Origin of the sequence: Nocardia amamiensis NBRC 102102, assembly GCF_001612745.1 — a bacterium.
Taxonomy (GTDB): domain Bacteria; phylum Actinomycetota; class Actinomycetes; order Mycobacteriales; family Mycobacteriaceae; genus Nocardia; species Nocardia amamiensis.
Genome location: NZ_BDBA01000019.1, coordinates 1 through 104,282, shown reverse-complemented (window position 1 = coordinate 104,282; position 104,282 = coordinate 1). Strand labels below are relative to the sequence as shown.

The following is a 104,282-nucleotide window of genomic DNA, read 5'->3' as shown; positions in this document are numbered from 1 at the left end:
TAACCCGCGAGTGGAGGTACATCATGTCCGTCGTCACCACGCCGGAAGTCGAGGAAATCCTTGCGGACCTGCGGGAATACCTCGGCGACGCGCCACCGGCGCTGAGTTTGCCGCCGAGCGCCTACACCTCGCCCGAGCTGTGGGATATGGAGCGGGCGCGCATCTTCGCGCGCTCCTGGATGCTCGTCGCGCATGCCGATCAGCTGGCCGAGACCGGCGACTACGTGGCGCTGTCCATTGCGGGCGAGTCCATCGTGGTCAGCCGGGCGGCCGACGGTGAGTTGCACGCGCTCTCGCCGATTTGCCGGCACCGGCTGATGCCGCTGGTGGAACCCGGCGCGGGCCGCGCCGACTCGTTCACCTGCCGGTACCACCTGTGGAAGTACGGCTTGGACGGCAGGCTGCGTGGCGCGCCCTATATGGCGGGCAACCCCGACTTCCAGGCCAAGCAGTGCCGGCTGCCGCGATTCGCGGTGGAGCAGTGGAACGGCTTTGTCTGGGTCAACCTCGACGCGAACGCCGAATCCATTGGCGCACACCTGGATCTGGCCGCGCCCGAATTCGAAGGGTATCGGCTGGGCGACATGGTCCAGGTCGATTCGTGGTCGCTGGAGTGGAAGGCCAACTGGAAGCTGGCGATGGAGAACGGTCACGAGAACTACCACGTGATCGGCCTGCACCGGCAGACGCTGGAGCCGTTCATGCCGGGCGGCGGCGACCTGTACGTCGAGCCGTACTCGCCGTGGGTGCTGCACGCGCGGATTCCGTTCGTCGCACCGGTACCAACGGAAGTGGTGCAGCTCAACGAGATTCAACGCAGCCACGGGATGGCGCTGTTGGAATTCCCGTGCGGCACGTTCATGGCGCTGGGCGACCAGGTGGTGTGGCTGAGTTTCATCCCGGTGAGCGCGGACAAAATGCATGTGGTGGGCGGGGTGCTGGTGCCGCCGGAGCTCTCCAAGACCTCCGAGGCGACCGAGCGCACCCAGCAGGCGGTCACCGCGATGATCAATGACGAGGATCGCGGCGGGCTGGAGGCGGTGCAGCGCGGGGTGCGCTCGCAGTTCGCCGAGCGTGGGCATCTGAGCCCGAAGGAGGCGCCGGGCATCCTGGCCTTCTATCGGAATCTGGCGCATGCGCTGCTGGATGACGGGCCGTGGCCGGGCACCCTGTGAGGCGCCCTGGATACGCTCGATAGCCTGAACCGCATGTCGGCCGAAATCTCGCGGTGGAGCCCGGCGGCCGAACGCATCCTGCGCACGGCCGCCGAGCTCATTGCCGAACGCGGCTACTCGGCCACCTCGACAAGGGATATCGCCGCAGTGGTCGGGGTGCAGCAGCCCGCGATCTACAAGCACTTTTCGGCCAAGGACGACATCCTCGCCGCGCTGGTGCGCCTGGGTCTGGAACGTCCGCTGGCGCTAGCCGAGGAGCTCACCGCGATCGAGGCACCCGCGGTGGCCAAGCTGCACCGCTGGCTGCGCGAATCGCTCGAGCACCTACGCGCTTCGCCCTACGTGCTGGTCTCCATCCTCACCACACCCGAATTGCAGCGCGAGCAGTTCGCCGCCGAGCAGGAACTGATCAACCGCGTCGACCGGGTGGTCATCGACCTGGTCACCGCCGGCCAACTCGAAGGCGACATCCGCGCGATGAACCCGGTCTCCGGCGCCCGCCTGGTCCAGGCCCTGTTCGACGCCCTCGCGTTGCCCTCGATCGCGGTAAGCCCCGGCGAGATAGTCGAATTCGCCCTGCTCGGCCTGCTCTCGGATCCCGGCACGCTCGAGTCGGTACAACGCAACGCCGACGCCCTGGTCCTCATACCCGTCCCAGGCCGCTGACCCGACCACTCGGCCGAAACCACACCGTCGATCGCGTAACCCCCGGCGCCCTGCTCGACTCCGCGATCACACGTTTCATGGATGCCGGTCAGTCACCTGCCGCCTGAGGGCAAGATCATCTACTCAGCCGCCGGGAGACCTGGGAACTCCCGTCGACTACGCCTGGGAGTTTGCGAAAGCCTGCTGCTCAGCCGTCTTCCGTCCGCCGCCGATAGCCGGGGGTCACCGTGGCTGGGCGGGCGTTGCTCGAATGCCCTTGGCAAGATGGGATGGTTCAGCGATCCACAACGGAGAGGGTACGGATGACCATCCTCGTAACCGGTGCCACCGCAAACATCGGCCGCAAGGTAGTCGAGCACCTGCTCGCCTTGGGCGCCACCGATATCCGCGCGCTCACCAGCAACCCGCGCAAGGCCGCGCTACCCGCCACGGTGCAGGTGGCCGAGGGCAACCTGCGGCGACCGGAAACACTGCCCGCGGCGTTCGCGGGAGTGGAGCGAATGTACCTCGCGCCCACACCGGACAGTGTCACCGAGGTGCTCGCACTGGCCCGCGCGGCCGGTGTGCGGCATGTCGTCGACCTGTCCGGTGAACCGGAGACCTGGTGGGGCAGCGTCTGCACCGCTGTCGAGGAAAGCGGTTTGGCGTGGACCCACCTGTGGCCCGGTGATTTCATGGAGAACACCCTGATCTGGTCGCACCAGATACGCGAGACCGGTGCTGTCCGGGAACCGCGGCCGGATGCCACGAGCGCGCCCATCGCCATGGACGACATCGCCGCCGTTGCCGCTACCCTGCTGACCGACATCCATCCCGGCCGAGCCTTCCCGCTGGCGGGGCCGGAGATCCTCACCCGCACCGACCTCGTCCGGCACCTCGCCGACGCACTCGGCCGCGACATCGCCTTCCACCGCTCCTCGCGCGAGGACACCATCACCGCCCTGACCCCGACCATGGGTGACAACGCGACTTGGTACGTCGACAACGCTCTCACCAGTTTCGACGTGCCGCCCGCGGCTCTGCCCATCACCAGTGTCCAGGACATCACCGGCCGGCCCGCGACGACCTTCGCCCGGTGGGCCGCCGACAATGCTCCGCGCTTCGCCGCTGGCTGACTGCCCACCGGCGGGGCATTCGCCAACCGCCCAGCGATGGTGCCGTCCGGGATTCACTTCGCTTGCCGGTCAGTTCACCCGATGGGCAGGGCAGCCAGCACCACATGGTGCGGATGTCGACACGCACGGCCGATCCCGGCTTTCCGATCGCTCAGGACAGCTCCCGAATGGCCGAGTCGAGCGATGCGCCGACGTCCGTATCGTCGGCGGACAGCGGACGTAGAACTCCGCGAGCTGTCCCCGTCGGTGTCACCGCCGTACGGTAGCGTGCCGAATCAAACGCTGCTTTGTCTGTGCGGTTAGTTCTCCCGATGACGCCGTTCACCGGGGATGCATGAAGGAGACCGCCGAATGAACACGGCCAGATTCCGGTCACATATCGCGAAACAGCGAGAGCCCCCATGCCGAGTTTCGTTCCTTCGGTTCCTCCTGGCTCAAGCCGAGCAACATGCCGAGCCCCTGGAAGGCACGCTCGCCGACCACCCGGCGGAGCGCTTCTGGATCGCCGGTGAAGCTTCCCGTGCGGAAGTTCGAGAACGTGCCGCCGACTTCATACTCCTCGTTTCGGCACTCCCAGCAGTGATTCCCGATCAGGCCGACCTTGGCTTTCGTCGTCCCGTACACCCCGGAGATCCCCGCTTCGTAGAAGCCGTAGACGACGCCCCGGATCGTGGCGTTCCCCTGAATCTCGAGATTGCCCTCGAGGTACAGGTGCCTGCACTCGACCGAGCCGGTCACGATGAGGCTGCCGGTCTCGTCGGTGGCGACCGAGCCTGTCGCCGACAGGTTCCCGATGACGATGAGCGCGCCGTCGTAGACGCCGAGGTCACCGTCGATCGTCAAGTCGCCGCGGTGCACCTTGGTGTCGTCATCGAGGCAAGAACGAATGTCCTCGTCGAGGATCTTCTCTAGATCCGCTTCGGTCGCCTGCTCCGCACGCCCTGTCTCGCTCAACGATTCGATCGACTCGTCCGCCACTGCCACTCCTCACACGCTGATGCGTTGAAGACGATATCGCCTTGCACGACCTTCCCGATTCTTCGGCACCCGAGCGCTGCACGCGCGCCGCGTTCGGCGGATGTTCGGTTTCCGAGTCCCTTGCTGTGTGCCAGCGGCAATCCATCCTCGGTCGGCCTCGCCGTCACCGAACCGCTGATCCACGTTCGCTCCCTCAGAACGGCCAACGCCGTCGCGGATCGTTGCTGCGCGCGGCGAGGGTGGCGCGCGAGATGCGGAGTAAGCGCCGCCGTGAACTTCGAACCCCGCAGCGCGTTCGCGTCGATCTCGGGCAACGGCCTGCTTCGAGCGGTACGAAGCTGCGCCGAGCCCGGAACGAATGTCGGCAACGCGCAGATCGGTGTGCAGGCGTAGCGCTTCCGCGCCACTGGTTTCTCGAATTCTCCTACCGGGTACGAGCGATCGGCTCAGTGCCGGTCGAACTCCCCGTCCCGCGTACCCGACACAAACGCGTCCCACTCCGAGGGCGTGAACACCAGCACCCCATCGGCGGGGTTCTTCGAATCACGAACGCCCACATGCCCGCTGTCCAGATGCGCGATTTCGACGCAGTCGCTACCGGCGGAACTACGAGTGCTCTTGAACCAGCGCGCTCCGGATAGATCAACGGACACAGTCGAACTCCTTCGCTGCCTGCCGCAGCAGGCGTTTGCTATTCGGCACGTCCAACGCTACCCGCTGCATGACCTCGATCGCAGCTCGATAGCGGCGAACAGTGCCCGGTCGCTCCAGATAGATATCACCGGTATAGCTCTGGACGTAGACCACTGGCGGCTCCAGCGCCCGCCCGTCATTGTCTGCCGCAAAGTCCAGAATCGTGAACGGTCCGGTGGAGGTCCCCAGTGGGTAGCCCGCCCCGAATGGAACCACCTGCACGCGAACGTTCGGCGGCAGGTCCGCCAGGTGCCGCAGCTGCGCTGACATGACGCGAGGGCCGCCGACCACTCGCCTGGTCACCGCTTCGTCCAGCAGCAGCACCGCATTCAGCGGCGCGATATCACGGGTGATCAGCCCCTGCCGGTTTCGTCGAACCCTGACCCTCCGCTCGATCTCCTCGGCGGTGTCCATCGGGAAATACGCCCGGTCGAGCGCACGTGCGTACTCAGGGATTTGGAATATTCCAGGCAGCAGATCGGGACGGTAGCTCGTGAGATGGGAGGCCGCCGCCTCCATTTGAATGTACGCGTTGAACGTCGGATTCACCTGATCGGGAAACTCGTCCAACCATGACGGCGTCCTCCCCTGCGCCGCGAGCGATTCCAACACCGGCAACATCTCCGCCCGCTGATACAGCCTGCACAGCCGCCGCAAGTCTTCGGCGCGCACGATCACGTTCGGCGCACCGGTTTCCAAACGGTGCAGCGTCCCCGCCCCGCGCCCGATCGCCCGCGCCGCGACTTCGATGGACAGTCCCGCCTCCTGCCTCATCCCGCGCAGGCAGCGGCCGAGGCTGCGGTGTGGAACGCCCCCGGTCTCGCGAATACCGGCTTCGAGCTGCCGATCCGCGGCGCCCGCATCGCTCTCCCCCATGCTGTTTGCTCCCTTCTGTGGAATATCCACACCCACTGACTGGAATGTTCCGAAAGTTATTGTGGAAGGCCATATTTCGCCCTTCTGGAGGACATTGTGCAGGGTCGCTGGAAGGTGTCCAGGGCTTTTGCCACTTTCCATCGCGAATTTCCGCGGGAGCGTCGACGCGGCCCGTGTCCGGTGCTCCACTGACCGCGTGATCGGCGCGGCGAGACTCCCCGTTCGCCGCCATTCGACCCGCGGAGGACACATGACCAACGCACTACCGCAACGCGTTCCGTTTCCCCGGTCGCGCGCCCCTTACAAGGGCGTGCCGCTACCCGTGCTCGAGCGCTACGCGGCCGCGCTGCGGCAGTGGGCCGCCGCACCCGAACGTCCCGGAGGCGGGGTGCCTGCCCCTCCACCGCCTCCGGTGACCCTCACCGAAGCCCTGTCATGGGCCGAGTGACCCGGCCTCGGCCCGTCCTCGTGCGGAGGCCGTGACCGTGCGCCGGTACTACGTCGAGGTGCACTGCTGCGGTCCGCGCTGGCTCATCCACGTGCCCGCCGTGGGCCGCTGGACGGTGACCGGCGACAAGTCGGCGATCCGGTCCACCGCCCGCCGGATGATCGCGGCGACGACCGGCCACAGCGACCACTCGTTCGAACTGGACCTCGCCGCGGGCCGGGCACTGCGCGACGCCGAAGAGTTCGCCGTGGGCTGCCGGGCGCTGACTCGGTGGCACGCGCCCGACGAACCGGCGGATCGCGCACCTCCGGAGTGATGCTGTTCCGAGGACCCGGGTCGCCGAGATCCGGGAGGAACGCGGGGACCTCCACCGCGCAGACGCCGACGCCGCGTTACCGCATGTATCCGGAGCAGACGATCCCGGTGTCGGAGGCTGATCAAGGACGTGGTGCGCCCGGTTCCATAGGCTCACCGGCCAGTCTGTATGCGGCTGGTCGGCGGCAGCTCGACATACCGCGCCATCCGGACGACCTCGTGGAGGAAGGTGTCACGGTCGGCACACGACGTCGCGAGCGGTCGACAGCGCATCGGAGCGGGCGCAGACGTCTACCGGGGCCCAGAACGCCTCCTGCGGCCTCGGGCCAATACGCGTACGCTTATGTTTCTACACCGATCAGTAAGGTGCGCCACCGGTTAGCCGGGAGGTGGAAATGCTTAGCACCACCGAGCAGTTCAGCACCGAACGCGCCCCATGCGGGAAACTGAGGGGCGGCGCTCGCCACCGCGAAGACGACGAAGCGGGCCTGGTTATCGACGATCTGCGTTACGACTGTGGCTGCCGCCGGATCCGGCACGAATTCCACGACGGCAGCGTTCGGATCAGAATCGTCCGCCATGACGGCAAGGTCATGATGGACGAGCACAGCGCCGACTTCGAGGCTTGACGGGCGACGCCGGGGTGGTGCCACCATGACCGCTTCTCACGATGTCGTAATCGTCGGCGGGGGCGGCGCGGGCCTGCGAGCGGCCATCGCCATCGCAGAACACCACCCCCGGTTGAGTATCGCCATCGTTTCCAAGGTCTATCCGATGCGCAGCCACACCGTATCTGCCGAGGGTGGCGCCGCCGGTGTCGCCGGTCCCGGCGACAGCTTCGACGAGCACGCATACGACACGGTCTCCGGCAGCGATTGGCTCTGTGACCAAGACGCTGTCGAGGCCTTCGTCGCGGAAGCACCGCGGGAGCTGCTCCAACTGGAGCATTGGGGCTGCCCATGGAGCCGCCGGCCGGACGGGCACATCGCGGTACGGGCCTTCGGTGGCATGACGAACAACCGCACCTGGTTCGCAGCCGACAAGACCGGTTTTCACATGCTGCACACCCTGTTCCAGACCGCACTGTCGTATCAAGACATCATCAGGTACGACGAATGGTTCGCCACGACATTGCTCGTCGATGACGGCAAGGTGTGCGGCATCGTAGCCATCGAACTGGCTACCGGACGCGTCGAAACCATTTTCGCCAGCGCTGTCATCGTGTGCACTGGTGGCTGCGGCCGGGTGTATCCGTTCACCACCAACGCCAACATCAACACCGGCGACGGTATGGCGTTGGCCTACCGGGCAGGCGCGCCGCTTAAGGACATGGAGTTCGTTCAGTATCACCCGACCGGCCTTCCGTTCACGGGCATCTTGATCACCGAGGCAGCGCGCGCGGAGGGCGGCTGGCTGCTCAACAAGGACGGTTATCGCTACTTGCAGGATTACGACCTCGGGACACCATCACCGGTACCGGTGATGCGAAGCATGGAACTCGGGCCACGCGACCGGCTGTCGCAGGCCTTCGTGCACGAACTCGACAAGGGCCGGACCATCGGCACACCGTACGGACACGTCGTCCACCTCGACATACGCCACCTCGGTGCGGATCTCATCGACACAAAACTGCCGTTCGTACGCGAGCTGTGCTCGAAGTACCAGAACATCGACCCGGTCCGGGAGCTGATCCCGGTGCGACCCGTCGTCCACTACATGATGGGGGGCATCCATACCGACATCCACGGCGCGACACCCGTGGAGGGCCTGTACGCCGTCGGAGAGGTCGCCTGCGTCAGTATCAACGGAGCCAATCGGCTCGGGTCGAATTCCCTTCCGGAGTTGCTGGTCTTCGGTGCGCGCGCCGGTCGTGCCGCCGCCGAGTATGCGAGCTCGGCCACGGCCCGCCAGACACCGGCGGTCCTGGCCCGCGGCCGCGCCGAACAGGACCGGCTGGAACGGAACCTCACGCGACATGCCGAGGGATCCGAACGCATCGCCCACATCCGCACCGAGATGCAGGAGACGCTGGAGGCCGGTGCCGGGATCTACCGGGACGGCGACTCCCTCGCCGAGGCCGCCGACAAGGTGCGCGAGCTTCGCGATCGGTTCGGCAGCGCGTGCCTCGATGACCACAGCCGGGCATTCAACACCGAACTGGTGGCGATGCTGGAACTGTCGTGCATGCTCGATGTGGCGGAATGCATCGTCGCCTGCGCGCTGGCACGGGAGGAATCCCGGGGTGCGCACCAACGGACCGATTTCCCCGCCAGGAACGACCAGCGGTTCCTGGCCCATTCGATGATCCATCGGCAGCCGGACGGTTCGGGCCGCATCTCGTATCTACCGGTCACGATTACACGCTGGCCTCCGGGCGAACGCGTATATGGGAGGTGATGGCGATGGTGGCCCGGATAACCCTGCAAGTCGCGCGCTACCGACCGGATCGAGATGACGAACCGGTACTGCAGTTGTACGAGGTTCCGCTGCGCAAAGAATGGACGGTGCTCGACGGCCTCAACTACATCAAGGACTACCTCGACGGGACGGTGTCGTACCGGTGGTCGTGCCGGATGGGCATCTGCGGGAGCTGCGGCATGACCGTCAATGGCGAGCCACAACTGAGCTGCGCTACTTTCCTGACCGACTACGCGCCGGGGCCGGTGCGGGTCGAGCCACTGCGCAACTTTCCGGTGATCCGGGATCTCGTCATAGAGATCAGCGACTTCATGCACAAACTGGCCTCGGTCGAGCCATGGCTGATCAGGGAGGAACACCGGCCACTCGAGGACGGCGAGTACCTGCAAACACCGTCCGAAATGGACGATTACCAGAAGTACAGCATGTGTATCAACTGCATGCTCTGCTACTCGGCCTGTCCCGTCTTCGCGCTCGAGCCCGAGTTCCTAGGTCCGGCGGCGATCGCGCTGGCCCAACGCTACAACCTCGACTCGCGCGATGAGGGAGCCGCAGATCGGCGGGATGTACTCGCCTCCGCCGAGGGCGTATGGTCCTGCACCCTCGTCGGCGAGTGCACCACCGCCTGCCCGAAAGGGGTCGACCCGGCTGGCGCGATCCAACGCTACAAGCTGACCGCGGCCACCCAATCGCTGCGAGATTTCCTCATGCCTTGGCGGGCACGATGACCACGACGCCCCGGTTGTACCGAAAGCCGATCTCCACCTTTTGGTGGCTGCGACGCCGCTCATATCTGCTCTTCGTCCTGCGCGAACTCAGCAGCGTGTTCGTCGCCTGGTTCGTGGTGTATCTCCTGGTCCTGGTCAGTGCGGTCAGTTCAGGAAGCGAGGACTACCAGCGGTTTCTGAGCTGGAGCGCTGGCGGGTGGGTTGTTGCACTGAACGCCATCGCCCTGCTGTTCGTGCTTCTGCATACGGTCACCTGGTTCAACCTCGCGCCCAAGGCGATGGTGGTGCGTATACGGAACCGGCGCGTTGAACCGGTCGTGATCATTGGAGTGCACTACCTGCTGTGGGGTCTGCTGACGGCGATCGTGCTGTTGGTGGTGCTGCGATGACCAACAAGAGGTCCCTGGAACCGTTGGTGTGGCTACTGTTCGGCATCGGCGGGATGGCCGCTGCGCTGCTCATACCGGTGCTGCTCTTTCTGTTCGGCCTCGCCTTCCCGTTGGACTGGCTTCCCGCGCCCGACCACGCATACCTGCTCTCGGTGTTGCGTCATCCTGTCACCCGGCTGGTCCTTTTCGGACTGTGTGTGCTGGCTCTATTCCACTGGGCACACCGCTTCCGGTACACGCTGGAGCACGGCTTGCGGCTCGAGCAGTTCCGTGGGTCGATCATCCTGGTCTGCTACGGCGGCGCCGTCATCGGCTCGGGAACCGCTGCTTACATCCTGCTGCGCGTCTGACACGCGGGATATTCCGCTGTGCGCTGTCACGTCTACGGCCGAAGCCAGGTCTTCGAGCTCGAGCCTCGGGCAAACCGACCTGCGAGCGGTTTCCGTCGGCCGATGGCCCGCGGCGGCTGCTCATACCCGGCGCGGTGGCCGACCGGCGTCGAGTGCTGATCGGGCCCCGCGCCATTCGCTAACCGGTCGGTCATGATCCGGCGTGCGGGAGAGGCGGCCGAATCGGACGCCTATCAGTTCGCGGTCAGTGCGGCGATGTCTTCGATCCGCACGATCCGACCGCTCGCTCCCCAGTTGCCCTCCGGAATCTCATTGATGTGCACCCACGCGGTCGCGGGATGGGTGAACCGCGTGGGATCGTCATCGGCGTCCGCGAGGACCCGGGTGACTCGCTCCACGATGTCCTTGCGCTTGTCGTCGTTCATCGAGCCGGCCGGAACTCCGACTCGCACCACGTACTTCGGCTTCTCTCCGGCAGGCAATTGCCGACCGCCCACGAACCACGCGTCGATCTCGTTGACCACCAGCCAGGAGATGGATCTGGCCGTGTCGGTGTCCGGGGCGCCCTCGGCCACCATCACCTCGGATACCAGTCGTCCGCCGATCTTCGCGCGGCGTGCTTCATCGAGCGACCCCTTGGGAACAAATAGCTCCACGAACGGCATCGGTTAGTCCTTTCATTGAACTCTGTCGATGGACCGAAGCTACCCTTGTTAGTTCAATGAATCAACCCACTAGACTGGGGTCATGCACCGAACCAGCTTCGCCGAGATGCACTGCTCCATTGGGCAGTCCCTGGAACTTGTCGGAGAGTGGTGGACGCCGCTGATCGTGCGAGACCTCTTCCTCGGTCTGCATCGGTTCGACGACATCGCGGAGAACCTCGGCATTTCCCGCAACCTGCTCACCCGGCGGCTCGACGCACTGGTCGGAAATGGCATCGTGGAGCGCCGGGCGTATCAGGAACGGCCGCCGCGGCACGAGTACCACCTCACCGAGCCCGGCCGCGAACTCATGCCCGTACTGATGGCGCTGATGGCGTGGGGCGACAAGTGGGCCACGCCTCCGGGTGGACCGCCGGTGCGTCTGTCGCACGACAACTGCGGCGAGACGTTCACCCCACAGATCTGTTGTTCGGCATGCGGTACGCCGGTGACTGCGTCGACAGTGACGGCACGGCCTGGTCCCGGTGCCGCCTCGGGACCTGGTACAAGGGTCCTTGCCCGCCGCCATTCCGACCGGGACGGCGCCTTGGCCGAGAGGAGAGCCGGAGACGAGGCCGCCGAACCGGAGTGAACCCGGCAGTCCGCCCTACCGATGGGACGGGATCGCGCGGCCGTAAGCCGACCGCGGCAACGATTCGACCCAGAGGCAACGGAGCGGTTCGATGTCGCACGGTTGGTTATTGTTGCGCGGTGAGGGAACGGGCGAGTCGTGCCGCCTCGTGCGCGAGACCTGTGGGGTCGGTCGCAATGAATGTCGAGGTGCTCGCGATATTGCCCTGTGCGTACCAGGTGCGGTCGGGCCGGCCCGAGAGGAGAAGTCTGCCGGTGCCGGGTTGGGTGGTCAGGCCCCCGAACGGATGCCGTTCGGCGGATGCGGAGGTCAAGAGCGAACGCACCAACCGTCCGGCGGCCTGTGGCACGGTGTAGGCCGGTGGGTTGACGGCATTGATCACCACGTCGGCGGTCCATTCGGTGTCGTCGGTCACCGTGAATCCGGCGTGGGAGTGGGGCCGGATCTTCTGCAACCCCGGCCGCAGCCGTACCTGGCCGGAATCGAACAGGCGCAGCAGGATATTCGCATTGTGCGGCACCATGGGTGAACTCAGGCAGTTGATGGTGCGGAAGTGTGCGCTGCGCAGCATCGTCTTGTCTTGATCGCTGAGTAGCGGCCACACCGCCGGCACGACGGTTCGGATGGCCCGGCCGAGCAGTCGCCGGCCCTGATGCGGGTCCGCCACCAAGGACAGCTGGCGTCGTAGCCGTTGCACAGGAGCTTCGGTGTCGTTGCTGATGACCTCATCGATCAGCGTCCGGAAATCCTGCCCCAGTTCGGAGAGTTCCTCCTTCATCAGTTCGATCAGCATGGAGAGTGTCACCTGGCCCTGGTTTCCGCGAACCCGTTGCAACGCGTATTCGGGTGTCAGATACTGCGGCTCGTATCGAACGGGACGTTGCTGTACGGCGGGTAGTACGCCGCTTCGGGACATCAGGGTGATCGGACCGGTATGTCCGGTGGAGACCAGCCCGGTGGCGATATCGACGGCGGTCAATCCGCTGCCGATGACGGCGACGTGCCGGTCCGCTGGGACCTCGGCCAACCTGCGGTACAGGGGGTATGGCTCATGGACGTACCCCGGCGTGTCGGCCAGCCCATAGCTGTCGTGTGGCTGTCCGCCGCCGATGGACAGCACCGCGCGGTCCACTCGGAATGTGCCGTCGGCGGCGGTGTGCAAGGCGGCGTCGATGTCTCGAGAGAACCCGGTGACGCCGGAATTGACGACGCTCACCCGCCATCCGTCCTGGCGCAGGTTGGCGATGGCGATATGCGCGGTGTGTTCCAGATATTGTCCGTATACCGCGCGCGGAACCACCGGTAGGCCAAGTCCTTCGTCGAGGTAGCGGGCGAGTTCGGGGCGTTCCTGCAGCCAACGCAGGTAATGGTCCAGGTCTCCCCCGCGTGCGGTCATGGCCATCGGTGGCGCATTGACTCGTACGGAGTCCTGGTCGTATTGGTATGCGCGGCCGCGCCAGACGGTGGATGAGCTCTCGAACACGGTGATCTCGCCCGGCTTCGCGTCCGAGTCGGCGAGCGCGTCGAGCAGGGCCACCGTAGCCATTCCCGCGCCGACGATTCCGATATGCATGGTTGATTCCCTCTTCTGAGTCTGACGGACGTGCGTCGACCAGCCTGCTAGGCCGCCGGGCGAGATCCCATCCCTCGATCAGGGGGTCCGACATGCCGTACAACCCCCTCACATGAGGGGTTGTACGACTCCTCGTGCGCGGGAATCATGGCGGGCATGAGCAGGTCGGCCAGTGCGCCGTCGGACGGTCTCCTGGCGGGAATCGCCACAGCGCCCGACGCGGCGAGCCTGTTCGCCGTGACGTCGGACCGCCTGCGCCGCGTCGCACCCTTCGACGCGGCCGTCTGGGTTGCCACTGATCCGATCAACGGGTTGACCGCGGCGCCGGTGCGGATCGAAAACCTCCAGCAGGGTGGGTGCGGCATCTACTGGGAATCGGAATTCCTCGCCGATGCCGTCAATCCTTTTCGGCATTTGACGAAGTCTCCGGTGCCGGTTGCCGGGTTGCGGGAGACCACCGGTGATCGTCTGCTGTCGAGCCCGCTGTACCGAGACTTCATGCGGCCACGAGGCTTCGACGACGAACTACGTGCCGTGTTCCGGGTCGATGGCAGGCCTTGGGGACAACTGAGTCTGTTCCGCGAGCGCGGTCGAGCGCCGTTCCGGGCCGAGGAGATGGCAGTGGTCGGCTCGTTGTCGAGTCCGATGGCGCAGCGGCTGCGCTCGTACGCCCAGTCCACGGAGCCGCCGCGACGGCCCTCCGATACGCCGGGAATGCTGCTTTTCGACCGTGTGGGAAATCTGACGTCGATCAATGACGAGGCCCGCCGCTTCCTCGCCGATATGCCGCCGGGCCCTCGCGCGGCGACGCCGTCCGGTATCGATTTGCCCCTGCCAGTGTGGATTCGTAGCACCGTCGGTCGTGCGCGCGAGACGGGTGGGAACGCCCGAATTCGACTGCGCGCGCTCACCGGCGGGTGGCTGGTATGTCATGCCTCGTGCCTGCGCGGTGCCGATGACACCGAGGAGATGACCGCGATGACGATCGGACCCGCACCGGTGTCGGAGATCGCCACGCTGGTTGTCGCCGCCTATGAGCTGACACCCCGGGAGCGCGAAGTGACCGAACTGATCGCGCGTGGGCTGTCCACCGCCGAGATCGCGAGCCGATTGTTCCTGTCGCCGCACACGATCCGAGACCATGTGAAGGCGATTTTCGAGAAGGTTGCCGTAGCGAGTCGGGGCGAGCTGGTCGCAAAGCTCTACACCGAGCACTACGAGCCGTTCGTGGCGCCCGAAAGCGCCCGCGTCCGCTATCCGTAGCAAACAGCGGGGTCAAAACGCCCCGGAAGTAGCGGGTGATCAAGCCACATCGCCACGGCCGCAGCACAACAGATGTATGGCGTTGCAAGACAGTGATTCATCGCCGACTGTGGGATGGCGGAGCGTACGCCTGCGGCTGACTCAGCGGGCAGTCGCCAACCATGCGCGGGGTGAGCAACCCACTCTTTGCGTGAACGCCCGCGAGAACGCTGGAGGGGTGGCGTACCCGAGTTCTGCGGCCGTGCGAGCAACTGAGGCGCCGGCGCGAAGCCGGTCCTGGGCGACCGTGATCCTCCACCCGGTCAGGTACTCGGCGGGGGGATGCCCCACCATCTCTTTGAACCGGGCGGCGAAGGAACTGCGGGACATCCGAGCTTCGCGCGCCATCGTGGCGAGCGTCCAGGGCCGCCCAGGCGACTCGTGGATGGCGACGAGTGCACGGGCGAGGCTTTCATCGCAGAGCCCGGTCAGCAGCCCGGTGGGCAGCGCAAGCTCGTCGGCGTGGTCGAGAATCCAGCGGAAAAGCTGGATGAGGACGACTTCGAAGAGCCGATCGGCCAGCACTTTTCGGCCACACCGCACATTGTCGATCTCGGCGAACAGCAGATCGAGCGCTGGTTCGAGGGTGCCGACGGCGTCCAGCGGGAGCACGATCACCGGAGGGAGCGTGCGTACCAGCGGATGGGTCGGGCCGCCGTCGAAGTCGAGTGTCGCGCAGGCGAAGTCGGAGTCCTCGGTGGGTGCGTTGTGGAAGGCGTGTTCCAGCGGGCGTGGGTAGAACAGCAGGCTGGGCTTATCTATCTGTCGCTTTTCCAGCCGACCGCTGGCGCCTCGGTGCGTCACTTCCATCTCACCGTATCGGAGCACGTGGAGGAAGCCTCGGCCGAGCCGGCTGATGTTCCACCGGCGCCGACGGCTACCGGATGCTCCCGCCCCGCCGATCACCGCGATGGCCGCCCTGACCATCGCGGCGATCGGCTCGACGTGGCAATCAGGGGCGCCGAGGTCGTAGATCGCTCTGCGGCGGGCGTGCATCCACTCGGATGTGCGCCCGCCCCACCTCGGGAGTCACCAATCGGCCGGCGCCGGAAAGCGCCGATCCTGCTGTGCGACAAACCGATCCGCCAGTCGCCGGCTGAGGCGTCCCGGACTCGGGTCGGCACACGCCTGCGCCCGGGCCACGCCCGGTCAGCCGGCTACTGGGTACGGCCCACCTGGTCCGGGATACGGCCGGCCACCGTACCCACCGCGGACCGGCAGCGGCAGGACCGGGACGAGCTCGCCACAATCGCCGAGAACCAAGCCCGCAAGGCGCTGGACGGTTTGAAGTAGCACGTCGAAACCCGTCGGCGTGTGGGTTCCAGGTCGGATCGGAATGGAGTCCGGCCGCCGAGCGAGCCCCAAGGGTGATCCACGTCACTGGTCAGTGCTGTCAGGAATTCGGGGGCTGTCTCGTTCAGGGAGCACGCGAACCAGACAGGAGCGAACCATGAAGCACCGCATCGTCGTCCTCGGGGCCGGATACGCCGGAGCCTTCTCCGCCGGATACCTGGCCCGCCAACTCCACTCCGACGACTTCGAGATCACCGTCGTCAATGCCGAAGCCGATTTCGTCGAGCGGCTGCGCCTGCATCAGCTCGCCGCCGGGCAGGTTCTCCGCCACCGGCCGCTGGCCGAGGTGTTCGCCGGCACCGGCATCCGGCTCCGAGTGGGGCGGGTAACCACCATCGACGCCGAGCACCGGACTGTCACGGTCGCCGACGGCGAGGGCATCGACCAGCTCGAATACGACACCCTCCTCTACGCGCTCGGCAGCTCCGCCGCCGACCACGGCGTTCCGGGCGTCGACGAGCACGCCTTCCATGTGGCCGCCCGGCCGTCCGCGCTGCGCCTGCGCGCACGTCTGGATGAGCTGGGCGAGGACGGGAAGGTGCTGGTAATCGGCGGCAACCTGACCGCGATCGAGGCCGCCACGGAGATCGCCGAATCCCGTCCGAGACTCCGGGTCAGCCTCGCCACCAGCGGCGAACTGGGCGGCTGGCTGGGTACGAAGGCCCGCCGACACCTGCTGCGTGCCTTCGACCGGTTCGGTATCACGATCCACGAGCACTCCACCATCGAGCGCGTCGAGGAGGCGGCGGCGGTCGCCGCCGACGGCACCGCTTTCGCCTCCGACGCGACCGTGTGGGCCGCAGGCTTCGCCGTCCACCCGATTGCCGCCGCCAGCGGCCTCCGGGTGGAACCCAACGGCCAGATCACGGTCGACCGTGAAATGCGATCGGTCTCGCACCCGGATATCTACGTTGCCGGTGACAGCGCCTTCGTCATCGGCGAGAACGGTCGGCCGTTGCCGATGTCCTGCGCTTCCGCGGGATCCACCAGCAAGCAGGCGACGGCCGCGATCATCGGGGACCGGACCGGGCGCAAGATCTCGACCATCTCGATGTCGTATGTCGGCAACCACATCAGCCTCGGCCGCCAGGACGCAATCTTCCAGCTGGTCGACGGTGACGTGCGATCGAAGTCGTACGCCCTCCGTGGCCGGACGGCCGCGCGCGTCAAGTCGGCAATCCTCGACACTGCCGCCTGGGCCCTGAGCCACCCGACGTTCGGAATGCCGAGTCACAAATACCGCTTGGCCACGACCCGACAGCACCCGCATGCCGTGCTCGCCGCATAGGGTCGTGTTCATGGACACTGCCACCGTGGCGCGTTTCGAGGCCAGCCGGAATCGGCTTGCCTCGCTCGCCTACCGCCTGCTCGGCTCGGCGGCCGACGCGGAGGACACGGTGCAGGACGCGTTCCTGCGGTGGCAGGCCGCCGACCGGGAGTACGTCGAGGTGCCCGAGGCATGGCTGACCAAGATCGTCACCAACCTGGCGCTCGACCGGCTCCGTTCGGCGAAGGTGCGGCGCGAACGCGCGGTCGGCGCCTGGATGCCCGAACCGCTCCTCGACGGCGACCCGATGCTGGGCCCGGCCGACACCGTCGAGCAGCGCGAATCGGTGACCCTGGCGGTGCTGACGCTCATGGAGCGTTTGTCGCCGGTCGAACGGGCTGTTTACGTGCTGCGCGAGGCCTTCGCGTACAGCCACGCCGAGATAGCCGAGATTCTCGGTATCACCGAGGCCGGGAGTCAGCAACACACCCACCGAGCCCGGCGTCGAATCGCCGCCGTCGGTAACGGCAGTGATATCGACCATGCCTCCGCGCGTCGAATCGTCGAGGCGTTCGTCGATGCCGCCTCCTCGGGCCGGACCGAACGGCTGGTTGCGTTGTTGACCGACGACGCGACCAGCATCTCCGACGGCGCCGGGCTGGGGCTGGGGCTGGCCGAGAAACTGATCCGGTACTCGACCCCGGAGCGGATCGCCAGCGCGGTGCGGGCCGGCTTCAAACCGTCTCCGGCCAAGCGGAGACTCGCCGGTGGCTCGCCCTCGATCCATGCCGCCGTGGTCAACGGATGCCCGGCCATGCTCGCCACGCTCGACGACCGGGTCGTTGGCGTCGTGATCCTGGAGATCCGTGACGACAGGATCGCACGCTTGCGCGGCATCGCCGCCCCGCGCCGACTCGGTCGACTCACGGAGGAATGGCAGCGGCAGGAGCATGATGTCCCGCTGATCGAATCGTGGTAAGCGGCTGTCCGACACTCGATCTCACGTTCGTCCGTCAAGTGCCCGTCGAACCATTGGTCACGCGCGATCCGGTCCTTGTCGTGAATCTGGCTCTGCGACAAGCTAATGCAGCAAAGGTCGTAGTCGACCCGGCGGCTCCGCCGACTGCGGAGCCGCGCGTCCCGGGGTCCGCAGGCAGGCTGCCGCGTTCAGCGCTAGCTCGGCAGCAGGCTCAGGATCGGGTGGTAAGCCCAGTTCAGCATGCGCTCGGCGTCGTCTTTTGCGGCGACGTCGCTGTGGGGTGAGCTGTGCAGAACCACACCGATCAGCGGTATTCCTGCCCTGACCGTCTCGAACAGCAGGCAGGTTCCCGCGGCGTCGGTCCATCCGGTTTTGATGCCGATTGTGCCGGGGTAATCGCGCAGCAGCAGATTTGTGGTCTTCCAAAGGTGATCGCGATTGTCCGGTCCGGCGGGCAGGCGATAGCTCGGTGAGCTGACGATGTCGCGGAACACGGGCAGGCTCATCGCGCGCAGGCCGAGGGCCACCAAGTCCGCGGGTGTGGAGTATGTGGAGTGGTCGGTGGGGGCGGGTAGTCCGCTGGGATCGGTGAAATGCGTTCCGGCCAGGTCCATGTGACGGGCGGTGTCGTTCATTTTGGCGATGAAGCCGTCTTGGCCGGGCCCGTGGGCCTCGGCAAGGGTATATGCGGCGTCACAGCCTGACGGAAGCAGCATCGCATAGAGCAGTTGTCGCGCGGTGAGCACCTCGCCGGGCACCAGGCCTGCGGTGCTTCCGTTGTACTTGGTGCAGTAGGCGATGATTTCTTGCGGCACGGTAATAGTCCGGTCGAGGTCGCCGGCGTTGATCACGACCAGTGCCGTCATCACCTTCGTGATGCTGGCTATCGGGACCGGGGTGTTCGGCTGTCGCGACCACAGCAGCGTGCCGGTGATTCCTTCTGCGAGCGCTGCTCCCGGCGCCTGCACTCCGTCCGGCTCAGGAGTCGGCCAGGGCAGCTGAATATGGGCGTCGCTCGCAGCGGGGGCGGCCGTGACGCCATGACCGGCTGACACGACCAGCACCCCGGCTACGGCAGCCTGCAACAATCTGGCAAATGTCCGCATTGGCCACATTCTGCCGTTCGACCCCGTCCAACAGCGGGATTTCGCGGACCTGATTTCCGCGCCGCTCGGCGACAGCATGCAATCGGCTAATCCAGGATGCTCTGAGCCAAGCGCTTCCGAACAATACCTGCCTGGGTCACGGGCCTTGCCGCAGATCGGCCGTGGCACAACGCTGTTCCGGAGCGCCTTCATCGCGACCGGAGTCGAATCATGTCATGGCTGACCCGGGAATCCGTTACGGTCCGTGCTGGGTGAGGTGCCCACCCCCCGCGGGCGTCCCACCCACCCGAGGGGGTGGGCACCCTCCACCCCCTCGGGGCCCCTACGGGGCTTGTGTGGGTCCCGCCAGTTCGGCTGCACCCGAGCCATCTGCCCAGTCAGACCAGCACAGCCAATACGCGGCCGTGCTCGCGGACTTTCCGATGCCTACCTCCCATAGCGGATAACTCTAAGTCGCTGTTACAGCTTCAGAGGTTGGTTCGCTCCAAGTCGGCCCGCAACCGGCCGGTCCACCCGCGCGCGGCTGCCATAAGCATGTGGCGTCGAGGCGGTTCTGAGCATGAGGTGCCCGGCCCGCGCCGCAGAGTAGATCCGGCCCCGGCGCGCAGTCCTTGGTCCAGGAGTCCGATCGCTTCCACCGGATCGTCTACCTCTCCGCGTTCTGTCCCTCCACCCCGGAGGCCCCCAGCGCCATGGCTCTGAGTCAGACCCCTGAGGCCACGCAGGACGTCCCGACCCCGAACCCGGACCATTCGCTGTTTCTGGGGTTGGATGCGGTGCCTGCGGGCATCATCCGTTTCAATCTGCGTTCGGCTGACATCGAAGCCCTCGAGGATTTCCGGATGATCAACATGCCCGAGGCCGGCCTGGAACAGATGCTCCCGGTGCTCAACTTCGCCATGCAGCCCGAGGACGGGGCCCACACCCAGTTCGCCGACGCCCGGGTTCGGGCCGAGACGTGGGGACGAATACCCCGCAGCTACGTCCGCCTCACCCGGGACAACGTCATCTCGCCTGCCCTGGTCACGAAAATGATCGACGATGCCGATCGCCTCACTCCGGACAATCGGTTCGATATCCACACGCTGTCGGCCGGCCACGTCGGTGTCATACTCCGATCTCGCGAACTGGCAGCCATCCTCGACCGGCTCGTCTGAACCCTCTGGCCGAGAATCGCTGCTGCAGGGCGCGCCCCAGGCCTGGCTGCGCGGCCCGAACCGGCGACGCCGCACTCGGCTAGCCCGGCCTGAGCAAGGTCCCAGGACTCCCCCCGCTTTGGATGATTCGCAGAGTTGAGTGGTCGAAGCCCCTGCCAGAGCAGGGGCTTCGAGCGCCGGGGTGCCGACCGAACTTCGGCTGCGTACGGCTGAGCGAGTTACCGCGCGTCGGTCGCAGTCAGCACGCGAGTGTCGGCGGCGTGGTCCAGCGGGGTGCCGACCTGCGGATAGGTCGGATACTCGATACCCGAGATGTACTGCACCGTCCGCACCACCTGGCACGAGTAGCCGAATTCGTTGTCGTACCAGACATACAGGATCGCGGTGTCATCCTCGATGATCGTGGCGTTGGCATCGATGATCGACGCTGCGCGCGATCCGATGAAATCGCTGGAGACCACGTCCGTGGCGGCTGTGTAATCGAGGTTTCGGCTCAACGGCCCGGCGAGCGAAACCTGACGCAGGTACGTGAGCACTTCGCTCTTCGTCGTCTTCCGCTCGAGCTGCAGGTTCAGGATCGCGACCGATACGTCGGGGGTGGGAACACGAATCGAGTTGCCGGTGATCTTGGCCTTGAAATCCGGCATCGCCTTCGCGACCGCGGACGCGGCACCGGTTTCGGTGAGCACGAGATTGAACGGCGCGGACCGACCGCGACGGTCTGCCTTGTGGTAGTTGTCCAGGAGGTTCTGGTCATTGGTGAACGAGTGAACCGTCTCCACGTGCCCGCGGATGATGCCGTACTCGTCATCCATGGCTTTGAGCGGTGGAACAATCGCGTTGGTGGTGCACGAGGCGCACGAGAAGATCTGCTGTGAGAGGTCCAGGGCGCGGTGGTTGACGCCGTGCACGATGTTCGGAATGTCGCCCTTGCCGGGCGCGGTGAGAACGACCTTCGCGATGCCGGGGCGCAGATGCTGCGACAGCCCGTCACGGTCACGCCACCTACCGGTGTTGTCGATCAGGATCGCGTCCTTGATCCCGTAAGCGGTGTAGTCGATCGTCGTCGGGTCATCGCTGTAGATGAACTTGATCACGTTCCCATTCGCGGTGATCGTGTCATTGCCGGAATCGACCTTGATCGTGCCGTTGAAGTGGCCGTGCACCGAATCCCTGCGAAGCAACGACGCACGCTTGGCGAGATCGTCGTCGCCTCCTTTGCGCACCACCACGGCACGCAGGTTCAGCCCGTTTCCGGATCCGGCCTTCTCGATCAGCAGGCGCGCGACCAGACGACCGATGCGGCCGAAGCCATAGAGAACCACATCCCTGGGGCCTGGTGACCGAGCCTTGTTGCCGTTGGTCACCTCGGCCAGCACCGCCGCGGTGAACTCGCGGATCGACAGTCCGCGACCGTCGGCGCGATAGGTCCTGACCAACTGGCCGAGATCGATCTTGCAGGGCCCCAGATCCAGCTCGCTGAGCACTTGCAGGAAAGGAAGGGTCTCGTCCACCGACAACTCTTCGCCCTGGATCTGCCTTGCGAAGCGGTGCGTCCGCAGGATGCTGATCACCGACTTGTTCACCAGCGACCGGCTGTGCAGCAGGATCGTCACGCCCTTGCGCCGATACAACGTGCCGATGATGGGAATCATCGCCTCAGCGGCGGCTTCCTGGGCATTCCAGCGGTCAAGTTGTTCGGTAGTCAACACAGGTCCTCGGATATCCTCGATTTGTTCGCCGCATTGATGCTAGTGAGCGGCGCGATATCACCGAGGCCGGATACCCACTGGTGAGGTCGCCAGGGGGTGACCGGACCCACTGCGACCTCTTCAGCGCCTGGTTCGCGCGATGAGGTTGGACGACGGGTGCGCTGACAACTCCAGTACTCGGACGATCACACCCCCTTCGAATCGCCCGGCCCGCTCGACAGGATGATGTCGTACTCGCCGGCGGCGTACCGGGCGCGCAGAGTCTTCTTGTCGAACTTGCCGACGCTGGTCTTGGGTACCTCGGGCAGGAAGGTCCAGCGTTCGGGCACTTGCCATTTCGCGACCCGGTCGGCGAGGAAGGAACGCAGGTCCTCGGCGTCGGCGGTGGCGCCGGCGCGCAGTGCGACCGCGACGACCGGGCGCTCGTCCCATTTCTCGTCGGGCACACCGAAAACCGCTGCCTCGGCGATGTCCGGGTGGGCGATGATGGTGTTCTCGAGGTCCACCGACGATATCCATTCGCCGCCGGATTTGATGATGTCCTTGGCGCGGTCGACGAGGGTGAGGTAGCCGTCGGGGGTGATGATGCCGACGTCGCCGGTCCGCAGCCAGCCATTGTCGAACGAATCCACGCCGACCGCCGTCGCATCCGGCGAATAGTAGGAGCCGGTGATCCATGGCCCCCGCACCTCGAGCTCCCCGACCGCCCGGCCGTCGTGCGGGAGCGCGGCGCCGTCGTCGCCGACCAGCCGTGCCTGGACGGAGGCGGGGAAACGGCCCTGGCTGATCCGATAGGCGAACGCCTCCTCGCTGTCGGTCCCGGATGGTGGCCAGGCGACGCAGCCAAGCGGTGATGTTTCGGTCATTCCCCAGGCCTGGATGATGCGGACATTGTGCCGATCTTCGAAGGCCCGCATCAGTTGCGCCGGAACGGCCGACCCGCCGACCACGACCGATCGAAGGTAGCCGAAGTCCCGGGTGGAACCCTCGAGTGCGGCGAGCACGCCGTTCCACACCGTCGGAACCGCGGCGGCGAACGTGGGGCGTTCGGCTTCCAGCAGTTCCAGCAGTGGTGCCGGCTGCAGGAACCGGTCCGGCATGATCAGAGACGCGCCCGCCATCAGGGCCGCGTACGGCAGCCCCCAGGCGTTGGCATGGAACATGGGCACGATCGCCAGGAGTCGGTCGGCGGAGCTGATGCTCATCCCGTCGGCAGTGCACGCGTGCATCGAATGCAGCCAGTTGGAGCGGTGAGAGTAGACGACGCCCTTCGGCTGCCCGGTGGTGCCGGACGTGTAACACATTGCCGCGGCCGAGCGTTCGTCGAGCACCGGATAGTCGAAGCTGCTCGGACAACCGGCGGTCAGTGCGTCGAGGTCGTGCACCTCGACACTGTCGGGCGCGATGAACTCGGCGGCGCTGCCGTTGGCGACGATCACGTGCCGGACCGTGCTCAGCTTCGGCAAGACCTCCGCGAAGGCCGCGGCCAGCGTGCCGTCGACGATGGCGACCGTGTCCTCGGCGTGGTCGGCCACGTAGGCGATCTGGTCGGGGAACAGCCGGATGTTGATCGTGTGCAGCACCGCGCCCATGGCCGGGACGGCACAGTAGGCGACCAGGTGTTCGTTGTTGTTCCACATGAAGGTGCCGACGCGGTCGCCCGGCCGCACACCGAGCGCGGTCAGGGCGTGTGCCAGGCGGGCCGCCTGATTACCGAGCTCACGGTAGGTCATCACCCGGCATTCGGTGCCGGTCCAGGTGCGTACGGTCGCGTCCGCGTGCACTGTGCTGGCGTATCGCAGCAGGGTGGCCAGGGACAATGGTTCATCCTGCATGGTGCTCGGCATCGGCAGGTCGTAATGGTCGAAACTCATCGTGGTCTTCCTCGGGGCTTGCTCGGGCAGGTAGCCGTGGTGGTGGCCGGGCGCGGGTGCGGTGGCCCGATCCGGCTCGTCGCTGCGCGGTCAGCCGCGCAGCGCGGAGGCGAAAATTCCCGGCAAGGCGGCGGCACCGGGCTTCTTCGCGAAGGTGGTCAGCCGCCGCATCGTGGTGGCGGCGGTGCGGTTGGTGACAAACCACGGCGGCTTCGGCGAGAGGCTCCACTCACCGCGCAGCAGCGATCGCGGTGCGGGCCGGAACGGTCCGCGCAGAACCGTGCGCTCGGGTTCGTCGATCAACAGTGCGTTGTGCACCACGCCGATGCCGCTCTGGATGTCGGACAACGTGTGCCCGGGGAAGGCGCCCCAGGTGGCCCTGGCAGTCAGGTAGCCCACCGCAGTCCAGGCATTGACGGCGATGGTGCCGTAACGCAATTGTTCGATCGCGGATTCGAATTCGGCGCCGAGACTCCGGATCGTGTGCGGGTGGGCGATGATATTGATACCCAGGGTTCCTTCGAACTCGTCGTTGGACACCTCGACCGCACGCGCCAGGAATTCGCTTGCGTCACCGGGCAGTTCCAGCACGCCGTATACCGGCGCGAAATACTCGGTGTGCAGCGCGTCTTCGGAATTCTCCGGCTGGATGCCGGTGATCAGGGTGCGTTCGCCCCCGGAGCCCAGCGGCTCGGCATGGCGGTAGTGACGGCGGGCCGCGGCCACGCGATCCGCAGAACCCGGGTAATAGTCGGCGCGCGCCGGAGCCCGGTCGAACGCCGCACGCAACTCGGCAAGGAACTGTTGCTTCTGCGGCCAGTCCGCGCTGATGACCGCGACCTGAGAGGCGATGCAGTTGTAGCCGTTGTTGTGCAGCCGCTGGGTGACCAGGTGCTCGGCCTGGAACCGCAGGTCCGCGTCCGACCACCGGCCAGGGATGACGATCGTGGGCGAGACGCCGCCGAGTTCACTGGTTATCGGCTTGCGCAGCAACGGGTCGTTCGCGGCCTTACGCTTCGCGCCGTCGGGACCGGGGCCGAACACAATGGCATCGTGGGTCACCGAACTACCGGTCATATGGACGGCGTCGACGTCGGGATGGTGCACCAGCGCGCCGCCCATCTCGGCGCCGCCGGTCAGGATTCGCACGAATCCGCGTTCGATCGCCGGGGCGAAGATCTGCTCCAGCACCGGCTGCATCCGATCGGTGATCGGGTTGAGCTTCAAGGCCACGACACGGTTGTCGGCGAACAGTTGGTACAGCACGTCCAACGGTGCGATCGAGAAGATGTTCCCGGCACCGAGCACGACTCCGATGCCGCCGGTTTCGTGGGGCGTGCGCTGGCCGAGTCCGGCGCGGGCCCGCACGGTGGCCGCATCCACCCCCGGCTTGGTCCACACCTCTGCGCGAAAGCCGTTGAGCAGCAGGGTCTCGAATATTTCGCCGGGAAAGACTTCGACGGCGGTTCGCCCGCCGGGCGCGGGATGGATGTCGAATCCGTCGACCGGGCTGCGGCCTTGCTCGAGTGCCGACACCGATTCGATGAGCGCGGCGACGCCGGTGAGCAGCGAATAGGGTCCGCTGGACCATTCCTCACCCAGCAGCGGAGAGTCCGCGGGCAATTGTTTGATGCTCGCCGCGACCTCGACCCATTGCTCGGCGTGCGCGGCGGTGTTCGCGTGGATCTGCTCGAGCAACTCGCGCCGTTGTGCCAGTGACGTTCTGCCCCAGTCGATCTCTCCTTGCCGCAGCGCGGCGAGTGCGGTGTCGATGGCGGTCGTGATGGTCGTGTTCACTGCCGGGGGTTTCCTTCCGAGTCGGCGTCTTCGATGATCATCGCGGCGGCCTTCTCGCCGATCATGATCGTTGGTGCGTTGGTGTTGCCGCGGACGACAGTGGGCATGACCGAGGCGTAGGCGACGCGCAAACCCGGGCCACTATGGCCCCGGTCACTCTCTCGGTGTCGATACTGCGGGGGCGCGGCGCACGTCCACCATGTGCCCCGGTTTGCCGATCGCCTCCGCGGCATTGTGCTCCAGCACAGTGGGCAATGACGGCCGGCGCTACCATCGCACTCATGACAGCGCTGATCGAGCCGCCGGTGAACGGCTCAGCGGCGGTAGCCCGCACCCTGCTCGTCGACGTCGACGAGCTGTCCGACGAGCTCGTCGGACGCATCCGCACCGGCGACCACGCCTACGCGGAGTCGACGGCACTCACCGAACTGCAGCTGCGCACCGTCGTGCGCGACAACCTCGTCGCGGTACTCGGTCAACTGGCGGGCAGCACCGGACGGCGACTACACCCGGCCGCCGCGGTCGGGCGGCTCAAGGCCGAGCTCGGTGTCCCCCTCGCCGCTGTGCTGCACGCTTATCGATTGGCCGGCCGGCTCCTGTGGGAACGCTCCCTGACGGCGGCCGCCGCCACGAGCAGCGACGCCCTGCCACAGCTGGGCTCCGAAATGTGGCGAGTCATAGACGACTTCTCCAGCACCGCGGCCGACGCCTACGGCGACTATCTCGCCGAACGCGCCCGCCGCGACGACCTGGAACGCGAGAGCATGCTGCGCAGCCTATTCGACGGCGGAGCCGACGATCGGACGCACCGCGAAATCGCGCGAGCGCTGCAGTTGCCGCCGCTCGGCGCCTTCGTCGTCGTCCATGCGGAGGCCGGACCGGAGGCGGCCGAACCCCTGCCGGGAATCGAGAGCCGACTACGCGCCGACTTCGTCCACTCGGTCTGGCTCACCGAACCCGCCGCCCGGGTCGGGCTGCTGAACCTGGCCACCGCACGAGCCCATGAGCGGGTACTGAGTCAGCTGCGCCAATCCGCAACCGGACGGGTGGGAGTCAGCCGCATCTTTCCGACTCCCGGCGCGGCCGACAGCGCACTGCGGGAAGCCGAGCTCGCCGGACGTTGCTCCCGACCGGGCACACCGGCCGTCACCACCTACGGCAGCACGCCCATCCCCCTCGTACTCGCCAACGCGCCCGGCGCCTCCCGCGAACTCGCCGACGACATCCTCGGCCCGGTCCTGCAGCTTCCGCCCGAGGACCGCGACACCCTGCTCGACACCCTCGAGCTGTGGTTCGACTGCGGCGGCTCCAATACCGAAGTCGCCCAACGGTTGCACTACCACCGCAACACCGTCCACTATCGGCTGCGCCGAATCGAGACGCTCACCGGCCGCCGTTGCGCGGACCCGAAATCGGCAGCCGAGCTCTACCTCGCGCTCCGCGCGACCCGGCTGATCGGTCCCGATCCGGCCTGAATCGAGAAGGCGGTAGCGGGAAGCGAATGGGCCTTGCCGGAATCGACAAGGCCCACTGGCCGACGCAGTCGATCAGCTATTGCATCGGCGCCGCTGCGCATTCCTTGCCCATCAAGTCAGGCAGGTGAGCCCATCCGGACGAGCAGCTCATGACCTCGACGCCGTTCACAAGGAACGGCTGGGTGATCTCTCCGCTCTCCGGCGCACCGTTCGACGCCGTGCACTCCATAGCGGTCACCCTGCCTTCCCACACCGGCGAATGGGACGAGCAGGTGTAGCTCCACACCTCCTGCGCGGAGACGGTCGGTGGGCAGAACAACAGCGCCGCCGCGGCGGCGAAGAACGGGGGAAGTCCCAGACGAACGAGGCGTGTGGCTTTCATGACGATCTCCTTGTCCTGGTTCCGTGCGGTCTGAATCGGTAACCGTCCCGGACGGGCCGTCCGAGCGGTAGCCAGCAGAAACTGCGTGGTTGCTCAGGAGAGAACGTGCACACTACGGGAGGAACACTACGCGGGGGGTGGCTAGGCCGGATGCGGAATGCCGATTGCAGTGATCATCCAGATACTGCGCCCGGCCGCCGGCGGACTGTCGTGCTGCAAGGACCGCTATACCACGGTCGGGCCGACGAGGCCAGATCGTTGGAGCCGGCATAGCCAAGGTCTGCGGCATCGGGCGGGTGTTTCTCCCAACTCTTTTCGGCTGCCGGGGCGCTTCACCAGCGCAGGAGGACGGCCGTGATATCGATTCCGGACCGGGACTTGACGTAGATCACAATTTGAGGTTGAGTTCAGTTTCAATTAGTTCGGCGAATAGCCGCACAACATGGTCGGAGCTCGAATCCGAACCAGGACATCACGATTGAGGGAACCCGCATGGCCCCACTCCTGATTGTGGAAGATCTGTCGCTCAGGATTCCGGCTGCGGGCCGGCTTCTTCGCGAGGTCGGTTTCGAACTCGACGCAGGCGAGGTTGTCGGCCTGGTCGGCGAGAGCGGAAGCGGGAAGACCCTCACCGGCCTAGGGATCCTCGGCCTCTACCCGCCAGGAGCAGAGGTCGCAGGCCGTATCGTCTTCGATGGCGACGACCTTCTGCGCGCATCTCCGGACAGGCTGCGGGCTGTGCGGGGCCGTGATCTCAGCATGATCTTTCAAGAACCCAGGTCCTCGCTGAATCCCGTGCTGACCATCGGCCGGCAGATCTCCCATGTGCTCCGGGCACATCAGCGGATCACCCGGCGTCAAGCTTCAGCCCGGGCAGTCGAGCTGCTCGGAAGAGTCGGCCTGCCCGGTCCCGATCGGTTGCTCCATGCCTTCCCGCACGAGCTGTCCGGTGGCATGTGCCAAAGGGTGATGATCGCCATGGCGCTGGCCTGCGGCCCGAGGCTTCTGATCGCCGATGAACCGACCACCGCCCTCGATGTCACCATTCAAGCGCAGATCATCGAACTGCTTCGTATGCTCGCCGACGAAGACGGACTGTCGATCCTGCTCATCAGTCACGACCTCGGTGTGGTCGCCGATCTGTGTGACCGCGTCGTCACCATGTACGCGGGTGAGGTCGTCAACATCGCAACGCGAGACGACCTGCTGCACAGCCCGGCTCACCCCTACTCGCAGAATCTGTTGCAGGCAACCGCACTCGAAATGCGGACCGACAAGTCCGCGCCGGCACGCGAGCTGGCTCCCAACCGCGAGGGATGCGCCTATCAACCGCGCTGTGTCTACGCGGTCGATCGTTGTCGCACTACACATCCCGAGCTGGTCTTCGCCGGCCGATCGGCGACGCGCTGCCTGCGCGGTTCCGAACTGGACCTCGATGGGTTGGTGGCTTGATGGTCGAGAGCCTGCTCGAAGTCCGCAACTTGGTCGTGGAGTACCGTCGCGGTGCCGATCGGCTGCTCGCCGTCGACGATGTCAGCTTCTCTCTCGCCAAAGGCGAGACGCTCGCCATTATCGGAGAGTCCGGATCCGGGAAGTCGTCGTTGGCTCATGCACTGGCCGGACTCGTAAAGCCTGCTGCCGGAACGATTCGCCGTGCGTCACCGGGGCATCGGCGCGCCGGCGGATCGTCGCACGTGATCTTTCAAGATCCGCGCTCCGCCCTCAATCCGCGTCTCTCGGTCTGGCAGTGCGTCGCCGAAGTCATGGCGCCCGAGCGGCTGCGCATTCCGCGATCACTGCGATCGACCGCTGTCGAGCTCCTACGACGCGTTGGGCTCGGCGACGATCTCGCGGATCGAAGGCCGGCTCAGCTCTCCGGAGGACAGCGGCAGCGCGTGACCATTGCCCGCGCCATCGCATCCCGCGCGGACCTGATTCTGTGCGACGAGCCGGTCGCGTCGTTGGACATGTCGCTGCAATCCGATGTTCTCCGGCTTCTCGCCGAATTGCGGGACGAGCATGGATTGACCTACCTGTTCATCTCCCACGACCTGAGTTCGGTAGCCAAGATCGCGGGTCGGGTCGGCGTCATGTACATGGGGCAGCTGGTGGAGATCGGTTCGACGGAAGCGATTCTGAAGTCTCCCGCACATCCGTACACGCAGGCGTTGCTCGCAGCCGTACCCAGACTGACGCTCGCACGTCGTGACCGACGCCGAATTCTCCTTCAAGGGGAGATTTCCGAGCGTGGCAAACCGCCGTCCGGCTGTCGATTTCGCACCCGATGCCCGTTGGCGTCCGAGCGCTGCGCGGAAGCCGCGCCCGTTCTGATGAGCGATGTGGATGATCACTCGACTGCATGCCATTTCCGCGACCGAGCCGCCGATGCATGGCAGGCCGGCTCGTTGTGACACCGATCAGGAAGTAGAACCAGCATGATCCGAAAATTGACCGCCAGCGCGTTCATGGCCGCCACACTCGTACTGAGCGGGTGTAGTGGTGGCTCGTCACCCGCGCCCGCAGACCCCGATGCGGCGGTTGATGTCGCCACTCCGCAAACACCGAGCTCGCTCGATCCGTGTGCCGGAAACTCCGGCTATGACCTGACCTATCTGAAACTGATCTATGCCCCACTCATCGATATCGATCCGAAGACTCTGAAACCTGAGCCGGGGCTGGCCTCCTCGTGGGATTTCGTCGGTCCGGACAAACTGACCTTTATGGTGAAACTCCGCTCGGGCTCGACCTTTCACGACGGCACTCCCGTTGACGCGCAAGCCGTCAAGGTAAGTATGGAGCACTGCCTCGCCACCGGGCTCGTGTCGGTTCCCTCCATCAAGAGCATCGATGTCGAGTCTCCGGACACCCTGTCCATCAAGCTGAGCAGCCCGACGTCCGGAATGCCTGGCTATCTGAGCAGCCGCTTGGGTTTCGTAGCCTCCCCGACCGCATTACGTCAGTATGGTAACGACTTCGCGAACCACCCGGTCGGCGCCGGGCCGTATCAATTCGCTCGCGCGGTACCCAACAGCGAGTACTCCTTCACCAGGTTCGCGGGTTACCGGCCGGTGAGCGGACCGGGCCCCATAGCCGCGGGTATCAACATAAAGATCATCAGCAGCGACACGGCGATGACGAACGCGCTCACATCCGGCGCCGCCGACTTCGCGTACGGGGTGAGCGAATCCGCGACTGCGGGACTCGAGCGTCTCCCGAACATCACGGTGGAACGTACTCCGCAGCTCGGCTTTACAGCGATCATGATCAACACCAAGAACACCCCCGTCAACAATCCCAAACTACGGTTGGCGATGGAATACGCTTTGGATCGCAAGGCCATTGCCAAGGCTGTGCTCAACAGCGATACCGGAATACCTGCATGGTCGGTGTACCCGCCGGGCGCTACATTTCACGACGACGCGGCGGACAACGCCTGGCCGTACGACCCGGCCAAGGCTCGGCAATTGCTCGCCGAAGCGGGCTTTCCCAACGGTGTGCTGATCCGCGGTATATCCGTTGCCGCGCCTCCCTTCTCCACCGTAGCGGTGCTGGTCGCCGAGCAATGGAAGAAGGTCGGAATCGAGGTCAATTTCAACAATGTCCCTGGTCCCCAGGCCATATCGCAGTTCGTCGCGCACAACGGCGCCGAGGTATTCAGCGTCGGATGGCCCTCGCAGTGGTCGGCCCCGCTGAACTACAACTCATTGCTCGGATCGACATCGTACTTCCGGCAGAATGCGGAACCCAACCCCGAGATCGCCAAGTTGATCGCGCAGCTGAACGACACCTACTCCGAGGCCGAGCAACTGACGGTCGTGAAGCAGATCAACCAGATCCTTATCCAGCGAGCCGAGTTCATTCCGATCTTCCACGCGCCGGCCGTGAGCGCCTATACCGACCGGGTCCATGGCTTCGTCCCCCCACTCAACGGTACGCCCGAACTGGCACATCTGGCCGTGTCATGAAGCGAATGACCGACAGCGACCTCGTGCGACTGGTGCTCAGGAGGCTCGGGCAGATGTTCCCGACCGCGTTCCTGACAACGGTGCTGACTATGCTGCTGATTCACCTTGTCCCCGGCGGGCCCGCGGAGGGCCTGATCGGGGTGAGTACCACAGATGTGGACCCAGCCGTCATCAACCGGCGGCTCGGCCTGGACAAGCCCCTCTACGAACAGTACTGGCACTGGCTCAGCGGAGTGCTCCGCGGAGACCTGGGCACATCGCTGGTCAACGGCGCCCCGGTAGCCGACCAGGTGCTGCACCGGCTTCCGGTCAGCGCGCAGCTGGTCGGACTGGCATTGGTGATGTCGGCTGCGGTTGCGATACCCGTAGGGGTCTGGACCGCGTACCGGTCCGGCCGCCGATCCGATGGCGTGGTCCGCGCGGTATCCGGAATAGGGCTCGCGGTGCCGGATTTCTTTCTCGCCATCGTGCTGATCGATGTGTTCGCGGTCGGCTTGGCGATGTTTCCAGCCCTTGGGTACATACCGTTCGGACAGGACCCCGTTGGGAATATGCAGCACCTGGTGCTGCCCGCGGCAGCGCTCGCGGCAGGTGCGGCCGCTGTTGTGGTACGGCAAGTCCGGGCCGCGATGATCGATGCGCTGTCGAGTGAATACGTCCGGACTGCTCGGGCCATGGGGCTGCGCGAGCGAACCGTTGTGTGGCGCTACGCGTTCCGCAATGTGCTGTCGACACTGCTGACCGTCTACGGATTGCTCGCCATCGGCATCCTGGGCGCGACGGTAGTGCTGGAGCAGATTTTCGTGCTGCCCGGTATGAGCGGAGCCCTGCTCACGGCTATCCAGACCCGCGACTACCCGATGCTGCAGGGCATCGTATTGATCTATGTCGCAATCGTTCTAGGGCTGAATCTGCTCGTGGATGTGCTGAACGGCGTTTTGACGCCGCGGTTGCGAGCGGAGGCACACACATGACCGCGCTGACGCTTCTCGATGAGACTCGATCGATCGATCGGGGTGGGCGTTGGTCACGCGTCGGACTGTGGGTCGCCGTCGGCATCCTCGGTGGGCTGGTCCTGGTGTCGATCCTGGCGCCGGTGGTCGCACCGTACAGTCCGACCGATCAGGACCTGACCAGCCGATTCGCCGGCCCCAGCACCGTTCACCTGCTCGGAACCGACAATTTCGGCCGGGACGTGCTGAGCAGACTGATCTGGGGCGGCAGGTCGTCGTTCGCGGGCGTTCTGATCGCGGTCGGTGTCGGTTTGGCGCTCGGCCTCCCGTGGGGGCTCGGCGCGGGCTACGGACCAGGCTGGTTCCGGACGGTACTGATGCGAACGGCCGACGCTTTTCTTGCCTTTCCCGCGCTGGTGCTGGCCATTGCCATTACCGGTGTACTCGGCCCCGACCTCGTGACGGCGATGTGTTCGGTGGGCGTGGTGTTCGCACCGGTCATCGCACGTCTGACCGCAGGCGGAGTGGCCGAGATACGGCGCCGCGAGTACGTGCTCAGCGCACGGATGTCCGGATGCCCGGCTCACGTAATCCTGATCCGGCATGTCCTCCCCCACGCGATCGGTCCGGTGATAATCCAGGCTGCGGTCTTCGCCGGATTGGCCTTCATCATCGAGGCCGCACTGTCCTTCATCGGCTTGGGCATCCAGCCTCCCGCGCCGAGTTGGGGTGGCGACTTGAACAACGCCTACCAGCATATTCTGAGCGCACCGGGTCAAGTCTTGGCGCCCGGTGTACTCATTGCCGTCGCTGTGCTGGCGACCTACCGAATCGGCGACGAGTGCCGCGATCTTCTCTCCCGCAATTGAATTCGAAGAAGGGACCATGGCCGATGTTTCGCCGGAATCCGCTCGTCTCACTTTCTGTGCGCTCAAGCCGATTCACGGGCTAATCTCCTTCGGCCCGTACGGGCGGGAGTGTCATGCGGTGAAAGGCTTTTGGGACAGCTTGTGGGGTTTCACCCCCTAGGCAGCTCAGCGCCTGCATGGCCGCACGCTCTATGCGTGCGACATCGCAGAGGATGCCGCCTGCCTGTAGGAGGCACTGCGCACTGCCCGATTCACCGGCTTGCGTGATCAGTGCTGCGACTTCCGTCCATAGGGTCGCTGCCTCGGTGTACAGCCCGTGGCCGGTGCGCAGGTGGCGGCTGTCGAGTGTTCGGGTGCATTCGGCGAGGAAGTCGCGGTAGAAGTTACGGAACAGGGCGCCGCCGGTGCCGCCCTTCTCCATCAAAAGGGCAGCCTGCGGCAGGTCGCGCTGCGAGTTGTCGGTCCGCTGGAGCCATGTGCGCACCAGCTTGCCTGCCTTTTCGATGCCCCGGTGGCCGAGGTTGGCGATGGGCGGGTTGAGGAAGGCGTCGGCGCAGGCGGTGATGGCGGGAACGATCTGGGTCCGTGGGGAGGGCAGGTTTCTCGGAACGGTGAGTGTGAAGGACCGGTGCTTGGCGGTCATCGGGCCGCGCGCGGCCCTGGCCTGGGCGAGGCTGGTCCGGCTGGTGGTTACCGTTCCGCCTTGCTGGTCGGTGTCCACCAGGTAGGCGTCGTGGTCGTCGTAGCCGTACATGGCGACGACATGACCGCCGAAGTGCACCTTCGACGTGAAGTAGTCCAGATAGTAGCTGTCGAGCTGCAGTCCGACGGGGTGACCGGCGTCGATGGGGGCAACCACGTTTTCCCAAGCCTTGCGCGCGGACGTGGTCTCCTGGACCAAGAGCTCCAGTCCGAGTCTGGTGACCAGGTTTCTGGTGAGGTCGAAGGGCTTGACCCGGCCCCCGAGGAAGGGGAAGCCCATGTCCTTGCTGTCCCAGTAGACGAAGGACAGACCGGAGCCGAGGCCGAAGAGCATAGGCTCGGACAGATCGATTCCCTGGTGCCGCAGAAGCACCCCCAGAGCCGTCGTCTCGCAGTGCTGTGCACTGCGGGCATCAATGTCTATCACCGTGGTCATGCATGCCTTCCTGGCGCAGGTCATCAGCCGGTCATCAGCTCTTCTCGCGATGCCTCTGCCCGACGAGACAGGACTCGTACGGGCGATTGCGTGCGCAGCCCGCGCTCGTGGATGGCGACGAACAGCGTTGCGAACATGGTGGACTCTCCCGCGGTGGGAGAGTCCAGCGCGGTACCTGTTACATCGGAGAAGTGACTCGGTCCGCGGTCAGCTGATGCCCTTGGTCGAGGTGCGTACTACCGCGCGTGCCCTGCGCGACGCCAATGCCTGCCTGAGGTTCCGCACCACCCGATAGTCAGTGTGATCGGTGGAAACCGGGCGATGCGACAGACAGGCGCAACGTGTCATCGCGGTGGGTGAGGGTGAGTTCGTACCAGTCGGCGGTGCGGACATGGGCGACGATGCCGTGGGCGTCGGTGGAAAGCGTCACTGTCCAGCCGTGCTGCTCCCAGATCCGGACGATCACGGCCGGATAGATGTCCGCGCGGTCGGGGGCCGGGGGGTCGAGGAAGTATCGGGCCGCGAGCCGGTCGACCTGGTAGATGTTGCCCGCGTCGTCGTCGAACGGCAGTATGGTCTCGCCGTCGAGACCCTCATGCGGGCGGAGGCGCATCTGACCATCCAGTGCGTCGAGTAGCTCGGCGACGAGGCCGCGGATTCGGTCGCGTGCGGTGTCCTCGGTGAGTTCGCGGTTCCATACGACCGCCCGTGCTGCCGGCGGCACGGACATGCTCGCCTTCCGCAGTTCTTGCGGTGTAGGCGACTTCGCGGGTACGGCGGCGGGCGGGCGATCACGCTCGAGCTGGAAGCCATAGCTCATCAGTTCGTCGAAGGTCCGGGCGAACTCCAGTGGCCGATCCATATGGCCGTCTGCTTCCCAGCCGATGGTACCGGCGGGCAGGTCAGGGGAAACGAAGTAGCGCGTATCGCCCAAGCCCTTGGCGATGAGCATCGCGCGGTCTCCCGGAATATCCTCGGCGGCTTCCCAATTGCGGACGGCGTCGGTCAAGTTCAGCGTTTGATATGTCTGCATGTCCCGCGGCCGGGTGGGGCCGAAAGATATCCCATCGAGATCGGTGAACCCCGCGTGCACCGTGCCGAGGAACACCCGTAGCGCCTCGGGCAGCGCATCCCAATACTGCGGCTGGTCGGCGCCGAAGGTCTCGGGGTCCCATCCGATACGGAACTCGTGCGGCTGAAACGACTTTCGCAGTGCATACAGCAGCACCCAGTCGCCACGCAGCAGGCAGACCCGCACATCGTCGAGGCATTCCGCCAGCACAGCGCCGAACCGTGGCAGCAGGTCAACGACCATGTCGAGGTTCCACAAAGCCACAGCGGCCGCACACCGGGCACGGGCATCGCCGCCGCCCGCGATCCCGGCCCACCGCGGGGGTATATGCGCTGCGGCCGACGAGCCCGGTTCGACGAGCAGCGCGGAGCCGGGACCGAATTCCGCCACCACGCGTGCGAAGTCGACAGTGTCCACGGCACCTATCGAACAGCATCCCCACCTCTGAGACTGCGACAAACAATCGAAACGAACCACGGAGATCGACGCCGCGATCATTCGCGCCGACCCGCTGCTTCGATCAATGCGCCACTCGCTCTTGACCCGAGGGCCGCGTGTGGTTGTGGTCGGCAGGGTCACAGCACCACGGAAGTGGGGTTCTCCGCCACGTCGAATGACTGGGTTTTCGATGCGAGCCAGCGCCGGTAGCGACGCAGCGCACGTCGTTGCACCAGTTGGTCGGCGACCAGCGCGAAGGCCGGGACGACTCCGAGAGCGGGGTCGAGACCCCGGGCAATCCGGCGGATTTGATACCGGACCAGTGCCATACCGGCCGCCGCGGCCAGTGCCTTGTCCGACCAGGTCACCGGCTTCAAGGTTCCAGCGGCTTCGAGGTTCGCGCGCCACCGGTCGGGCAGATCGGGCGTGACCGCGAGGGCGGTGCCCATGCCGATCACGGCGACACCGCCGGCGAGGACGCTCTGAGCGGTTTCCTGCCGGGTGATGCCGCCGGTCAGCATCAACGGCAGCGGGCTGGTGGCGACCAGTTCGGTGGCCAGATCCAGGAAGTAGGCTTCGCGTGCCTGGGTGCGGCCGTCGGCGCGGCGACCGGTCATCGCGGGGCTTTCGTAACTGCCGCCGGACAATTCGACCAGGTCGACACCCAGCGGTGCGAGCATCGCGATCACTTTCTTCGCGTCGTCGGCGTCGAAACCGCCGCGCTGGAAGTCCGCGGAGTTCAGTTTCACCGCGACCGCGAAGCGCGGCGACACCACCGCGCGGACGGCCCGCACGACCTCGAGCAACATCCGGGCTCGGTTCTCCAACGAGCCACCCCACTCATCGGTGCGGGTATTGACCAGCGGCGACAAGAACTGCGACAGCAGGTAGCCGTGCGCGGCGTGGACCTCCACACCGTCGAACCCGGCCTCTTCGGCGCGCTGCGCGGTGATGGCGAAGCGACTGATGGTCGCATCGATCTGCGCGGCGGTCATCGCGACCGGTTTGCCGAAGCGGCCACTGTGGCGGGCCAGATCCACCGCGATATCCGAGGGTCCCCAGACGACACCGGGCAGATCGGCCGGTATTTGGCGGCCGGGGTGGCTGATCTGCATCCACATGGCCGCACCCGCCGCCTTCCCGGCCTTGGCCCATTCGGCGAACGGCTCCAGCGGCGCCTCCGCGTCGAGCACGACCCCGCCAGGACCGGTCAGCGCCTCGGCGTGCACCATGACGTTCCCGGTGATCAGCAGACCGGCGCCACCGGCGCCCCAGCGTCGGTACAGCGTGATGAGGTGCTCGTCCGGCAATTGCTGTTGCGCGGCGATTCCTTCTTCCATGGCCGCTTTCGCGATCCGGTTACGCAGCATCTGGCCGGACCGCAGCTGCAACGGGGAGAACAATTCACGCGACATGAGGGGACCTCTTCTCGATCCAAATGTTTGCAGTGTTTACATCGAGTCGAGCGTCCACGCTAGAGCTAGATGTAAGCGGTGTCAACACTTGTTAGGTTGGAGTCATGCCGACGTCGACCACCTCGTATCACCACGGGGATCTCCCCGCCGCTCTGGTACGGGCGGCCATGGATCTGCTCGAGGAAGGCGGGGCGGCCGAGTTGTCGCTGCGCGCCGCGGCCCGTCGCGCCGGTGTGTCCAGTGCCGCGCCCTACCGTCATTACGCCGACCGCAACGCCCTGCTGTCCGCGGTGGCAGCGGTGGGCTACCGCGAACTCGCCGTTCACCTGGCTGCCGCGCACCCCTCCCCCGCGACAGCCGACGACCTGGCGGCTATCGCTGTCGCCTACGTCCAGTTCGCGTTGCAGCGTCCCGGGCTGTTCCGCGTGATGTTCGTCGAGCCGTGCGATCCGAGTAGTCCCGAACGTGTGGCTGCGGCAGAAGCCATCAGCGAGTACGTCAAAGGCATTGTCCGGCAGGCATTTCCCAGTGCGGATCCGGAAGCGATGGCGACCGCCGTGTGGGCGCTGGTGCACGGTCTGGCTTTCCTGCATCTGGACGGGAAGTTCGACACGTCCGCACCGGAGATAGTCGCCGACCGGGTAGGTGCTGCCGTGCGCGCGGTCCTCGCAGCATCGGGCGCGTTCCCGTCGCCGGGCAGCGCGGCGCCGTCGAGCTAGCGGCCGCGTTCCCGGCGCACTCGGCACTCGATCGTGCTGCCCTCGTACACCGTCGCGATTACCGTGATGTCGGCGACGACTACATCGAGAAGGCACGAGGCCTGGCCAGTCCCATCGTGGTGCGCGTCCTGACGCGGTATCCGCACGCCCAGAGCGGTCGTGGCCGTGTGGGAGAGCTATTGCGGGATAGTACTACCGGCGCCATATCCCGCATGGCGACGGAGAATCGGCTCATCTTCGACTGGCCATACGTTCGTCGAGTACACGCGCGATGATCGGCAACGCGTGTCGTGCCGTCAGTTCGTCATGGGTGACTTCGATCTCGTGATTGACGATTTCGCCGGTCGCGTAGGGCCGCCACCCGGCCGGGCCGAAGATATCGGAAGTGCCGACGGTCGCGCTGAAATACACGATGTCACCGTCGAATACGGGACGCCGATACCCGGTTCTGATCTGTGGCACCGCGTTGTACGACCGCGTTATCCATTCGAGAGTGCCTGCGTCGATCGGCGAAACACCGCCCAGCTGGGTACAGATCAGATCAGCGGCCTCCTCAGCGGACGCATCGGCAGGCACATCGTGGATACCGAACATCGGGCCGTAGGTATTGACGACGGCGCCGACAGAAAGCTGCTCGATGCTGTCACCGTCGATGTCCGCGGAATCGGTGTCGAGCAGCGCGAGAACACCGACAGCGTCACCGGAGTTCTTCAGCTTCGTGGCGATCGCGTGCGCGATGAGTCCGCCGAACGACCACCCGAGCAGGTGGTATGGCCCAGTTGGCTGCACAGCGCGGATCTCGCGAATGTACCGATAGACCAACTCCTCGATCGAGCGTGCCGGTGCTTCGGAGCAGCCCAGGTCCGATGCCTGCAGCCCATAGATCGGCCTGCCCGGGGCCAGCACATCCGCGAATCCCGAATACGTCCAGGCCACTCCGGACGACGGGTGGATGCAGAACAGCGCGGGTTCGCTGCCGTCGATCCGGATCGGCAACACGGCGTCGAGCATGGGGCGGCCGTCGACCCGAGGCTGCTGATCGAGCGCCGGCAGCGCGTGCCCGGCGTCGGCGGCCGCGGCCAGCGCGGCAAGGGTGCCGTGCGCGAACACCTGCAGCGGCGTGCAGTGGACGCCCCGCTGCTCGGCCCTGGACACCAACTGGAGTGCGGTGATGCTGTCGCCGCCGAGAGCGAAGAACGAATCATCGGCACCGACCTTGTCGAGACCGAGCAGCTCCGCGCAGATGTCGGCGAGAGTCTCTTCGGTCGGCGTCGATGGCGCTCGGTACTGGTTCTGCTCGTCCGCGAATTTCGGAGTCGGCAACGCTGCCCGGTCGAGCTTGCCGACCGCGTTGAGCGGGATCGCATCGAGCACGACGAAAGCGGACGGGACCATGTACGCAGGCAGGGCCTCGGTCGCGACCGCGCGTAGGTGTGCGACATCGACCTCGATGCCCTCGGTGGGCACCACGTACGACACCAGCACGGTCGCCCCCGTCGGCCCGGCGCGGCCGATCGTCACCGCATAGTCGACGTGTTCGTCGCGGCACAGCGCAGTATCGATCTCGCCGAGTTCGATCCGCAGACCGCGGATCTTGACCTGGAAGTCGTTGCGGCCCAAGAACTCCAGCTCGTACGTCTGGTCGGGCCCGGTGACCCAGCGAACCATGTCCCCGGTGCGGTACATGCGCTCACCCGGCTCGCCGTAGGGATCGGCGACGAACCGTTCCGCGGTCATCTCGAACCGGTCGAAGTAGCCGCGGGCGAGCGCTGGACCGGCCAGGTACAGTTCACCGGCGACGCCGACCGGCGCCGGACGCAGCCAGGCGTCGAGCACCAGACTCGCGGCGCCACGGATCGGCCCGCCGATGGTGATCGGCGCCCCCGCGACGAGGTCGCCGCGACAGGTCGCCCAAGTGCTGAACTCTGTGGGGCCATACAGGTTCACCATCCGCCGCCCGATCGACCACTGCTCGATCAGTTCTGCTGTCGCGGCCTCTCCCCCGACGCCGAGTACCCGCAGGTGATCGAGGCCGACGGGGTCCATCGTGGCCAATACCGATGGCGTGACCGACGCGTGGGTGACCGGTTCGGTGCGCAGCAGTCGATCCAGGTCTGCGCCCCCACAGACGTCCGGGGGCGCGATCACGAGCCTGCCGCCCGCGCCATGTGCCGCCAGCAGCTCGAAGATCGACGCGTCGAAGCTCGGTGACGCCACATGCAGCACGCCGGCCGTCGGACCCAGCCCCAGCGACTCCGTCAAGGCTTCCACCAGATTCGCGAAGCCGCGATGGCTGAGCACCACAGCCTTCGGTTTGCCGGTGGAACCTGAGGTATAGATCAGGTATGCCGTCTGATCGATGTGAATGGGACTCCCGCGCTCTTCGTCAGTGATCGATGCGGCACTGACGTTTTCGACCCGGCGGCGCGTATCGAGGTCATCGAGCAGCAGCCAGTCGACGGTTCCCGGCAGCGTCTCGCGGGTCGCGGTCACCGTCACACCGATCGGCGCCTTCGAGTCGCCGAGTATGTGCTCGATCCGCTCGATCGGATAGCGGGGATCCAGCGGCACGAAAGCCGCACCTGTCTTAGCCACCGCCCACACCGCCACCACCGATTCCAGCGATCGACCGAGAGCAAGCACGACGCACATTTCCGGCCGGACACCCTTGCGCAGCAGGACCCGGGCAAGGCGGTTGGAGCAGGCGTCGAGTTCGTCGTAGGACATCGTGAGCTCGCCCGCGCTCACCGCGATGGCGCCGGGATTGATCCGTGCTCCGGCGCAGAGAATCTCGGGCAGTGTTCGCGGCGGCACCGACTTCGGTCCACGAACAGGCGACAGCGCGGCGCATTCCGCGTCGTCGCAGTACTGCAGCTCGGAAACCATGGCCTGTAGGTCGCCTGCGAGCTGAGTCAGCAGCCGGACCAGGCGATGCAGCAGCGGGCGCGCTGCCTCCGGCGCGAACTGGTCGGCACGGTACTTCAAGCTGATTCGCAAGGTGTTGTGCCCATCGCTGCGACGGAGCGGAATCACCATGAGATTCAACGGATACGGCGTTGCATCGACCCCCTCGATATCCAGCACACGCACGCCCGCGATGTCCGGTAGCGCTGACAACGCGTCCCGGTCCAGCGGATAGGACTGGAAAACGGTGAGTGTGTCGAACAACTCGGCCAAGCCCACCGCCTTGTGGATCGCAGCCAGCCCCACGTGCTGGTGGTCCATCATCCGCGCCTGCTCACTGTGCAGGCGAGCCAGTAGGTCGGCGGCCTTCTCTGCAGGATCGAGCCGTACGCGCACCGGCAGCGTGTTGATGAAGAGGCCGATCGATTCCTCGACACCGGCCAGCTCGGGTGGCCTGCCGGACACCGTCGCGCCGAATACCACGTCGGATCGGCCGGTCAGCACGGCCAGCAGCATCGCCCAGGCCGCTTGCACCATCGTGTTCGCCGTGGTGCCGGATTCGTGTGCGGCCGTCTCCAATCGGTCGGCAGTGTCCTGAGACAGGTCGATGGAGACAATCCCGGTTTCCACCGTCCCGATACCGGCCGGTGCCGAGACGGCCCGTGTCGGGGTGTCGATGCCGGTCAGGTATCGCGCCCATGCGGCGGTCGACCCAGCATGGTCCTGGCCGTGTAGCCAGGAAAGAAATTCGCGGTAGGAGTGCGCGGGCGGTAGCGCGGAAGCGTCACCCGCAGTGGCATACAGCGTGAGCAATTCCCGCATCAGCAGCGCCGTCGACCAGCCGTCGAGCACAAGGTGATGGTTGGTCAGCAGGAATCGGTACTGCGTGGAGGCGGTACGTACGAGCGTGCAGCGCACAAGCGGAGGACGGGTCAGCTCGAACCGGGTACTCGCGTCCAGGCCGATCACTCGGTCCAGCTCGCGCTGCCGTTGCTCGGCGTCGGCGATTCCGGTCAGGTCGATCTCTTGCCAGCGGATGTCGGCGTCGGTCAGGACGAGTTGGCGGGGTCCGTCGTCGGTCTCCACGAAAGCGACCCGCAGGATGTCGTGCCGTGCCACCACCGTCTGCGCGGCGGTGCGTAGTCGTGCGGCGTCGACAGTGCCCGCCAGGGTGAGTAGCGACTGCACCGTATAGCCGTCGGTGCCGTCGAGGTCGTACAGCGCATGGAAGAGCAGGCCGTGTTGCAATGGCGAGAGCGGCCAAATGTCAGCGAGGCCGGGATAGGTGCGTTCCCAGGTGTCGATCTGCGGTTGGGTCACCGCGACAAGGTCGAAGTCGCAGGGGGTGTGCCCTCCCGCTTCCGCGCTCCTGGCGTGATCGGCCAGTGCCCGCAGCGCGGCTGCCCAGAGGTCGGCGAGTTCTTCGACGTCTGCCGCACCGAGCAGCCGGGAAGCGTACGCCCATGTCACTTCCAGGCCGGTATCGGTCAGCACGGCGTTGATATCGACGACCGCGGCCATCGGTGCTCGGTCGTCCCGCGTTGCCGCGAAGCCCTGCGGCAGCCAGGGTCCGGTCTCGCTGCCGGTCGGTGCCCGGCCCAGATAGTTGAAGCTGATCTGGGGTGTCGGCGCGTCCACAAGCGCATTCTTGGTCTCGGCGTTCAGGTAGCGGAGCATGCCGAAGCCGATGCCCTTGTCGGGCACCGCGTGCAGCTGTTGCTTCGTGGTCTTGATCGCGGCGCCCGCTGCCGGGCCGCCGTCGAACGCGTCACCGAGGTCGATGCCCGTCAGATCGATGGCCATCGGATAAGCAGTGGTGAACCAGCCCACGGTGCGCGCGACATCGGCGCCGGGCAGGACGGCCTCCGCGCGCCCGTGGCCCTCGAGCGTGAAAAGCAATGACCTTCGGTCGCGCCAACGGCTTGCCGCCATCGTCAGCGCTGTCAGCAGCACATCGTCTGCACCACAGTGGAATCGGTCCGGCACTGTGGTGAGTACCGTGGCTGCGACGTCCGAATCGATGACGGTCTGGCATGTCGCCGTGGTGGCGGCGATGTCGATGGCCGGGTCGAGGGTGCCCGTGCCGATCGGCGGATCGGGTGTAGCCAGAATGTGCTGCCAGATCGGCAGTTCGGCACCGCGCCCGGCCGCGTGCTCGAGTTGTCCGCGCGCCCAACGGCGGAACGAGGTGCCAACCGGAGCGAGGACACCGCCTACGGCGGCAGTAGCCAGATCCAGCAGCAATGTGCGCCACGAGACAGCGTCGGTCACCAGGTGGTGCAGCACGATCCAGCACAGTGGAGCGGCGTTCGCTCGTTCGATCAGTACGAAGCGCGCGACGATTCCGGCCTCCGGATCGAGCAGGTCGGCGGCGCGCTGCAATTCGTGTTCGCCGGTCCAGTTCCCGTTGCGACTCGTGGTCACGACGTCCACCAAGGTGCCTGCTTCGACCGAACCGACCTGGGCGACAACCCATTCCCAGCCATGGGTGGTGTCTCGTAACGAGCAACGCAGTAGGTCGTGGTGGTCGAGGAGCGCTTGCACGGCCCCGACCAGTCGAGTCTGGTCCACGTCAGCCGGAAGACCGATCAGGACCGCCTGACCGAACCGGCGCCAGGTAGATCCTTGGTCCAGCATCGCGTGCACGATCGGTGTGAGCTCGACGGCGCCGACTCCCCCGCCGGGCAGCTCGCGCACTACCGGGGTATGCACCTCGGTGGACACCGCTGCCAGTGCGGCAACGGACTTGCGCTCGAACACATCTCGTGCGCTGAAGCCGATACCTGCGGACTTCGCCCTCGAGACCAGCTGTATGGACATGATGCTGTCGCCACCGAGCGCGAAGAAGCTCTCATCGATGTCCACCGAGTCCAGCCCGAGAACCTCGGCGAACAACGCGGCCAGCGCCTCCTCCCGCGAAGTCGACGGCGGCCGGCCCCTGAGCGCGTGTGAGCCGAACTCCGGTTCGGGCAGTGCCGTGCGATCCAGCTTGCCCAGCGGTGTCAGCGGGACACTGTCCAGAAGCACAACCGCCGAGGGCACCATGTAGTCCGGAAGCGATTCGCCTGCAGCCGCTTTCAGCGTGTCCGCAGACGGCTCGGCACCCGGTTCGGGCAGCACGTAGGACACCAGGGTCGGGGCACCGGCATCGGTCTCTTTGCCCACTGTGACCGCGATGTCGACGTCCGGGTGCCGTTGCAGGACGGCGTCGATTTCGCCGAGCTCGATGCGGAAGCCGCGCACCTTCACCTGGAAGTCGCTGCGGCCTCGGTAAGCCAGCTCCAACCTCCCGGAGCTCGTGGTCCAGCACGCCAAGTCTCCGGTGCGGTACATCCGCTCGCCGTGCGCGTAAGGATTCGCGACGAATCGGCTAGCGGTGAGGCCCGTACGCTGATGATAGCCGCGCGCCACGCCTGGCCCGGCGAGGTAGAGCTCACCGATCGTCCCCGAAGCCACCGGTCGCAACCATGAATCGAGCACGACCGCAGAGACACCGCGAGCGAGGCTTCCGATCGTGACCGGCGCGCGGGGTGTCAACGCGTCGCTCAACGTCGCCGTGACAGTGGTTTCGGTGGGCCCGTACCCATTGAGCACAGCGCGGCCGGACCACTTGGCCACCAGATCGTCTGGGCAGGTGTCACCACCGACGATGACGGTGCGCAGGCTGGGTAGTGTCGACGGGTCGAGGGATCCCACGACAGCTGGCGTGGCGTCCAAGTGGGAAACATTCTGCGCGCGAAGAACGTCCGCCATCTCTTCGCCGGCGTACGCCGACGGCGGGACAACGACGAGCGTCGCGCCTGCGGCGAAGCTGACCAGGATCTCCTCGACCGAGATGTCGAAACTCGGCGAAACGGCGTGTGCCATGACGGAATCGGCGCCGACACCGAAGCTGCGCGCGGAACTCGCGGCCAGATTTGCCAAACCCCGATGTGTGACCAGCACGCCTTTGGGCAAACCGGTCGATCCCGACGTGTAGATGATATACGCGACCTGATCCAAGTGCACCGCAGCACGCCGCACCGTATCGTCCACCGGGGCCGCATGCTGGTCTGCGATGTCCCGGCGGGTCTCCTCCTCGTCGAGGACCAGCCAGTTCATTTGATCCGGCAACAGCTCTCGTATGGCCGCCACCGTAATGCCGACGACGACCCCGCTGTCGTCGACCATATGCTCGATCCGGTCAGGAGGGTAGGTCGGATCGATCGGCACGAAGGCGGCGCCCGTCTTGGCCACCGCGAGCATCGCGAGCACGGAATCGATCGAGCGCGGAATCGATATCACCACACCGTGTTCCGGCCCGGCACCGGAGGCGATCAGGACGCGTGCCAGCCGGTTGCTGTATTCGTCGGCCTGGCGGTAGGTGAGACGGGCCGCCCCGTTACGAACAGCGATCGCATCAGGGTCGATCTTCGCACCGGCGGAGAGGATCTCGGGGAGCGCACGCGGCGTGACGCTCGCCGGTCCGCGTGCCGGTGCGAGCTCGGCCAGCTCGTCATCGGATGTGACAGATATCGTGGACAGCGTCGCGTCCGGTCCAGCGGCCAGAAACTCGCGCAGGAACCGCAGGAATCGGCTGTGGTGGGTGATCAATTCGGTATCGCTGTACAGGTTCGCGTTGCCCTGGAAGTCGATGTGGGTGCTCTCGCCACGCAGGCCGGGGTACAGATTGACGAAAAGGTCCTCGATCAGCCCGGACGTCAGCACGTGCGCTCGTCCGGTGACCGCACCGAGCTGAACCCTGCTGTCCAGCATCATCAAGTTCACCGATGGACCGAACGTCGCGACCTCGTCCATCGGCCAGCCGAGGTCGCGGAAGATGTCCTCCTGACGGTAGCGCTGTCGCCGGAGCGCGCCGGTCAGTTCGCCCTGTGCGGCATGGATCATTTCACCGACGGTCGTGGTCGGACCAGTCCTCAGTCGCACCGGGACGACGTTGGCGATCATGCCGCCGGAGCGCCGCATCGCCGCTGTCGTGCGCGCAGAGACCGGTAGGCTCAACACCACCTCCGGGGCACCAGTCATCGCGGCCAGATAGGTGCCGAAGGCTGCGACCACCGTAGGCGCCGCACCGGACGATGCCGCGTGCGCGACCGATTCCAGCAATGCCGCCATTTCCCGCGCCAGTGTGCCCTCCACGCGTCTCGGGTGCGCGTCAACTTCGGCGGTACGGCCCGCCAAACTCACCGGGTCGGCCATCCCGTCGAGGTGCCGGAGCCAGTACTCCCGGTCGGCCGCGAAACGGTCGGAGCGGCGGTACGCCAGATCGGCGTCGACGATCTTCCTGAGGTCCTCGGCCTGTGCGGCCGGAGGCGGCCTTCCCTCGATCGCCGCGGTATAGAGCTCGCCGGTGCGTCGCGCCATGGCCAACGCCCCGATGCCGTCCAGCGCGATGTGATGCATCCGCCAATAGCAGAACCACCGCTCGTCGGCGATCCGCAGCATGACGACACATGCCAGCCGATCGTTCATCAGATCGAGGGGTGCCGAGTACTCGTTGCGCATCCAGGCGTGCGCGGTGCCCACAGGATCGCGCTCACGTCGGAAGTCGAAGATGCGCGCACTATCGTCGAGGGTGGTGTCGACACACTGGAACGGATAGCCATTGCTTTCTATCAGGCGCAGATAGCCGGTGCCGAACTCGCGCCCAGCCTGGCGCACTGCCGGTGCGAGCCGGTCGAGGTCGATTGGCCCGGCCAGGTCGACGTACTGGGCAATGGAGATCGGGACGTCGCCCGCGATGTGCTGGGCGAACCATATTCCGCGTTGCGCTGCCGAAAGCGGGAAGGCGCCGTCCGGCAGTCCGATACCGGTATCAATCGGTCGAGCGGAAGACTGTTGCATGACGAGACCTTCATCTTGACCGCGCCGTAGCCACTCGGGGCAGTTACTCCCGACTAGGCATTACGACATCTGCCGCGCTGGACCGCGCAAGCGCGGCGGGATCGACCGCCACGACAGGATTCGCGAGCGGCGGCATGCGGAGGTTGTCGGCGAGCGGCTCGGTCGGTGCGTGCATGTCGTGTCCCCGGGGCCATAGCTGGGAGGTGTCTTGTGGACGCTCAACCACGGCCTCCAGCAGGAACTTCAACGATAACTCCGAAGCACTCGTCGGCGCAGTCCATCGGGAGGAAAAGCTCACCACCGGCTGCGGTAGGCCGCGACGCCATGAGACCGCCCCAGGTCGTGAATGGGTCCGGAGTGGTCACCGCCAAAAATACGATCGCGGATAACGCGGCTGCTAGAATCACCGCGTGAGTACCGCCGCCGGGCGGTCCGCAGTATTTGGGCTGGGTCTGCGCCAGCTGTCGGCATCACGAGTTGCGGCGCTGGCGACGGTACTCTTCGCGATCCTGTTCGATACCGCGTTGATTTCGATTCGAACGAAGGAACCTGTAGGGGCCGGAAATAGTGCGGACCGGCCGGCCGATCGGCAGCGTGGGCCCCGCGTCCGCGGCGGTGCTGATGTCGTTCGCGGAATCAATTATTTCATGGTTCTCGGAGTCATCGTGATAGATCGGACTTTATGCGGACCACTTCTTCGCAACCGTGGTCCGAGCCACACCGCTGGAGACGGAGGCGGACATGACCACAGCTGATGATGTTTGGTCCGAGCCGGTGGCGATGGCCATTCCGAAGGAAGGGTATTTCAAACTCGAGCACGGCCGGTACGGGCCAATATTCCCTCGCACCCCGGCCAATTATGGTTTCTCGATCATAGCGAGGGTCAAACCCGGTCGGGAGGGGGCGATCCGGGAGTACGGTAAGCAGCTCGAGGCCGCGGTCAAGGAAGACCCGACTGTACTGGCGCCGCTGCAGCTGCACTACCTGCGGTGGGTGTTGTTCGACATCGGTGACGGGTTGTGTTTCCAGTATCAGGGGATATTCGACACCGACTTCGACAAGTACGTCGAGGACGCTATTGCCCTGTTCCTGTCGACAGGTATCACGACCGTCTTCGTGAACCTCGAAGGGTTTCCCGACGACTGGAAGACCGATACCGATGCGGTCGTCAAGTTCTTCCGTGAGCATCAATTCCCGAGCTTCCTGGAGTACGGCGAGTACCCATATGTGACCGCAGCAGAGATCAAGAAAGCACTGCGCGTGAAGGCGGCATTCTCCGACATGCTCGACCAGATGCAGTAGTACCGCGAGGTTCGGTGATGCTCGAACTCGACGACATCCAGCACATTGTGCTGACCCGCGTCCCCGCGCTGACCGGACGCTACGAGTTCCTGTCGTTCACCAGTGGCGACGGTGGGCGAGCGTGGCTGTCGGCCATGGTCGACCGGGTGGCCTCGGCGGCCGACGCGCAGCGCTCCGTGAGCACCGGCCGCCGATGGGTCACACTCGCGTTCACCTGGACGGGGCTGCGCGCGCTCGGCGTGCCCGAGCAGTCGCTGGCGACCTTCCCCGAGGAGTTCCGGCAAGGCATGGCGGCGCGAGCAGGCATCCTCGGTGACACCGGGCTCGATCACCCCGACCACTGGGTCGGTGGACTGGCCGACGACAACCTGCACGCGATCGCGATACTCTTCGCCCAGGACGATGCCGAACGCGTTCGCTGTGTGCAAGCACACAACCAACTGGTCGCCCGGTGCGCGGGAGCGACGGTGCTGTCGTCGCTGGACGTGGCGGCAGTTCCGCCGTTGGAGTACCCGCACGACCATTTCGGCTACCGCGACCGGTTGTCGCAGCCGGTGATCGAGGGCTCCGGTGAACAGCCGACGCCGGGCACGGGCGCCCCGATCAAGGCTGGGGAGTTCATCCTGGGATATCCCGACGAGGACGGTCCCCGGGTTGGACTGCCGCAACCGGAGGTGTTGTCGCGTAACGGCAGCTACATGGCTTACCGGCGCCTCCAGGAACACGTCGGGCGATTCCGCGATTTCCTGGCCGAGCAGACTGACACCCCTGAGGAGCAAGAGTTGCTGGCCGCGAAACTGATGGGCCGCTGGCGCAGCGGCGCCCCCTTGGTGCTCGCCCCCGAGCAGGACGACCCCGAGCTCGGTGCTGATATGCGGCGCAATAACGATTTCAACTACAAACAGATGGACCCCTATGGTTATGCGGCACCGCTGGGTTCGCACATCCGCAGGCTGAATCCCCGCGACACCGCGGTGAATATGCAACGCCGGCGCCTGATCCGCCGGGGCGCCACCTACGGACCACACCTCCCGGAAGGCGTTCCCGAGGACGGCGCCGAGCGCGGAATCGCGGCCTTCGTGCTATGTGCAAGCCTGGTACGTCAATTCGAGTTCGCCCAGAACGTGTGGATCAACGACAAAACCTTCCACGAACTCGGCAACGAGCGCGACCCGATCATCGGTAATCAAGACGGAACCCTGGAATACAAGATCCCCAAACGCCCGATTCGCAAAATCATCACGGGATTACCGGCGTTCACAACTCTCCGGGGTGGCGCGTACTTCTTCCTGCCGGGTCTTCGCGCCCTGCGTTACCTCTGCACGCTCACCGACAACGAGATGACATTATGAGCACCATCACCCCGGCGCGCACCTACAACCAATCCCAGCTGCCCCGTCCCTACACTCGCGGCAAACGCCGATTGAGCATTTACTGGACCTGGAGCTACCCCTGGGAAGCCCAGCGCGACCCCGCCGCGCTGGACAACCGCTTCTCCACCATGACCGAAGTGCGCCAGGCCACGTGGCCGGCCTACGAGACACCCGAATACGACACCGCCCACTTCCTGCAAGGCATCGCGGGGACGCTGGAGCTGTTCCACCGCTCCACGCTCACCTTCCAGCAGGTCGCCGGAGAGGCCACCGGCCACTCCGTCGCCGTCTTTCAGCGCATCGATCAAGCCGGGTTCGAACTACCGATCGACGAACGCATCCTCGCCGACACCGATACCCTCATGATCTTCGGGCTCGACCACATAGTCGGTCAGGCAGAAGCCGAGCCCGACGAGATCGCAGCCATCCACGAGTGGTTACAACGCGAAGAGACCTGTCTGCTCCTGGCGCCACACCACGACGTCGGCTGCACCGATGACCTCCGGCAACGCCAAGTCGAATACGAACACCACGGCGACCCGCTGGTGCCACGCCAACAACGCTTCAGCGCCTACACCCGCTCACTGATGAAAGCCCTCGACGTTCCGGTGTACAACATGTACGGGCTCCGCCCCGCCGTCGTCGGAGATGCGAAATCCATTGCGCCATTGACCACCTTCCGCGACCTCGACGATCTGCAGTTGCTCGACAACGTGACCACTCTCAATTTCCACCCCCACCTCCCGCATTACCACCTCACCACATCCGCAAGCGAATCCGTGCGGCTGCTCGCCCGCCAACCCATCGACCTCGGCCGACCCCACCCTTTCACCGCCGAGGGCAACACAGAATTCAACACCCTGATCTGGTTGCCGCCCACCGACCAGCGCGCCGGCGACATCGTGATGATCGACTCCACCAACTTCACGACCCTGTTCGGCGGAACGGAAAGCCTCGTCAACCTCTGGCGCAACGTCGCGCTCATGAAGTGACACCGCTCCGAGGAGAATTTGCATGTCGACAGCCCGAGCAACAAGCAACAAAGCGACGTTCAGCCGCCTCCACGACGCCGTCAACAGCGGCGATGCGGAACTCGTCGCGAAGACGATCGACGAGGTCGTCGAACCGGACATGCTGTTCCACGCGCCAGTGCCGATGGACGCGACGGGGGCGCAGGCACTGAAGCAAGTGTGGGTGGTGCTCCTTCGCGCGTTCCCCGACATTCACGTCGCGATCGAGGATGCGATCGCTGAGGAGGACAAGGTCGTCTTCAGGAATACGGTTACCGGGACCCACCAGGGCGAGTACCGGGGCATGCCACCAACCGGCAAACCCGTCACATACAACGAGATCTTCATCGTCCGCTTCGCAGGCGGTCGAATCGCCGAGATATGGGGAGTCGTCGATGTCTTCTCGCAGATGCAACAACTCGGCGCCATTCCGTCCTAGTCTCGTCCTGGGCCGATCACTCCGGAGGTGTCGTGTCGGAGCCCGTAGAGACCTACGGTGGAGATATGACCGCCTTGGAGTATCGGCACGTGCTCGTCGCGCGGGACGGCGACACGGTACGCATCACCATGAACCGGCCGGAGCAGCGCAATGCGCTGTCGGGCGAGCATCTCGCCGAACTGCTCGCCTCGTTCCGGGCTGCCGGCGAGACCGACGCCACCGGGATAGTGCTCGGGGCGCGTGGTCCGGTGTTCTCGGCGGGACATGATTTCGCCGACGTCGCGGCGCGCGACCTGCTCGGCGTGCGGGAACTGCTCACACTGTGCATCGAGCTCATGTCGACCATCGAGTCGGTGCCGCAGGTGGTGATCGCCCGGGTGCAAGGTCTGGCCACGGCCGCCGGCTGCCAGCTGGTGGCCTCATGCGATCTCGCCGTCGCCGCCGAATCGGCCGGTTTCGCGCTCCCCGGCGGAAAGGGGGGCTGGTTCTGCCACACTCCCGCGGTACCGGTGGCCCGGGCCGTCGGCCGTAAACGCCTGATGGAACTGGCCCTCACCGGCGACCCGATCGATGCCCGCACCGCCGAACAGTGGGGTCTGATCAACCGAGCGGTGCCAGACGCCGAGCTGGACACCGCCGTGGGCGAGTTGCTCGCCCGCGCTACTCGAGGCAGCCGGGCCAGCAAGGCACTGGGCAAACGCACTCTCTACGGCCAGCTCGACCGCCCCGAAGCAGATGCCTACGCCCTTGCCCTGGAAGTCATGGCCGCCGCGGCTCACCTCCCCGGCGCCCGCGAAGGTATGGCGGCCTTCCTAGCGAAGCGCCCACCCGTCTGGCGCGATTAGCACCGCCAGAGAAACTCTCCTCACAGCGGCGCGCCACTCAGTGTGGTGGCGAAGATACGGGCCAACGCGTTCGGCGGCGGTCTGCAACAACGCGACGCTCGGCCCCGACGGGCCACCTCGGTGACAACCGAGGGTGCTCACGACAGGCCGCGGCGAGCGGGGCTGTGCAGGCGTCAGGACGCGTCCGACGGTGGCAACGATCGCGTCCTTTTCCGCCGGAAGCGTGGGCTCGGTGCTCCTAGCGTCGGTGCAATGCACATCGATCTGATTCCGGACGAACGGGTCGCTGCGCTGCGGACGCCCGTCGTTTGGTTCATGGCGCTCGCGGCTGCGCTCGGCACCGCCAGTATCTATCCGCTGCAACCGGCCATCGCGGAAGTGGCCGGTTCACTTCAGGCGTCGCTCGCAGCGGTCGGCACGGCTCTGGCGTGCGGGCCGCTCGGCTATCCGGCGGGGCTGGCGCTACTGGTACCGCTGGTCGATCGGTTCACGCCGCGGATGGTGGTGTCGGCCCAGTTCGGCGCACTCGCCGCCGCGTTGGCGGCGAGTGCGGTGGTCGGTTCGATCTGGCTGCTCGGCCTTGTCGTCGGCCTGATCGGGGCGGGGTCGTTACCACGCGAATTCGGCTACAGTTCAGTGTCTTTCGCGGAAACCGACCGGTGTGGCGTATCCGTCCAATGCCGAGATCCCGGATGGCCGAGCGGATATCGTGGATGGATGAACAGTCGGTGGGGTGATCTTCTCCGTGATCCGGTGCTCATCGGGGGAACCGCGATCTCGGTCTTTCTGGGTGTCTTGTTCTACGTTCGCTCCGACACCAAGACGGCTCTGGGTGTGTTCGCCGGTCTGATCGGTGTCGTCATTACGCTTCAGATCCAGGCGATACTGCTCGTGCAGCGTAAGAGCGTGAACGCGACCAGGTACGCCAGGATCGAGAACACGTTGGACGAAATCAATTGGCTCGCACCGCTGACCGAGGATATCGTCAACAAGGCCGCCAATGTCAACACCAATCTCTCGGGAACACCCGGGATAGAGCTGTGCCAGCAGATCATTCAGGAATGCCGAGGCCGGCTGGTCGACCTCGAGCACGGGCACTACGAACCGACATACGGAGACCAGAGGCTTTTCCTCGACCTGACGCGCAGGGTGCAAACTATCATGCGGGCGACGAGTGCCCAAGGGGTCGATCTGTCCTGGTGGACCTCCCCGCGCAGCCAAGAGTATTGGCGCTTGCACCGGGAGGCCCTCGCCCGCAATGTGGCGATCAAACGAATATTCATCTTCAACGACTGGACCCCGGAGTTGGAAACTCTCGCCGCGACCCAGCATGCGGCGGGCATCGAAATTCGGCGAATCCACTCCGACCACATCCCAGCGGATCTCAACGCGGACATCGTCGTGTGGGACGACCGGTGCGGCTACGAAACACGCAGCAATGCGGCGGGTGCGGCCGTGCGCAATTTCTACACCCTGTCCACCCACGACGTGCAGTCGCTGATCGCCAAGTTCGACCGCATTTTCACCCTCGCCGAGACCTACGTCCCAGAGGTTCCGGCACCGTGAGCCATGCCGATTGCGAGATCGCTGTGGTCGGTGCGGGAATAGTCGGTACGGCTGTCACCTGTGAATTGGCTCGCCGAGGTGCGGCCGTCACGCTCATCGCACCGCGGCCGGATTTCGGCAGCGCCAGCGCGGCGGCGGGCGCGATGCTGTCGATCTTCTCCGAGATCGAGCCGGATCACCCACCCGACTGGACAGCCGCGGATGTCGTCGAGCGGCTTCGATCGGATCGGTTGTGGCAGGACTGGCTCGCGTCGCTGACCGAACGCGGAGCACGAATACGGTCCGATGCCGGAACCTGGGTGGTCGGCAGGCCGGACGAATGGCGCGCGCTGGAGGCGATCGGTTCGGCCGCTCGTCGCCACGGCCAGGTTGCCGAGGAGCATCGGGCGCACGAGGTGCCGGGCTTGGCGGGCCGCAAGCGGAATATATCGACCGCCTTGTGGTTGCCGAGTGAGTCGTCGGTGGACGCGTTCGACGTGCTCACCGCATTGCACGAGTGCCTGCGCGGGAACCCGTCGGTCACCTGGATCGATGCCACCGCTACATCCATGACCGTGGCGGACGCGCGGAAAACGGTGCGCACGACAACCGGGAGTGTCCGGGCCAGGCGCGTGATCGTCGCCGCAGGAGCCGCGAGCGCGGCGCTCACCGCGTCGGCGGGGATCTCGCTCGGTGCGGCCGCGCTGGTGGGCGGCCACGGCAGCGGTCTGCTGGTGCGAGCGCCTAATCCACCGCGTCATACGATCCGCACCGCGAATCGCGCATTCTCCTGCGGCACGCATCTGGTGCCGCGCGCGCATGGATTAACCTATCTCGGATCCAGCAATAGGTTCCGACGCATCAAATCCTCCGGCGCGACGACACGCACAACCCTCGACGAGATCACCGTGCTGACCGACGCGGCGACATCAGAATTGGACGAGAGCATCTTCGAAGCCGAACTGATCTCCACGCACGCCGGCGTGCGCCCGTTCACCCTGGATCGTCTTCCACTGGTGGGGCCCACCGGCGATACGGACATTCTGCTGGCGACCGCGACCTATCGGTCCGGCTACATGCTGGCACCGCGCATTGCCGAACTGATCGCCGACGAGATACAGGACCCCGGCGCGCACCGCGGACACCCCTACGCCGTCGATCGCCGGTTCCCCGTGCCCGACACCGAGACGGTGCTGCGGTCCGGCGGTGCCGGGTTGATCGAGGCACTGCTCGAACCCGGCGGACATCTCCCGCCCGGAGTCTCGGATCGCCTCACGACGTTCATCGTCGAGGCACTGCGGATGGCGCTGGCCGACTCCGATGACGACAAGATGGTGCAGGCGTTACGCGAACTCTGGAGCGAGGTGCCGATGGCGGAGACGATTCCGGCGCTGCTGCGCCTGACCCAGGAGCTGAAAGGGCGGTCGGCGCGGTGACCTCCGCTCCGCCGCGGCGCGCGACCGTCATCGGCTCGGGCATTATCGGCCTGACCAGCGCGATCTGTCTCACCGACGCCGGATTTCAGGTCACGATCGTCACCGCGTCGATGCCCGGCGATACGACCTCGGCCGCCGCGGGCGCGATCTGGGGCCCCTACGAGACCGGCGGGGGCCACCGTCCGACCCTCTGGGCCAGACAAACCCTGTCGGAACTGATCGATCTCGCCGCGCTGCCAGGCACCGGCGTCTACCTCGTGCCCGGCATACAGGCGTCGGAAAGCGAAACCCCCCAACCGTCCTGGAGTTCGGACGTCGAATCGTTCGAAACCTGCCCGGCCGAAGAACTACCCCCCTCCTACCGCACGGGCTGGCACTTCTCGGTCCCGATCATCGACATGCCGCGGCACCTGGCCTCCCTGGTCGACCGGTTCCGGTCCGGTGGCGGACGAATCGAGATGCGCGATGTGAAAGGGCTGCGATCCGAGCGGCGCGATGGCCTCCTTCTGGTGAACTGCACCGGCATCGGGGCACGTGAGCTCGTCGGCGATTCCTCCGTGTCGCCTGCGCGCGGTCAGGTCGTTGTGGTCGAAAATCCTGGGATCGAAGAGTTCTTCGTAGCGAAGCGCGGTGACAATCCCGAGCAGCTGTACGTGCTGCCGCACGGCGATACGGTGTCGCTCGGTGGCACCTTCGAATTCGGGAACTGGAACGCCACGCCCGACCCCGAGGTAGCCCGCGGGATCATCGACCGCTGTACCGCCGTGTGCCCCGGTCTTCAGGGTGCGGCGGTCGTCGGTCACCGGGTGGGGCTTCGCCCGTGTCGTCCGGCGGTCCGGCTGGAAGTATCGGACGAGCCGGGTGCCGGGCTGGTGATCCACAACTACGGTCACGGTGGTTCAGGGGTTTCGATGGCCTGGGGTTGTGCCAGGGAGACAGTCGATCTCGCGCTCCGTGCCATCGGAACCCGGGAAGTTCTGTGAGGTGTCTGGATGGCGTCCTCTGCGGCTCGTCACAAGGATGATGTCGGTGTAGCCGTCCGATGTGCCGTCGCGCAGAAATCCGGCGAACCCAGCGGCGCCCGCGGGTGTCGCGGGAATACCGGCCCGGCCCAGATGCGCACTCGCGGTGCGGAGTTCGCTGTCGGAGACCTCGATCGCCGACCCCGCCGACTCCCGGATAGCCGCCATCGCCTCCACCCCGTGCAGCGCATTCCAGTTGCACAGCGGGAGATTGTCCGGTGATTCGGTGATCGACTCCGGTGCGCACGCGAGATGGTGATCACTGCCCACCGAGAAGCTGTGGGTGATCGAGTTGTTCCCCGCGCTCGACACCGCATGCAGTTCCACCGCCGAGCCCGACTCCACGACCGCCGCCCAGCAGCCTGCGACAGTGGTTCCGTTGCCGGTCGGTATCCATAACCGGGTCCGCCCGCGCGCACCACAGTTTTCGATGAAAAGCCTGACACGCTCGGCGATTCCCGCGAGCAACACATCACTCCACGGCCCGTCCACATTTCCATCGGCGACGAAGGATGACGCCGCGGCGGCGCGCTTACTGGCGGCAACCGCGTGCTCGTAGGTTTTCCCTGCCCGCACGACCGTCGGCGACAGACGTCGCAGTATCGCAAGCGTCTCCTCCGGCGTGGATTCGGGAACGAATGCCGTTGCACTGATGCCACGCTCCCGACAGGCGAGCAGCAACGCCACACCGTAGTTGCCGCAGGTGCCGACGACCACTTCACGGTATCGGGACGGCAGCGCACTGATCAGCCTGCGTGCCATCCAGTACTTGTGATTGAGCGCATGATTCGCGCTTTCATCCCAGAGAATCGGCTGCATTACATCAATACGTGGACATCCCCCGCCCGGCGGTCAATATCGGGCATCGCATTGACAGGTAGTGGCGTCCTGGTGCCGACGACCTCGCGCCACTGCGGCTACGTCCAGCTGCGGCAAGCACGATCAGCCCGGGCCATCTGGAACGACTGTGAAGCATCCTCTCCCCGAGTCGATTCCGTGATGATCGAGAATCGCGCCCGGAACGCCGCCGGGGCGCACGCCCGCGGCGCGCAATCAGCAGGTCACGTCGACATCGGCAGACTTGGCGAACGACACATGCACATGGTCGTAGTGATTGGCGGTCGGGCTCCCGCGGTCTTCCAGGTACGACCACCCGTTGCCGTCGTTGTACCGCTGCCGCCAGATCACGTAGGTCACGCCGAAGCGCTGCTTATTGGCCAGCACGAAGTCGGCGATCGCGTCGCCGCGCGCGAAATCGGATGTCATGAGATCGAGTGCCAAGCCCGCGCCGTGGTCACCGTCGCCACGTCCGACGGCGCCGCCGATCTCGGTGATGCCGAACGTCTTCTTGAGCAGGTTGCCCACCTTTGCCACGTGCGGCCGTGTGCCGGCGAGTTCCGTCGAACACGGAGTCGGTGGGGGCAGGTGTTGTGCGGCTTCCTTGGCCGAGGGTGGTGGTAGCTCGGCTGGGGCCGCTGCCGCCGCCGGTGCCGGCTGAGTCGTTGACGGCCCGGTGGTCGGAGCAGAGTCGGTTTCGACGGCGGACGATGGCGGCGAATCGACCGCCGCGGCATGCTGGGCAGCCGGGCTCAGTCGGATCGCCACCCACAGTACGACGGCGATAGTCGCCGCGATGCCACCCACAGCCAGGGGCGTGAGCTTCCGGGCTGCGGTCGGCTTGCGGTGTTGACCAGGCATGATGTCGATTACCGGTTACTGTCGAGAATAGGTCACCGATACATTACGAAACGGTCCCGAAAATGTCACGCCGAGATGCCGGTTGACGCCCTGGACAGGGTGTTCTTCCTGGCGCGGCAGCAAGGACGGACCGTCGAGCTGGAATGTGAGTGCACCGCAGTTCGCGGTAACCGACGTGGAGGCGTCGTGGGGTGAGAATGTTCGAGCTGCTCAGCAGCCTGTATGCCGGACGGTAGAGCTGCAGTTCTATCGGTAGCCCCGTTTGAGCAGGTACTTGGCCCCTGCCTCGAAGCCGGCCGGGCTGAGCAGTTCGAAGCCGAATGCGTCGGCGAGCCGGTCGGTCGTGTTGAACGCGGCGCAGACGGCCAGCGCGTCCTCGATCTGCCGGGGTGTGACACCTGCGGACAGCACTTCCTGCATGTCCTCGACGCCCACCGTTCCTTCCCGGGTCAGCTTGCCGAGCATCCGCAGCGTTGCCCGCAGTCCCTCCTCGATGGGGGCCGATTCCACGTCGGCCAGCACCGCGCGCACCTTTGCGCTGTCGAGGTACGCCTGCTCTGCGGTCGCGGTGTGTGCGCCGATGCAGAACGCGCATTCGTTGACCTTCGACACGAAGGCCGCCATCAGCTCTCGGTCGGCTACCGACCAGGCGGAGGCCCCCCGCATTGCCTCGTGGGTGAACTTCTTCGCCCTGGCACCGTAGAAGTCGGGCCGGTAGAACACCAGCTTGGCGGCGTCCGGTACCGGCTGCCCGGAGAACGCCCGGATGAGCGCGAACAGCAACTTGGTCCCGGGACGGTAACCGTGGTTGAGGATGTCGAGGCGCACTATCCGGCCTCCTCGCTGCCGGTAGCTTCGGCCAAGGCCGCCAGTCCCGCGTCGTACTGCCGGGCGGACTGGCCGACCGCAGCGGATATCACCAGCTCGAAGAGTTGGTCCTCGCTGAAGCCCGATGCCTTGGCTGCGGCGAAGTCCGCGCCGGTGACCTGCGTTGGCCTGGTGGCGACCTTGTCGATCAGCGGGTGCAAGGGCGGGGGAACATCGGCGTTGCGAAAGGCGCGGGCGCGCTGGTCGGCGGATGTGGTGCCCTTTCCGTTCAGGACGCGGTCCACCAGAGCACGATGCGCTGCTCGCTTCTTGTCCTCATATGGCACAGCGGCCTCCGCCTCTCCTCTCGGTTCAGGTATTTGCCCTCACGTGCACAACGATAGGCGCGCTGCGCCCCGGCACGGTACGTTCGGCAAACGCGCGCTGCCGGCCGAAGGTGCTGTCGAATCCGCGGCTGCGCGCCGATTCACCCGGCTGCGCGTGACCGCGCGTCAGGTGGCAGCCGACGATGCCAAAACTTGGACGAACGCGTGTATACCCGCCAGCGTGTGCGCGGGCATCATGATGTCGCAGAACGGCAGGGCCGCCGCCATCGCACCGGTGGCCGGCTGGAATCGGGAGTCACCCGCACGGGGATTGAGCCAGATGACGCGCCAAGCCCGGCGTCGGATCCGGGCCATCGCACGGGCCAGCAGATCAGGGGTGTCGCTGTCCCAGCCGTCCGACGCGATGACGACGACGGCGCCGCGCACCGCGTTACCGGACGGAGTCGTGAGCAGCGCGCCGAGGCATCGGCCGATATGTGTGCCGCCGTAGCGGTCGAGCACCTTGTCGTTGGCTCGGGTCACCGCGACATCCGGGGACCGGTGCGCGAGCACCGAGGTAAGTCTGGTCAGCGAGGTGGAGAAGGCGAACACCTCGGGTCGATCGGGCGAACGGCGCTGCATCGCGGCCCGCATCAGATGCAGGTAGACCGTCGAGTACGGCTGCATCGAGCGGCTGACGTCGCAGATCATGACGATTCGGCGCGGGCGGCGCCGGGGACGAGTGCGGACCAGCACCGCTGGCTCCCAGCCGGTGCGGCGGGAGTTGTTCATCGTCGCCCGGAAGTCGATCCGTTTGCCGTGCACATGGTTTTCGTACCGCCTGCTGCTGCGCTGCGGCCAGAACGCCGACGCCTGCTCCAGCCAGGCGCCGACTGTCCGCACATCGTCCGGATCGAAGCGGGCGAACGGTTCCTGTTCTCGTGCTGCGAACCGGCTGGGCAGCACGTCCGGCAGCGTCACACTCCGGTCGGTTGGCCGGTCGGCGCCGGTAGCTGATTGCAGTGTCGCCCACGGGACTTCACCACCTTGCCGCGGCTGCACCCGACCGCCCACGCCGGGTGCGGTCATGTGTTCGGCCTGCTGTCCGTGCGTTCGGCTCGGCGGGTCCACACCCAGCACCGCGTCGGCGAACACCGCCGCGAACACCGCGTCGAAGGCGGCGAGATCCTGCATGCGATCGACGAGTGTGAGTCGCATCGCCCAGTAGAGCTCGGTACGCGACCGCGGCGCCATACGACGCAAGGCTTGCACGAACAGCGCGGGCCCGCTCGGCGCCACCGCGACGCCGCCGCACCGCAATCGCGCGACCACCGCGACGGCGAATGCGGCCAGGTCGATGCCGCGCAGCAGAGCGGCTCGTGTCATCGCTTCCCGCGCATCTTCCTGCGTACCAGGATGATTCCGAGCACGGCCGCGAGCACGAGAGCAATGGCGGGCGCATACTTCTTGATCACCGCGGGCCCGACCAGACCGACGAGATCCAGCGGTGCCGGCTCGGATTCTGCGATCGGTTGCGGCCGCGCCTCTCCCCCGTGCGGCCCGGCTACCGGTTCCGCAGCGGCCTTGTCGCCCACGAGTTTCGCCTCCAAGGATGCGACGAATTGACCGATCATCTTCTCGGACACTTGCTGCAGCATCCCGCTGCCGAATTGGGCGAGCTTGCCGACGATCTTGAGGTCGGTGTCCACGATGACCCGGGTCTCGTCGCCGTCCTCGCGCAGTTGTGTGGTGATGGTCGCCGCCGCGTTTCCGGATCCGCGGGTATCCCGGCCGCGGCCGTCGATGACCGCGCGATGGTCGTGTTCGTCGCGCTCGACGAATTTTGCTTTCCCGGTGAATTCGCTGGTCACCGGGCCGACTTTGACCTTCAGTCGGCCGAGGAAGTCGTCTCCCTCCCAACCGGCCATCTGCGCGCCGGGCATCAGCCCGACGACCTGTTCGAGGTCGGTCAGCACCTCCCATGCCTTTTCGACGGGTGCGTGGACGGTGAACTCATTGACGATCTTCATCGATGTATCCCTCTCATCCGGTAGGCAGGCCCTGGGTGTATTCGACGAATGCCACGTGCAAGGTGGCGCGGTCGTCGGGTGTCTTGGCCAATGCGCTCAGCGCGGCGACCGCGTCCGGCGCGGTGAGATCGGCGACGTCGAGGGTCGCCAACGCGGCGATCCAGTCGATGGTCTCGGCGACGCCAGGCGGTTTGTCGAGATCGAGACCGCGCGCGTGGGCGACGAATCGGGTGGCATGCTCGATCAGCGCGTCGGTGGCTCCGGGCACGGTGCGTCGCACGATCGCCACAGCGCGGGCCGGCTCCGGGTAGTCGATCCAGTGATAGAGGCAGCGCCGCCGGAGCGCGTCGTGCAGGTCGCGACTGCGGTTCGAGGTCAGCACCGCCAGCGGCGGCTGCTCGGCAGCAAAGGTCCCGAGTTCGGGGACGGTCACTGTGGTCTCACCGAGGAATTCCAGCAGCAGCGCCTCGAATTCGTCGTCGGCACGGTCGATTTCGTCGACCAGCAGTACCGGCGGCGTCGGACCGCGATACCGCACACAGCGCAGGATCGGGCGGTCGACCAGGAATGCCTCGGTGAACAGGTCGGCTTCGGTGAGGTCGGCGCCGCGCGCCTCGGCGAGCCGGATGCTGAGCAGCTGACGCTGATAATTCCAGTCGTACAGCGCTTCGTTCACGGTGAGGCCCTCGTAACACTGCAGGCGGATCAACGGTGCCCCGAGCACGGTGGCGAGGGTCTTCGCCGCCGTCGTCTTGCCCACTCCCGGTTCGCCTTCCAGCAGCAGCGGCCGCCCCAGCGTGGTGGCCAGATAGAACGCCGCGGCGGTTCCGGTGTCGAGCAGAAAGTCGTCGGCGTCGAATCGTCGCACCACGTCCTCGACATCGTCGAACGGTGACATCATGGCGGCGTCGCGGCGCGCAAGCGCTCGTAGTCGTCCCAGGTGTCCACGTCCAAGGGCACCGGTGCGTCGACGTCGAGCCGGGACACCGCGACGCGGCCCGACTCGATGATCTTCCACACGGCCTTGTCGCCGTGCAGTCGGGCCAGCTCGCCGAATACGCTGCGGCTGAGCCAGAATGGATGCCCGACACCGTCCCGGTAGCGGCAGATCGTGATCGCGGCGGTCGTTCCCTCGGCGATCAGTCGCTCGACGGTCGACGCCGACAGACCCGGTTGGTCACCGAGCATCAGCACGACTCCGGCGGCCCGGGGATGCACCGAGCTCAGGGCCGAACGCAACGACGACGAACAGCCCGATCCGAAGTCGTCGGCCATGACCACCTCGACGCCGGTGAGATCGACCTGCTGCCGCACCGCCGCCGCCGCACCGCCGAGGGTGACGATGATCTGATCGAAAGCGCAGGATCGCACCACGTCGAGGGTGGCGCCGAGAATCGTCGTATCCCGGTACGGCAGAATCTGCTTCGCAGTACCGAGCCGCCGTGAGCTTCCCGCGGCGAGCACGACTCCGGTGACGAAACCGATCATGAGCCTGGATGCGCCTCAGCGAAAGAGGTGCGGCAGCCGGAGCTGCAGAACCAGTGGTCGACATCGTCGACAGTGAGACGTGGTGTGTCCGGCCCGACCGTCACGGTCATCCCGCACACCGGATCGAGTGCCTCGAATGCGACGCTCGCCGGGCGGGCCGGGACGGCCAAACCGCCTTTGCGGATCGCCTGGATCACTTCCGCGACAATCGAGACGGCTATTTCCGCGGATGTCTTGGCGCCGATGGGCAGACCCACCGGTGTGCGCACCCGCGCTCGCTCGGCGTCGGTCAATCCGAGTTCGTCCAGAATGGACGCTCCCCGAATCCGGCTGGCGACCAGTCCGATATACCCCACTCCCGCGTCAAGGGCGGTACGGATCAGCTCGGCTTCCGGGCCGCCATGGCTGGCGATCACCACCGCGGTCGTGTCTGCCAGCGAATCCGGCGAGTCGGCGTCGGCAGCGCTGCGTCGCACCCCGAATCCAACCAGTTCGCACACATCGGCCAGTGCGTCCGCGATAGGTGTCACCCCGCTGATGCGCACCAGAGGCGCCGGGATCTGCGGCTCGAGGAATATCTCCAGCGCTCCGCCGGACAGACAGGGATTCACTACCACCGTCGCGCCGGGCGCCTCGGGAAATTGCAGATCGCCGTCGGGTAGCACCCGCAGCAGCACACTCTCGTTCGACTGCAGGGCACCCAGCGCCGCCTTGCGGACCGAGTTCTGGGCGCACTGGCCGCCGACGAATCCTTCGATCGTCCCGTCTTGCAAGAGGATCGCCTCGTCCCCGGCGTGCGCGGAGGTCGGTTGCTGTGCGCGCACGACGGTAGCGTGCACGAACGGAGTCCGGGTGCGGACCAGCTGCTGTGCACGCTCGGTGATCTTCATCGGTGATCCCATATCGCCCGCGTCCGCTCAGATGGGCGGTGTGGCCCGGCCCTGCATCGCTTCCCAGACCCGCGACGGTGTCAGCGGCATGTCGGCGTGCCGAACTCCGAACGGCGCCAATGCATCCACCACAGCGTTGACCACCGCCGCCGGGGATCCGACCGTGGCCGATTCGCCGATGCCTTTGGCGCCGATCGGGTGGTGCGGCGAAGGAGTGACCGTGTACCCGGTTTCGAGATGCGGAACTTCGAGTGCCGTCGGGATGAGGTAGTCCATCAGGGATCCGCCGAGGCAGTTGCCGTCCTCGTCGAAGGCGATGATCTCCATCAACGCCATACCGATGCCGTCGGTGATGCCTCCGTGGACCTGGCCCTCGATGATCATCGGATTGATCCGGGTTCCACAGTCGTCGACGGCGAGGAAGCGCCGGACCTTGACCACGGCGGTCCCAGGGTCGATATCGACGACGCAGAAGTACGCGCCGTAGGGGTAGGTGAGATTCTCCGGGTTATAGCAGACCTGGGCGTCGAGTCCGCCCTCGATGCCCTCGGGGAGGTCACCGGCGCCGTGTGCTCGCATCGCGATCTGCTGGATCGTCACGGCCGCGGACGGATCGCCCTTGACGTGGAACGAGCCCTTCTCCCACTCGAGGTCAGCGACGGAGACCTCGAGCATGCCGGAGGCGATGATCCGCGCTTTGTCGCGCACCTTCCGCGCGGCCAGTGCGGCAGCGGCGCCCGAGACCGGTGTCGACCGGCTGCCGTAGGTGCCGAGGCCGAACGGCGTCTGATCGGTGTCGCCGTGCACCACGTCGATGTCGTCCGGTGGTATGCCGAGTTCCTCGGCGACGATCTGGGCGAAGGTCGTCTCGTGCCCCTGCCCTTGGGTCTGCACCGAAAGCCGCACAACGGCTTTGCCGGTCGGATGGACGCGCAACTCGCACCCGTCGGCCATCCCGAGTCCGAGAATGTCCATATTCTTGCGCGGTCCCGCGCCGACGGCCTCGGTGAAGAAGGACATCCCGATGCCCATCAACTCGCCGCGGGCGCGCTTGTCCTGCTGTTCTTTCCGCAAGGCGCGGTAGCCGATCATGTCCATCGCCAGGCGCATCGTCTTCTCGTAGTCGCCGGAGTCGTAGACCCAGCCGGTCTTGCTGGTGTATGGGAACTGTTCGGGGCGAAGGAGATTCCGCAGCCGCAGCTCGGCGGGATCCATCTTCAGTTCGTAGGCGAGGCAATCGACCAACCGCTCGACGAAGTAGGCCGCCTCGGTGATCCGGAACGAACAAGCGTAGGCGACGCCGCCGGGGGCCTTGTTCGTGTAGACCGCGGTCATCTTGCAGTAGGCCGCCTCGATGTCGTAGCTGCCGGTGAATACGCCGTAGAAACCAGCCGGATACTTCAACGGCGCGGCCGTGCCGTTGAAGGCGCCATGATCGGCGAGGACGGTCGACCGGATGGCCAGGATCTTGCCGTCGCTGTCGGCCGCGATCTCGCCGAGCATGATGTAGTCGCGGGCGAACCCGGTGCTGGTGAGATTCTCGCTGCGATCCTCCATCCATTTCACCGGTTTGCCCAGCAACAGCGACCCGACGATGGCGCAGACGTATCCCGGATAGATGGGCACCTTGTTGCCGAACCCGCCGCCGATATCGGGCGAGATCACCCGGATCTTGTGCTCGGGGAGCCCGGCCACCAACGCGTAGAGCGTGCGGTGGGCATGCGGCGCCTGACTCGTCGACCACAGCGTGAGCTTCCCCGTCACAGGATCGAGATCCGCGACGGCACCGCATGTCTCCATCGGGGCGGGATGCACACGCGGATAGACGATTTCTTGCTTGACGACGACGTCGGCGCGTGCGAACGCCGCCTCGGTCGCGGCGGCGTCGCCGGTCTCCCAGTCGAAGCAGTGGTTGTCCTGCTTGCCCTCGAGATCATCGCGGATCACCACCGTGTCGGGGGCCAGTGCGGTCCGGGCGTCGATCACCGGATCGAGCATCTCGTACTCGACGTTGATGAGCTCCAACGCATCGCGCGCGGAGTAGCGATCCTCGGCGACGACGAAGGCCACCTCCTGGCCCTGGAAACGGACCTTGTCCGTCGCCAGCACTGCTTGCACGTCGTTGGACAGCGTCGGCATCCAGGCCAGTCCCTTCGCCGCGAGATCCGCACCGGTGACAACCGCTTTGACCTTCGGATGGGCCTGTGCGGCGGAGACGTCGACGCTCACGATCCGTGCGTGCGCGAACGGGGAACGCAGGATCGCCATGTGCAACATGCCGGGCAGCGACACGTCGTCGACATAATTGCCGTGTCCGCGAATGAACCGGGGATCCTCTTTGCGGAGCATCCTCCCGTGACCGCACGGCTTGCGGTCGTTGTCGACCCGGTCTTCGGGCCGGGACTCGACGGCGGTCATGACGCGCTCCCAACCGGCGTTTCCGTGGCCGCGGGTTCGGGCTCCGCGGCGGCGCCTCGTTGCTTCGCCGCGGCCCACTGGATCGACCGGACGATGGTGGTATATCCGGTGCAGCGGCAGATCTGGCCCGAGATCGCCTCGCGGATGGTCTGCTCGTCGGGATCCGGGTTACGGTCCAGCAGTGCGCGGGCGGTGATCATCATTCCGGGCGTGCAGAATCCGCACTGCAACCCGTGACACTGCATGAAGCCCTCCTGCACCGGATCGAGCCGGCCGTCCACCTCGAGTCCCTCGACGGTGCGCACCGCACGACCGTGGGCCATGACGGCCAGCATCGTGCAGGACTTCACCGGTTCGCCGTCGACCTCCACCACGCAGGTGCCGCAGTTGCTGGTGTCACAGCCCCAGTGGGTTCCGGTGAGCCGCAGCTGATCTCGCAGGAAATGCACGAGCAGGGTGCGTGGCTCGACTTCCGCGGTCACCGGCTCGCCGTTGACGGTCATGGTTACCTGCATGGCTAATTCCCTTTCAGCGCAGGGTGGTTCAGTACGCGCTCGGCCGCGGTGCGGAGCGCGCGAATCGTCAGTACGGACGCGAGATGGCGCTTGTAGTCCGCGCTGCCGCGCGCATCGGAGACCGGTGAGCACGCCGCGCTCGCCCGGCGGCCCGCTTCGGAAAAGACCTCTTCGGTGGGTGGCTCGCCGATGAGCACGTCGTCCACCGAAGCGGCGAGCGCCGCCGGATCGGGGTCGACCGCTGTCAGACCGATTCGTGCGGCCGCTATCGTCCCGTCCCGCAGTGTCACCGTCGCGCCTGCTGCCGCGATCGCCCAGTCGCCGACCCGGCGCTCCACTTTGGCGTAGGCACTCGAAGTCCGATGCCGCACGGGAATTCGGATCTCGAGCAAAAGTTCGTTTCGCGACATGGCGGTTTCGTACGGACCGACCAGGAAGCCGTCCATGGCGATTTCCCGGTCGCCGGAGGGTCCGCGTACCAGGCAGGTGGCGCCGAGGACCGTGCAGACCGTGGTGAGATCCTCGGCTGGGTCGGCCTGGCACAGCGAGCCGCCGATCGTGCCGCGGTTGCGCACGACCGGGTCGGCGATCACGCGCTCGGCGTCCCGGAAGATCGGGCACACCGCGGCGAGGTCGTCGGATTCGAGCAGGTGCCGATGCCGGACCATCGCACCGATTCGCACCAGGGTCGGATCGGTGACGATGTATCCCAGCTCGGCAGCCAGGTCGTTGATGTCGATGAGATATTCCGGATTGGCCAGCCGCAGTTTCATCATCGGCAGCAGGCTGTGCCCGCCCGCGATGATGCGCGCCTCCTCCCCGAGCCGGTCCAGTAGTCCGATGGCGTGATCCACGCCCGTCGCGCGTTCGTATTCGAATGGCCCAGGAACTTGCATGTGACTTACCTCACATCAATGGGGAGAAGCCCAGCCTCTGCGCCGCTGACACCGTCGTCAAGACCGAATTAAGGAATCACTTAATTCCCGGTTCGCGGCGTGTGGTGAATCCGTCCGCCGGTTCGGGTCAGTGATCGGCCGTGCCCGCCCCAGCGCTGCGCGATGATCTCGGCCGCGATGGACACCGCCGTCTCTTCCGGTGTCCGGCCGCCGAGATCCAGCCCGATCGGGCTGGCAAGCCGAGCGAGTTGCTCTTCGGTGAGACCGGCCTCTCGCAGGCGGGCCAACCGCTGGTCGTGCGTGCGGCGCGAGCCCATCGCGCCGACATAGCCGATCTCCGGTGCACGCAGCGCCACCTCGAGCAGTGGAACGTCGAACTTGGGATCGTGGGTCAGCACGCAGACGACGGTCCGCGAATCGACCGCACCGGCCGCGATCTGTGCGGCCAGGTAGCGGTGCGGCCAGTCGACGACGACTTCGTCGGCGGTCGGGAACCGGGCGGAGGTGGCGAAGACCGGCCGCGCGTCGCACACCGTCACCCGGTACCCCAGGAACGATCCCTGCTGGGCCACGGCGGCGGCGAAATCGATGGCTCCGAACACCAGCATCCGCGGCTGCCGAGCATGACTGGCGACGAAAACCGCCATGCCCTCGCCGCGGCGCTGCCCGTCCGGACCATAGGACAGCACCTCGCTTCGGCCCGCTGCGAGCAGCCCGCGTGCGTCATCGATCACCGCATCGTCGGTGCGCGCCGACCCCAGCGTGCCGTGCGCGCTGTTCGGCCGGATCAGTAGCCGTCGCCCTACGCGGGCGGCGTCCGGGTGCTCGATGACGGTCGCGATCGCGACCGGCCGCTGGTCGGCGATGTCCGCGGCGACCTCGCTGAGTTCCGGGAACGTGTCCTGGGAGATCGCTTCGATGAAGATGTCGATGATGCCGCCGCAAGTGAGGCCGACGGCGAATGCGTCGTCGTCGGAGAACCCGTACCGCTGCAGTGCCGGACGACCGGTCCGCATGACGTCGGTGGCGAGTTCGTAGACCGCACCTTCGACGCAGCCACCGGACACCGACCCGCCGACCGTCCCGTCCGGGGCGACGACCATGGCCGCGCCAGGCGGTCGCGGCGCCGAACGGAAGGTACGCACGACCGTCGCGACCCCGGCCGTGCCCCCGGCATTCCAGGTTGTCATCAGATCCGCGAGCACGTCCTGCATGATGCGTCCTCCGGACGCGATGCGGCGGTAGGCACTGCGTCCACCTCCAAACTAGACTCGGATCGTGACGCCCGCCCAGCTTCGGGCCTACTCGACCGTGGTGCGGCTCGGCTCCGTCCATGCGGCGGCCAGAGAGCTGGGGATGTCCGATGCCGGTGTCTCCCTGCACATCGCCCAGCTGCGCAAGGAACTCGCCGACCCGCTGTTCACCCGCGCGGCGGCGGGCCTGGCCTTCACGCCCGGCGGATTGCGCTTGGCCAGCCGGGCGATCGAGATTCTCGGACTGCAGCGCCAGACCGCCATCGAGGTGAGCGAAGCGGCGCACGGCCGGCGGCTGCTGCACATCGCCGCATCGAGCGCGTTCGCCGAACACGCAGCGCCCGGCCTCATCGACTTGTTCGCGGCGCGGGCGAAGGATCTTTCGGTCGAGCTGAGTGTGCATCCCACCAGCCAGTTCCGCAGCCTGATCGAGACCCGCGCGGTCGACATCGCGCTGGGGCCCGCGCCCGCCGGCACCGGAACGACCATCGCCACCCGGCCATTCCTGAAGTATCAGATCATTTCGGTCGCGCGCCCCGACAGCCCGCTGGCGGGCGCCACACCACATCCGGCGCTGCTGCGGGAGCAACAGTGGATGCTGGGCCCCAGCGCAGGCAGTGTCGACGGGCACATCGCGACGATGTTGCGCGAGTTGGCCGTTCCCGAATCGCACCAGCGGATCTTTCAGAGCGACGCCGCCGCGCTCGAAGAGGTCCGCCGTGTCGGAGGCATCACCCTGACGATCGGCTTCGCCGTCTCCTCCGACCTCGCGGCCGCTCGGCTGATCCACATCAAGGGGCCCGGGCTGCAGGTATCCGACGAGTGGTGCGCCACCACATTGCCGCCCGATTCCCGCCAGCCCGCGGTGTCGGAGCTGCTGCGGTTCATCACCACGCCGCGATGCCTCCAGGCGATGATCCGCGGGTCCGGCGTTGGCGTCACGCGGTTCCGCCCGAAAGTCCATGTGACACTGTGGAGTTGAACGCGACCGACATCCGGAAGTAGCTCTGGTGTCCGGCACCCGCTTCGTCAGCAGTTGGTGGGGGCGGGTTCTCCGCGGACCCGCGCGTCGAGCCACATCGCCGCCGCGGGTGTACCCACTACCGCCGTGGACAGATGCGGGGGTGGCGATTCGGCCGCGGGCACCCGCAGTGTCTGCACCCGCACCCCGGCCGCGCACCAGCGGCGGATGGTGTTCTCGATGGCATCGACCGCAATCTGCTGGTCGTCTGGCGAGTGCCATTCGAAGATCGGTATTTCCGGCACCCCGGCGTAGAGCTCGAGGCTGTTCTCCTCCCCCACCGACCGGGCTTCGGGGCTGTCGAAGATCGAAGTGCTGGTGAGGTACTCGCGAGCGCTGCCGCCGACGCCCGCGAGGAGGATCTCGTTGCTGCAGCTGTTGGCCATGGCATCACGGGCCGCGAGGCCGCGCGCGTTGAGATACGAGCTGAGCGGCAGCCGGTCCGGGTACTCCCGCTCCAGGCCGATCGCCGCCCCCATCGCCAGCCCGAAGGACGGGTGCGGCTCCAAGCCCACCGCCTCCGCCATCGTCACCAGGTTCATCGGGGCACCGCCAGTGGCTGCGCCCGCGAGCTCCAGCTCCGGTGCATACGTCGGCTGCAATGCGGCCGCCCATGCGGTGGCCAGGCCGCCGCCGGAGTAGCCGGCCATGACCGTCGGACTGTGCTGCGCAGCGAGCGCGGGCAGTCGTTTCACCGCACGGATGCCGTCCAGGACGATCTGGCCACCCAAACGCGCGGCCCCGAGAGCCATCTGCGGTCCGAGGTGATCGGGCAGCGCGACACTCCAACCCTGCGCCAGCGCCACGTTCAAAATCGGCATCGTCACCGTCAGATTCCGATCGCCGCCGTACAGCGAGCGCGATACCGCGCACTGGGTGCCGAGCGCGTTGATGAAATGCTGATACGACAGCAACGGCCCATTGGGCGCATGGTTGGCGGGCGTGAGCACCGTGGTGGTCGCCGCGATCGGCGCGCCGCGTGAGTTGGTGGACCGGAATTTGACCAGCGAGACGGTGGAGCCGGGGAAGATCGCCACCGGCGGCTGTGCTCGCACACCGAGCACATCCCCTGGTTGGTGTGCCGCCAAATCCGCAGGGGCGGCATAGAACGGGTCCGGATCCGGCCGCGGATACAGTGGTTCCCCGGTCGCCGTCGCCGCCAGGAGCAGCCCGAGTGCCACACCGCCGATCGCACCGAGGCTCCGAGCCAGACCGCTGCGCCTGCTGCCGGGGAAAAGAACACACTGCCGGATCACGACCTTGACCTCCACGGGTAGTTCGCGGCATTCGTCGACCAGCCAACCTGCATTCAAATCCGACATCGTCGGCAAACCTTCAGCGACACGCCGAACGGACAGCCGAAACGCAAGGAAATCGAGACTGTGACTCGATGTGCACGTTGGCGCCGACGGTCACCACCAGACCGTTCGAGTCGAGTCGAACTACCGGGTCACCGCGTCGCGGTAGGCAATCTGATCCACGATTGGAGGCGAGAATATCGGAATGCATATCAGAAGTGGTGCGCCTGACGATGCGGAACGGGTTGCGGAACTGCACACTGCGAGTTGGCGTTCGGCCTACGCGGGGATGATGCCGGAAGAGTTCTTGACCGGTCCCCTGCTCGAGGATCGTCTGACTGTATGGCGCAAACGACTTACCGATGACCCAACTGCCACAGGACTTTTCGTCGCCGAGGAGGCAGGCCAACCGGTCGGATTCGTTTATCTGACGCCGACTACGGACGGCCGCGTGCTGCTGGACAACCTGCACGCCGCACCCGGCCGTACTCGTGCGGGCATCGGTACCCGCCTGCTGCGCCACGGTCTGCAGTGGGCAGCCGCGAAGTATCCCGGCCGCATCGTCTACCTCGAGGTGCTGCAAGCAAACACCGCGGCAATCGCCTTCTACGAACGATATGGCGGGCACCGTACAGACGCGCGGACCGCGCACTTCGAGCAAGGGTTCGATCTTCCGGAATTCGAATACAGCTGGCCGCCGGGATTCGTACTTCGCTGACCGCAGACCGCGCCGAGGTCTCCCGCCTTCGCGGGACATTCCGGGGCCTCGGACCGTCAGTGTCGGAACGTGCCGCAGCAGGATCGCGGGTCAGGCCGGGTAGAGCGACCGGGAAGGCTGAGCCGATCGGCATCCAGCTGAGCTCATCGCCTGGACCCCGCCGCACCGATTGCGCCGGAGCCCCCGCGCCCGGTCGAAGCGGATCCGGGTGCATGATCCGGATCACTTGCCAACGGATCCTTCCTGGTCATGCGTATCCCCCAGATTTCCAGAGTTCCCGCCAAGGCCATGTACTGCAGGTAAGCCGCGACGACAAGGACGCCGCCGTAGTCGTGCCACCAGGCACGCAACGGCACCAGCGCGACCAGGCCGATGCAGAGCAGCGCCGCACCGAGCACCAATGCGGGTTTCCGCAGCGGCGCAAGCTGGCGGTCGAGGCCGAGTGCCGACGGCGCCGGTCGATCCGCGGAGCTGCGCGAACCGCCTGGCACTCGCGGAACAGCCGAGCGATTTCTGGTGGCGACTGAGTTGTGTGTGGAGTCGGTAGTAACCATGGCCTCTCGGGGGCCGACACTGCGATCGGCTGAGGTTGCGATTCGAGTATTCCGAGCGATCGACGCAGGAATCGCCGAGTTGGGCAATCCGATCCGGTGCCCGGTACGGCGATCTGCGCACTCCGTGCATGACGCAAGCTAACAATCAGCTAGCAATAGCGTGACGGTTATCGGAGTTGAAGTGAACATCGACTGCGTCACACCACCGGGCAGCACCGCTCGATACCGGATCGTGACCTTGCCTGGGCTGTGTGCCTTCAACTGGGCGAACCAGGCGGCCGGGACGCTCGGACGAGCGTGGCGACGGAGTCGATCACATCTTGCTGTTATTGAACCGATATGTTGGCTGGGCCCATGACGAGGTCCGGCGCGCTCGCTCGGCCTAGCTGGGGCGGTCGGCTGAGCGATCGGTGACCATCCCGATCGGGCCGCGAATCTGGCGGGCCACCGCACGGAACCAGCCGGAATCGTACCGGCCGCCCTCGGTGTCGAAGGCCGGCCGGAGTTCATACCAGCGCAGCCCCGGGCGCCGATGGTGCATGCCGTGCAGGTTGAAACTCAGTGCCAGGACTTCCAGTCGCGCGGGCAGTTCGAGGTTCAGAGCTTCGAGCGGCTCATCGAGGTCGGTGCCGTAGTGGTAAGCGTTGTCCGACAGCGAGACGATCACACCGCGCCCGGCCAGCGCCGCGAGGAGCATCCACCAGTGACTGCCGTAGGCGACGAACGCCGCGCCGTGGAGCACCGTGATCGCGGCCGCGTCGATGCGGAACTGCCCGAACACCTCGGTCCGCGCGACGCGTTCGAGCAGTGGTCCCGCCACCGTATCCGGCTCGTCCACCGCATGGGCGAGCCGACGCACGGCAGCGGCTGGCAGCGCTGCGAGCACGACTGCCGCGACCTCGAGCAGGTACAGCCCGCCGAAGAGCCGCAGGTAATACCCGGGCGCGGCCTTCGCCCAGCTGGACCTCGCCGGATCGTAGACCTCGCCCCGGTCACGGGTCCGGCTGTAGCGGTGGTGCAGCAGGTGACCGGCTTTGAGCAACGCGAACGGTGCGCCGTACAACACGGCGAGCATGCGTCCGTACTGGTCGTTGCGGGAGCGTCGGGGGTGCAGATTGCCGTGGACAGCCTCGTGAATCACCGCCCAGAATGTCGTCGTCAGCAACGCCAGCGGCAGCAGTGCCCAACCCCACGCCAGGGCGCGGGGCAACAGCAGAAGCGGTACGGCGAAGAGCTGGAGGAGATTGAGCGCGACCGCTACGCCGGTCAACCACGATCCGATCCGCCGCCCGTCGTCGCCGCGCTGCGCGCGGATAGCGTTGCCGGTGCGTCTCTCGGTCGTCTCGCCCTCGGTCACCTCGCCCGCCCTTCTCCGGAAGCCGAGCGTGCACGAGCTGTCCCACGAACACCCTTACGCGGGCTGTCGCACCCCTTACGTCCATGCAACGAAACGGTGCTGTGTCAGAACGTGGCCCACGCGAGTCGGTTCCGGGCGGCTCGGGCCGATCGCGTCGGCTAGCCATGGCTGCCACACATTCGGCTGAGTCCCTCCCGCGTGAGCCCGTCCCGGATGCGGTGTGCTGATCTTGACGACTGCTTCGTTTGCGTCAATGATTATTTGCCGGTCTTTTCCAGCCGGCGGGTTCCTCCGATCGAATGGATGAACGAGCTACCCGTCCATATGCTCGGCAATTTTTCGCCGGGGCCCTACGGCGCCGAGTCGATCTGCGCTTCGAAACGCGCCCATCGACTTCCGCCGGAACGCGATGCGGGATGAACAAACGGCAAAGAAAATAGCAGTCTGTTCTCGGCCACAATGCCGACCGACGGTCGGATCTACAACATGGTGAGCCAGCGGATTCGATTACGCCGCAGTCGGACTCGACGGCGCAACGACACGGTAAAGGCTCGCCCGAGGGAGGCTTACAACATGGATTCGTTCTGGGATTACGTGTGGTACACGATCCTCGTGTTCGCCTTCGTGGCGTACCTGATCGTTCTGTTCCAGATTCTGGTGGATCTGTTCCGTGACCACTCCGTGTCCGGCGTCGCCAAAGCCGTGTGGGTGATTGCCCTAGTGGTGTTCCCGTACCTGACGGCGCTGGTGTACCTGATCATCCGAGGACGGGGCATGGCGCTGCGCTCCCAACGTGCGCAGGCGGAGGCGAAGCAAGCCACCGATCAGTACATCCGGCAGGTCGCGGGCAAGTCCCCCGCCGAGAGTATCGCCGACGCGAAGGCCCTGCGCGACGCAGGTGTCATCACCGACGTGGAATTCGAACAGCTCAAGGCTCAGGCCTTGGGGCAGCCGGGTTCGGCGCCCAACGCGTCGACCGCGCCGTGACACTACGGCCATCGCACCGAATTACTACCGGACGCCGTGGAGCGCTCAGATCCCGGTGCGTGCGGTGACGCGGCCGTCCCGGTTCGCGCGCTGCAGTTCGGCATGGTCCCGGATGGTCTGGTCGGCGTACGTCTCGGCGTACTCCGCGACGGCATGGTCGAACGCGTCTGTCGTGCCGAGGTAGGAGGCGATCGCGATACGGTCGCCGGCACGGGCGTGTGCATATGCCAGCACCCGGCCGCACAGTCGGCCGTACAGGCTCAGTGCCTTGGGCTCCATGGTCTCTATCACCGCTGAGCCCTTACCGTCGCGTAGTTGCCGGACGTAGAAGTCTCGGCTTTCGCCATCGATGTCGGGACCTTGCTGCCAGCCCAGCAGGATGTCGCTTGCCGCTTGCATCAGCCGTTGGCCCTGCACTACTCGCTCACCTTGGTTGGTGAACGACGGGCCCGCCAGATAGCGTGACAGTACCGACGGTTGCGCCTCTTTCACTTGCAGAATCAAGGGATCGTCGTCGACTCCCAGCATCAGGACGATCCATGCGCGGGTGCCGACGCTGCCCACGCCGACCACCTTGCGCGCAGCTTGAACGAATTCGAACTGGTCCAGCAGTACGCGGCGATTGTCCTGCAGGGTCGCACGATAGTCCCTGAGACGTTGGCGCAGTTCGCGATACAGATTCTCGGCGTCCAGGTCCGCGAAGATCTCCTCGATCGGGACGATCAGGGGAGGATCGCTGATGATTTTCGGTCGGCCGTCGACACGTGTGGTCAGCTTGGCGAGCGCCTGCTGGCTGTCGCGAGTCCGCGATTTCGCCAGGGCCTTGCGCACTCGCTCACGAGTGGATGTGTCCAGTTCATCGCGCAGTTCGGTCAATTCGGCCGTGGGGTCGACGCGCGAATACCACACTGCGGTGGTACTTTGCTCGGCTTGGTGTCGCATGGTCGTTCGGTATTCGGCTGCGCAGGCAAGCGTGGCCCGGAGTCGCTGCTTCCCGGAAAATCCGTTCTCGTCGGCGGCGACCGCGAGGCTGGTGACGAGCCGCTTGACATCCCATTCGAACGGACCAGGGTACGTCTCATCGAAATCGTTGATATCGAATGCCAGGCGACGTTCGGGCGTGGCGAAGATTCCGAAATTGCTCAGGTGGGCATCACCGCACAGGTGCGTACGGAGTCCGGACGTGGGCGTGCGGGACAGATCGTCGGCCATGATCAGGGCGGCCCCGCGATAGAAGGCGAACGGGGAGCTCACCATGCGCCCGTACCGCACCGGAACCAATTGCGGAATACGAGTTCGCGCCTGCCGCTCGAGCAGGCCGAGCGGGTCGCGCCCGGTGGTGTCGTGTTCGGCGAGAGCGGTGACAGGAGTGGTGCGCCGAGCGGCTTCACCCTGCTCGACGCGCGCGGCGCGGCTGTAGGCCATCCACCTGCACATATATCGATTGAAACAAAAGCAGGCGGGTTCGACCACAACGTCAGTGGGTCAGGATGACTTTGACCCCGACAACGGTGGTCGCCGCGCCCGCGAGAAGCAGCGCCTCGACGATGGTCGAACGCCGGGGCCGCGCACCATTGAGCCGCTCGATGACGAACACGATTCCGCCGATCCGGATCAACACGACCACCTCGGCGAGCAGCTGGGCCGTGCGCGGTTCCATCCACCCGAGACCGGCGATGGCCAGAATCGCGCAGGGCAGCACCGCCGAGCTGAGGATCGGCACGGAATCACGCAAGTCCGTCCAGCGCTCCCGAGAGGAGATCCGGTGGTTCTGCCGGACGCTTTGCCCGACACCTTCGGCGAAAGAGTGTGCAATGAATGTCGAGGCGGCCGTCCCGAGAACGATCAAGATGCCGACTTGCTCGGCGGATGTCGTCACCGGTATGAGCGCGGCGAGGATCAGGACATTTCCATAGATATATGCGCTGATCCGGCTGGCCGCGTTGCGGCGGTCCAGCGGAATTCTCCGAGAGAACAGCGGTCCGTGTAGGAGTGCTTGTTTGCTCGCTTCCATCGACTCCTCGCAGAGTTCGTCGCCGCGCAATTCGTCTTCGGAGAACCGTACCGAATCCGCAGTAGTAGCTCACCAACCCAAGCGAAACGATGACAACACGCGATCGGTGCGGTTGAGTCGATGACATGCGGTCGACGAAAAAGTCCGGCGCACTGGCCAAGGCTCTCGCAGCGCGCATCGAGTCGGCGGATGGCTGGTCACGAACGGCCCGACTGGTTGTCAATGGATTCGTCGAGATCGAGATCGTGGATCGATCGATGACCCTCGCAGCCAAAATATTCACATGTGTATTGCCCGTGATCATCGCAGGCTCGATCTTCACCTACTGGGATCTGGCCGCCCGAGCGATAAATGATCAGCTCGGCTTCGACACGAAGACGCTCTTGTCCGGTGTCGGCGTTTTCACTGCCACCGATCCGACCTTCGCGGCTTTCGGTGTCGTCGGATTGCTGATGGTCGCAGTCAGTGGCACCTCGCTCGCAAGAGCGCTGGCTCGGATCTATGGGAAGATCTGGAACGTGCCGTCGATCGGCCTGCGCGACGCCTGGCGCTGGCTGATCGTCCTCCTCGCCATCACCCTCTCTGCCGTATTGATCGGCGCGATTCGCGAACTGACCGGGGTCCGTTACATCGGCGTGCCCCTCGCACTGGTCGGCGAACTGGTGATCTGGATGGTCGTCTGGACTCTCAGCCCGTACCTGCTCACCATGGGGAAGCTGTCCGCTCGTGTTCTCTGGGTGACCGGCATGCTCACGGCATCCGGTCTCACGATCGTCCGTGCCGTGGGACGAGTCGTTCTGCCGAGGGTCACGGCAACCGCGTATACGCGATTCGGACTCCTCGGGCCGGTGTTCACCTCGATCAGCTGGCTGTTCGTGCTTTCCATCGTGATCATCGGCGCCGCGACGATCACCAGGGCGCTCGCCCTCGAGGACACACACCTCGGTCGGTATCTCCGCGGCCCGGTCACCGACGATTCAGAGTATGGCCACACCTGACCGAGCTACTGCGCGAGCCTGTGGCGCCGGGCAACTCGCGGGGGATCCGATCGGGCGGTGGTCAGAGTTCGCTGGGGATATGCTGGCCAGGTGAGGCGAGCGCCGGCACCGGCGATTGCAATCTGAGCGTCGAGTACCGATCAAAACCCGGATAGCACACGACCTGCGGTTCCGGTGAGTCTCCCTCGAAGCGGGCAAGACCCGTCGCATCGATGAATCCCATCCGTGTGTATCGCTGATGAGAGAGGTGACCGGCAAATGTCAGCAACCGATGATAGTTCCGTCAAGCAGGCGGTCGCGGCCGGGACGTCGATCGGCGCCGCGGTTCTCCTACTGGCCGCGGGCGTCCTGTCGATCTTCCAGGGAATCGCCGCCATCGCCAAGGACGAGATCTTCGTGTCCGGGCCCAATTACACCTACCAGTTCAGTACCACCAGTTGGGGCTGGATCCATCTCGTTCTCGGGATCTTGGTGGTGATCGCCGCGGTCGGGCTGATAGCCGGAGCGATGTGGGCGAGGGTGATAGCGGTGTTCCTGGCCGCGTTGTCGATCCTGGCCAACTTCCTCTGGCTGCCGTACTACCCATGGTGGTCGACCATCATGATCGCCTTGGGTGTCGTCGTGATCTGGGCGGTGACGACCTGGCAGCCGAGCCGAATGTGACTCGCACTCGGCTGCGCTGCCGGTCGGTTTACCCGCCTCGGTAGGGGCGATACCGGGTCCCAGCGCAGGTCATGCGTTGGCCTGCGCCGGGGTCCCGGCATCGTTCTTCGTCTCGGCCTCGGCCTGTTGCGGCCAGGCGCGGGCGGGGCGGATGAGGATTTCCAATACCAGCAGTGCCAGGAGTGCGCCGAGCACGATCCAGACGACCACCAGCCCAGTGGGATAGCGCCAGAACACCAGCAGTAGCGCGGCGATTCCGATGATCGCCCATCGCAGTGCTGCGCGTGCGCGGAAGGCCCATGTTTCCACTCGGTTCGGCGGGCGCGACCGCCGGAGTTGCTGCACTGCGTCCATGCCGCGACCGAGTCCGCGCCGGGTCGCGGCGGCTGAGGCCGAATCCCCGGTCAGGTAGGCGCCGAGCGCGATCGCCAAGCCGAGTACGGCGACGGCCCGCAGTGCGGTCCGCAGCGGCACCAGGACAGTGTCGATGACCTCGGTGGCGGCGTCCGGAGCGAGCACCTCGGGCGGCATCCGGTCCAGATACACCGCCCGGGCGATGAGTAGCGCGATCGCGAGGATGAGCATGCCCACAACCAACGCGAGTCCGACGAAGACCAGGGCACGGCGGCGACGACCGGCTGGCGCCGCGGCGATCGCGGCCACCGCGGCCGCGATCGTCACCCACGGCAGCACTGTCGCAGCCTTGTCGAGCGTGTCGACCGCCTGCTGCGCCCGCACCAGTTCCGGGGACCGGAACAACACGAACTGCTTGTCGACCGCGGGGATCTTCTCGGCGAAGGTGAAGCCACGATCGACCAGCCGCGCCTTCACGTTCTCGATCACCGTCCGCAGGGAAAGAGTCACCGTGCCGTTCTCGTCGACGGTCACCGACTCGGGGCCGACATGACCGGTCACCACCGCCACCAAGGCGGTGTGGGCGACGCGGTTGGCTTGCAGCCATAGGTCCTCGAACTGGTCGCTGCGCACGAACGACAGCACGGTGTCGTTGACGAAGCCACGGGCTTGCTGGGTGATCACCGGCGCCAGTCCCTCGACCGCGCGATCCACCCGTGGCCGGTCCGCGGTCGCCGGGACCGCGTCGGTCAGGGCGGCCAACGCGTCCGCGGTCAGGCCCTCGATGTCGACGCGGGCGAAGATCTCGTCGGTAATCGTATTGGAGACCTCGGTTTGCAACGCCGGGTCCGAGCCCAGCGGCGCCACCGTGCTCAGGTATCGGTTGGTGTCCAAGATTTCGCCGCGCACGAACCGCGACGTGACCGTGGTGATTGCCAGGACAGCGACAAGGACGGTCAAGACCGCCACCGCGGTCCACCGCCACGCATGCCGCGGCGGCCGAGACACCGGCGGCGGTGCCGCACCGCGAACCTCTGCGCGCAGCGCGGCCACCTCGGCCCGCAACCGCTCGAGCTCGGCGCGTTCGTCCGTGCTCAGCCGCTCCTCGGATGGATTGTCACTCGCGTGGGAATCCATGGGTCCCTCACTCCAGGAAAGGATTCGGGTGTTATGACGATGTCACCCAGTCGGTAGGCGCGTGGCCACCGCCAGCCTGCCGTTGGGTTGGGTGGCGCCGCCCCGGTCTAGGCGGTGCGTACGGCAGCCACAAAACCTTTCGAGGCCGGATTTGCGTGAAGTACTGGGTCACGCCACATCGAATGGGGTCTGGTCCCTTGCGGGTCCGGCCCGGTAAGTTTCATGACCGCTGACGATCAGACGCGTACGCTATGAATGACACTAGCATCTGGGATACCGGTGGATCCGAAGTTGTTACCGAATTCCGGTGCTATACGCAATGTATAGGGTCGCGCTGCAACACGACCGTAGTGCAATCGGTCTGATAAGAGTCCCTTTCTCGTAACGAGTGGCGGAAAGAGGGTCCCGGTGACAGATTCAGATATCGGTCCTGACGAGCTAGGCCCCATCGACTATCTCGTCATCGAATTCCCCGCCGACCGGACACCGGACGGTTCGGCGCTACCGCTGCTGCGCGATCTGGTCGACCGCGGCATTGTCCGCGTGCTGGATCTGGCGTTCGTCCGCAAGGACGCCGACGGATCGCTTGCCGGCATCGACATCACCGACGTGGGGCTGCAGGGTGATTTCGACATCACTCTGTTCGCCGAGGCACGCTCTGGTTTGCTCGACGACACCGACTGCAGAGAAGCTGGTGTGGCGCTGGAACCGGGACGCTCGGCGGCCATCTTGATCTACGAGAACACGTGGGCCGCGCCCTTCGCGGCCGCGCTGCGACACAACGGCGCCCAACTTGTGGCCGCCGGGCGCATACCGGTGCAGAGCATCTTGTCGACTTTGGACGCTCTCGACGCCGAGAGCCGTTGAAAGCAAAAAGGTCGAATCAGCATTTCGATCGAGAGAGGCGGGAATGTAATGCCCGGACTGCTTCGCGGAGTCGCCCGCACCGCCATGGTTGCCGGAACCGCAACCGCTGTCTCCAACCGTGTCTCCCGGCGCCAAGGGCAACGCTGGGCAGCACAGGAGACCGCACAGTACGACCCCTACGCACAGTATGCGCCGGAGCCTGCCGCTGCACCCGCGCCGCCGGCACCATCGCAGGGCGGCACTGTGGGCATGGATCGGATCACCGCTCTGAAAGAACTCGGCCAACTCAAAGCGCAGGGCGTGCTCTCCGAAGCCGAATTCGAAGCCGAGAAGGCTCGAATCCTCGCTTCCTGACTGCTGCGGATTGTCCCGGCGCCGCAGGCAGTTCGGTCTAGGTGTCGCGCGGTGCCACCGGTACCGTGTGGCGGGGTAGCAGCGATGCGGCGAGCAGCCCGCCGGTTCCGATCGCGGCAAGAGCGCTCATCGCGGCAGCGTAGGCGTGGCCGCCTGGAGCTGTTCGGGCCTCGGCCGGGCCGGCCGACCGTGAATCGCCTTCCGTCCGTTCAGGACTCCGGCGGTAGTAGCGGCGACGTGAACACGTCCTCCAAGGGAGTCGGGCCGGTGTAGCGGCGGCAGTTGCAGCCGACCCACTCCCGCAGGCCATGGGTGCCTTTACGGGAAATCTCGGCGTGACAGGTCCCTGTGGCACGGTCGTGCAGTGCCAAGTCGTGGCCGCAACCGCAACGCGCGGGAAGCTTCTCCCCCGACCGAGCCCGTCGGCGGTGCCCGAATCGACCGCATACCCAGCCGACACTGAACAGGCCGGCACCGACTGCAAGGCTGAGGGGATCCAACATGCTCGAAGTATACGTATACGCATAGACGTCGTCATTCGAATCGTTTGGCCGAGACGCGGCTCGGGTGCGGGATATGCACGAGTTCTTCGTGTGGATGGGCAAGGAACTGCCCGCGCTGCTGGATCGGTGGGATGCCGAACACGGCAGCGGCACAAAGCAATTCAGCCGACTAACGGTAGCAGTAGGAGTCCGAGGAGGCGTCGCCGCCCTGGAGGCGCACCTGGTGCACCCGCAGACCTCGAAAGTCCTCGTCGTGCGGGAAAATGGAATCGTCGATGGTCATTCCGCCGTCGGGATCGGTGCGCATCACGGCCATCCAGGCGCCGACGCCGTCCGGGTAGAACTGGTCGTCCCACGCGCCGTAGAGGGAGTTGGTGACGTAGACCCGCCGACCGTTGCGGCTGATCTCGACCATTTGAGGGCCGCCGGCGAGCGGCTGGTTCGGCGCGGCCGGGTGGGCAGTGCGGCCCACGATCCCGCCGAGCCGGACGGAGCCGGTCTGTTTCGGGTTGGCCGGATCGTGCACGTCGAACTGCACGAGCTCCCCGGTACCCCAGCACGAGACGTAGAGGAATGCGTCGTCGACCGACAAGTCGATGTCGCTGACCAGCGGCGGCACCGCGCCGAACGGTTTCAGCGCAGGCGGCAGCAGGTCGGGATCAGCCGGCTCGGCTGGGATGGTGATCACCTTGTCGACCGCCCACATGCCATCGTCGCGGTGCCAACGCCACACGGAGGCCGACAAATCCTCGGTTGAGATCACCACGCCGGCGAACCCCCAGGTGGCGTCCGGATCGTGCGACGGGCGCAGTTCGAGTGGCATCTGGTTGTGCTCGCCGAGATCGATCCGCTGCTGGTGCCGACCGGCGGCGAGATCCCAGAAGTGGATGGCGTGACCGTACTTGTTTCCCAGCAGCAGTTCCGGTTTCAGTCCGTCCTCGATCATCGACGGGGTGCCCCACTCACTGCTCACCAGCGTGTTCTGGTTGAGATGCCACCACGCGTCGTATGCGAGGTATTGCGGCCCACGATCTGTTTCCCATTGCCGCAGTACATCGAACGTGTCGTGATCGAGCAGCGCGATCCCGCCCGGCCCGTCGGATCCGTCCGCTGCGCCGAGGCATGTCATGAACACACCGTCCGGCCCGCAGTGCAGCGTGTGCGGACGGGAGTAGCCGGCCTTCGCCGCGAGCTCGGAGCTGTCGACGATCTTGGCGAGGGTGGGCTGGCGTGGGTCGGGCTGGGTGTCGAACACGTACAGGATCGACGAGCGCAGACCCGGCACGATCAGGTACCGCCGAGCCAGTCCCGCCATGTGGTGGCCCTCGTGCTTCAGCGCGCTGCTACAGGCGTTCCAACCGAAATGGTGCAGCTCGTTGCCCAGGTGAGGCACCTCGGTCCAGCCCACCACCCGGCCGTAGGTGGCCGAGCCCGGCTCCACATCGATGACGGACAGCGCATCCGGCTTCTGCGCTGCGCGGTCGAACGCGACGACGTATGCCAGTCGCTCCGGTGGGGCGGCAGCCGCCTCCGCTGCGCTCCGATAGAAGGTCGAGTCCATTTCCGAGTGATTCATTTTCAGCCTCCTTCCTGCCGATGGGCGCAGACCCGCGCAGCTCGCCGATCTGGCGGTTTCGAGGTCGGCGCGACCGATGTGGTCCGGCCGTAATGGCGCGGGCAGGCAGTAACCAGTCTCTGCCTTTCCACGTGGATCGACCAGCTACCGCAGGTGCGATCGCGGTGATCAGCTCATTAACGGCGCACCGTCACCGGCGACTGGAAGCAACAACGTCACGACTGGTCGCTGGGCGCTCGGAGCAGCCGTGCTTGCAGCGCCAAATACAACAGCGCCGCATCGGCCGGCACTGCGAACGCCGAACCGGTGAGCTGCTCTATCCGTTTGAGACGGTGCAGCACCGTGTTGCGGTGCAGGTGCAGGCGATCTCCGACCGCCGACGTCGAGCCGCCGAGCTCGTACCAGGCCAGGGCGGTCTGCGCGAGAGCGTCGGCGTCGTCGGGGTGGAGCCGGTCGAATGCGGCGAGCGCATCCGAGAGGATGTCTGCGGCGAGTTCGGGGTGGGCCGCGATCAGGGCGCGCGCCGGAGATGAGGCGTACATATGTATTCCGGTGTCCGCCGGGCTCAGGCACCGGAACGCGAGACGCGCCTGGTCGAGCGCGGCAGGCGCGGAGACGAGGTCGGTGAACGGTTTGCTCGCACCGGCTCGCATCGTGGCGGCGTGTAGGGCTCGGTGCAGCGTGGCCGGGGAGTTTGCGGCGGCCAGGGTTACCCGGTCGTCGGCGAGATGGGTCCTTACGGTGCTCACCCCGGCCGCGACGAGGCGAATGTCGCCGACCAAGACGACGAACGTGCCTCGGGCGGGCAGGCGCATCCTTCTGCACAAGTCCTCGCGCCGCGTCGGTGGGAGGTCGGGATCGAGTAGTGCCCGTAACAACCGTTGATCGGGTTGTTCGTCCCCGGCGACGACTATGCGCCGGTAGGCGTCGGCCGCCGCGACGGAGTACTCGTCGACAGTGGCCCACATACGCGTGGAGAGCTGAGGCAGCGCGGGACGGTCGTCAGCTTCAGCGCGTTCGACGATGACGTCCCAGAACGCCAATCCCGCGACGCGGAAGGCGTGCAGCAGACTGTCCAGCGGGATCCCTCGCTCGGCTTTGAGGCGTCCGGCTCGGTGTGCGGGCTCGAGCGAGTACGGGGTGTCGGCGAGGGCGTCCAATAAGGCTGCGAGGCTGTCGGTTACGAGAGTCGTCAATTCTTGGTGATCGAGCGCGGCGTCGCCGCCGTAATCCTCCTCATCATGCTCGATTCGCGCGGTCACCATCGCGGAGATCGCAGCCAGATCCGCGCGCAGCTCGCGAAGAACGCGCGGGCGCTCGATGTGCGTGTCCTGGATCACTGCCGTCAACTTAGCGTCCGTTGTGCGTGTGCACAACGGTGGTGTTCGAAGTCGAGGCATGCGCCCGTCGCCACGACGGACGAGCCCCAGCGACACTGAATTTCCCTGATCCGCACAGATTGTCACTCGTCGATCGGAGTTTCCCATCATGACCACTGCCACTCGCGAATTGTTCGAGCGCTACCACGCTTGCTGGGTAGACCGCGACCCGGACCGGATCGCCGAGCTCCATACCGCTGACTCGGTGCTCCATCTGCACTCCGGACAGGAACCCGCGCGAGGTCCGGCCGCCATCCGCGAGTTCGCGGCAGGGATGCTCGCCCTGGTTCCGGACCTGACGTTCCATCTGATCTCGCTGCGCGTCGGGGACGACTTCTGGGTGGTGCAGTGGCGGTTGACCGGGACGGCGGCAACCGGCAACCGGGTAGACGTCGACCTCGCGGATTTCGTCCTGGTCGAAGACGGCGCGGTCAAGGCCAAGCACTCCTACGTCGACGGGGTCGCCATGCAGGCCGCCCTAGGTGCTGCCGCCCAATAGTGCGTGCCGTTCGACCCCGCTGCGCGCCCTGGTCACGCGCTGCTGGTGAGCCGTCCCGACTGCGTCGCCGCGGTGACAGGGGCTTCTAGACCAGCAGGCCGCTGGTTCGGCACAACAGGTGCAGCGGGGCCGAATGGTGCTAGCGGTGCCAGCAGACGATGCCGGTTGCGGCGGCGTCACCAGCGATCGTTCTTAGACGTATCAGCCGAGCGTCAAGGGCCGCATAATGTGATATGCGTCATAGGACGCCAGCAAACTCCCTGGATGGGCGACGAAAGCGCTGGCGCACCTGCGGCCTTCTGCAGCGACTTGCACCATAGCCCTATGCATGGTTAATCGATCGTGCGTAAACTGTGACCAAGCTGATATCAAAACGACGGCCGGGAAGGTCGGTTGCCCTGTAGGTGCTAGATATGCGGCGAGCGGCCCGCGAGGGCGGCGAGCAGATGTCCGCAACCGACTCGCGATCCGCAAACTTCCCTTCTCGTCATCATATTGGAGATATCGAGACCACCACTGCGGTGGTCAGTGATAACAAGACGGTAGCCGCACGATCGATGTGACGTTGCCGAATAGCTGAAGCGTTTCCCACAACACCAGAACTGCTGCATCGGCGAGCCTCAGCGGCTCTTGCTTCCCAGGTCCGTGCTGTCCCACCACGCTGCCGGAACCCGCCCCGCCTCTTCGAGAAACCGATCCACAATGTCTGACCGCAGCCTTACCACTCGCATCGCGAACGCATCAATGCCGCCCTCGGCGCGAGGGGCGTGGTAGCCATGGCCGCAGCAGCGAACGCTCGCGACAGGCCGACCGACTTCCGGTAAGCCGCGCACAAACATTCAGAAGTACAGGTTGAGAAAACAAGATCACTACCGTCACCAAAGGAGCCGCTATGGGCAAGAAGGTCGTAGACGCACTGCATCAGGATTTCCATCGCTGGAGTGAACTGGTCGACCGCGCCGCACACGCGGACAACGAAGTCGAACGGGAGAGACCCGCCTTGGCTGCGGCAGAGCTGGAAACGAAGTGGATCCGCACTGCCGCCGACGACTGGAGAACACTCCACGACCAGTGGTGCGAAAGTATCGACCGGACGCGAGCGCATGTGAAGTCCAAGTACGCCCTGCTTTGAGCCGGATTGCCGAATCGAGCCGCTCGCCGTGGCGGTGAGCGAGGTGACCTGCCGGTCCAGCGACGAGCTCCTGCCGGGCAGCATGTCGGTCGCGCCGACGGACGCGGCCAGCGCGCGGGCAGTCTCCTGAAGGCCGGGCCACGCCTCCTCGGGCAGCCCACCGTCGGCTAGGTAGCGCGGCAGGACACGGATCTTCTCTGCGTGGAGCGCACGGTGCCCGTCGTCCGCGCAACTCGATAGGCACCCGAACTCGGCTGCGCTGTCGGAGAGGGGGCGGACTGTCCGACAGCCGACTCATCGCGCAGTGCATCGACCTGATCTTCTCAGTCGCCAGACGCCGAAGGCCAATGCGGCCATCGCTGTAATCGCCGCGGCCACAGGGCCATACCTTCGCAACACAGCGATCTGCTCTCGCGCTTCCTGCGATTGGGTGACCATTTCTTCAATCGTCTCTTCGTCGAAGCGCAGGCTGCCCTCGAAGACGGTGACCAGGGCGGGGTCGTCGACGGCGGTGGCCAGATACCGACGTTGATGCTCGCTCACCACAATGATCGCGCCGGTGACGGGGTCTACCCAGAAGTCGCGGGTGGCGGAGTAGTACAGCGACATCGTGATCGTTTCCTCGTCGCCGCTTCGCCCCACCGTCTGCGCGGGGAGTGTGAGACGTCCCCGGGCCGGCAGCAGGTCGGACAGCTCCACCGGGTGTATGTCAGCCGGGAACTTGATCAGTCTGTCTGCGACGTAGCTCGGCAGGACAATCGCGACCGTGGCGAGCAAGGCGGCGGCCGCGAGTGCGAAGTATACGAGTCGCTTGCGCGACCGATTCTTCGCGCTCGGTTGTGCACCCCACTCGATGTCGAGATCCACAGGGAAGTAATCAGTTTTGGTCATAAGGATTCGCCTTTGAAGGTCATACGCCGCTTCGCTGCACGGGTTCTCGCAGAGGTAGCCATTCGGAAGCGGCCCCTGGTTCAGCCGCCTGCACCGCGATAGCCGGCATACAGCTCGTGACAGTGGACGATCGACGGCTCCCTCCATGAGATTGACGATATCGTCACATGCGATGCAGATCTCAGTCAAGAGAGAGCTGACGAATTCGTCATAATCTGGATTCCCGCTCGACATGCTGGAGCTGGTGCTGCGGTCGCCACTCCGAGTTCGGGCTTGGGTTGCTCGGCTCGGTGACCCCTCACGCGGAGACGGCGAGGCCTCGGATGCGGCTGGGCGAAGGGGCTACTGGATGACGCTGGGGGCGCTCACTTCGCATGCTGTGACCGGCGGCGGAACAATCGCTGGATATGCCCGCGGATACCAGCGAGAGTCCGCGGTTTCGAAGCGGTTTCGACGGCTTCCGGGGCCGATGTCGCCTGGGCGAATCGCGCGTGCAGTTGTTCGCGGACCTGGTCCGGGGTGTAGGCGCGGCGGCGGCGCTCGGCGCGCACCACCACGACACCGGTGGCAACCACACCGGCTGCACCCGCCAATCCCAACACCTTCCACCACCTCATACCGCATAGGCTACGACCATGACGGGGACGGGCATCAGTCTCGACCGAGCGGTCGAGGTCACCAGAACGGGTGATATCTGGCTTTTCCGAGGCCATTCGACAGCCGACCGGGTGATCCGCATAACGACGAACAGTCCGGTGAACCATGTCGGCATGTCGGTGGTGATCGACGATCTGCCCGCCCTCATCTGGCACGCGGAACTCGGGCGATCTTTGCCCGACATGTGGTCGGGGACCACGCACCGCGGCGTTCAGTTGCACAACCTGCGCGATGCCGTGCTGGTCTGGGCGCACCGTTACGGTCAGCAGGCCTGGTTGCGCCAGTTGGACCCGCCTGCCACCCGAGAGATGGAGGAAAGCGTGCTGCGCACCATCGCGCGGCTCGATGGCACCCCGTTCCCCTCCACCGCCGCTCTTGCCGGGCGCTGGCTGCGCGGTCGTGCACGCCTCCCCCGCCGCAAAACGAGTCGGTCGGCCGCCCGAGAACTGGAGAACGCGTACTGCGCCGAAATCGTCGCTGCGACATACCAAGCGATGGGCCTGCTACCGCAACACCGCAGCCCCGACTGGTACGACCCTGGCCGATTCTGGAGCGGAGACGGACTGCGGCTGTCCGGCACCTACCAACTGGGCGGCGAAATAGCCGTCCGAACACCCGCCGAGGTACTCGGCTGACTCGACGGGCGATGTCGCGGTGTGCCTGGCGGCAATCGGCGAGCAATCTCACCATGGGGTCGGTCTTTTCCGGCGGCCGAGCCGTTCTTCTCTGAACCTGCGGGAGACTCGCCCCGCTCGCGGTGACACCCGCGCCGTGCCATCGCCCACCCGCCCGGGTGCCGGTCCGTCGCGACCGACCGGTTTCCACCGCTGGGAAGACGTTCGGTACGGCCGCTGCAGTTCCCAGGGAAAAATGACCTGCCGTCAGCACCTGGGCCTCCGATCGGGCCGGACGGCTTCACCCTGAGAGGGAACCACATTCGATGAGGATCAACCGCACAATCCGCCTCGCCATCGGGGCGATCGCCGTCACCCTCGCCGCCACCGCCTGCGGCGGCAGTAACAGCAGCGACTCCGCGACCATCAGTGATCACGTGAGGGAGGGGAAGCTGACCATCGGCATCAAGTTCGACCAGCCCGGACTGGGCTTTCGCGAAGCGGACGGCTCCTACCACGGGTACGACGTCGAGATCGCCAAGTATGTGGCGGGCAAGCTCGGCGTGCAGCCCGCCGGCATCACCTTCAAAGAGGCGCCGTCGGGCAAACGCGAGACGATGATCATGAACGGCGAGGTGGACTTCATCGTCGCCAGCTACTCGATCACCGACGCGCGCAAGGAGAAGGTCGACTTCGCCGGGCCGTACTTCGTGGCCGGGCAGGCCCTGCTGGTGAAGAAGGAGACCACCGACATCACCGGTGTCGAGTCACTGACCGGCAACAAGAAGCTGTGCTCGGTCAAAGGCTCCACCCCTGCGCAGTACGTCAAGGACAATTACGCCAAAAGCGTTCAGCTGGTGGAAGTGGACACCTACTCGCAGTGCATCGACGCCCTGCGCAGCGGCTCGGTCGACGCGGTGACCACCGACGACATCATCCTCGCCGGTTACGCCGGGCAGGCATCGGGCGAACTGAAGCTGGTCGGCAACACGTTCACCATCGAGAAGTACGGCATCGGCCTGAAGAAGGGCGATCAGGAGACCCGCACCAAGATCAACGATGCGCTCGAGGCAATGATCGCCGACGGCTCTTGGAAGAAGGCGTTCGAGGACACGATCGGTCCGCTCCGCGACTCGACGCTGACGCCGCCGATGGTCGACCGGTACTGATCTGACTGCACCCACCCCAGCGCCGGCACAGATCACCGGCTCCAGCATCTGGTCCCACGATGTCGCGGCGGTCGCCAAACGGCGACCGCCGCCGCGAGCAAGTCGGGCGCCGGAGGTTACTACCTCCGATCGAATCTGCTCATCCGCGCTTCCGTCGAGAGCGGAAATTGCGCCGTCCAGGTATCCGTTTCGCGTGCGATCACTTCGTTGACTCGGTGGGAGAAATCTCTGAGCAGTCCCATCCGCCGGTCTATCTCGCCATTGGAGTTGGCGGGCGCCCTCGAGACGGACGCCCACTCGAGTTGGAAGTCGCACAACATCGCGTTGATCGACTGCGCGCTCCGGATGTCGCGCAGCCATGCGGCCGAAATGCCGAAGAATCGGTCGAATGCCGCGCATCCGGCGGCGCAGGCGAGCAGTGCGTAACCCCAACTCGGGTTGATGGCGTCGACTCCGGCGGTCGTCAGCAGTGGCACCAGAATTCCGAGTAAGCCCAAGGTGATCATAGCCGCGGTCAGGGCTAGGCTGGTTTGCCGCTTGGTTAGTTTGTCCCTCGTATACCGATCGCGTGCGTCTATGGCATACGTCTCGACACGTTGGAACAGCCGGGCAAGGGTCTCATCGGAACTCGACCAGTCGGCGGCGCGGAGGTCCAGCGAAGGCGGCACTCCGAGGTCCTGCGAGCGATCCCCGCCGATGGGCGATCGGTGCTCTGTCACCGCGGTACTGTATCGCCCCGAACACCGCGCTGATCATTCGATCGACTCTTCCGCAGGTCGAGCCAGCGGCGCGGTGGCCTCCGGTTGGCCTGCGACTTGTGCGATGCGGTGCCGCAAGAGGTTTCACACCTCTGGCGATGCCACACCATTGGCTGCCACCGCTGCGAGCCTCGACGGGTGACGACTAGAATCGCAAGCGATCATCACATGAGCGAAAACCAAGGTCTCACACCGCTGCGCCCCGCCCAGACGGGCCTGCGGGGAAGGCTCGCCCGGGTACTCGTCGAGGAGCCCACCGATGAGATCGATTGGCCCGCCGACCTACCGGCCGGGATCGATACCGTGGTGATCGTCGACGACGCGCCGAACCCGCATCACACACTGCGAGTGCACCCGCTGGGGGATCCCACGAACATAGCCTTGGTCGTGTTCGACCAGTTGGCGCTCTGCGCGGACTGACGACACATGGACCCGCGACGGATCGAGCTCAATCGTCGGCACAGCCGGGAGATGGGTGTGCTGTTCCAGCGGTTCGTCAACGCCCATCCGGATGTCGAATCCGAAGTCCACGGAGCACAGCTGACCGCAGCCCAAGAGGCGGCGTGGACCACCTTCAGCGCGACGTTACTTGCTCGGCATCAGGCCGAGCGATCCGCTCTTGCGGCCGACATCGAAGCCGAGCAGCGCGGCGGACTGTAGACGGGAGCACCTGGGCGAGCCACCTGTCGAGGTCGCTGGACACTCGCGGCCAGCGCCCGGGCCATAAGCCGACCCGGGCGCTGGGAGGCATCCCGTTGGCGGGACACCGAGGTTACGACGAGCTGGGAAGCTCGTCGGCGAATCCCGCCAACTCGTCCAGGACTCGGTCGATGCTGTCCGATCTGGCACCTGGTGAATCGAGGCGTTCGCGCACCATGAACTCGGCACGATCGAGCACCGTGGTGGTGAGGTCGTGCCCGAGTTCCTCCCGCAACTGCCGACGCACCTGCTGGAGGTGGTCCAGACCGTGTCGACGCACCCGTTCGACTTCGGCGGCAGCGATTTCCCGCAGTTCCGCGAGGATCCGCTCGGCATCGGCGTGCGCTTCCCGGTGGATGTGGGCCACCTCGATACAGGCCCTTGCGTCCGCTTCGGCGAAGGCCCGTTCGGCGGCCGCCAACCGGGCCGCGGCCTGCGAGCTCTGCTCGAGTTGTTCCCGAATGGTGTGCTGCGACCGGTGCATCATCGCCTTCGCCTGCGGCGCAACCCATTTGACGAGAGCGCCGACAATGACGGCGAAACCGAAAAGCTGGCTCAGGAATACCGGCCAATTCCACGTGATGTCGTAGATACCGTCACGTTCGTTCAATGCCTCCACCTCCGATCACTCGGTCTGCCAGATCACCGGCCAGCGGGTCGACGTATTCACGCAGCCGCACCGCTGCCGCGTCGGCGTGGGCCCGCAGCTCGATCGCGGCCGCGGCCGACAACTGGTCCGACTGTTCCTGCGCCCGCCCGCGCATCGAGATCAGGGTCGCGCGGCGTTCGGTTCTGGCCTGTTCGCGCAGGCGGGCCGCCTCGCTACGAGCCTGTTCCACCGAGGACCGATACCGTTCCCCGGCCGCCGCGAGGACTTCCCGCGCCCGCTTTCCATCGGCGGCGGCCTTGGCGACGCGCGCCTCCCGTTCCGCGAGCACATCGCGGATCGGCGGCACCACGAAGAGCCAAATTACCGCGAGCACGACCAGGAATATCGATAGTTCGGCGAGAAAGGTGCCGTTGGGGATCAGAAAGTTCTGTCCCGCCAGGGTTTTCGTGGCCATGGTGTCACTTGCCCGGCGCCGCGAAGGCGAACAGTGCCATGAATGTCAGGTTGATGAAGTACACGGCGTCGACCAGGCTGACCGCCATCAGATAGTTGCCGCGCAGCCTGCCTTCGGCCTCGGGTTGCCGGGCGACGCCATTGATCAGCGCCGAACCTGCCATTCCGTTGCCATAGCCCGCGCCGATCGCGCCGCCGACCATCATCAGTCCGCCCGCGAGCAGGGCCGCCGCCTGGACGATCGTCGCATGGGTCACGTCTGCCATTTGTTTTCCTTTCCCCGTTGAATAGGAATGTGGTGGTCATCGGGATTGGTGATACAGTTCAGTGCTTTTCGTGCTCGAGCGCGGTGGCCTGGCCGAAGTAGAGGATGGTCAGCAAAGCGAAGATAAAAGCCTGGATGAGCCCGACGAAGAGGTCGAACAGCTTCCACACGGCGTTCGGGCCCCAGCTCAGCCAGGCCGGAAGCAGCGCGATCACCGAGATCATCACCCCGCCGGCGAACATATTGCCGAACAACCGCAGGGCCAGCGAAAGCGGTTTCGCCAGTTCCTCGATGACGTTGATGAAAATCATCGGGCCCCAACCCGTATGCCCTTTCAGCACCTGCTTCACATGCCCGATCGGGCCGCGCCGCACCATACCCGCGGCCTGGTAAGAGAGGAAAACGAACAGCGCGAGCGCATAGGTGAAGTTGACATCCGCGGCGGGCGGTTTGATCAGTTCACCGTCGCCGTATTGCACCGGCAGCACGGACAACCAGTTCGACAGCAGAACGAAGACGAACAGCGTTACCGCCAGTGGCAGGACGAAAGGAGCGATCCGAAGTCCGACTGCACTTTCCACCTGACCACGCAGCTGCACCGTCACGGTCTCGAAGAACAACTGCACACCGTTCGGAACCCCGGAGGTCAGCTTGACGCGCAGATAGAGCGCGAGTCCCACTACGACAAGGGCCGCGACCGCAGTCGCCAGGATGGTGTCGACGTGGAAATCCATACCGAGGAAGTGCGCGGTTTCATGATGTCCCACTTCGACTTTCGTCATCGCGCACCTCGCAACACCGGCATTACCGTTCGGGTCAGCAGGACGATCTGAAAGGCCACCAGCCCGAAGAGAATGCCGAACCCATCAGGTCGCGTCAGGACGCTGACGACCAACGCGAGCGCCGTCACGCCGAACAACCGGACGCCGCTCGTCGCCGCCAAACGTTGTTTTCCGGATTCGGGGTCATGCGAGATCCACGCGACAGCAACCCGTGTGAGCCACGCGTTGACAGAGCCCAACGCCATTCCGACGCAGATGAATACACCCAACAGCAGCCGATCCAGCATCCCGGCCACCGCGAGAACCATGATTCCCACTCCGGCGGAGACGATGATCGGACGGCGGTCCACGCTGACCGTCATATGCCCTCCCATAGTGATGGCGTGACGGTATGTAGCAGAGCTGCTACATCCGGCCACAACCTCATTCTTGCTTACTACAGCCGGTAGTACAAGAGATCGGGACAAATCGGGCATCCCGGCGGGATCGGCGGTGCCTCTCGCTCAGGGCGAGTCACCGGACGTGACGGGATATCGGGTCCACGCCGCAGACAGGGATTCGGTCGGACCGCCCGGCGGCTGGATGCTCAAGGACTCCCACCCGGCCGGCGGCTTCAGCCAGGCGATCTGTGTGCCGTTGGCGAAGTAGACATCCCGGAGGAATCCCTCCTCCTGTTGCAAGGCGGCCGCGAATCTGCCACCCACGTCGCCGTGCGACTGTCCTCCCGACAACACGGCGATAGGCGACGCCGGATGCTTCCCGACCTCCCTGCGCAGATCGGGATCGTTCGCGACCACGCGTGCGAACATCTCGGGTTCGAGCGCCATCACCTCGCCTCCGGGTTCGGGTTCCGGGTTCGTGCGATCGAACGGTTCCACGTCGGCCCTGATATAGAACCGCCCGGTTTTCGCATCGGCCTCCGCATGAACGAAGAACACCTCGTCACCGGAATCCCATGGTGTTACCCGGTTCTCGGCCTGCGAAGACGTCAGATGGGTGTATCGGAACTTCACGTTTCCCGGACCGAGCGGCATGCCGCGCAGGTACGGTATGTCCGCTCCGGCCAGCGGATACGAGACGCCCCAGAACACGTCCCCCCAGCCGTACAGCACGTCTTTGCTGACGTCTCCGGTCCAGAACGACAGCTCTCGTCCGTACAGGTCGGTTCCTCGAATGGGCATGCCCGATATCGGGCGCGGCGAGCCGTCCGGGAGCGTCCAGTCGTCCGGCGCGCGTCGAATCAGCCGATTGCCTTCCATATCCGCCGCCACGTGTCTTTCGGCCGCTCCGCGGAGCTCGGCGCTGACCGGCATCAATTTCTTTTCACCCACCACGGAGGCGACCTTGTCGGCGCACTCGACCAGGCGTGCACCGATGACGTGGCCAATTCCTGACAGTTTGTCGACCCGCACTGATACAACCCCCGAAATCGACTAGAGAGAATATTTCGTTCCCCCCGGGTGCAAACTCGTCGGCGCTGTCGAGTGCACCGGGACACCGGGCGATCACAATCGAAGCCGGGCAGCGGCCTCAGCAGACCGGCCCGCCTACAACTCGGTGCCGACACAAGCGCCTCCAGATGTGTTCACCCAATCCACACAGTACGTCACGTATGACGTTCACCGAATAGTTACGAGAAGGTCCGCACCCCAGGGCATCGACAGAGTTGTCCATCTGGACGCTGTTTTCATGCGTCCGCCACAATTTGGCGAGGGCGGTACTGTGAAACCTTCGGTACGAAGACTTATGCTCGGTCGCTGGAGAATTCGTCCGGTGTGGAGAGCAATTCGGCGTAGACCGATAGGATCCGGGTGGTATGCCTGGATTGGCGCGGTTCGTCAGCGTGAGGCGCCAGTGCCCGGCGCATGTCGTGCAGTCGCGTTCGGTCCCGCGCGAGGGCCTCCAGCACGGTCGCCAGCGATTCCACCGACCGGTCGGGGGCGCGGATGCCACCCTCGTCGGGCACTGTTTCGGAGAGTTCGGGATCGCAGTACACGACGGGCAGACCCATCGCCATGGCTTCCAGCAGCACCATGCCCTGGGTGTCGCAGTCGGAGGTGAGCAGGAGGAGGTCGTGGGTGCGCATGGCGCTCAGGCAGTCGGCTTGGTCGACCTCGCCGTGCAGGTGGACACGGTGACCCAGATCCGCGCCGGCAACCGCCGAGCGAGCCCGGTCGGCCAGTGGCCCGCTGCCGTAGACGTCCAGCGTGCATTCCTCGACCAATCGCGCTATCTCGATCGCTTCGAGCGGACGCTTCTCTACGGACAGGCGACCGCACCACAGGACCCGCAGTGGTGCGTCCGGATCGGTCGCGGCGCTGTCGGTGTCGGTGTCGCGGACACGCTCCAGCAGCTCGTCGTCGATTCCGTTGGAGACCACGTGAATCGGCCGGTCCACGCCGCGCGCGGCCAAGCGGCGGGCGAAGTGATGGGTCGGCACGACCACCCGGTCGGACGCCTGGGCCTGCGCCACCAGCGGACGCCATGCCAGCCGGGCGATCCGGCCGTCGCCGTGGTGCGCCGGTTGTCTGCGCATCGGTACGAACCAGCCGTGCACGAGGCGCATGGTCAACGCGGAGAGAAGCGGTGCCGGTGAGTACTTTTCGATGACCGTCTCGTCGCGGCTCTGCATGGTCTGGACGATCGGAAGGCCATGCCTGCGGGCAGCGCGCGCGCCGGAGATCCCACCGCCGTAGGTCGTCAGCGCATGGACGACATCTATCGGGCCACGCTCGGTGAACGCGGAATCGATCCGGCGTTGGTTGGCCCGGGTCGGAAGAACCACCGGCAGCCCGTTCGACATTGATATCGGCAGCGCCTCCAGCTCCACCGTATCGCGGTCCGGCGCCACGGAACCTGGTGCCGGAGCACAGAATACGGTGACTCGATGACCGAGCCGCCGCAGCCCGGAGCACAGTGACCGCATCGCGGTTTGGACGCCACCCAGCGTTGCCGGGTGAAAGTCGGTGAAGATCGCGACGTGCACGGGTTCGACCACGCCTCAGGCCGATGCCGAGACGGCGAGTCGTTCCACCGCGTCCGCCGTGGCGCGGACACCGTTCTCGGCGGATACCGTACGGCCGAGTTCCTGCGCTTGTCTGCGTGCCTCGGGTGTCAACGTCCGGACCAAGGCATCGTGTAGCCGGTCCTCGGTCAGCGACGGATACGGGAAGTCGGCCCCGATCCCCAGCGATGAAATCCGCCAGCCGTAGAAGAACTGGTCGCTGTGCACGCCGACCACCACCGCGGGCAGGCCGGCGCGCAGCACGTCGTGGGTATTGCCGCTGCCACCGTGATGGACGACCGCGCGACACCGCGGCAGGATCCGGTCGTAGTCGAAGGAATCCAGCACGAACAATCTCCGGTCGTACCCGATACCGCGGGGATAGCCTTCACCTCGCACGGTCACCAGAGCGCGGGCTCCCAGCCTGCGGCAGACGGCGGCGATGAGGTCGCAGCACCCGGCGGGATCGAGGATCGGCATACCGGTCATACAGAAGTAGATCGGCGGCTCCCCCTCGTCGAGCCATTCGGTCAGCGCCGGATCGACCACCGCTTCACCCCACGCGTCACGCAGGCGCGCGGGCAGGATCGGCGCACCGACGACGGTCGACCGGTCCGGCCAATCCCCCGGTTTGGGCAACAGCACCGGACTCACCATGTGCACCAGCGGAACACCGTCCTCACGCATGCGCCGGAACGGATTCCGCGGCTTCCCCGGCAACTCCATCATTTCGCGCACCCGCTGATCCACCCGCCGATAGGCCACGCCGTACGCCACTTCGAATGCCGAGTAGCTGGCCAACCGCAGTCGCCGCGACGAGATCATGTGCTTGACCATGAACGACGACGGGAACTCGCCGGTGCGCTCGAGCGGATACGGCAAGCAGCCCACCACTCGCTGTCCGGTCTTCTCCGCACGCTCCATCGCCCAGGGCAGAGTCGACGCGCACGACACGATTATTTCGGCCGATTCGCAAGCGCCGCTGAGCACCTGGTGCATCCGCTCACCACGCTCGCCCGCCATGATCTTGACCGTATCCAGCATGATCCGCACGAACGGCAGCGTCTTCCCGGAGGACAGTGCGCGTTTGGCCGCAGGCGATTCCAGCAGTTCCGCGGAGTTGAACGGAATAACGTGCGGCTCGAAGCCCGAGCGCCGCACCACATCGGCGTAGTTCTCGGTGGCGGTCATCTCGACCTGGTGTCCGCGCGATCGGAGCTCGTCGGCCAGGGCGAGATACGGCTGATGGTCGCCCCGGGTTCCGGCCGTCAACAATGCGATACGCATACCCTCGACTTCCATTCGTGATCCGCTGTGATCCATTTGCATTCAGGGTTCGTCCTGCTGTCGGAGCAGCCCAGCCGTGCGGTGGCGATGTTAGTGTCTGCTGGTGACCGAAGACATGCGCTCCGGGCTCCGGATCGGAATCCTCGGTGCGGCCCGCATCGCGCCGGCGTCCCTGATCAAACCGGCCGAGCGGAACCCGGAGGTCGTCGTCGCGGCGCTGGCGGCCCGGGACCGGTCGCGTGCGGAGGGGTTCGCCCGCAAGCACGGCATCCCGCAGGTCTACGACAGCTATCAGGCGCTGATCGATGCGCCCGATCTCGACGCGGTCTATATCCCGCTGCCGAACGGCCTGCACGGCCGCTGGACACGCGCCGCCGTAGCGGCCGGAAAGCATGTGCTGTGCGAGAAGCCGTTCACCGCCAACGCCGCGGAGGCAGCCGAGATCTCGGCTCTGGCGAGCGCTTCCGATCGCGTCGTCATGGAGGCGTTCCACTACCGCTACCACCCGCTGATGGCGGCCGCCGAACAGGTCATCGCGTCCGGCGAATTGGGGACACTGCGGCGGGTGGAAGCCGCGCTGTGCTTTCCGCTGCCGAAGTTCTCCGATATCCGCTACAACTACGCCCTCGCCGGCGGCGCACTGATGGACGCGGGCTGTTACGCCGTGCACATGGCCCGGGTGCTGGGTGGCGAGAACCCGGAAGTGGTTGCCGCGCAGGCTAAGTTGCGCGAAGCCCGGATCGATCGGGCGATGACCGCCGAACTGCGCTTCCCATCCGGACACACCGGCCACATCCGGTGCTCGATGTGGTCGGCGGACGTGCTGCGCGTCGGTGCCACTGTCATCGGCGAACGCGGGCGGATGCGGCTGGTCAATCCGGTGCTGCCGCATCTGGGACATCTGCTGACGGTCCGCGCGGCGGGCGGCAGGCGGGTGCGCCGGTTCGCGCATCGGGCCTCCTACGATTATCAACTCGACGCCTTCGCCGCCGCGGTGCTGCGCGGCGAGCCGGTCGCCACCGCGCCGGGTGACGCCGTCGACACCATGACCGTCATCGATGCCATCTACCGGACCGCAGGCCTGCCACTACGCCAACCGAGCTGACGTCTCGTCGAAGAAATCGACGATATGTCCGAACACATCCAGCGCCGCGCCGCGGCCGAGGAACGTGTCGAGGTGGCCGTAGGAGGGGATCTCGATATAGCGGACATCGACAGCGGGATTGCGCACCGAAAGTACTTCGTAGCAAAGCTTATTGGAATCGAGCCAGGCCTCGTTGCGGCTGCCGGACAGCAGCAGCACCGGACAGTCGATTCGATCGGCCTGGTCGAGCGCGTTCTCCGGGAGCGCACGGTAGCGCTCGTCGTCGACGTTCCACCGGACCGCGGCGTGCGCCAATTCCATCTGCCGCAGGTGTGGCAGCACCGATAGCGGTATCGCGCCGAACAATTCGGCCAGCCGATCGTGGGTGCGCGCCTCCAGGTGGTCGTGCTCGAACAGCCTGGCGCCCATCCCCCACCCGTGCTGGACCATGCGGCAGGTCGGGTCCGGGCAGTCGCCTTTGCGCGACAGCGCCGCGTACAGCAAGGTGCGCCGGGACCAGAGCCCGACCTTACGGAAGTCGGATTCGATGTGGCTGACCCGGGAGCCGAGCAGTTCGCTGCCGAGCAGCACTCGCATGCGCGTCGACGTCCTGACCTTGGGGGTCAGGAAGACGCCCTGTGCGACCACGCCTGCCAGTCCGGGCAGCAGTCCGGCCGTCATGCTCAGCGAGAGGGCCAGCGCGCCGATACAGTGCGCCACGACGAACAGCGGACGATCCGCGATTCGCTCCCTGATCTGCGCGACCGCGGCGGGGAGGTCGTAGAGCGCGACATCGTCGAAGGTGTAGGCCGGTCCGGATTCGTTGTAGGGCAGGCGGCAACTGCCACGCCAGTCGAGCAGCCAGGACTGGTATCCCGCATCGGTCAGTACGTCGGTGACATTGCGAATCTCGGGAAGTGCGAACATCTCCGATGACACCCCGTGCCCATGTACCAGCAGCACCGCGGGTGCGTCGGCGGGACCGATCCGACGCAACACGAGGTCGAGGCCGTCGGCGGTTCGGAAGGGAATCACCTCCTCGGCACCGAGTTCCGGCACGGTCGATCGCAGATCGGTCATCGGCGGTGCTCCTTACGCGCGGCTCGGCGCAGATCCAGTAGATCGACACCGACCCGGAGAATCGGTTCCAGCAGGCCTTTGCCGAGCTGGCCGCCGAACCAGCTCAGCCACAGCAGTTTCGCCAGCCGCTGCTGCCGTTCGGGCAGCCGTGGATCGACCTGGATGCCATCGATCTGGTCGGGCAGGTAGGTGTGCATCGGCACGGCGACCTCGCCGGTGTACGACGCGGACTCCCCGGTGCGTCCGATCTCGATCACCTGTGTTCCGAGTTGCCGGACCATGCGTCGTCGCGCCGCGGCGAACTTGTATCCCTCCAGCCACCAGGAGCCACCGGAGGAATCGCGCAGCGTCAGCCGGTAATGCATGATCGGATGCCGCACTTCGTGACGCAGCGGTATGCCGTCCTGCGGCCGGACCGTCGCCGTGCCCTCGACGGCGAGGGGCTCGTCGCCCAATCCAGCGCAGGTGAGCTCGCCGGTGACGTCGATCGTCCGAGCGGCGACCATCTGCGCGCTGCTCGCGACGGACAGCGTCAGCCGTAGGTCGCAGGGGATGTCGGCGGTCTCGCCGATGGGACCGATTGTGCCGGTGAGTGTTTCGTTGAACCGCAGATAGGGCTCGTCGCCCGGCTGCGGTCCGACGCCGGCCAAGGCCGTGAGCATCCGGCTGCGTGCTGCCGGACCAGGTGACGCGGGCGCGGGCAGGCCGTTGGCGGACACGAACGCTTCGGTACGCGCGGCCGATGCGGGCGGCGCGGTGACCATCGCCGCCAGCTGACGCCGGGCGACGGGACTCTGCAGCACCTGCGCCAGCGATTCCAGTTCGGGTGCCGGTTCCTCCCTGATCGCGCGGACTACCTCATCGCACCACTGTTCCCAGTGCTGCACGCGAATACCCATACCGGCCAGCGTGGTTTCGGCGACCACCTGATCAAGTGAGGTGGGCGCGCCGGTGAGGTGATAGGTGTGGCCCCAGGCGCTCGGCGTGCCGACGATCTCCGCGGCCACCCGGCTGACCCAATCCACCGGGGCGGCATTGAGGTACCGGAATCCCGGTGCGGTGCGGAATCGCATCAACGCCGTGGTGATTCCGGTGTTGAGGTCTCGCGGGTTGTGGGCGCCGGTCTCCGGGTGGCTGCCGATGCCGCCCGGTCGGAGGATGGTCACGACGAGTCCGTGTTCGCCTGCACGGCGCAGTAGCGCCTCGGCCGCCCATTTCGATCGGTCGTAGCCGATGGGCAGCGCGGCGACGTTGGCGGTCGGATCGTCCTCGCCCAGCGTGGCGGCATCCGATCCGTTGAACACCGCCAGCGAGGAGATGTGGTGCACGGGTTTGGGCCGGTGGGTGCAGGCCAGCTCGGCGAGCGTCAGCGGACCGAGGACGTTGGTCCGGCGCAGCGACGGATAGCCGCGCAGGAAATCGACTGCGGCGCCGGCGTTGACGATCGCATCCACGTCGGCGGCGAGAGTCGTCCACCGTTCGTCGGACAGGCCGAGCCGGGGTAGGCGCAGATCGCCCGCCAGCGGCGTCACGCGCCGCAATACCTCCCGGCTCCAGGGCAGCGTGAAGCGCCGTAAGGCTTGCTCCAGCCGTTGGGCGGCGGCGTCATCGTCGTCGGCACGGATCAGGCACACCACGTGGGCGCTGCTGTGCCGCAACAGGTCGAGCAGCAGGTGACTACCGAGGAAGCCGGTCGCCCCGGTCAGCAGGATGCGGCGCGGCGCGACCCGCTGCGGCGCGGCCACCAGCGGTAATCGGTCGGCGCCCGCGAGATCGGCGAAGAGCTGGGCGAGGTCATCGGTATCGGCTTCGGCGTCCTGCCGCGGCAGTGCGGGTTCGGGGTGGTCGGCCAGCCAGCGGTGTGCCAGCCTGCGGGGTCGCGCGTCGAAGAACACTGTGTCCAGATCCAGGTGGACATCCAGTTCACGCGCCAGTGCGGCGACGAACTCCACCGCGGCGATGGAGGTGCCGCCCGCATCGAAGAAGTCGGTGTCCGCGTCCATGGTGGTCGCGGTGAACCGATTCGCCACCGCGGTGACCGATGCGGCCAACGCCTCGGCATCCATTCGAGGCGCGCCCTGATCGCCACCGTTTTCGACCAGCGGCACACGTCGATCGGTTTCGACACGCGGGGCCGCGCCCTTGCCGCCGGCGCGTGCGAGCAGCGCGGCAACGTCCAGGCCGGCAGCACCCCGATCAAGGGTCTCGCCGCGCACACGACGGTCGACGTTCGGGTTGCGGACCGTTGTCGGCTCCTCGGGAGCGGTCACCCTGTCACGTCCTCTCCACTCGCGGGCGTTTCCCAGGACCGGAACTCCCGCAGGTGATCCGGTGTCACGGACACGTCCAGCCGTTGATCGTCGGAGGTGCTGCCGAGCAGACGCGTGGCCAATCGGCGCGCGGGCGCGTTGCGGACGGTGTGCTCGACCGACATCCGTACCGTGGCGCAGCCGAGCGTATCGGCCCGATCCGCCACCCAGCTCAGCAGCCGCTCCTCGACGCCGCGTCCGAGGGCTCGGCAGCTCAGGTGCCAGCCGCTGATCCACAGGTCGTCCGCATCCGCCCGAAGTGCGAGTACCGAGATCAGGCCGTAGTCGCCGAACCGGTCGCGTGCCGTCGCGGTCCATACCTCGCCCTCGTCACGCCACCTGTCGAGATCGTCGACGGTGACCTCGGCGAGGGCGAACTGCGTGGTCCGTCGCATGAGTTGTCGTGCACGCGCCATGGTGGTGTCGGTCAGCGGCGCGATGTCGACCGCGAGGTTCAGCTGCTCGAGGAATTCCGCGAATTCTGCCGTGGCGCGAGCATGGTCGCGCTCCTGCTCCTGGCGATAGAAGTCGGCGCGGGCACGGTCCTCGGCCGTCGCGGCGACGGGAGCCATCGGCCACAGCCGCGCCAGGAACGACTCCAGTTCACCGGCGGGAGGACACGTCACCGACAGTACCTCCGGCAACAGCGCCCGCATACGCGCGACTTCCACCGGGTTGTCGTCGAGATAGCAGAAGGTGTCCAGTCCCAGCCCGAGTCTGCGAGCGACCTCCTCCAGTCGCTGGGGCTTACCGCTCCAGCCCGCCGAGACGGCGGCGAAATGTTCACGGTGCAGCGGGCTGTCGGACCGGTCCAGGATTTCGCCGACGATATCGTCATCATTGTTGGTCACCAGTACCAGCAGCGTTCCCGCCGCGCGCCACTGCGACAGCCGCCTGGCCAGCGCTCGGCGGGGCTCATCGAAAGCCACAGCGGCGGAGCCGATCTCGCCCGCCGTCCCGCTCCACAAGGTGTCGTCGCCGTCCACGGCGATCACCTTCGGCGCGGGCTCCGTCACGGCGGCGGCGGTCGCGACGAGAGTCAGGGCGACCGCCGCCTGGAATTCGGGTGTGAAGGGCAGGTGCGCCAGGACCTCGGTCCGGTTGTCGAAGGGGTTGTCCACCGGATGGTGGCGCGTCCACTCCTGCGATTCCAGCACCGCGACGCCAGGAATATCGCGCAGGCGTTCGGCGACGAGCCGCTCCCACGCGAGCAACCGTTCCTCCGGGCTGGCCGAGGGCAGGATGCCGACGATGACCGGCCGGTGCGTACGTTGGGCCACCTCGCGCACCGCCGCCGGATATTCGGCGGCGAGCTCGGCGAGCAGGTCATCGGAGACCGCGCCGAAACGTTCCAGATCCGCCGCGCGCAGCAGCACGATCCCCAGTGCCGTCGACGGTTGCGCGAAGACACCCGACGGGTCACGCAGGCAGGACAACACATGGTGATACGGCGCCTCCGCGACGGTGATCGCCGTGGCGTCCGAGGACGCCGCCGCCATCAGCTCGGGCAACCGGCCGAGCGCGAAGGTCGCGCCCAGCGCCGCACGGAGACCGGAAACCGGCTGTTCAGTGGTTCCGGTCCGGGCGGGGGCCCCGGGGTCGGCGACCGCGGCCGCGACCGTGTTCAGGTATTCCGTCCCGAACTCGGCGCAGGTGCCGGCATCGATGATGTCGCTGTTGTAGGTCAACCACACTTGGCCGGTATCCGGCAGCACCGCCACCATGAGATCGAGATCGGAATAGCCGGTGCTCACCGGAACGACCGCGGCTTGTGCGACCGCGGAATTGGCGCGCAAGTAGTTGAAGTACACCTCGATCAACGGCGCATTCTCGCGGTACAGGCCCTCGCTGGCCAGGGCGGCGAGCACATCCGCGAAACCGGCGCCGGGCACGAGCAGATTCCGCAGCCGCTCGCCGGTGCGGCGCAGCACGTCGCTGACGAGGTCACCGGCTTCAACGGCGGCCGGGAACGGAACGGGCACACCGAAATATCCGACGGCATCGGTCGCGTCGGCGTGCATGCGGGTATCCACCGGAACCGCGAGGGCGAACCGATCGACCTGCTGCCGTCGTGCCAGCACGACGGCCAGCGCGCCGAGGAATACCGCGGCGGGAGTGATGCCGAGGTCGCGGGCCCGGTCCGCGACCCGGTCGTGCAGTCCGGCCGGCATGTCCAGCGCGACCGATTCCGCACCGTAGCTGCGCTGGGCAGGCCGCGGCCGCGCCAAGGTCAACTCGAGCCGGCGAGATCCGGAGAAGGCGTCGCGCCACTGGGTGATCGCGGTGTCTTCGCCGTCGCGCCTGCTCGACTGCGCGGCGAGCAGTTGATGCATATCGCGGTTGGTCACGGCGTCGGCGAGCTGCGCGCCGGATAGTTCCGCGGCGAGTTCGCCCGCGACCAGCAGCATCGACTGCACATCGCTCATGCTGTGATGCGCGCCGAAAAGCAGTACCTGATCGGCGGTTTCGGCATTGAGAAGTTCGAAGCGCCACAGCGGACCTGTCTCCAGATCGCAAGGCTGCGCCATCAGTTCGCGGAAGCGCTCCTGTACGACGGCGTCATCGAGTCGGTCGAGGTCGCACCACCCGGCCAGAGTTCCGGGTTCACGACGGATCTCCAGCTGCCGTCCGTGCTCCTGGCTGGGCCGTATAGTGGTGCGCAGCGCCGCATGCCTGCGGGCCAGCCGCGCCAGCGCCTGTTCCAGCTGCGGCCGGGTGACCGGCGCGGGTAGCCGCACGGCGACGCCGCCGGTCTGCGCGGCGGCGGGGATACCGAGTCGTTCGGTCCGCAGCAGACGCATCATGTCGCGAGTCACCGGCAGCACTTCTACTTCGGGTACCTCGCTGGTCGTGGCGTCCGGCGCGTCGCTGTCGGCCTGCCGCAGTACCTCATCGACGAGGTGGTCGGCGAGGTCTCTGAGGCTCTGCCCGGCGAGGATCGTGCCGAGCGGCACGGAGATTCCGGTGTGCTCGCGCACCTTGTTGCGCAGCTCGACCGCCATCAACGAGTCCAGACCCAGACTCTGGAAGGGCTGCTCGGTCGCGACCGTCTCGGTGCCCGCGTGGCCGAGCACATCACCCGTCCACTCGACCACCGCGGCGAGCGCCATGGTGGTGGCCTCCGCGCGCGGTACGGCCCGGAGTTGTTCGGCGAAGCGCGATCCCGCCACCACGT

General features: G+C 66.0%; 96 protein-coding genes and 1 pseudogene. 45 read left to right on the top strand and 52 right to left on the bottom strand.

Going from position 1 to position 104,282, the window contains the following annotated elements:
• The first annotated feature begins 20 nt into the window (after positions 1-20).
• The 3 genes from NA4_RS05605 (at position 21) to NA4_RS05595 (ending at position 2,956) form a co-directional block, all read left to right on the top strand.
• Positions 21-1,175 carry an aromatic ring-hydroxylating oxygenase subunit alpha gene (locus tag NA4_RS05605; RefSeq protein ID WP_373862759.1) on the top strand — a complete coding sequence of 385 codons (1,155 nt, stop codon included), beginning with the start codon at positions 21-23 and terminating at the stop codon, positions 1,173-1,175.
• A 33-nt stretch (positions 1,176-1,208) separates the two neighbouring features.
• Positions 1,209-1,841 (top strand): TetR/AcrR family transcriptional regulator, encoded by a 633-nt coding sequence (locus NA4_RS05600; protein WP_067464862.1) that lies wholly within the window; start codon positions 1,209-1,211, stop codon positions 1,839-1,841.
• A 302-nt stretch (positions 1,842-2,143) separates the two neighbouring features.
• Positions 2,144-2,956 carry an NAD(P)H-binding protein gene (locus NA4_RS05595; protein ID WP_067464859.1) on the top strand — a complete coding sequence of 271 codons (813 nt, stop codon included), beginning with the start codon at positions 2,144-2,146 and terminating at the stop codon, positions 2,954-2,956.
• A 372-nt stretch (positions 2,957-3,328) separates the two neighbouring features.
• Here the strand turns inward: NA4_RS05595 and NA4_RS05590 are convergent, their stop codons facing one another.
• A complete protein-coding gene (locus NA4_RS05590; RefSeq protein ID WP_067464856.1) occupies positions 3,329-3,934 on the bottom strand; it encodes a bactofilin family protein in 606 nt (201 codons plus the stop codon).
• 270 nt (positions 3,935-4,204) lie between these two features.
• Here NA4_RS05590 and NA4_RS43200 point away from each other — a divergent pair, with 270 nt between their 5' ends.
• Complete coding sequence (locus NA4_RS43200; protein WP_281179973.1) at positions 4,205-4,327, top strand: hypothetical protein; 123 nt, start codon at positions 4,205-4,207, stop codon at positions 4,325-4,327.
• A 53-nt stretch (positions 4,328-4,380) separates the two neighbouring features.
• On the opposite strand, the gene NA4_RS05580 is transcribed toward NA4_RS43200, so the two are convergent.
• Positions 4,381-4,587, bottom strand: coding sequence for a DUF397 domain-containing protein (locus NA4_RS05580; protein WP_067464850.1), 207 nt, complete (start codon positions 4,585-4,587; stop codon positions 4,381-4,383).
• Positions 4,577-5,503 (bottom strand): helix-turn-helix domain-containing protein, encoded by a 927-nt coding sequence (locus tag NA4_RS05575; RefSeq protein WP_169810983.1) that lies wholly within the window; start codon positions 5,501-5,503, stop codon positions 4,577-4,579. Before NA4_RS05575 ends, NA4_RS05580 begins: the two co-directional genes overlap by 11 nt.
• Positions 5,504-5,753: 250 nt before the next feature.
• Here NA4_RS05575 and NA4_RS40095 point away from each other — a divergent pair, with 250 nt between their 5' ends.
• Both NA4_RS40095 and NA4_RS05570 read left to right on the top strand, forming a co-directional pair.
• Positions 5,754-5,951 carry a hypothetical protein gene (locus NA4_RS40095; protein WP_157128828.1) on the top strand — a complete coding sequence of 66 codons (198 nt, stop codon included), beginning with the start codon at positions 5,754-5,756 and terminating at the stop codon, positions 5,949-5,951.
• Positions 5,952-5,982: 31 nt separating this feature from the next.
• Positions 5,983-6,267: a hypothetical protein gene (locus NA4_RS05570; protein WP_067464847.1), complete on the top strand. Its 285-nt coding sequence runs from the start codon at positions 5,983-5,985 to the stop codon at positions 6,265-6,267.
• A gap of 340 nt (positions 6,268-6,607) precedes the next feature.
• On the opposite strand, the gene NA4_RS40090 is transcribed toward NA4_RS05570, so the two are convergent.
• Complete coding sequence (locus tag NA4_RS40090; RefSeq protein ID WP_157128827.1) at positions 6,608-6,847, bottom strand: hypothetical protein; 240 nt, start codon at positions 6,845-6,847, stop codon at positions 6,608-6,610.
• 73 nt (positions 6,848-6,920) lie between these two features.
• Here NA4_RS40090 and frdA point away from each other — a divergent pair, with 73 nt between their 5' ends.
• Genes frdA through frdD form a run of 4 tightly spaced genes read left to right on the top strand, consistent with a single transcriptional unit; the run spans position 6,921 to position 10,151 of the window.
• Positions 6,921-8,663, top strand: a complete 1,743-nt coding sequence (frdA, locus tag NA4_RS05560; RefSeq protein WP_067464844.1) for a fumarate reductase (quinol) flavoprotein subunit — start codon at positions 6,921-6,923, stop codon at positions 8,661-8,663.
• A gap of 5 nt (positions 8,664-8,668) precedes the next feature.
• Entirely contained in the window at positions 8,669-9,412 is a 744-nt protein-coding gene (locus tag NA4_RS05555) for a succinate dehydrogenase/fumarate reductase iron-sulfur subunit (protein ID WP_067464911.1), read from the top strand.
• On the top strand, positions 9,409-9,801 hold the full coding sequence (locus NA4_RS05550; protein ID WP_067464841.1) for a fumarate reductase subunit C: 393 nt from the start codon (positions 9,409-9,411) through the stop codon (positions 9,799-9,801). Before NA4_RS05555 ends, NA4_RS05550 begins: the two co-directional genes overlap by 4 nt.
• Positions 9,798-10,151 (top strand): fumarate reductase subunit FrdD, encoded by a 354-nt coding sequence (gene frdD, locus NA4_RS05545; RefSeq protein ID WP_067464838.1) that lies wholly within the window; start codon positions 9,798-9,800, stop codon positions 10,149-10,151. The genes NA4_RS05550 and frdD overlap by 4 nt, the downstream gene beginning before the upstream one ends.
• 233 nt (positions 10,152-10,384) lie before the next feature.
• Here frdD and NA4_RS05540 read toward each other — a convergent pair whose 3' ends face one another.
• A complete protein-coding gene (locus NA4_RS05540) occupies positions 10,385-10,816 on the bottom strand; it encodes a tautomerase family protein (RefSeq protein WP_067464835.1) in 432 nt (143 codons plus the stop codon).
• Between the two features lie 82 nt (positions 10,817-10,898).
• On the opposite strand from NA4_RS05540, the gene NA4_RS05535 reads away from it, so the two are divergent.
• Complete coding sequence (locus NA4_RS05535; RefSeq protein WP_169810981.1) at positions 10,899-11,447, top strand: winged helix-turn-helix transcriptional regulator; 549 nt, start codon at positions 10,899-10,901, stop codon at positions 11,445-11,447.
• Between the two features lie 106 nt (positions 11,448-11,553).
• Here the strand turns inward: NA4_RS05535 and NA4_RS05530 are convergent, their stop codons facing one another.
• The gene (locus tag NA4_RS05530; RefSeq protein WP_067464832.1) at positions 11,554-13,020 is read right to left on the bottom strand and encodes an FAD/NAD(P)-binding protein; all 1,467 of its coding nucleotides are present in this window, start codon (positions 13,018-13,020) and stop codon (positions 11,554-11,556) included.
• Between the two features lie 156 nt (positions 13,021-13,176).
• On the opposite strand from NA4_RS05530, the gene NA4_RS05525 reads away from it, so the two are divergent.
• Positions 13,177-14,283 (top strand): helix-turn-helix transcriptional regulator, encoded by a 1,107-nt coding sequence (locus NA4_RS05525; RefSeq protein WP_067464905.1) that lies wholly within the window; start codon positions 13,177-13,179, stop codon positions 14,281-14,283.
• A 141-nt stretch (positions 14,284-14,424) separates the two neighbouring features.
• On the opposite strand, the gene NA4_RS05520 is transcribed toward NA4_RS05525, so the two are convergent.
• Positions 14,425-15,318, bottom strand: a complete 894-nt coding sequence (locus tag NA4_RS05520; RefSeq protein WP_245671121.1) for a helix-turn-helix transcriptional regulator — start codon at positions 15,316-15,318, stop codon at positions 14,425-14,427.
• Positions 15,319-15,772: 454 nt separating this feature from the next.
• Here NA4_RS05520 and NA4_RS05510 point away from each other — a divergent pair, with 454 nt between their 5' ends.
• A complete protein-coding gene (locus tag NA4_RS05510; RefSeq protein ID WP_067464827.1) occupies positions 15,773-16,963 on the top strand; it encodes an NAD(P)/FAD-dependent oxidoreductase in 1,191 nt (396 codons plus the stop codon).
• 10 nt (positions 16,964-16,973) lie between these two features.
• Positions 16,974-17,921, top strand: coding sequence for a sigma-70 family RNA polymerase sigma factor (locus tag NA4_RS05505; RefSeq protein ID WP_067464899.1), 948 nt, complete (start codon positions 16,974-16,976; stop codon positions 17,919-17,921).
• Positions 17,922-18,115: 194 nt separating this feature from the next.
• Here the strand turns inward: NA4_RS05505 and NA4_RS05500 are convergent, their stop codons facing one another.
• The gene (locus NA4_RS05500; RefSeq protein ID WP_067464824.1) at positions 18,116-19,027 is read right to left on the bottom strand and encodes a D-alanyl-D-alanine carboxypeptidase family protein; all 912 of its coding nucleotides are present in this window, start codon (positions 19,025-19,027) and stop codon (positions 18,116-18,118) included.
• A gap of 692 nt (positions 19,028-19,719) precedes the next feature.
• Here NA4_RS05500 and NA4_RS05495 point away from each other — a divergent pair.
• Positions 19,720-20,184, top strand: a complete 465-nt coding sequence (locus tag NA4_RS05495; RefSeq protein WP_157128826.1) for a hypothetical protein — start codon at positions 19,720-19,722, stop codon at positions 20,182-20,184.
• A gap of 218 nt (positions 20,185-20,402) precedes the next feature.
• On the opposite strand, the gene NA4_RS05490 is transcribed toward NA4_RS05495, so the two are convergent.
• From NA4_RS05490 to NA4_RS05480, 3 genes are all read right to left on the bottom strand, one after another.
• Entirely contained in the window at positions 20,403-21,893 is a 1,491-nt protein-coding gene (locus NA4_RS05490; RefSeq protein WP_067464896.1) for a glyceraldehyde-3-phosphate dehydrogenase, read from the bottom strand.
• 188 nt (positions 21,894-22,081) lie between these two features.
• The gene (locus NA4_RS05485; RefSeq protein ID WP_067464893.1) at positions 22,082-23,743 is read right to left on the bottom strand and encodes a fatty acid--CoA ligase; all 1,662 of its coding nucleotides are present in this window, start codon (positions 23,741-23,743) and stop codon (positions 22,082-22,084) included.
• Between the two features lie 117 nt (positions 23,744-23,860).
• Positions 23,861-25,567: an aldehyde dehydrogenase family protein gene (locus NA4_RS05480; protein ID WP_067464819.1), complete on the bottom strand. Its 1,707-nt coding sequence runs from the start codon at positions 25,565-25,567 to the stop codon at positions 23,861-23,863.
• A gap of 281 nt (positions 25,568-25,848) precedes the next feature.
• Between NA4_RS05480 and NA4_RS05475 the strand changes: the two genes are divergently transcribed.
• Positions 25,849-27,042 (top strand): PucR family transcriptional regulator, encoded by a 1,194-nt coding sequence (locus tag NA4_RS05475; RefSeq protein ID WP_067464890.1) that lies wholly within the window; start codon positions 25,849-25,851, stop codon positions 27,040-27,042.
• Positions 27,043-27,118: 76 nt separating this feature from the next.
• On the opposite strand, the gene NA4_RS05470 is transcribed toward NA4_RS05475, so the two are convergent.
• A complete protein-coding gene (locus tag NA4_RS05470) occupies positions 27,119-27,424 on the bottom strand; it encodes a hypothetical protein (RefSeq protein ID WP_067464815.1) in 306 nt (101 codons plus the stop codon).
• Positions 27,425-27,916: 492 nt separating this feature from the next.
• Here NA4_RS05470 and NA4_RS41900 point away from each other — a divergent pair, with 492 nt between their 5' ends.
• Genes NA4_RS41900 through NA4_RS05445 form a run of 5 tightly spaced genes read left to right on the top strand, consistent with a single transcriptional unit; the run spans position 27,917 to position 33,211 of the window.
• Positions 27,917-28,876 (top strand): ABC transporter ATP-binding protein, encoded by a 960-nt coding sequence (locus NA4_RS41900; protein WP_067464812.1) that lies wholly within the window; start codon positions 27,917-27,919, stop codon positions 28,874-28,876.
• On the top strand, positions 28,876-29,835 hold the full coding sequence (locus NA4_RS42065) for an oligopeptide/dipeptide ABC transporter ATP-binding protein (protein ID WP_067464809.1): 960 nt from the start codon (positions 28,876-28,878) through the stop codon (positions 29,833-29,835). The genes NA4_RS41900 and NA4_RS42065 overlap by 1 nt, the downstream gene beginning before the upstream one ends.
• A gap of 36 nt (positions 29,836-29,871) precedes the next feature.
• Entirely contained in the window at positions 29,872-31,389 is a 1,518-nt protein-coding gene (locus tag NA4_RS05455; RefSeq protein WP_169810980.1) for an ABC transporter substrate-binding protein, read from the top strand.
• 5 nt (positions 31,390-31,394) lie between these two features.
• Positions 31,395-32,363 (top strand): ABC transporter permease, encoded by a 969-nt coding sequence (locus tag NA4_RS05450; RefSeq protein ID WP_169810979.1) that lies wholly within the window; start codon positions 31,395-31,397, stop codon positions 32,361-32,363.
• Positions 32,360-33,211, top strand: coding sequence for an ABC transporter permease (locus NA4_RS05445; protein WP_067464800.1), 852 nt, complete (start codon positions 32,360-32,362; stop codon positions 33,209-33,211). Before NA4_RS05450 ends, NA4_RS05445 begins: the two co-directional genes overlap by 4 nt.
• A gap of 79 nt (positions 33,212-33,290) precedes the next feature.
• Here the strand turns inward: NA4_RS05445 and NA4_RS05440 are convergent, their stop codons facing one another.
• The 3 genes from NA4_RS05440 to NA4_RS05430 all read right to left on the bottom strand — a co-directional run bounded on the left by NA4_RS05440 (position 33,291) and on the right by NA4_RS05430 (position 37,274).
• Positions 33,291-34,349, bottom strand: coding sequence for a BtrH N-terminal domain-containing protein (locus NA4_RS05440; protein WP_084496831.1), 1,059 nt, complete (start codon positions 34,347-34,349; stop codon positions 33,291-33,293).
• Positions 34,350-34,644: 295 nt separating this feature from the next.
• Positions 34,645-35,838, bottom strand: a complete 1,194-nt coding sequence (locus tag NA4_RS05435) for a hypothetical protein (protein ID WP_067464797.1) — start codon at positions 35,836-35,838, stop codon at positions 34,645-34,647.
• A 158-nt stretch (positions 35,839-35,996) separates the two neighbouring features.
• Positions 35,997-37,274 carry an NADH:flavin oxidoreductase/NADH oxidase family protein gene (locus tag NA4_RS05430; RefSeq protein WP_067464794.1) on the bottom strand — a complete coding sequence of 426 codons (1,278 nt, stop codon included), beginning with the start codon at positions 37,272-37,274 and terminating at the stop codon, positions 35,997-35,999.
• 104 nt (positions 37,275-37,378) lie between these two features.
• Between NA4_RS05430 and NA4_RS05425 the strand changes: the two genes are divergently transcribed.
• Positions 37,379-37,993, top strand: coding sequence for a TetR/AcrR family transcriptional regulator (locus NA4_RS05425; RefSeq protein WP_067464791.1), 615 nt, complete (start codon positions 37,379-37,381; stop codon positions 37,991-37,993).
• A 231-nt stretch (positions 37,994-38,224) separates the two neighbouring features.
• Here NA4_RS05425 and NA4_RS05420 read toward each other — a convergent pair whose 3' ends face one another.
• Positions 38,225-46,741, bottom strand: a complete 8,517-nt coding sequence (locus NA4_RS05420; protein WP_084496830.1) for a non-ribosomal peptide synthetase — start codon at positions 46,739-46,741, stop codon at positions 38,225-38,227.
• Between the two features lie 741 nt (positions 46,742-47,482).
• On the opposite strand from NA4_RS05420, the gene NA4_RS05410 reads away from it, so the two are divergent.
• From NA4_RS05410 to NA4_RS05375, 8 genes are all read left to right on the top strand, one after another.
• Positions 47,483-48,043 (top strand): hypothetical protein, encoded by a 561-nt coding sequence (locus NA4_RS05410; RefSeq protein WP_067464887.1) that lies wholly within the window; start codon positions 47,483-47,485, stop codon positions 48,041-48,043.
• Positions 48,044-48,060: 17 nt separating this feature from the next.
• Positions 48,061-49,395 (top strand): Dyp-type peroxidase, encoded by a 1,335-nt coding sequence (locus tag NA4_RS05405; protein WP_067464786.1) that lies wholly within the window; start codon positions 48,061-48,063, stop codon positions 49,393-49,395.
• Positions 49,392-50,408: a hypothetical protein gene (locus tag NA4_RS05400; protein WP_067464784.1), complete on the top strand. Its 1,017-nt coding sequence runs from the start codon at positions 49,392-49,394 to the stop codon at positions 50,406-50,408. The genes NA4_RS05405 and NA4_RS05400 overlap by 4 nt, the downstream gene beginning before the upstream one ends.
• A 22-nt stretch (positions 50,409-50,430) precedes the next feature.
• The gene (locus NA4_RS05395; RefSeq protein WP_067464782.1) at positions 50,431-50,865 is read left to right on the top strand and encodes an ester cyclase; all 435 of its coding nucleotides are present in this window, start codon (positions 50,431-50,433) and stop codon (positions 50,863-50,865) included.
• A 65-nt stretch (positions 50,866-50,930) separates the two neighbouring features.
• Positions 50,931-51,710: an enoyl-CoA hydratase-related protein gene (locus tag NA4_RS05390; RefSeq protein ID WP_067464779.1), complete on the top strand. Its 780-nt coding sequence runs from the start codon at positions 50,931-50,933 to the stop codon at positions 51,708-51,710.
• Between the two features lie 252 nt (positions 51,711-51,962).
• Positions 51,963-53,276 (top strand): MFS transporter, encoded by a 1,314-nt coding sequence (locus NA4_RS41890; protein WP_067464772.1) that lies wholly within the window; start codon positions 51,963-51,965, stop codon positions 53,274-53,276.
• Positions 53,273-54,691 (top strand): NAD(P)/FAD-dependent oxidoreductase, encoded by a 1,419-nt coding sequence (locus NA4_RS05380; RefSeq protein WP_067464769.1) that lies wholly within the window; start codon positions 53,273-53,275, stop codon positions 54,689-54,691. The genes NA4_RS41890 and NA4_RS05380 overlap by 4 nt, the downstream gene beginning before the upstream one ends.
• Complete coding sequence (locus tag NA4_RS05375; RefSeq protein ID WP_067464766.1) at positions 54,688-55,674, top strand: FAD-dependent oxidoreductase; 987 nt, start codon at positions 54,688-54,690, stop codon at positions 55,672-55,674. The genes NA4_RS05380 and NA4_RS05375 overlap by 4 nt, the downstream gene beginning before the upstream one ends.
• Here the strand turns inward: NA4_RS05375 and NA4_RS05370 are convergent.
• The 13 genes from NA4_RS05370 to NA4_RS05310 form a co-directional block, all read right to left on the bottom strand.
• On the bottom strand, positions 55,591-56,532 hold the full coding sequence (locus NA4_RS05370; protein WP_067464763.1) for a pyridoxal-phosphate dependent enzyme: 942 nt from the start codon (positions 56,530-56,532) through the stop codon (positions 55,591-55,593). The two genes, NA4_RS05375 and NA4_RS05370, sit on opposite strands and share 84 nt — an antisense overlap.
• A gap of 234 nt (positions 56,533-56,766) precedes the next feature.
• Positions 56,767-57,411 carry a VldE C-terminal domain-containing protein gene (locus tag NA4_RS43475; protein ID WP_067464761.1) on the bottom strand — a complete coding sequence of 215 codons (645 nt, stop codon included), beginning with the start codon at positions 57,409-57,411 and terminating at the stop codon, positions 56,767-56,769.
• Positions 57,412-57,657: 246 nt separating this feature from the next.
• Complete coding sequence (locus NA4_RS05360; protein WP_067464759.1) at positions 57,658-58,239, bottom strand: carboxymuconolactone decarboxylase family protein; 582 nt, start codon at positions 58,237-58,239, stop codon at positions 57,658-57,660.
• Positions 58,239-58,523 (bottom strand): carboxymuconolactone decarboxylase family protein, encoded by a 285-nt coding sequence (locus tag NA4_RS05355; protein ID WP_245671120.1) that lies wholly within the window; start codon positions 58,521-58,523, stop codon positions 58,239-58,241. Before NA4_RS05355 ends, NA4_RS05360 begins: the two co-directional genes overlap by 1 nt.
• Positions 58,524-58,730: 207 nt before the next feature.
• On the bottom strand, positions 58,731-59,930 hold the full coding sequence (locus tag NA4_RS05350) for a vWA domain-containing protein (protein WP_067464750.1): 1,200 nt from the start codon (positions 59,928-59,930) through the stop codon (positions 58,731-58,733).
• Positions 59,927-60,574: an SRPBCC family protein gene (locus tag NA4_RS05345; protein WP_067464747.1), complete on the bottom strand. Its 648-nt coding sequence runs from the start codon at positions 60,572-60,574 to the stop codon at positions 59,927-59,929. Before NA4_RS05345 ends, NA4_RS05350 begins: the two co-directional genes overlap by 4 nt.
• A 13-nt stretch (positions 60,575-60,587) precedes the next feature.
• Positions 60,588-61,475 carry an AAA family ATPase gene (locus tag NA4_RS05340; RefSeq protein ID WP_067464744.1) on the bottom strand — a complete coding sequence of 296 codons (888 nt, stop codon included), beginning with the start codon at positions 61,473-61,475 and terminating at the stop codon, positions 60,588-60,590.
• Positions 61,472-62,062 (bottom strand): nucleotidyltransferase family protein, encoded by a 591-nt coding sequence (locus NA4_RS05335; protein ID WP_067464742.1) that lies wholly within the window; start codon positions 62,060-62,062, stop codon positions 61,472-61,474. Before NA4_RS05335 ends, NA4_RS05340 begins: the two co-directional genes overlap by 4 nt.
• Complete coding sequence (locus NA4_RS05330) at positions 62,059-62,952, bottom strand: XdhC family protein (protein ID WP_067464739.1); 894 nt, start codon at positions 62,950-62,952, stop codon at positions 62,059-62,061. The genes NA4_RS05335 and NA4_RS05330 overlap by 4 nt, the downstream gene beginning before the upstream one ends.
• A gap of 27 nt (positions 62,953-62,979) precedes the next feature.
• Complete coding sequence (locus tag NA4_RS05325) at positions 62,980-65,370, bottom strand: aerobic carbon-monoxide dehydrogenase large subunit (protein ID WP_067464736.1); 2,391 nt, start codon at positions 65,368-65,370, stop codon at positions 62,980-62,982.
• On the bottom strand, positions 65,367-65,885 hold the full coding sequence (locus NA4_RS05320; RefSeq protein WP_067464732.1) for a (2Fe-2S)-binding protein: 519 nt from the start codon (positions 65,883-65,885) through the stop codon (positions 65,367-65,369). The genes NA4_RS05325 and NA4_RS05320 overlap by 4 nt, the downstream gene beginning before the upstream one ends.
• A gap of 2 nt (positions 65,886-65,887) precedes the next feature.
• Positions 65,888-66,781, bottom strand: a complete 894-nt coding sequence (locus NA4_RS05315) for an FAD binding domain-containing protein (protein ID WP_067464729.1) — start codon at positions 66,779-66,781, stop codon at positions 65,888-65,890.
• 80 nt (positions 66,782-66,861) lie between these two features.
• Positions 66,862-67,995, bottom strand: a complete 1,134-nt coding sequence (locus tag NA4_RS05310) for an XdhC family protein (RefSeq protein WP_067464726.1) — start codon at positions 67,993-67,995, stop codon at positions 66,862-66,864.
• Between the two features lie 64 nt (positions 67,996-68,059).
• Between NA4_RS05310 and NA4_RS05305 the strand changes: the two genes are divergently transcribed.
• Positions 68,060-69,016, top strand: a complete 957-nt coding sequence (locus tag NA4_RS05305; RefSeq protein WP_067464723.1) for a LysR family transcriptional regulator — start codon at positions 68,060-68,062, stop codon at positions 69,014-69,016.
• A 47-nt stretch (positions 69,017-69,063) separates the two neighbouring features.
• On the opposite strand, the gene NA4_RS05300 is transcribed toward NA4_RS05305, so the two are convergent.
• Entirely contained in the window at positions 69,064-70,266 is a 1,203-nt protein-coding gene (locus NA4_RS05300; protein ID WP_067464884.1) for a lipase family protein, read from the bottom strand.
• Between the two features lie 292 nt (positions 70,267-70,558).
• Here NA4_RS05300 and NA4_RS05295 point away from each other — a divergent pair, with 292 nt between their 5' ends.
• Complete coding sequence (locus NA4_RS05295) at positions 70,559-71,071, top strand: GNAT family N-acetyltransferase (RefSeq protein WP_067464720.1); 513 nt, start codon at positions 70,559-70,561, stop codon at positions 71,069-71,071.
• Positions 71,072-71,214: 143 nt separating this feature from the next.
• On the opposite strand, the gene NA4_RS05290 is transcribed toward NA4_RS05295, so the two are convergent.
• On the bottom strand, positions 71,215-71,562 hold the full coding sequence (locus tag NA4_RS05290; RefSeq protein WP_067464718.1) for a hypothetical protein: 348 nt from the start codon (positions 71,560-71,562) through the stop codon (positions 71,215-71,217).
• 445 nt (positions 71,563-72,007) lie between these two features.
• Positions 72,008-72,982, bottom strand: coding sequence for a fatty acid desaturase (locus tag NA4_RS05285; protein ID WP_245671119.1), 975 nt, complete (start codon positions 72,980-72,982; stop codon positions 72,008-72,010).
• A 573-nt stretch (positions 72,983-73,555) separates the two neighbouring features.
• On the opposite strand from NA4_RS05285, the gene NA4_RS05280 reads away from it, so the two are divergent.
• Entirely contained in the window at positions 73,556-73,969 is a 414-nt protein-coding gene (locus NA4_RS05280; RefSeq protein WP_067464715.1) for an SHOCT domain-containing protein, read from the top strand.
• 45 nt (positions 73,970-74,014) lie between these two features.
• Here NA4_RS05280 and NA4_RS05275 read toward each other — a convergent pair whose 3' ends face one another.
• Entirely contained in the window at positions 74,015-75,406 is a 1,392-nt protein-coding gene (locus tag NA4_RS05275) for a DUF2252 domain-containing protein (protein WP_067464713.1), read from the bottom strand.
• A 40-nt stretch (positions 75,407-75,446) separates the two neighbouring features.
• A complete protein-coding gene (locus tag NA4_RS05270; RefSeq protein WP_067464877.1) occupies positions 75,447-75,983 on the bottom strand; it encodes a hypothetical protein in 537 nt (178 codons plus the stop codon).
• Between the two features lie 125 nt (positions 75,984-76,108).
• Between NA4_RS05270 and NA4_RS05265 the strand changes: the two genes are divergently transcribed.
• Both NA4_RS05265 and NA4_RS05260 read left to right on the top strand, forming a co-directional pair.
• Positions 76,109-76,981, top strand: a complete 873-nt coding sequence (locus tag NA4_RS05265) for a hypothetical protein (RefSeq protein WP_067464711.1) — start codon at positions 76,109-76,111, stop codon at positions 76,979-76,981.
• Positions 76,982-77,239: 258 nt separating this feature from the next.
• Complete coding sequence (locus tag NA4_RS05260; protein WP_067464708.1) at positions 77,240-77,644, top strand: DUF7144 family membrane protein; 405 nt, start codon at positions 77,240-77,242, stop codon at positions 77,642-77,644.
• Positions 77,645-77,713: 69 nt separating this feature from the next.
• Here the strand turns inward: NA4_RS05260 and NA4_RS05255 are convergent, their stop codons facing one another.
• Complete coding sequence (locus NA4_RS05255; RefSeq protein WP_067464706.1) at positions 77,714-79,135, bottom strand: hypothetical protein; 1,422 nt, start codon at positions 79,133-79,135, stop codon at positions 77,714-77,716.
• Between the two features lie 408 nt (positions 79,136-79,543).
• Between NA4_RS05255 and NA4_RS05250 the strand changes: the two genes are divergently transcribed.
• Together NA4_RS05250 and NA4_RS05245 are read left to right on the top strand one after the other, a co-directional pair.
• Positions 79,544-80,002, top strand: coding sequence for a DUF6325 family protein (locus NA4_RS05250; protein WP_067464704.1), 459 nt, complete (start codon positions 79,544-79,546; stop codon positions 80,000-80,002).
• Positions 80,003-80,050: 48 nt separating this feature from the next.
• Positions 80,051-80,356, top strand: a complete 306-nt coding sequence (locus NA4_RS05245) for an SHOCT domain-containing protein (RefSeq protein WP_067464702.1) — start codon at positions 80,051-80,053, stop codon at positions 80,354-80,356.
• A 209-nt stretch (positions 80,357-80,565) separates the two neighbouring features.
• Here the strand turns inward: NA4_RS05245 and NA4_RS38720 are convergent, their stop codons facing one another.
• On the bottom strand, positions 80,566-80,859 hold the full coding sequence (locus NA4_RS38720) for a hypothetical protein (RefSeq protein ID WP_245671118.1): 294 nt from the start codon (positions 80,857-80,859) through the stop codon (positions 80,566-80,568).
• A 64-nt stretch (positions 80,860-80,923) separates the two neighbouring features.
• Here NA4_RS38720 and NA4_RS44090 point away from each other — a divergent pair.
• Positions 80,924-80,986, top strand: a pseudogene (locus NA4_RS44090) (hypothetical protein); the annotation flags it as partial.
• A gap of 42 nt (positions 80,987-81,028) precedes the next feature.
• On the opposite strand, the gene NA4_RS05240 reads toward NA4_RS44090, so the two are convergent.
• The gene (locus NA4_RS05240) at positions 81,029-82,435 is read right to left on the bottom strand and encodes a selenium-binding protein SBP56-related protein (protein ID WP_067464693.1); all 1,407 of its coding nucleotides are present in this window, start codon (positions 82,433-82,435) and stop codon (positions 81,029-81,031) included.
• 215 nt (positions 82,436-82,650) lie between these two features.
• Positions 82,651-83,775, bottom strand: a complete 1,125-nt coding sequence (locus tag NA4_RS05235) for an RsbRD N-terminal domain-containing protein (protein WP_067464687.1) — start codon at positions 83,773-83,775, stop codon at positions 82,651-82,653.
• A 148-nt stretch (positions 83,776-83,923) separates the two neighbouring features.
• Here NA4_RS05235 and NA4_RS05230 point away from each other — a divergent pair, with 148 nt between their 5' ends.
• Positions 83,924-84,313 (top strand): nuclear transport factor 2 family protein, encoded by a 390-nt coding sequence (locus NA4_RS05230; protein ID WP_067464685.1) that lies wholly within the window; start codon positions 83,924-83,926, stop codon positions 84,311-84,313.
• 892 nt (positions 84,314-85,205) lie between these two features.
• Entirely contained in the window at positions 85,206-85,445 is a 240-nt protein-coding gene (locus NA4_RS05225) for a hypothetical protein (RefSeq protein WP_067464682.1), read from the top strand.
• Between the two features lie 294 nt (positions 85,446-85,739).
• Here the strand turns inward: NA4_RS05225 and NA4_RS05220 are convergent, their stop codons facing one another.
• On the bottom strand, positions 85,740-86,483 hold the full coding sequence (locus NA4_RS05220) for a porin PorA family protein (RefSeq protein ID WP_169810977.1): 744 nt from the start codon (positions 86,481-86,483) through the stop codon (positions 85,740-85,742).
• Between the two features lie 218 nt (positions 86,484-86,701).
• Positions 86,702-86,953: a hypothetical protein gene (locus NA4_RS05215; protein ID WP_067464678.1), complete on the bottom strand. Its 252-nt coding sequence runs from the start codon at positions 86,951-86,953 to the stop codon at positions 86,702-86,704.
• Positions 86,954-86,971: 18 nt separating this feature from the next.
• Between NA4_RS05215 and NA4_RS05210 the strand changes: the two genes are divergently transcribed.
• Both NA4_RS05210 and NA4_RS05205 read left to right on the top strand, forming a co-directional pair.
• Positions 86,972-87,628, top strand: coding sequence for a hypothetical protein (locus tag NA4_RS05210; protein ID WP_067464676.1), 657 nt, complete (start codon positions 86,972-86,974; stop codon positions 87,626-87,628).
• Between the two features lie 305 nt (positions 87,629-87,933).
• Positions 87,934-88,776 (top strand): glutamate ABC transporter substrate-binding protein, encoded by an 843-nt coding sequence (locus NA4_RS05205; RefSeq protein WP_067464674.1) that lies wholly within the window; start codon positions 87,934-87,936, stop codon positions 88,774-88,776.
• A gap of 119 nt (positions 88,777-88,895) precedes the next feature.
• Here the strand turns inward: NA4_RS05205 and NA4_RS05200 are convergent, their stop codons facing one another.
• Positions 88,896-89,495 (bottom strand): SLATT domain-containing protein, encoded by a 600-nt coding sequence (locus NA4_RS05200; protein ID WP_067464671.1) that lies wholly within the window; start codon positions 89,493-89,495, stop codon positions 88,896-88,898.
• 207 nt (positions 89,496-89,702) lie between these two features.
• Between NA4_RS05200 and NA4_RS05195 the strand changes: the two genes are divergently transcribed.
• Positions 89,703-89,954, top strand: coding sequence for a DUF7161 family protein (locus NA4_RS05195; RefSeq protein ID WP_067464669.1), 252 nt, complete (start codon positions 89,703-89,705; stop codon positions 89,952-89,954).
• Between the two features lie 6 nt (positions 89,955-89,960).
• Positions 89,961-90,194, top strand: coding sequence for a hypothetical protein (locus NA4_RS05190; RefSeq protein ID WP_067464665.1), 234 nt, complete (start codon positions 89,961-89,963; stop codon positions 90,192-90,194).
• Between the two features lie 112 nt (positions 90,195-90,306).
• Here the strand turns inward: NA4_RS05190 and NA4_RS05185 are convergent, their stop codons facing one another.
• From NA4_RS05185 to NA4_RS05150, 8 genes are all read right to left on the bottom strand, one after another.
• Positions 90,307-90,843, bottom strand: a complete 537-nt coding sequence (locus NA4_RS05185) for a F0F1 ATP synthase subunit B family protein (protein WP_067464874.1) — start codon at positions 90,841-90,843, stop codon at positions 90,307-90,309.
• A complete protein-coding gene (locus NA4_RS05180; protein ID WP_067464662.1) occupies positions 90,830-91,297 on the bottom strand; it encodes a F0F1 ATP synthase subunit B family protein in 468 nt (155 codons plus the stop codon). The genes NA4_RS05185 and NA4_RS05180 overlap by 14 nt, the downstream gene beginning before the upstream one ends.
• A gap of 4 nt (positions 91,298-91,301) precedes the next feature.
• Positions 91,302-91,562, bottom strand: coding sequence for an ATP synthase F0 subunit C (gene atpE / locus NA4_RS05175; protein WP_067464659.1), 261 nt, complete (start codon positions 91,560-91,562; stop codon positions 91,302-91,304).
• 58 nt (positions 91,563-91,620) lie between these two features.
• Positions 91,621-92,343, bottom strand: coding sequence for a F0F1 ATP synthase subunit A (gene atpB / locus NA4_RS05170; protein ID WP_067464657.1), 723 nt, complete (start codon positions 92,341-92,343; stop codon positions 91,621-91,623).
• Entirely contained in the window at positions 92,340-92,651 is a 312-nt protein-coding gene (locus NA4_RS05165; RefSeq protein WP_157128824.1) for a hypothetical protein, read from the bottom strand. Before NA4_RS05165 ends, atpB begins: the two co-directional genes overlap by 4 nt.
• Before the next feature lie 195 nt (positions 92,652-92,846).
• Complete coding sequence (locus tag NA4_RS05160; RefSeq protein ID WP_067464645.1) at positions 92,847-93,755, bottom strand: hypothetical protein; 909 nt, start codon at positions 93,753-93,755, stop codon at positions 92,847-92,849.
• A gap of 332 nt (positions 93,756-94,087) precedes the next feature.
• Positions 94,088-95,341, bottom strand: a complete 1,254-nt coding sequence (locus NA4_RS05155; protein ID WP_245671117.1) for a glycosyltransferase — start codon at positions 95,339-95,341, stop codon at positions 94,088-94,090.
• 3 nt (positions 95,342-95,344) lie between these two features.
• Positions 95,345-96,634 (bottom strand): glycosyltransferase, encoded by a 1,290-nt coding sequence (locus NA4_RS05150; protein WP_067464868.1) that lies wholly within the window; start codon positions 96,632-96,634, stop codon positions 95,345-95,347.
• A gap of 115 nt (positions 96,635-96,749) precedes the next feature.
• Between NA4_RS05150 and NA4_RS05145 the strand changes: the two genes are divergently transcribed.
• On the top strand, positions 96,750-97,739 hold the full coding sequence (locus NA4_RS05145; RefSeq protein ID WP_067464638.1) for a Gfo/Idh/MocA family protein: 990 nt from the start codon (positions 96,750-96,752) through the stop codon (positions 97,737-97,739).
• Here NA4_RS05145 and NA4_RS05140 read toward each other — a convergent pair.
• The 3 genes from NA4_RS05140 to NA4_RS05130 all read right to left on the bottom strand — a co-directional run.
• Positions 97,722-98,798, bottom strand: a complete 1,077-nt coding sequence (locus NA4_RS05140) for an alpha/beta hydrolase (RefSeq protein ID WP_067464636.1) — start codon at positions 98,796-98,798, stop codon at positions 97,722-97,724. The genes NA4_RS05145 and NA4_RS05140 overlap by 18 nt on opposite strands.
• Positions 98,795-101,068 carry a thioester reductase domain-containing protein gene (locus tag NA4_RS05135; RefSeq protein WP_067464634.1) on the bottom strand — a complete coding sequence of 758 codons (2,274 nt, stop codon included), beginning with the start codon at positions 101,066-101,068 and terminating at the stop codon, positions 98,795-98,797. Before NA4_RS05135 ends, NA4_RS05140 begins: the two co-directional genes overlap by 4 nt.
• A partial coding sequence (locus NA4_RS05130; protein ID WP_157128822.1) for an HAD-IIIC family phosphatase occupies positions 101,065-104,282 on the bottom strand: 3,218 nt, incomplete at its 5' end. The genes NA4_RS05135 and NA4_RS05130, both read right to left, overlap by 4 nt.

Bases quoted from the DNA above. Each gene is read 5' to 3' on its own strand.
- NA4_RS05600 (WP_067464862.1), top strand. From the start codon at position 1,209: ATGTCGGCCGAAATCTCGCGGTGGAGCCCGGCGGCCGAACGCATCCTG.
- NA4_RS05595 (WP_067464859.1), top strand. From the start codon at position 2,144: ATGACCATCCTCGTAACCGGTGCCACCGCAAACATCGGCCGCAAGGTA.
- NA4_RS05575 (WP_169810983.1), bottom strand. From the start codon at position 5,503: ATGGGGGAGAGCGATGCGGGCGCCGCGGATCGGCAGCTCGAAGCCGGT.
- NA4_RS40095 (WP_157128828.1), top strand. From the start codon at position 5,754: ATGACCAACGCACTACCGCAACGCGTTCCGTTTCCCCGGTCGCGCGCC.
- NA4_RS40090 (WP_157128827.1), bottom strand. From the start codon at position 6,847: ATGGCGGACGATTCTGATCCGAACGCTGCCGTCGTGGAATTCGTGCCG.
- frdA (WP_067464844.1), top strand. From the start codon at position 6,921: ATGACCGCTTCTCACGATGTCGTAATCGTCGGCGGGGGCGGCGCGGGC.
- NA4_RS05555 (WP_067464911.1), top strand. From the start codon at position 8,669: ATGGTGGCCCGGATAACCCTGCAAGTCGCGCGCTACCGACCGGATCGA.
- NA4_RS05550 (WP_067464841.1), top strand. From the start codon at position 9,409: ATGACCACGACGCCCCGGTTGTACCGAAAGCCGATCTCCACCTTTTGG.
- frdD (WP_067464838.1), top strand. From the start codon at position 9,798: ATGACCAACAAGAGGTCCCTGGAACCGTTGGTGTGGCTACTGTTCGGC.
- NA4_RS05540 (WP_067464835.1), bottom strand. From the start codon at position 10,816: ATGCCGTTCGTGGAGCTATTTGTTCCCAAGGGGTCGCTCGATGAAGCA.
- NA4_RS05535 (WP_169810981.1), top strand. From the start codon at position 10,899: ATGCACCGAACCAGCTTCGCCGAGATGCACTGCTCCATTGGGCAGTCC.
- NA4_RS05530 (WP_067464832.1), bottom strand. From the start codon at position 13,020: ATGCATATCGGAATCGTCGGCGCGGGAATGGCTACGGTGGCCCTGCTC.
- NA4_RS05525 (WP_067464905.1), top strand. From the start codon at position 13,177: ATGAGCAGGTCGGCCAGTGCGCCGTCGGACGGTCTCCTGGCGGGAATC.
- NA4_RS05520 (WP_245671121.1), bottom strand. From the start codon at position 15,318: ATGCACGCCCGCCGCAGAGCGATCTACGACCTCGGCGCCCCTGATTGC.
- NA4_RS05510 (WP_067464827.1), top strand. From the start codon at position 15,773: ATGAAGCACCGCATCGTCGTCCTCGGGGCCGGATACGCCGGAGCCTTC.
- NA4_RS05505 (WP_067464899.1), top strand. From the start codon at position 16,974: ATGGACACTGCCACCGTGGCGCGTTTCGAGGCCAGCCGGAATCGGCTT.
- NA4_RS05500 (WP_067464824.1), bottom strand. From the start codon at position 19,027: ATGCGGACATTTGCCAGATTGTTGCAGGCTGCCGTAGCCGGGGTGCTG.
- NA4_RS05495 (WP_157128826.1), top strand. From the start codon at position 19,720: ATGGCTCTGAGTCAGACCCCTGAGGCCACGCAGGACGTCCCGACCCCG.
- NA4_RS05485 (WP_067464893.1), bottom strand. From the start codon at position 23,743: ATGCCGAGCACCATGCAGGATGAACCATTGTCCCTGGCCACCCTGCTG.
- NA4_RS05475 (WP_067464890.1), top strand. From the start codon at position 25,849: ATGACAGCGCTGATCGAGCCGCCGGTGAACGGCTCAGCGGCGGTAGCC.
- NA4_RS05470 (WP_067464815.1), bottom strand. From the start codon at position 27,424: ATGAAAGCCACACGCCTCGTTCGTCTGGGACTTCCCCCGTTCTTCGCC.
- NA4_RS41900 (WP_067464812.1), top strand. From the start codon at position 27,917: ATGGCCCCACTCCTGATTGTGGAAGATCTGTCGCTCAGGATTCCGGCT.
- NA4_RS42065 (WP_067464809.1), top strand. From the start codon at position 28,876: ATGGTCGAGAGCCTGCTCGAAGTCCGCAACTTGGTCGTGGAGTACCGT.
- NA4_RS05450 (WP_169810979.1), top strand. From the start codon at position 31,395: ATGACCGACAGCGACCTCGTGCGACTGGTGCTCAGGAGGCTCGGGCAG.
- NA4_RS05445 (WP_067464800.1), top strand. From the start codon at position 32,360: ATGACCGCGCTGACGCTTCTCGATGAGACTCGATCGATCGATCGGGGT.
- NA4_RS05440 (WP_084496831.1), bottom strand. From the start codon at position 34,349: ATGACCACGGTGATAGACATTGATGCCCGCAGTGCACAGCACTGCGAG.
- NA4_RS05430 (WP_067464794.1), bottom strand. From the start codon at position 37,274: ATGTCGCGTGAATTGTTCTCCCCGTTGCAGCTGCGGTCCGGCCAGATG.
- NA4_RS05425 (WP_067464791.1), top strand. From the start codon at position 37,379: ATGCCGACGTCGACCACCTCGTATCACCACGGGGATCTCCCCGCCGCT.
- NA4_RS05420 (WP_084496830.1), bottom strand. From the start codon at position 46,741: ATGCAACAGTCTTCCGCTCGACCGATTGATACCGGTATCGGACTGCCG.
- NA4_RS05410 (WP_067464887.1), top strand. From the start codon at position 47,483: ATGACCACAGCTGATGATGTTTGGTCCGAGCCGGTGGCGATGGCCATT.
- NA4_RS05405 (WP_067464786.1), top strand. From the start codon at position 48,061: ATGCTCGAACTCGACGACATCCAGCACATTGTGCTGACCCGCGTCCCC.
- NA4_RS05400 (WP_067464784.1), top strand. From the start codon at position 49,392: ATGAGCACCATCACCCCGGCGCGCACCTACAACCAATCCCAGCTGCCC.
- NA4_RS05395 (WP_067464782.1), top strand. From the start codon at position 50,431: ATGTCGACAGCCCGAGCAACAAGCAACAAAGCGACGTTCAGCCGCCTC.
- NA4_RS05390 (WP_067464779.1), top strand. From the start codon at position 50,931: ATGACCGCCTTGGAGTATCGGCACGTGCTCGTCGCGCGGGACGGCGAC.
- NA4_RS41890 (WP_067464772.1), top strand. From the start codon at position 51,963: ATGCACATCGATCTGATTCCGGACGAACGGGTCGCTGCGCTGCGGACG.
- NA4_RS05370 (WP_067464763.1), bottom strand. From the start codon at position 56,532: ATGCAGCCGATTCTCTGGGATGAAAGCGCGAATCATGCGCTCAATCAC.
- NA4_RS43475 (WP_067464761.1), bottom strand. From the start codon at position 57,411: ATGCCTGGTCAACACCGCAAGCCGACCGCAGCCCGGAAGCTCACGCCC.
- NA4_RS05350 (WP_067464750.1), bottom strand. From the start codon at position 59,930: ATGACACGAGCCGCTCTGCTGCGCGGCATCGACCTGGCCGCATTCGCC.
- NA4_RS05345 (WP_067464747.1), bottom strand. From the start codon at position 60,574: ATGAAGATCGTCAATGAGTTCACCGTCCACGCACCCGTCGAAAAGGCA.
- NA4_RS05340 (WP_067464744.1), bottom strand. From the start codon at position 61,475: ATGATGTCACCGTTCGACGATGTCGAGGACGTGGTGCGACGATTCGAC.
- NA4_RS05335 (WP_067464742.1), bottom strand. From the start codon at position 62,062: ATGATCGGTTTCGTCACCGGAGTCGTGCTCGCCGCGGGAAGCTCACGG.
- NA4_RS05330 (WP_067464739.1), bottom strand. From the start codon at position 62,952: ATGAAGATCACCGAGCGTGCACAGCAGCTGGTCCGCACCCGGACTCCG.
- NA4_RS05325 (WP_067464736.1), bottom strand. From the start codon at position 65,370: ATGACCGCCGTCGAGTCCCGGCCCGAAGACCGGGTCGACAACGACCGC.
- NA4_RS05320 (WP_067464732.1), bottom strand. From the start codon at position 65,885: ATGCAGGTAACCATGACCGTCAACGGCGAGCCGGTGACCGCGGAAGTC.
- NA4_RS05315 (WP_067464729.1), bottom strand. From the start codon at position 66,781: ATGCAAGTTCCTGGGCCATTCGAATACGAACGCGCGACGGGCGTGGAT.
- NA4_RS05310 (WP_067464726.1), bottom strand. From the start codon at position 67,995: ATGCAGGACGTGCTCGCGGATCTGATGACAACCTGGAATGCCGGGGGC.
- NA4_RS05295 (WP_067464720.1), top strand. From the start codon at position 70,559: ATGCATATCAGAAGTGGTGCGCCTGACGATGCGGAACGGGTTGCGGAA.
- NA4_RS05280 (WP_067464715.1), top strand. From the start codon at position 73,556: ATGGATTCGTTCTGGGATTACGTGTGGTACACGATCCTCGTGTTCGCC.
- NA4_RS05275 (WP_067464713.1), bottom strand. From the start codon at position 75,406: ATGTGCAGGTGGATGGCCTACAGCCGCGCCGCGCGCGTCGAGCAGGGT.
- NA4_RS05270 (WP_067464877.1), bottom strand. From the start codon at position 75,983: ATGGAAGCGAGCAAACAAGCACTCCTACACGGACCGCTGTTCTCTCGG.
- NA4_RS05265 (WP_067464711.1), top strand. From the start codon at position 76,109: ATGCGGTCGACGAAAAAGTCCGGCGCACTGGCCAAGGCTCTCGCAGCG.
- NA4_RS05260 (WP_067464708.1), top strand. From the start codon at position 77,240: ATGTCAGCAACCGATGATAGTTCCGTCAAGCAGGCGGTCGCGGCCGGG.
- NA4_RS05255 (WP_067464706.1), bottom strand. From the start codon at position 79,135: ATGGATTCCCACGCGAGTGACAATCCATCCGAGGAGCGGCTGAGCACG.
- NA4_RS05245 (WP_067464702.1), top strand. From the start codon at position 80,051: ATGCCCGGACTGCTTCGCGGAGTCGCCCGCACCGCCATGGTTGCCGGA.
- NA4_RS38720 (WP_245671118.1), bottom strand. From the start codon at position 80,859: ATGTTGGATCCCCTCAGCCTTGCAGTCGGTGCCGGCCTGTTCAGTGTC.
- NA4_RS05240 (WP_067464693.1), bottom strand. From the start codon at position 82,435: ATGAATCACTCGGAAATGGACTCGACCTTCTATCGGAGCGCAGCGGAG.
- NA4_RS05230 (WP_067464685.1), top strand. From the start codon at position 83,924: ATGACCACTGCCACTCGCGAATTGTTCGAGCGCTACCACGCTTGCTGG.
- NA4_RS05225 (WP_067464682.1), top strand. From the start codon at position 85,206: ATGGGCAAGAAGGTCGTAGACGCACTGCATCAGGATTTCCATCGCTGG.
- NA4_RS05220 (WP_169810977.1), bottom strand. From the start codon at position 86,483: ATGGAGGGAGCCGTCGATCGTCCACTGTCACGAGCTGTATGCCGGCTA.
- NA4_RS05215 (WP_067464678.1), bottom strand. From the start codon at position 86,953: ATGAGGTGGTGGAAGGTGTTGGGATTGGCGGGTGCAGCCGGTGTGGTT.
- NA4_RS05210 (WP_067464676.1), top strand. From the start codon at position 86,972: ATGACGGGGACGGGCATCAGTCTCGACCGAGCGGTCGAGGTCACCAGA.
- NA4_RS05205 (WP_067464674.1), top strand. From the start codon at position 87,934: ATGAGGATCAACCGCACAATCCGCCTCGCCATCGGGGCGATCGCCGTC.
- NA4_RS05195 (WP_067464669.1), top strand. From the start codon at position 89,703: ATGAGCGAAAACCAAGGTCTCACACCGCTGCGCCCCGCCCAGACGGGC.
- NA4_RS05190 (WP_067464665.1), top strand. From the start codon at position 89,961: ATGGACCCGCGACGGATCGAGCTCAATCGTCGGCACAGCCGGGAGATG.
- NA4_RS05180 (WP_067464662.1), bottom strand. From the start codon at position 91,297: ATGGCCACGAAAACCCTGGCGGGACAGAACTTTCTGATCCCCAACGGC.
- atpE (WP_067464659.1), bottom strand. From the start codon at position 91,562: ATGGCAGACGTGACCCATGCGACGATCGTCCAGGCGGCGGCCCTGCTC.
- atpB (WP_067464657.1), bottom strand. From the start codon at position 92,343: ATGACGAAAGTCGAAGTGGGACATCATGAAACCGCGCACTTCCTCGGT.
- NA4_RS05165 (WP_157128824.1), bottom strand. From the start codon at position 92,651: ATGGTTCTCGCGGTGGCCGGGATGCTGGATCGGCTGCTGTTGGGTGTA.
- NA4_RS05150 (WP_067464868.1), bottom strand. From the start codon at position 96,634: ATGCGTATCGCATTGTTGACGGCCGGAACCCGGGGCGACCATCAGCCG.
- NA4_RS05145 (WP_067464638.1), top strand. From the start codon at position 96,750: ATGCGCTCCGGGCTCCGGATCGGAATCCTCGGTGCGGCCCGCATCGCG.
- NA4_RS05140 (WP_067464636.1), bottom strand. From the start codon at position 98,798: ATGACCGATCTGCGATCGACCGTGCCGGAACTCGGTGCCGAGGAGGTG.